A 113,660-nucleotide genomic window follows, 5' to 3' on the forward strand; every position below is an offset into this window, starting at 1 on the left:
AACCGGCCCGGGATGGCCCGCACCCCGGAGTGGGCCGAGCGGGTGAGCGGTGTTCCGGCCGCCGAGATCCGCGAGCTGGCCCGGCGGATGGCGGAGAAGCGCACACTGGTGAACGTGGGCTGGTCGGTCCAGCGCGCCCGCTACGGCGAGCAGCCGCTGTGGGCCGGGCTGGCGCTGGCGTGCTGCCTGGGACAGGTGGGGCTGCCGGGGACCGGGTTCGCCTGCGGGTACGGCTCGATCGGCAACTACGGCGGCGGGTCCACGCCCCTGGGCCTGCCCCGCCTTCCTCAGGGCGACAACGCGGTCTCGGAGTTCATCCCGGTCACGCGCATCGCCGACGCCCTGCTCCACCCCGGAGGCGCGTACCGGTTCGACGGTGAGGACCGCCGTTACCCGGACCTGCGGTTGGTGTACTGGGCGGGCGGCAACCCCTTCCACCACCACCAGGACCTCAAGCGCCTGACCAAGGCGTTCGGGCGTGCGGAGACCGTCGTGGTCAACGAGACGCACTGGACGGCGACCGCCCGCCACGCCGACATCGTCATCCCGGCGACCACGACCCTGGAGCGCGACGACATCGCGGCGAGCCGGGGCGACCTGAGCGTGCGCACGATGCCGCGGGCGGTGGCGCCGCACGGGCAGGCCCGGGACGAGTACGACACCTTCGCCGCCCTCGCCGAACGCCTGGGCGCCGGGGAGCGCTTCACCGAGGGCCGCACGAGCTCCCAGTGGCTGCGGCACATCTACGAGCAGTGGCGTTCGATGGTGGCGCGCAAGGACATCGAGGTCCCGCCGTTCGAGACCTTCTGGAACGAGGGCCGGGTGGAGATGCCCGCACGCGTGGAGGACGAGGCGCTGATGGGCGAGTTCCGCGCGGACCCGGACCGCAACGCGCTGCGCACCCCGAGCGGACGCATCGAACTGTTCTCCTCGACCATCGACTCCTTCGGCGACGAGGACTGCCCGGGCCACCCCGTGTGGTTCGCGGGCCCGTCGGTGGGCGACCGCACGGGCGAGTTCCCGCTGGTCATGGTGGCCAACCAGCCGAGCGGGCGCCTGCACAGCCAGCAGGACATGGGCGCGCACAGCCGGTCGCAGAAGGTGCGGGACCGCGGTCCGCTGCGCCTGCACCCCGACGACGCGGCCGGGCACGGCGTGGTCGACGGCGACGTGGTGCGCCTCAGCAGCGCGGTGGGTTCCTGCCTGGCCGGGGTCGTGGTGAGCGATGCGGTCAGCCCGGGCGTCGTGCAGCTGTCGACCGGAACCTGGTACGACCCCTCGTCGCCGGACGTCGACTGCGCGCACGGCAACCCGAACGTGCTCACGGAGGACGTGGGGACCTCGGGGCTGAGCCAGGGGTGCACGGGCCAGCTGACGCGGGTGCGGCTGGAGCGGTTCGCCGACCCTGACGACGCGCTGCCCCCGGTGCGGGCCTTCGAGCCGCCGCACGGGGTCACCGGGGTGTGAGCCGGGCGGGGCCACACGCGAGAAGGCCCCGCACACGAGTCCACCACGCACGAGCGGGTCCGCGCGTACACGACGGTCCTCACACACGAGGACCACGCGCGCGATCGGGCTTCCCGTGTACGAGCGGCGTCACATGATCGGCGCCGTACGAGCGGCGCAACAGGAACTGCCTCACACGAGCGGCGCCGTACGAGCAGCGCCGTACAAGCCCCGTCGTACAAGCCGCGCCGCACGAGCAGCGCTATACAAGCGGCGTTGTACAAGCCGCGCCGCACAACCGGCGCCGCACAAGGAAAGGGCGGGCCCAAGGGATGGGCCCGCCCCTTCGTGGGCCGACACCGGTCACACGTGTCTACCGGTCAGGTCGTGCCCACAGTTGGGGTGTGTCGTCTCCGGCGCGGGGCTCGCGGCACACGACGGTGCGCCCGCGTCTCACGGAGACGGAGGGGGAAGGGTCACAGCTGGTAGCGGTGGATGCCCCAGACGAGGTCGCCGGCCTCTCCACGCTTCACCCACTCGCGCAGTCCGGCCTTCATCTTCTTCAGGTACTCGGGGCTGATCTTCCCGTCGAGCTCGCTGTCGCGGCGCTCGGTCTCCGCCAGGACGCGCCCGTAGTGGATGGGCAGCTGGGGGCTGAGGTCGTCGAACCCGAGGTCCTTGAAGCCCGCGTCGGCTGTGGACTTCCGGTAGAAGCCGAGCGTGCCCATGGACGTCAGGTGCAGACGCTCCAGGATCGGCCCGAGGGTCTCCACGGGGGTGTCGTCGTCGGCCATGAGGTCGGTGAAGATGAACCGGCCCCCGGGCACCAGCACCCGGGCGACCTCCCTCACGACGCCGTCCCTGTCGGCGCTGTGGGAGAAGGCGTCCTGGGACCAGACCACGTCGAAGCTGTCGTCCTTGAACGGGAGCTCCTGGAAGGAGCCGTCCACCACGTCGATGAGGTGGTCGAGCCCTTCGTCGCGGTTGGTCTGGCGGTTGCGCTCGTTCTCGACCTCACTGAGGTTGAGGCAGGTCACCTTGCAGCCGTACTTCTTGGCGAGGTGACGGGCCGAGCCTCCGTACCCGGATCCCACGTCGAGGACCTTGGTGGAGCTGTCGGGGCCGATGTAGGAAGCCATGCGCTCGACGGATCTCGCGCTGGCCTCGGAGATGTCGTCGGTGTCGGTGAGTCCCTCCACCCCGCGGTAGAGACCGACGTGGATGTCGGTCCCGCCCCAGATCTCGTAGTAGAAGGTGTCCGCGTCGGAGCTGTTGTAGTAGTCCCGCGCGGTCTGGACAGCGGTCGAATACTCGGGGGCAACGTCCGGCCGTTTGATGGTCACTCTCCTGTCTCTAGCGGGCAAAGCCTCATCCATTGAAGGTGACAGTGCGTGCCTGAGTCCAGACTTCTCGTGCGAAGAGTTCATGAAAAGTCGGAAACCAGGCACCAGGACGGGCGTCAGCGGTACAGAAGTCGATCGACGCTGCGGGGCAACACGAGCCCGAGGAGACTGGGTGCCGCGTACCCCACCTGACCGGGGGCGAGCATGCCGAGAACGGCACCTGTGTTGGCGGTCGGCGTGCGCAGGAAAGAGCCCGCACGAGGGTGTGCGTGCGGCACTCCGTTGCCGATGGTGAGAAGGCTCACCACCGCGGTCAGAGCCACCGCCGTCCACGCGAGGTCGGCGGTTCCGAGCCCCGCGAGCCACTGCTGCAGGTGTGTGAACGCGCTGAGGGCGTAGGCACCGCCCGCGCCGGGGTCGGCCCCCGTCGACGGGCCCGTGAGCGGAACAACGAGCGCGAGGGTGAGGGCCGCGCCCCCGGTGATCCCCCCGGTCGCGGCCAGCCCGATGCGGCGCGCGATGTCGCGTGCGTCGCGGGTGAGTTCGTCCTCCGAGGGGTAGTGGCGCCAGGCGCGGCCGCGGGAACGGGCCTCCCCCATCGCGTTGGCGCGCCGCCACCGCAGGAGCCGCAGGGTGTCGCAGTACGCGGCGGGCCCGCGGCGCAGGGCGATGAGCGCGACGGTGAACTCGTGCACGATCGTCGACACGGTCGTGGCGAGCACGGTGGGCAGCTCCACCCACCACAGGGCCATGCGGCGGAACGCGGGTGCGATGTCGGCCGGGACCCGGACCCGCCAGGCGACCGAACGCCCGCGGGTCCAGCGGCGCAGCGGGGCCAGGGGCGGCTGTCCGGGCAGGGGCGGTGTGGACTCCGCGGCGGTCGCGATGAGCCGGTGGTCGGCGGCCACGGCGCACACGAGCACCAGGAACAGGAAGAGGACGGTGAGCGATCCGCCACCGACCAGGGTGTGCACCGCCTCGGTCGCCGGGTGCAGGGCCGCGCCGGACATCTGGGCGTTGAAGGCCAGGTGGTCGAGGTAGGACACAGCGGCCGCGAGGACCGGCAGGCTCCACAGCCAACCGCGGCGTCCGACGACCGCCAGGCCGAGCGCGCCGCCGACGAGGCCAGCGGTGACGGCATGGCCGGCGAAGACGGTGAGGGCCTCCTCCGGGCCGACGGCGAGCGCGCTGCCGGGCAGAAGGATCCCGCCCGTGGTTGCGGGCCCGTCGACCCCGGGCGGGATCTGCACGAAGAGTCGTTCGGCGAGCTGGAGCCCGGCCCCGGTGGCCGCCGCGAGCAGCAGGTGGTCGACGGCGGACATGCGGCGGGCCCTGCGGCGTGCGAGTACGAACACGAGCAGGAGCGGGGCGAGCTTGCCGAGTTCCTCGACGGTGACGGCGATGTAGGTGTGCGCGTACACCCCGGCCGGGTCGGCGCCGAGCGCACCGGCCAGGGCCCCCTCCGCGAGGGCGAGGGGCCACACGAGCACGAACCCGACGGCGGTGAAGCGGAGCAGGGTGGCGAAGGAGACGGTGCGCGAACGCGAGAGCCAGGCGAGCTGGAGCAGCAGGACGTAGACGGTCAGCAGCGCGGGCAGGACGACGCCGAGCCCGGGGAGGAACCACGGGACGACGAGGAGCGCGGCCACCATGAGCCAGCTCCACGCGCCGCGCAGGGCCCGGCCGGCGCGTGCGGTCCCGGGTGAGTTCCGGCGGATCCCGGAGACACCGCGGGCGATGCGTTCGGCCAGGTCCGGCCCGGGGCCCCGTGGGGTTCGGGCGTGCTTGGCGCCCGCGGGCAGGCACTGGTAGGTCTGCGCGGCGCGCTGGAGTTCGGGGCCGCCCTCGGCACGGGCCCGGTTCCCGAAGCGGCGCCGGGCCTGCGGGATGTCGGCGCCCACGAGTTCGCGTACGAAGTCGGCGGGCCCGGCGGCCACGGTGAGCTCGGTGGAAGTGACCAGCACGGCGGCGGAGAAGTCCTCCACGCACACGAGGAAGTCGGTCGGTTCGCGTCCCCACCCGCGCACGAGGTCGATGAGCACGTCGGGGTCGAGGGGGATCTGCGTGACCGGTTCGTAGGAGTACTGCGACCGGGTGCGGCAGACCAGGAGCCGGTCGACGCCCATGGCGCGTCCGGCGTCGATGACCGCTTGCACGAGGTTGCGGTCGCGGGGCACCAGGAAGGGGGTCGTGACCTTGCCGTCGGCGCGGATCCACGCGGGGTCGAGCTCGCTCGGGCCGGCGCAGACCCGCAACACGAGGTCGCGGGTCAGCATCGCCTGGTCTTCCATGTGGGTCCTCGTACCGGGGGGCGAATACGACGCTGCCGCTCGTTCCGGGGCGTTCCGGCCCCGGGCGGCCCGCCCGAGCATAGCGGCGGACCCCGGGCCGGGCGCCACCCGAGGACGGTCCGCGAGGCATCGCACCTGGAACGCTCCGCGCCGGGCACGAGCGCAACCCCAGCAACGTTCCACCTCGGGCGCGAGCGCTAGCGAGTGCCCGAGGTGGAACGGGAACGTCTGAACCCCCACCCCAGAACACGTGCACCACCGAGATAGCCCCAGACCCCCGCCCTCCCCAAAACGCATGCGCAACCCCAGGAACGTTCCGCCTCGGGTGCCAGCCCCACCCAAGGAACGTTCCGCCTCGGGTGCCAGCCCCACCCAAGGAACGTTCCGCCTCGGGTGCCAGCCCCACCCAAGGAACGTTCCGCCTCGGGTGCCAGCCCCACCCAAGGAACGTTCCGCCTCGGGTGCCAGCCCCACCCAAGGAACGTTCCGCCTCGGGTGCCAGCCCCACCCAAGGAACGTTCCGCCTCGGGTGCCAGCCCCACCCAAGGAACGTTCCGCCTCGGGTGCCAGCCCCACCCAAGGAACGTTCCGCCTCGGGTGCCAGCCCCACCCAAGGAACGTTCCGCCTCGGGTGCCAGCCCCACCCAAGGAACGTTCCGCCTCGGGTGCCAGCCCCACCCAAGGAACGTTCCGCCTCGGGTGCCAGCCCCACCCAAGGAACGTTCCGCCTCGGGTGCCAGCCCCACCCAAGGAACGTTCCGCCTCGGGTGCCAGCCCCACCCAAGGAACGTTCCGCCTCGGGTGCCAGCCCCACCCAAGGAACGTTCCGCCTCGGGTGCCAGCCCCACCCAAGGAACGTTCCGCCTCGGGTGCCAGCCCCACCCAAGGAACGTTCCGCCTCGGGTGCCAGCCCCACCCAAGGAACGTTCCGCCTCGGGTGCCAGCCCCACCCAAGGAACGTTCCGCCTCGGGTGCCAGCCCCACCCAAGGAACGTTCCGCCTCGGGTGCCAGCCCCACCCAAGGAACGTTCCGCCTCGGGTGCCAGCCCCACCCAAGGAACGTTCCGCCTCGGGTGCCAGCCCCACCCAAGGAACGTTCCGCCTCGGGTGCGAGCGCCGGCGAGTGCCCGAGGCGGAACGGACACGCCTGAACCCCAACCCCAGAACACGTGCACGCCCAACATGGGACGAGCCCGGTACCCGCCCCGTGTCACGCACTGGCCAGCGCTCGCGCATGACACGGGGCGTCCTTGGGTGCCGCCAGGCACAAAAGGCGCACCCTCCTCAGACGCGCCATCCTTGGGGACCAGGCGCAGAAGGCGCGGCGCCCTCAGACCGGACCGCCACCCCAGCAACGCTCCGCCTCGAGCGCGACCGCCACCCCAGGAACGTTCCACCTCGGGTGCGAGCGCCGGCGAGTGCCCGAGGCGGAACGGACACGCCTGAACCCCAACCCCAGAACACGTGCACGCCCAACATGGGACGAGCCCGGTACCCGCCCCGTGTCACGCACTGGCCAGCGCTCGCGCATGACACGGGGCGTCCTTGGGTGCCGCCAGGCACAAAAGGCGCAACCTCCTCAGACGCGCCATCCTTGGGGACCAGGCGCAGAAGGCGCGGCGCCCTCAGACCGGACCGCCACCCCAGCAACGCTCCGCCTCGAGCGCGACCGCCACCCCAGGAACGTTCCACCTCGGGTGCGAGCGCCGGCGAGTGCCCGAGGCGGAACGGACACGCCTGCAGCCCCACCCCAGAACACGTGCACCCCCCAGATGGGCCCAGGCCGACACCCGCCCCGTGTCACGCACTCGCCAGCGCTCGCGCATGACACGGGGCGTCCTTGGGTGCCGCCAGGCACAAACGGCGCAACCTCCTCAGACGCGCCATCCTTGGGGACCAGGCGCAGAAGGCGCGGCGCCCTCAGACCGGACCGCCACCCCAGCAACGCTCCGCCTCGAGCGCGACCGCCACCCCAGGAACGTTCCACCTCGGGTGCGAGCGCCGGCGAGTGCCCGAGGCGGAACGGACACGCCTGAAGCCCCACCCCAGAACACGTGCACCACCCAGATGGGCCCAGGCCGACACCCGCCCCGTGTCACGCACTCGCCAGCGCTCGCGCATGACACGGGGCGTCCTTGGGTGCCGCCAGGCGCAAAGGGCGCGGCGCCCCCAGACACGCCGTCGTTGGGCCCGCCAGGCACAAAAAGCGCGGGGCGCCGCGTACGAAAGGTTTCCCTGGGTCCGCCTGAAACGCGAGGGGTTCCTGCAGCAAAGAGCGCGCCGAAGCACGCGCCGCCCCAACAACGCTCCACGCCAGGCGCGAGCGAAGCCCGAGCAACGTTCCGCGTCGGGCTCGAGCGCAGCCCCCTGGAACGTTGCGCGTCGGGCGCGAGCGCAACCCAACGGGAACGCCTGAACCCCCGCCCCAGAACACGTGCACCACCCAGATGGGGTCCTGGGGTTGCTCCCTTGGCACCGCTCTACGACCCCTGTGGGGAGGGGCCTTCCCCCGGTACGGGTATGCGTTCACGCCTACGGTGCTCGGTTGGTCGAGGGGCTCCGTGCGTCCAAATAAGGCGTAAGGGCGGTTGCGGAGACCACCGCGCGGCACGCGCGAGAGGGGGCCTCCGGCGGGGACACGCGCACCGCGCGTGGATCGTGGCTGAGCGACCTGACCCCTGTGGATGAGGGGAGCGCCTGCCAGGAACTCGGGTACTCGAGGGGCGGAGCCCCTCGTGTGGCTGAGCAGGCCTGGCCCCAGGGGTCGGTCAAGAGGCCCCGCTCTACCCTGCCTGCGGGGACTCTCCTCCTGTAGTTGGGCGACCTGACCCCTGTGGATGAGGGGAGCGCCTGCCACGAACTCGAGGTGCTCGAGGGGCGCAGCCCTTCGAGTGGCTGAGCAGGCCTGGCCCCAGGGGTTGCTCCCATGGCGCCGCTCTACGACCCCCGTGGAAAGGCCCCTCCTGTGGTGGGGCGACCCGGCTCTTGGCGCGCGGGCCGGGGACCACCACCGAAGGCGTCTGCGCACAGCTGCACCCCGTGCCGCACCAGGGGCAGCGACAGCGCCCACCCGGCGAGGGCCCAGGCCAGGTTCAGGTGCTCCAGGGCCCGGGCGAGGGCGGCGACCCCGCTCCACCGGTTCCCGAGGGCGTCCTCGTAGGTGAGCCGGTACAGCACCTCCGGGTGGTCGGCGGCCGGGCGCAACCGCAGCCGCACCGGGCGGCGCGTCTCCACCCACGTGCGGACCTCGCGGCACACGGAACAGTCCGCCGCCACGTACAACGTGCCTCCGGCACGGCCGGGCCACGGGCGCCACCGGGGCACCCACGGGCGCACGCCGCTGCGGTAGTGCTCCCACCTCTCACCGAAGGCCGCACGCAACTGCGCGCCCTCGTGCCACGCGGCCAAACCGGCCCCGTAGGCCAGGGCGACCACCGCACCGATCCACAGCACCGGGTGGAGCACCCCGAGCACGAGGTACACGCAGACCATGGTCACCTGCATCGGGTTGCGCACGTAGGCGTACGGCCCACCGGTGACGAGCCGCGCGGGCGGGTCGTACGGCAACGGGGTTCCGTTCCCGACCGCCGCGAACTCCCGGGCGGCGGCCAACCCGGGCAGGGACACGACCAACAGGACCTGCATCGCGACCGACAGCGCCGGGGCGGGGAGGCCGGCCACCTCGGGCACGGCCACCGCGACGGGCAGGACCACCATGAACCCCAGGGCCAGGAACGCCTGCGCCCACATACGCGCGTGCACGAGCGTCCCGCGCAGGGTCCAGTGCGCCAGCATCAGCGCGGGGATCAGCCCGACGGCGGTCCCGGCCAGCTCGCCGAGCACCCACCACGGCCCGAGCACGACGACGGGTTCGGCCAGGGGCATGAAGAGCGTGTCGAACCAGACCAGCACCACGACGAGCAGCGGAACGGGCAGGTACCGCAGCGCGAGGGCCGGCAGCGCTCCCCACAGCACCGCCCACGCGAGCAGAAGGTCGACGGGGATCCCCTGCCACACGGCACCCTCCGCGTGGAAGCTCCACCAACCGACGCGCACGGCCACGAGGTTGAGCGGGACGAGCGCGAGCAGCGACCACGCGGTCGCCACGATCATCGCCGCGGTCTCCCTGCGCCCGGGCGGGCGCAGCAGGCACAGGGCGGTCAACGGCAGGAGCGGGAGGAACAGGGCGGCGCCGCGGACCACCAGCGCCGGCAGCTCCGCGGTGTCCACGCCGGTCACCGTTCCCCCTGTGCCTGTTCGAGGGCGGCCCGCCCGAGCGCGGCCTCGGCGAAGGTGTCGGCGAGGTAGGCCGCGGCCCGGTCGGCGGCGTAGGCCTGCACCGGGCCGAAGTACCAGGACGGCTCGAACGTGCGCTCGTACTCGAGGGTCCAGTCGAGGCGGGTACCTCCGGTGGCCGAACGTTCCCAGACGACCTCCGCGCCGTGCATGCGCATCCAGCGGTCGAAGGCGGTGTCGTCGGTGACGGTGAACACGACACGTCCGCCGTAGGCGTGGGTGTGGCTCTCCGCGACCTCGAGCTCCATGTGGCGGGGTTCGGGTTCGGCGCAGGGGCGCAGGACACGGCGGTCGGTGAAGGTGACGTGCCTGGTGTCGCCGGGTTCCAGCCCCTCGCCGGCGGCCTCGACCGGGGTGGGGAAGGGCACGGACCGCAGGAACAGGGCCTCGGGCTCGTCGTACTCGGGCGGCTCGGCCAGGGCGGCGGCCACGTGCTCGGGCCCGGCGGCGACCACACGTCCGCCCTCGCCCCGCCCTTCCCGCGGCAGCAGGGAGAACCCGCCGATGCCCTCCGCCGTGAGCAGGACCAACAGTGGCAGGACGACCAACACGTGGGAGGAACGGTCGTCGCCGCTGCCGGTCACGCGGACCAGGAACCAGGCCACCAGCGCGGTGACCCCGTACAGGAGCGGCGCGGCGATGACGAGGCAGACCATGCCCTCGCCCAGGAGCGGCCCGGCGAGCAGGAGCGCGACGGTCAGGACGGCCAGGGCGATGCCGACGGCGCTGCGCGGACGCGCGAAAAGCACCACGAGCACGGCCAGCAGCGCGGGGAGCCCGACGTAGAACAGGGCGGTCTGGTCCAGCGCCCCGAAACCGGTCACCCGCAGCCAGAGGAGGAACACGAACAGGGCCGTGACCAGGGCCGCGAGGAGCAGCCGCGCACCGCGTTCACCGGCCGCTCCCGGCTCGGTCGGGCTCATGGGGGCTCCTCGTCCCGGGCGCCGTTTCGGCCGCCCGTCGCCTCAGTCCTTCACGGTCGACTCTTCATCATCCGTTTTAATCACGTGATTAAACCGTATGATGCACGGACCCGCAGAGGAGTTCAAGGGGAGGACCATGGCCAGGAGCGGCGGCAACCGCAGGACCAGCGCCGAGACCAGGGACCGCCTCGTCACCGCCGCGGGCGAGGTCCTGCGCGAGGAGGGCAGGTCCGGCGCATCGGCACGCGCGATCGCGGCCCGCGCCGGGGCCAACTCGGCGCTGGTCTTCTACCACTTCGGCGGCGTCGACCAGCTGCTCCTGGCAGCGCTCGACCGCTCCAGCGACGAGCGCATGCGCATGTACGACGAGATCGCGGGGCAGGCCCGCACGCTCGAGGAGCTCGTCGAGGCGGCCACCCGCATCTACCGCACCGACCTGGAACGCGGGTACATCACGGAGTTCTCCGAGCTCGTGGCCGCCGCCGTCACCCAACCCGAACTGCGGCCGGAGATCCGGACCCGCGCCGAACCCTGGATCGCCTTCATCGAACGCCACTGGAACCGGGTCCTGGGCGGGTCGGCGCTCGGCCGCATGCTCCCGGCCCACGAGGTCGCCAACGCCGCGATCACCTACTACCTCGGCGTCAACCTCTTCTCCGTGCTCGACGAGGACCACAGCCGCACCGAGGCCGTGCTCGACCTGGCCGGGGCGATGGCCCCGCGCGCCAAACTCCTCACCCTGCGGCTGCCCGGCGCCGGCGAACGGCACACGCAGACCTGAGGCCGTCCCGCAGCACGGACACGGGTCGGAGAACCCCGCGTGCGCCCGCGCGCCACCGGCCCGGCTCTCCTAGGCTGGTCGGGGCCCACACGGCCCGGCTGGCACACCCCGGGCCACGGGCACCGGGCCAACAGCAGTGAGGAGCAGGATGGACGGCATCACGGTCGCGCCGGGGATCACCTTCCCCGACACCTCCGACGGCCGAACGTACGTGGCGGGCGCGGTGATCGCCGATCCCCGGGGGCGGGTGTTCGCGCAGCGCCGCTCCCCCGACCGCAAGGTCTTCCCGAACTGCTGGGACATCGTCGGCGGGCACGTGGAGCGCGGGGAGTCCATGCTCGAGGGCCTGGCCCGGGAGGTCTCCGAGGAGACCGGGTGGCGCCTGAGCGAGGTCGTGGCCGAGCTGTTCGTGCTCGACTGGGACCCGGGCGACGGGGTCACGCGCCACGAGGTCGACTACCTGGTGCGGGTCGAGGGCGACCTCCAGGACCCCCGGCTGGAACGGGACAAGCACACCGAGTACCTGTGGGTGGACGACTCGCTCGTGCACCGGCTGCGCGACGAGCGGGACCCCGGGGACTACTTCATCACCGACATCGTCCAGCGCGGGATCGACGCCGCCCGCGGGCTCTGACCACCGCCCTCGTCCGGTGCCACACGCCCGGGCCAGACCTGGTCACCCGTCCGCGCGCACCTCGGCGAGCGCGAGCGGCAGCCCGTGCAGCAGGTCCGAGGCGCTGACCGGGGCCCCGCCGTGCACCAGCTCCGCCGCACGCCCGTGCAGGTAGGCGCCGCACAGGGCAGCCTCCACCACCGGAACGCCGCTCGCGAGCAGCGCACCGACCGCCCCGGACAGCACGTCCCCGGTCCCGGCGCTGGCCAACAGCGGGGTTCCGGTCGGGTTGACCACGGACGGCCCGTCGGGGTGGGCGATGACCGTGGTCGACCCCTTGAGCAGGACCGCGCACCCGAAGGAACGGGCGGCGCGGCGGGCGTGCTCGAGGCGGCGGACCTCGACGTCCTCCCGCGTGACGTCGCCCAGCAGGCGCGCGAGTTCGCCCGCGTGCGGGGTCAGCAGTGTCGGTGCGGAGCGTTCCCGGACCCGGTCGGCGAGGTCGCGCCCGGTCTCCCCGGACATCAGGGTGAGCCCGTCGGCGTCCACGAGTACCGGAACGTCGCTGTCGAGCACGGCGTCGAGTTCGTCGGCGTCGCCCGGGTCGGTCCCGCGCCCGGGCCCCACGACGACGGCGGCCACACGCCCGGGTTCCAGGTCGGTGCTCTGTCGGGGGTCCAGCACGGCGGCGACGGTCTCCGGCCAGCGGGCCAGGACCTGGTCCACCACACGTTCCGGGCCCCCGTAGCGGACCATGCCCACGCCCGTGCGCAGCGCCCCGCCGACGGCGAGCACGGCCGCACCCCGGAACCGGTCCGATCCCGCGCGGACCGCGAGCACCCCGCGGCGGTACTTGTCGGCCTCCGCACCGGGGGTCGGCAGAAGCCCGGCGATGTCCACAGGCTGTGGACGGAGCACGGAGGCGCCCGGCAGTTCCGGACCGATCCCGATGTCGACCAGCCGCACCGCCCCGGCCCGGTCGGCACCGGGGTCCACGAAGAGCCCGGGCTTGTGGGTGCCGAAGGTGACGGTGACGTCGGCGCGCACCGCGTACCCGGCCACCTCCCCCGTGTCGGCGTCGATCCCGCTCGGCAGGTCGACCGCGACCACGGGGGCGGGCGCGTTGGCCGCCTGCGCCGCGAGCCCGGCGTGGGGTTCGCGCAGGCCGCCGCGTCCACCGATGCCGACGAGCCCGTCCACGATCAGGTCGGCGCCGAACAGGTCCGAGTCGTCGGCGTCGGAACCGGCGAAGGCCCGCACCCGCCCGCCGGCCGCACGCAACGCGGCGGCGCCCTCCTGGTGAACCCGCGAACCCGCCGTCAGGGCCCGGACCGCGACACCGCGCCGGGCGAGTGCGGCCCCGGCGTACAGGGCGTCGCCACCGTTGTCGCCGCTGCCGACCATGAGCACGACCCGCGCCCCGTACACCGCGGGCAACAGGCGGATGCACTCCGTGGCCAGTCCGGTGGCGGCCCGCCGCATGAGCACCCCCTCGGGCAGGCGCGCCATGAGGGCGCCCTCGGCCTCGCGGACGACGTCGACAGTGTGCGCGTAGAGCACGGGTCCACCTCCGGTTCGATCGGCCCCCATCGTGCCGCACCCTCCCCCGGCCTCCACCCCCGCCACACACACCGTGGGTGATTGCGGCGCCACAGCGGGGCGTTCATGCTGGCGGTGCACAGGCCCGGCCACGAGGAAGAGACCATGCCCGGACACCACGGTTTTGTCAGGTCCAGCGAGCTCCAGCTCCGCCCCCGCGAGTGGCACGAACTCGAGTTCGACCGCCGCGACGACGGCACGGTCTCCGTCGCCGCGCTGGCCGGGACCAGCCCCGAGGCCCTGGCCGGCGTGCTCTACGACCTGTCCGTGGGCGTGGTCCTGCGCGGCGCCACCCCCGGGACCGAGGTGCAGCTGCGGGCGGCCGAGTTCGAGTCGGACGGCCGCGGCGGGTTCCGGATGCACCGCGAACGCCCGGCCCTGGGCCTGGTGCACGCCGTCGGGCACGGCCGGTTCACCTACCACTGGAAGGGCGCGCTCGCGGTCGGACACTGGGTGGGTGTGCAGGTCGCCCAGTTCGGCGAGGCCGACGCACACCTGGTCTCGGCCGAGGCGGACGTGTTCACCTGGCGCCACTGACCCCGCCTCCGTCTCCCCGACGCCCCCGGAACCGACCGCGCCCGCACACTCCGCCCGCCGCACCCCGGTACGAGGCGGTGGCAGCGAAGTACTACTCTGTGTCGTTGACAGGGGCGGACCGCTGACTTGGGCGGACGCCGGGTTCTCGGAGTGGAGGCGGCGTGGTCGACTGGCTCACCATGACGATCCAGATGGTGTCGCTGGGCGTGGCCGTCTGGTGTCTGATCTCGTTCTTCCGGGACCGCCCCATGCTCGTCCCCCACCTGATCGGCATGGGTGTGCTGTGGCTGCTCGTGCTCGGCCAGGTCGGCGCCACCATCGCCGCGATGGTCGGCGGGGAGCGCCCCGACGACTTCCCGATGTTCGTCTCCTACCTGGCCACCATCGCGCTCCTGCCGCCGGCCTGCGCGGTGTGGGGCTTCATGGAACGCAGCAAGTGGGGCCCGGCCGTGATCTCCTTCGCGTGCTTCGTCCTGCCCGTGCTGCTGGTCCGCATCGAGCAGCTCTGGAGCCCCGTTGTCTGAGACCGCCACGACCGACGCCACCCTGCGCTCGGGCCCCGGCCGCCTGCTCGTGGCCGTGTACGCGGTCTTCGCGCTGGCGGCGACCGCACGCGGCACCTACCAGCTCCTCACCCGCTTCGACGAGGCCCCGCTGGCCTACGGGCTGTCGGTCTTCGCGGGCGCCCTGTACTTCGTGGCGGCCGTGGGCCTGGCGCGCGCGGGACGCACCTCCCGGATGGTCGCGCTGGTGTGCGTGGCCGTCGAGATGGCGGGTGTGCTCGTCGTCGGCGCGTTGACGGTGTTCTGGAGCGCGGGGTTCCCCGACGACACCGTGTGGTCGAACTTCGGCAGCGGGTACCTGTTCATCCCGCTGGTCCTGCCGGCCCTGGGCCTGTGGTGGATCCTCACCGTGCACCGCGCGGACCGCTCCTGACCCCGAGCTTTTCGCGGGGATCTTGCTACCAGAGCCGACTTCAGCGCCGAAAGTGGCTCCAGTAGCAAGATCCCCGGGGCAGTGGAGCTACCGGGAACCCCCGGTCCACGATCTAGGCTGGCCGCATGAGCCAACCCCAGAACCTGCCGGTGGCCGTGTCGGCCGACCGGCTGCGCACCGACCGCGACCGTGTGGTCCTCGTCGACTCCCGCTGGTACCTGGACGGCCGCTCCGGACGCGAGGCCCACCTGGCCGGGCACATCCCGGGCGCGGTCTTCGCCGACGTCGACACCGACCTGGCCGCTCCGGCGAGCGCCGAGGGCGGGCGCCACCCGCTGCCCTCCCCCGAGGACCTCGCCGCCGCCCTGGGGCGCCTCGGCATCGGCGACGACTCCGCGGTGGTGGTCTACGACGACGCCGGCGGATCGGTCGCCGCGCGCCTGGTGTGGATGCTGCGTGTGCTCGGCACCCCGGCCGCGTTCCTCGACGGCGGCATCCAGGCCTGGGACGGCCCGCTCGAGACCGGCGAGGTCACCCCCGGGCCCGCCCAGCGCACCCCCGTGCCGTGGCCCTCCGACCGCGTCGCCGGGACCGAGGACGTGCGGGCCCGCACCGGCTCCCCCGAGCACCTGCTCATCGACGCACGTGTGTACGGCCGCTTCACCGGTGAGCAGCCCGCACCCGTCGACGCCCGTCCCGGCCACGTTCCCGGCGCACGGAGCGCGGCCTGGCAGGGCAACCTGGACGGCGACGGGTTCCTGGCCTCCCCCGAGGCGCTGCGGGAACGCTTCTCCGCCCTGGGCGCCGACACGGCCGCGACCGTGACCGCCTACTGTGGCTCCGGTGTGACCGCTTGCCACGACCTGCTCGCCCTCGAGCACGCGGGTGTGGCCGGCGCACGCCTGTATCCGGGATCCTGGAGCCGTTGGGGAGGCGACGAGAGCCTGCCCGCGGAGACAGGGGACCCCCACCGGGGGTGACGAGGCCGAATCCAACGGTCACCGTCCGTGGGAAGTTCCCTCGCGGACGGTTTTTTCTGTCCCGATCGGGTCACGAACGAAACCGAGGACGCTTCCCCGACGTCCGACCCAACAGGAGGAATGCCGCGCACGCGGCCCGATTCCAGCGATCCCCTGCCCCCTGGTCGCCCCCGCGCTCAACGCGTCAGACCACGAAACGAGGAACCTTGACCGTCGAATTCGTGCTGCTAGTCATCCTGCTCGTCGTCGCCATCGTCGTGGGGATCATGCTGTACAACCAGCGCGCGAAGGCACAGCAGAAGCAGGCACCCGCCCAGCCAGCTGCCCCCGCCGACCCGTTCGCCAACGCCACCGAGACCGAGGGCGACCCCCGCGGCATCAAGGCCGGCGACATGATCGACTGGGGCAACGAGCGCACCTGGATCCGCGGGTCCCTGCGCCTGTCCGAGGGCGGCTACGTGTGGGCCGAGCACTTCCTGGAGGTCGACGGCGGCCGCCGCTGGCTCTCCGTCGAGGAGGACCCCGACCTGCAGCTCTCCCTGTGGAGCGCCCGCCCCGACCTGGACCTCGTCCCCCAGGGCAAGGTCATGGAGGTCGAGGGCACCAAGTACGAGCTCCAGGAGAAGGGCTCGGGCTCCTACCGCTCCGAAGGCACCACCGGCCTCAAGCCCGAGGGCGGCCTCGACTACGTCGACTACGAGGCCGAGGACGGCAGCCTGCTGGCCTTCGAACGCTTCGACCACGGCAGCTGGGAGGCCAGCACCGGGGCGAAGATCATGCCCGGCACCTTCACGATCTACCCCGGGAGCTGAACCGACCGTGCACACGAGCATCAGCGTGCCCTTCGTCGACACCCAGGCCGACGACCTGGTGTGGACCCTGGACCACCCGGTGGTCGAACCGCTTGCCACACGCACCTGCCGGGTGCGCGGCACGGTGGTCGAACTGCGGGTCCTGGGCGCCTCCCACCAGGCCGTCGTGCGGTCGTCGGGCGGCGAGCTGGTGGAGACGGTCGCGTGCCTGCCCGGTGTCGAGGGCGGACTCCCCGAACAGGGCGAGCCGACCGCGACGGCGGCGGGCCGCTACCTCTTCTCGTCGACCGTGCACACGCTCTCCCACACCGACCTGTCCCGCCGGGTGGAGGACCTGCACCGCGAGGTGGCCGACGCACCCGGCGGACTCCTGGTCACCTTCCCGGGGGACCCGCTCGCGGTGACCGCGCTGCACCTGTCCCCCGACACCGGCGGACCGGTGCGGTGGACCACCTGGCACGTCTACCCGCAGAGCGGCGAACTGGTGACGACCGCCGCGACACTGACCCCCTGAGATCCACGAGGAAGCCCATCATGGCTGACACCCTGCGCGGGGCCACGGCACCCCGCTCGACCAAGACGACCTCCTCCGCCCTGTGCGGGGGCGTTCTGGCCCTGACCCTGCTTCTCACGGCCTGCAGCAGCAACTCCGACGAGGACTGCGAGCGCCGCAACGACAGCTCTTCCTCGAGCACCAGCAGCTCGAACTCGGCGGCGTCCCCGACCCCGGACGACTGCGAGAACAACAGCAACAACAGCGGCGGCGGCGGATTCTTCTTCTTCGGCGGAGGAGGCGGCGGGGGCAGCAGCTCCAACGACAGCGGCGGGACCGGGAGCAACACCCGCGGCGGGGGCAGCGGCTCGGGCAAGTAGTCTGCCGTGTCGGGAAGCACATGCTTCCCGACACTGCCGATCCCTCACTTGGACCAATTTCATGAACGAGATCCTCACCAGTTCCCTGTACGCGCTCGGTTACGGTGCGGTCGGGACGGTCATCATGCTGCTCGGCTACCTGGTCACCGACCTGCTCACCCCCGGCAAGCTGCACAAGCTCATCTGGGAGGAACGCAACCCCAACGCGGTGCTGCTGGTCTCGGCCAACACCCTGGGCGCCGCCGTGGTCGTCGTGTCGGCGATCCTGTCCAGCTTCTCCGAGCTCGGCCTGGGCGCCGGCCTGCTGTCCGCGTCCCTGTTCGGGATCATCGGCCTCGCCGTGATGGCCGCGTCGTTCCTGATCATCGACCTGATCACCCCGACCAGCGTGAGGGCCGTCATCGCCAGCGCCGAGTTCCACCCCGCGACCTGGGTGAGCGCCACCGCCCACCTGTCCATCGCCCTGGTCGTGGCCGCGGCCATCTCCTGAGGCCCCACACACCCCGCCCCGAGAAAGCACCGACGTGAGCGAGACCCAGACCGGCGCACGCACCAGACTTCCGATTCGTCCGCGTGCGGCACGGTTCTTCGTGATGTTGGCGGTCTTCATCTGCGCCGCCTGCGGCCTGGTGTACGAGCTCGCCCTCGTCGCGATCGGCAGTTACCTGCTGGGCGACACCATCACCCAGGCCTCCGTGGTCCTGTCGGTGATGGTGTTCGCCATGGGTGTGGGTTCGCTGCTGTCCAAGCGGTTCCAGCACCGCCCGGCGCTGTCGTTCGCCGTCATCGAGGGCCTGCTCTCCCTCATCGGCGGTCTGTCGGTGCTGATCCTGTACGGGGCCTTCGCCTGGTTCTCCGCCTACCAGCCCGCGCTGGTGCTGCTGGCCTTCGTCATCGGCGTGCTCATCGGTATGGAGATCCCGCTGCTGATGACGCTGATCCAGCGCATCCGCAAGCAGGAGGCCTCGTCGGCGGTCGCGGACCTGTTCGCCGCCGACTACGTGGGCGGGCTCATCGGCGGTCTGGCGTTCCCGTTCCTGCTCCTGCCGATCCTCGGTCTGCCCAAGGGTGTGATCGCGGTGGGCCTGCTCAACGCGGTCGTGGGCGTGGCCGTGGTGCTGTGGCTGTTCCGCCACGACCTGACCCGGCGCGCCTACGTCGGCCTGGGTACGGGGCTGGCCGTGATCGTGGCGGCGCTGGGGGCGGCCTACCTGTACTCGGAGCAGTTCGAGATCGACGCCCGCCAGGCCATGTACCGCGACCCGATCGTGCACGCCGAACGCTCCGAGTACCAGGAGATCGTGCTGACACGCTCGGTCGACGGCCAGGACGTGCGCCTGTTCCTCAACGGGAACCTGCAGTTCTCCACGCTCGACGAGTACCGGTACCACGAGTCGCTCATCCACCCGGCGATGGACGGGCCCCGCGAGGACGTGCTCGTGCTCGGCGGGGGCGACGGCCTGGCGGTGCGCGAGATCCTCGAGTACGACGACGTGGACAGCGTCACCGTCGTCGACCTGGACCCCGCCATGGTCGACCTGGCCACCAGCGAACCCGTGATCCGCGACCTCAACGAGGACTCCTTCGAGGACCCGCGGGTGGAGGTCGTCAACGCCGACGCGTTCCAGTGGCTGCGCGAGGGCGCCGGGCAGTTCGACGTGGTCGTCGCCGACCTGCCCGACGGCACCGACGTGGGCACCTCGAAGCTGTACACGGTCGAGTTCTACGCGCTGGTGCGCGAGAGCATGGCCGAGGAGGCCCGCCTGGTCGTGCAGGCCGGTTCACCGTTCTTCGCCCCCGACGCGTACTGGAGCGTGGGCCACTCCTTGGCGGAGGCCGAGATCGAGTCGGTCCCGTACAACGTCGACGTGCCCACCTTCGGCAACTGGGGGTTCTACCTGGCCTCACCGGAAGGCGAACCGGACCTGACCCTGCCCGAGGACACCCCGGACCTGGAGTTCCTGGACGAGGAGCTGCTGGCCGCCGCCCAGGTCTTCCCCATGGACCGCAGGGACGAGGAGGTCGACGCGCAGGCGTCCACGATGATGCACCCGCGCATCATCGGCTATCACCAGGGTGCGTGGCGCGGGTACTGAGCGCGGGCGCGGCGTTCCATCGCGGCGCGTTCCTCCCGGGCCCGGCGGTCCGGGGTCAGCAGCGGGCGTGCGCCCTGATTGAGCAGCGCCTCGGCGACCCCTTCGCCCAGGTCCCATGCCTCGGTCGCGGGACGGTGGCCCTGCTCGTGCAGGAACGTGCCGCCACAGTCCGAGAAGACCATCCCGATGAGGGAGAGCGACCCGTCCTCCTCGACCGTGCAGTGGCCGGCCACGGGTGAGCCGCAGTCGCCCTGGAGCCGTTGCAGCATGGCGCGTTCGGCGGTCACGGCCAGGCGGGTGTCGGGGTCGTCGAGGCCCCGGACGAGCGCGGCCAGCTCGGTGTCCTCCGAACGCAGCCGGGCCCCGACGACACCTGCTCCGACGGCCGGGCACAGGAGCTCGCGGGGGATGACCTGGCTGATGCGGTCGCCGAGTTCGGCGCGGGCGAGGCCGCCGGCGTTGAGGACCAGGCCCTCGCAGGTGTTCTCCCCGTCCATCCGGTCCAGGCGCTGGTTGACGTTGCCGCGGATGCGCACGACGTGCAGGTCGGGGCGGTGCTTGAGGATCTGGCCGCGGCGGCGCACGGCCGAGGTGCCCACGCGGGTGCCGGGCGGCAGTTCGCTCAGCGTGCGGTAACGCGATCCCTTGCGGAGCACGAGAGCGTCGAGGGACTCCTGGCGGCGCAGGTAGGCGGTGAACTCGGTGCCCTCGGGTTCGGCCTCGTCGCCGGGGACGTCCTTGACCGAGTGCACGGCGATGTCGATCTCCCCGGCGAGGAGGCGGCGGTCGACCTCGCGGAGGAAAGCGCCCTTGCCGCCGAGCTCCGACAGGTCGCCGTACCACCGGTCCCCGGCGGTCTCCACACCGACGATCTCGGTCGGGATTTCGGTCGTCCTGGCGAGATGGTCGCGGACGAGCCGGGCCTGGGCCATCGCCATGGGAGAGGTTCGGGTGCCGATCCGGAGCGGCTGCGCGTCGCTGAGCATGCCGCCACAGTAGAGCGCAGCGTCGGGCGGCGTGGGCTGTTTCACCAGATCGTGCCAACAATCGGTGGCGAGGTCCCGTCTGGGTGGTTCAGGACCCGGGGTGTTCGAGCGCTGCGAGCGCGGTGACGGCACCCAGTTCCCAGCAGGCCTCGCGGGCCTCGGCGTCGGGGGCGCCGGTCACGGTGACCGGCGGGCGGTGGCGTTCCCAGCCCATGCCCTTGGCGATGGACTCCACGGCCCGCACCGCGCCGGACGTGTCGTTGCCGCCGTGCACGAAGAGCGCGTACGGCAGGCCCCGGGTGTCGTTCTGCGCCTGGTAGTAGGTGCGGTCGAAGAAGTCCTTGAGGGCGCCGGACATGTACCCGATGTTGGCGGGGGTGCCGAGGAGGACGGCGTCGGCGGCGAGGAGGTCGGCCGGCCCCGCCGCCAGCGCGGCGCGGGTGTGCACCTCCACGCCCTCGATGTCGTCGGTGCGGGCGCCCTCGACGACCGCGTCGAACATCTCCTGCGTGGCGGGCGAGACGGTGTGGTGAACGATGAGGAGCCGTGCCATGGCTCCACCCTAGGATCCCGCCTGCGACGGGCAGACTGGCGGGGATCTTGCTACTGGAGCCGATATCGGCGCTGAACCCGGCTCTGGTAGCAAGATCCCGGCCCCACGGGTCACGGTGAGATCGGCAGCACGCGCCCCGCAGGCCGGAAGCCTGCGACTGGCGCGTACGGGGTGGAGCTCCTGGGTATGCGGCCTGTCACGGGGCGCCGGAACCGTGAACGGCGCCCCCGTCGACAGGGAGCCGGGCCGCATGAGCGAGCAGTCCTCACAGGAACCGTCCGCCGACAGACCCGCGTCGCTCGAGGGCGGCGTCCCGGGTACCCCGCGCGGCCCCCAGGCCGCACCGTGGGTGTGGATCAGCATCGGCTGCGCCGGGCTCCTGGTGCTCGGCCTGGGTCTGGCCGCCCTCGTCGCCTTCGTGCTCGCGGCCCCCGACACCTCCGACGACGACCGCAGTCAGCTGCAGGACGGCGGCGTGGTCCGCAACCTCCCCGACTGAGCGCGCCCGCGCACACCGCACCCGCGCCCGCGTGAACCCCGGGCCGCCGCCCCGACCACCCGAAGCGTGACGCGCGCCATGGCCCCGCGCCGTCCGAGTGCCCTGGTGTGCGATCCCACATGCCGCGCGTGAGCGGGACGCACACCGGGCCGACCCCGGCCACGTGCCGCACCCGAGCGGTGGAGCGCACCGACGAACGCCCATTCCATCCCCGACGACGTGCGAAGATGATCGACGGCCTGCGTCGCTTCCGGATTTTTCACCGTCCGGACCAGGTTGTCGCAGTGGGCCCACTGTCGCGTCCACACGCTCCCCGCCAGCACCACCGAAGACAGGTGTCCTGTGACTCACGCTCCACCGTCACCGCAACCCGCGCCCTCGGCCCTCCAGCAGATCACTCACCCCGACGGACGGGTCTCCCTCCCCGAAGGCCAGAACCCCCCGGACGGCCCCTTCACCAACACCGACCTCACCCCCGTCCCGATGGCGCGGCGCACCTGGGGAACCGGCAGCTTCAGCGCCCTCTGGGTCAGCCTCTCCGTCAGTATCCCGGCCTGGACCCTGGCCAGCGGCCTCATCGCGGCCGGCATGGACTGGCGCCAGGCGATGCTCGCGGTGGTGCTCGGAAACCTGATCGTGCTGCTGCCGATGGTCCTGACGGGCCACGCCGGCGCCAAGTACGGCATCCCCTTCCCCGTCTTCGCGCGCGTCTCCTTCGGGCTGCGCGGCGCCAACCTGCCCGCCCTGCTGCGCGGCGCGGTCGCGTGCGGGTGGTTCGGCATCCAGACCTGGGTCGGCGGCCAGGGTGTGTACGTGCTCGTCGGGCGCCTGCTCGGTGACGGATGGCTGGGTGCGGCCCAGTTCGGCGGGAACCCGTGGACCCTGTGGCTGTCCTTCGGTGTCTTCTGGCTGGCGCAGGTCGCCATCATCCTCTGGGGCATGGAGGGTGTGCGCCGTGTCCAGGTGTGGGCGGCCCCGCTCATGGTCGTCGGCGGTGTCGCGCTCCTGGTGTGGATGGCGGCCGAGGCCGGCGGGCTGGGCCCGATGCTGGCCACCGAGGGCGAGCTCGACTGGGGCCCCTCGTTCTGGGCGCTCTTCTTCCCCTCCCTCATGGGCGTGATCGGGTACTGGGCGACCCTGACCCTCAACATCAGCGACTTCACCCGCTTCGCCGCCTCCCAGCGCGCGCAGGTGCTCGGCCAGTCCCTGGGCCTGCCCACGACCATGACGGCGTTCTCCCTGCTGGCGGTCATGGTCACCGCCGGGACCGCCGCTGTCTACGGCGAGGCGCTGTGGAACCCCATCGACGTCGTCGACCGCATGGACAGCGGCATCGGCCTGCTCTTCGCGGTCTTCGTGGTACTGCTCGCGACGGTCTCCACCAACATCGCGGCCAACCTGGTCGGACCCGCCTACGACCTGGCCAACCTCAAGCCGCAGTGGATCAGCTTCCGCACGGGCGCCCTGCTCACGGCGGTCCTGGGCGTGCTCATCATGCCGTGGAAGCTCATCGAGGACGAGAGCGTCTACATCTTCACGTGGCTGGGCACGGTCGGCGGCCTGCTCGGCGCGGTCGCGGGCATCCTGCTCGCCGACTACTGGCTGCTGCGCCGCACGCGCATCGACCTGCCTTCCCTGTACACCCGCGGCTCGCGCTACTGGTACTCGGGCGGCTGGAACTGGCGTGCGATGACCGCGTTCGGTGTCGGCGCGCTCCTGGCCGTGGGCGGCTCGAACTCCCCCGCGGGTGAGGGCCCGTTCCCGACCGAGGGGCTGATCCCCGTGCTGGCGCCGCTGGCCGAGTTCGGCTGGGTCGTGGGCCTGGTCAGCGCGCTGGTCCTGTACTGGGGGCTGAGCCGGTTCGTCCCCGACCGCGGCACCGCCGCCGACTCCGATGGCGAGAGCTCCGGGGCCGGGGACACCACGGCACCCGACGACACCTCGGCCAGGTAGGGCCCGGATCCACGAGAGCGGGGGCGCTGCGCGTACGCGGCGCCCCCGTTCACACGTTCCGGGCCGGGGTCAGGAGACCGCGGCCTCCTGCTGTTCCTGCTCCCTGCGCTCGTCCAGGGCGGCCAGCGCGGTGTTGATGTCGCGCGTGACGCGGGAGAACTCGCGGGTGGACAGCCACAGCTTGTAGATGATGAGCAGCTCGAAGGCGAACATGAACACCGCCGAGGCCGCGATGGTCACGAGCATGCCCGTCAGCGAGAAGACGCCCACCAGCGGCGCGACGACGAAGACACCCATCTGGTACTCGATGCCGCTGAACAGGTGGGGCCGGATCCGGTTGGCGCGCAGGGTGTCCCGCATCCGCCGGTACCAGGGGAAACGCCGGTCGAACCCCTTCTGCAGCGCGGTGCTCTGGATCGCCTTGGCCTTGCTGGCGGCGGTGGGCCGGTCGACCTGGCCGGGCTCCGCGTAGTGCGTGTCCGCGGCCGGGGCGTTGACCCGCTCGGAACCGCCGATGGACACACTCGCGTCGTCGTCGCCCAGGTGGTCGGCGCCGTTGTCGTCGCGGCCGAAGCTCCCCGCGGCCCGGCGCACCCCGCTGGTGTCACCCTCGGTGGTCTCCTCGACCTCGCGGATGGCCTGGGCGATGTGGCGGCGCATGGCCGAGCGCACCTTCGCCATCTGCGGCGAGTTCAGGTACCGGAACATGTCCGTGAAGACGATGCCCAGCAGGAACCACAGGAAGACCGGGTTCTCGGTCTGCAGGAACTGGCCACCCATGAGCGCGATGGCGCAGACCAGGACCCTGATCCGGTCGAAGACGTAGTCGAGCCAGCTGCCGAAGACCGAACCGTTGCCCTTGAGGCGGGCGACCTTGCCGTCCATGCAGTCGAGCACGAAGCTCAGGTGGAACAGCAGCGCACCGGTGACCAGCCAGTACCAGTCACCGAGGAAGAAGCACACCGCCGACGACAGACCCAGGAACAGGGCGGCGAACGTGAGCTGGTTCGGTGTGATGGAGGTGCGATTGGCGGTGAGGACCACCAGGCGCGAGGCCAGGGGATCCACGAGCCACACGGTCCACCACGAGTCCCGGGGTTTGTAGGTCTGCTCGCGAACCTCCGCGAGCGTGAACGTGCTCAAGGGGTGACCTCCGTGCTGCGGGTCGAGGGTAGTGGCGCGGTCTCTGGAGGATGTCGGGGCCGGCCGCCGACACGTGGTCGGGCGCGGCCGGTTCCGCGGGACCCGCTCTGATGACGTGGAGGTGACGCCCGAGGGTGACGGATCGGGCGGAACGTGCCGAAAACGTGACCGGAACGTTGACGACCGCATGACCAGGACGGAACGGTACAGTGACCAGCGCAGAAGCTTCGGGTGACCTCTGAGTGAGAGCACCCCGGAGGCGCCCAGCGCCGCCGCGGAGCGGCCGCCCCCACCGCAGTGGGTGACCCACCTCTCACCCGGTGCCCGCGGGGGCTACGTGACCACAGAGATTGAATCTCGAGTTGGCAACAAGGGCGCCCCCGCTCTCGGAGCACTCGGGCCCTACCCCAATACTGAACCGGCGGGCCCCTCATGGACGCCGACGACCTCTCTCGGCCTCTGCGCACAGCGCCGCCCGCGTGGCGCACCCACGTTCTCTTGCCTTCCGAGCCTGGAGTGATCCGTGTCCGCTCCTGCCCAGCGCCCCGTGACCGACGTCCTCTCCTCACCGGTGAAGACGCGGTCCAAGGGACGCCACCGCCCCGACATCGAGGGGCTTCGGGCCGTCGCCGCCCTGTTGATCGCCGTTTACCACATCTGGTTCGGCACGGTCTCCGGGGGCGTCGACGTCTTTCTGCTGCTCACCGGTTTCCTCGTCACCGGGTCGCTCGTACGCACCCTGGAGCGCGGCGACCGGATCAAGTTCGGGGCGTACTGGAGCAAGGTCGCCAAGCGGCTCTTCCCGGCCGGTGCGGTCGTGCTCGGCGCGGTCCTGGCCGGCACCTACCTGTTCATGCCGCGCTCGCAGTGGACCGAGATCATCGGCGACGTTCAGGCCTCCGCGCTGTACTACGGCAACTGGCACCTGGCCTTCGGCGCCGTGGACTACATGGCCGAGAACTCCGCGGCCAGCCCGGTGCAGCACTTCTGGTCACTGGCGATCCAGGGGCAGTTCTACCTGGTGTGGCCGCTGTTCATCACCGCGGTCTCCCTGGTCGGGGTGTGGCTGGGGATCCGGGTGCGCACGGCGGCCTTGAGCGCGGTGGCGCTGGTCGCGGCGGGCTCGTTCGGGTACTCGCTGTGGATCACCTCCAACGAGCCGGTGTGGGCCTACTTCGACAGCGGCGCCCGGCTCTGGGAGCTTGCCCTGGGCGGCCTGCTCGCTCTCGTGGTGACACGCTTCGCCCTACCCGGAGCCCTGCGCTGGGCCGCCGGCTGGCTGGGCCTGATCGCGCTCGTGGCCTGCGGTTTTGTCATCAGCGACACCCTGCCCTACCCCGGTTACGCGTCGCTGTGGCCGACCACCGCCGCGGCCCTGATCATCCTCGCGGGCGCGGGTGAGGCCGAGAACGGACGCCTGTCCGCCAACCGCCTGCTGAGCGCGCGCCCGCTGACCTGGCTGGGCGGGCACGCCTTCCCCCTGTTCCTGTGGCACTGGCCCGTGCTGGTCTTCTACCTGGAGGTCACCGACCGGGTGCGCCCGTCGCTGTCCGGCGGGTTCATGGTCCTGGGGGTCTCCTTCCTCGCCGCCCTGGCCACCACCTGGGTCATCGACGGCGGCATCACCCGCGTCACCACCCGGTACAAGGCGCCGATCTGGTCGCTGGCCGCGGGTGTGCTCTTCGTCGTTCCCGTCCTGGTGGCGAGCTCGCTGTGGAGCCAGGAGATCGACCGCGACCGCACCGAGCGCCTGGAGCTGAGCTCCAACCCGATGAACTACCCCGGCGCCGCCGTCCACCTCGACCAGGAGCTGGCCACCGACCTCCCGGTGCTGCCCGTCTACCCCGACACCTCCACGGTCGCCGAGGACACCATCGAGGAGACCAGCGACTGCAACGCGGTGGCCGCCGACGACGAGATGGTGCTGTGCGAGTTCGGCGACCCCGACGCCGACTTCACCATCGCGCTGGTGGGCAGCTCCCACGCCCGGCACTGGTTCAACGCGCTGGAGGCCGTCGTCGAGCGGCAGGGCTGGAACATGGTCATGATGACCCGCAACGCCTGCCAGTTCAGCACCGAGATCCAGTACCGCGGCGGTGAGGAGTACACCAACTGCACCACGTGGAACCAGGAGGTCATGACCGAGCTGGAGACACGTGACGTCGACGCGGTCTTCGGCCTGGCGAGCCTGACCGACCCGCGTGAGGACAAGGAAGAGCACGTCCCCGACGGGTTCCTGCAGCGCTGGTACCAGCTGGACGCGATGGGCATCGACATGATCGCCGTCCGCGACACCCCGCGCTTCGACTTCGACGTGCCCGAGTGCGTCGACCGGGAGGGCGCGTCCGAGTGCGTGGCCGACCAGCGCGACTCCATGGCCGAGACCGCACCCTTCCACCACCTGGCCGAGGTCCCCGACAACACGAGCTTCATCGACCTGACCGGGTACCTGTGCCAGGGCGGCGAGTGCCAGGGCGTCATCGGCAACCAGCTCGTCTACTACGACGCGAACCACCTCAGCTACGCGTTCTCGGAGTCGCTCGGAGCCGTGCTGGAGCCCCACCTGTTGGAGGCCTCCGGGCAGGAGAACCAGGCCGACACCATGCTGTTGGGCTCCCCGGGGGTCGAGCAGGCCGGCGGAGAGGGCTGAGCCCCTGCCCCTGCGCCTGGGCCGCCGGGACCGGGTCGCGGCGGGGCCCGGGTCGCGGCGGAGCACCGCGCTCAGGCCCCCGGCGCCCGGTGCAGGGCCGCGCGCAGGCGCCCGCACGCGGTGAGGGCGGTGCGCAGGTTCCGTGCCCAGGTGCGCGCCCCGTGTGCCCGGCCACCGCCCTCCACCGCACCGACCGGCCCCAGCTGCCCGCCGCGGGCGCGGTCGATCAGCGCGTCGAAGCGCTCGGCCCAGTCGTCGTCGGTGCCGGGATGGAAGTAGGTGCGCACGGCCCAGTACGGGCTCGGCGCACGGAAGCGGGCGGCGCGCACGTCGGCGAGCGTTCCCAGGGCCCCGCTTCCCTCGAACGCCGTGTTGCGCAGGTCCTCACCCACCCCGAAGTCGGACAGCAGCACCACCGGCACCTCTCGGGCGACCGCCTCGAGCACCGTCGGGGAGCTGACCGTCACGAACCCGCGCGGGCGTGCCAGGCGCGAGGCCGGGACCCCGGAACGGAACACGAGGTCGTCGGCGCCGGCCCTGCCGTTCTCCACGAGCGCGCGCCACAGCCGCGGGTAGGGATGGGCCTCCGGGACGCCCTCCTCGCCCGCCTCCGCGTCGTCCAGGGCCACCACGACCTCGAGGTCCGGGCGGGCCCGTGCGAGCTCCGAGAGGGCCGTCAGAACACGTTCCCGGTCGGCGCGCGCCGCGGGCACCCCGGCCTGGGCGGCGAACACGATCCGGTTGGGCGCGGGCACGACGGCCTGGCGGGGCACCAGCGGGAAGGACCGGCGGGTGCGCGGCAGATACGGGAGTGTGGCCAAGGCGGTGCCGACGTGGACCCCGGTGCGTGCGGCCAGGTCGGCGCAGGCGGCGAGCTCCCGGTGGCTGTGCACGACGAGGAGGTCGGTGCGGGCCCGGGCTCGCAGTTCGGCCTCGGTGACCTCCGACGACAGAGGTGCCAGCGCCGAGACCAGTGCCGGGCGGCGTCCCCCGGTTCCGGTCTCCAGCAGCGGTGCCAGCTCGGCGACCCGGTCGGCGGAGCAGTTGAGCAGGACCGCGTCGGGCCGGCGCTTGCGCACGAGACTGCGCAGGCGGGACCGGGTGAGCACCGGGACGTGGCGGTCGGCCTGCGGGGTGGAGCGCAAAGCGGCGCGCAGACGCGCCGGGGCGGGCGCGTGGGGCCCGTTCAGCACCGCGAGGCCGACGGTGTGGCCCTCCCCCGGGACGGCGCCGAGCATCGCGGCGGACAGGCGGACGCGCGCCTCGGTGTCGGCGACGGCGAGCACGGTGAGCGCGCGTGCGGGACGGGCGGGGCGTACCCCGGTGGCCGGTCCGACCGCGGTGGAGCGGGGGTGGTCGTCCGGGTGGGTGAGCACCAGGGGGTCCTCTCCTGCGACGGGGGTGGTTCGGGGGCGGCCGCGGACGGGGACGGCCCACCCGACAGGCTACACACGCAGGGTAGTCGCATGAGGACGTTTCGGAGTACTCACCGGTGGAGACCGGCACGATCTCCACCCGAGTGCACGCTTCAGACACACGGCGAGGGACGGCCGACCACCGTCGACCGTCCCTCGTGCACGCTTCCGGTCGGGCTACTCGCCCTTCCAGTTCGGGGTGCGCTTCTCGGCGAAGGCCGCGGCACCCTCCATCGCGTCGTGGCTGACGAAGACGGGGCCCGCCAGCTCGTTCTGCTGGTCCCACATCTCGGACGTGGACCAGTCGTCGGAGGACGCCATGATCTGCTTCGACACCCGCACGGCGAGGGGGCCGTTGGCGCCGATGGACCGGGCGAGCTCCTTGGCGCCCTCGAGCGCGCCGCCGTTGCCGGTGACCCGGTTGACCAGGCCCAGGTCGGCCAGGCGCTGGGCGCCGACGAAGTCGCCGGTGAGGGCGAACTCCGTGGCCAGGTTGCGGGGGATGCGGTGCTGCAGGCGCAGCAGGCCGCCACCGCCGGCCACCAGGCCGCGCTTGACCTCCGGGATGCCGAACTTGGCGTCGTCGGCGGCCACGACCAGGTCGCAGGCGAGCACCGCCTCGAACCCGCCGGCCAGGGCGTAACCCTCGACCGCTGCGATCAGCGGCTTCTTCGGGGGCGCCTCGGCGAACCCGCCGAACCCGCGCCCCTCCACGACCGGAACCTCGCCCTTCATGAAGGCCTTGAGGTCCATGCCCGCGCAGAAGGTCCCGCCGGCGCCGGTGATGATGCCGACGGTGAGGTCGCTGCGCGAGTCCAGGTCGTCGAGGGCCTCGGCGACCTGGGCGGCCACGGCGGCGTTGACCGCGTTCTTGGCCTTGGGGCGGTTGATGGTGATGACGGCGACGCCGTCCTCGGTGGTGTAGAGAACCTCGTCCGACACGGGTTCCTCCTACTTCGGGGGCATACGGAGGGCGCCGTCGATGCGGACGACCTCACCGTTGACGTAACTGACCTCGACCAGGGTGCGGGCGAGCTTGCCGAACTCCTCGGCCGAACCCAGGCGCTTGGGGAAGGGCACCGGGGCGGCGAGGCGCTGCTTGAACTCCTCCGAGCCCGGGCCGTCGCCGTAGATGGGGGTCTCGAGGATGCCGGGGGCGATGGTGTTGACCGTGACGCCGATGGCGGCCAGGTCGCGCGCGGCCGGCAGGGTCATGCCGATCACGCCGCCCTTGGAGGAGGAGTAGGCGATCTGGCCGATCTGGCCCTCGATGCCCGCGAGGGAGGCGGTGTTGAGGATGGAGCCGCGCTCGCCGTCCTCGTTGAGGGGCTCGGTCTTGGCGATCTCGGCGGCCGAGAGGCGCAGCACGTTGAAGGTGCCGATCAGGTTGACCTGGATGACCTTCTGGTAGCTGTCCAGGTCGTGGGGGTTGCCGTTCCGGTCGACGGTGCGGGTGGCCCAGCCGATGCCGGCGCAGGAGACGGCCACGCGGAACGGCTTGCCGGTGTCGACGGCGGCCTGGACCGCGGCCTTGACCTGGTCCTCCTGGGAGACGTCCGTGCTGACGAAGACGCCGCCGATCTCCTTGGCGACGGCCTCGCCGCGCTCGGCGTTGAGGTCGGCGACGACGACGGTCGCACCGGCGGAGGCGAGTTCCTTGGCGGTGGCCTCACCCAGGCCACTCGCGCCGCCCGATACGAGGGCGGAGATTCCGTTGAGATCCATGCCACGCACTCTACAGAGCATGTGACCCACGCACTAGAACAGGGTTCGGTTAATCGTGAGTAGCCCTCGCTGACCAGGGATGACGCCCTCGAATTTTCCACCCCGATCCATACCCGCCGGTAACCTCAACGGCCCTCACTACGCTCCTGCCATGGCCACAACGACCGCATTAGAGTGGATGCAGGAGTCGACCCGGGAGGATTCGATGACTGCAGAGCCGCTGCCCGACTGGTTCATGCCCCCGCCCGGCGGCTGGACCGCAGATGACCTCGACCGCCTCCCACCCGGTGCCCCCCGAGTGGAACTCATCGATGGATCCCTCGTCTTGCTCTCTCCACACACGAAGTTCCACGGCAAGGTCATGTTCTGCCTCCAGGCAGAGCTGTACGATTTCCTGCCCGACGACGTCGACATCATCAACGAACTGTCCGTGAAGCTGGGCAAGCAACAGCGCCCGGAACCCGACCTCGTGGTCTACCGGTACGACCCGGACGGGGAGGAAGAGTGGCACGCTGACACCCATGTCCTGCCCGAAGAGGTCCTCATCGCCATCGAGATCGTCTCCGAGGAATCCAAGGACCGCGACCGCACGACCAAACCCATGAAATACGCGCAAGCGGGGATCCCCCACTTCTGGCGTGTGGAGTACGAGGACGGCAATGCCGCCATCCACGTCTACGAGCTCGACGGGACGAAGGAACCCCGTTACGTCCCGGTCACCGTCGCCCGCAAGCGGCTGCAGCTCCAGCAGCCCTTCCCCATCGACCTCGACGTGACGTCCCTGGCCGCGCGGCCGGGTCAGCGGCGGCGGTAGGAACTCAGCCGGCGCTGGCGGCGGCCCTGGCGCCAGCGGGGCAGCCCTTCACGCGCGAGGTCAGCGGCTCCGACGATGCCCGCCTCGTTGCCGAGCGCGGCCGGCACGACCCGGGCGGCGGGCCGGTACCCGCGACCCGTGAGCCGGCGCTCGAACGCCGTGCGCGCGGGCCCCAGCAACAGGTCACCGTTCTCCGACACCCCGCCCCCGATGACGAAGACCTCCGGGTCGAAGGCGGCGGCGAGATCGGCCAGGCCGCTGCCGAGCCACTCCCCCGCGTCCTCCATCAGCTCCACGCACGCCCGGTCGCCCTTGGCCGCCAGCTCGCCCACGAGCGCACCGGAGATCAGCGCCGGATCACCGCCGACCGCCTCGGTGAGCGCCCCGGCCACCGGCGACTCCGCCGCGACCAGCGAACGGGCCTCCCGTGCCAGGGCGTTCCCGCTCGCGTACTGCTCCCAGCACCCGCGGTTGCCGCACTCGCACCGGTGGCCGCCCGGCACCACCGTCATGTGCCCGAACTCCCCGGCCATCCCGTAGCGCCCCCGGTGCAGCGCTCCGCCGAGCACGACCGCCCCGCCGATACCGGTCCCCAGGTTGACCACCACGACGTCGTCGGAGCCCTGGGCCGCGCCCACGCCCGCCTCGGCCCACGCGGCGGCGTTCGCGTCGTTCTCCACGACCACCGGCAACCCGAGACGCACCGTCAGCGCGTCCTTCAGCGGTTCACCCCGCCACGACAGGTGGGGCGCGAACAGGACCGTGGCACGGTGCTCGTCCACGAAACCGGCGGCGCCCACACCGACCGCACGCACCGGGTGCGCCGACCGGAACTCCTCGACCACCCCGGCGACGGTCTCCTCCACCACCTCGGGGCTCTTGCTGCGGTGCGGGGTCTCGGTGCGCACCCGCGCCAGGATCCGCCCCTGGGGCGTGACCACACCCGCCGAGACCTTGCTGCCCCCGATGTCGACGCCGACCGTCAGCGCCTGACCGAACCACGTGTCCGCGACCATGCCCCTGTCCTTCCCCCGACCTCGCGGCCCCTCCCCGGGGCCGCACACGACGCGGCCGCACGGCCCCTCCCCGGAGCCGTGCGGCCGCGTTCCACAGTCCCTGCGGTGTCCCGTGTCAGGACAGTTCGGTGCGCACCACCTCGGCGAGCTTGTCCGCCGCGGCCCGGGCCTGCCCCTCCTCGGGGGCCTCGACCATCACACGGACCTTCGGCTCGGTGCCGCTCGGGCGGAGCAGGACCCTGCCGGTCTCACCCAGCTCGGCCTCGATCTCGCGCACGGCCTCCCACAGGCGCTCGGAGTCGTTCACCCGGGTGCGGTCCACGTCCGGGACGTTGACCAGCACCTGCGGCAGACGCGTCATGACCTTCGCCAGCTCCGCCAGCCCCTGGCCGCGGCGTGCGACGGCGGCCATCAGGTGCAGGCCGGTCAGCACACCGTCGCCGGTGGTGGCGTGGTCCAGCAGGATCACGTGGCCGGACTGTTCACCGCCGAGCCCGAAGCCGCCGCGTTTCATCTCCTCGAGCACGTAGCGGTCGCCGACGGCCGTCTCGGCCACGGTGATGCCCTCGCGCTGCATGGCCAGCTTCAGGCCCAGGTTCGACATGACCGTGACCACGAGGGTGTCCTCGGCCAGCTCGCCGGCTTCCTTGAGCTCGGTCGCGAGGATCGCCAGGATCTGGTCGCCGTCCACGACCCGGCCCTCGGCGTCCACGGCCAGGCAGCGGTCGGCGTCACCGTCGTTGGCGATGCCGGCGTCGGCCCCGTGCAGGCGCACCGCCTCCTGGAGCGCGTCCAGGTGGGTGGAGCCGTAGCCCTGGTTGATGTTGTGGCCGTCGGGGGCGTCGCCGATCGTGACGACCTCGGCCCCCGCCCGGCGCAGCGCCTCGGGGGCGACCGTGGCGGAGGCGCCGTGCGCGCAGTCCACGACGACCTTGATCCCGTCGAGGCGGTTCTTGAGGGAGCCCACCACGTGCTCGACGTAGCGCTCGGCCCCGTCGGTGGCGTCGCTGACGCGGCCCACGTCCTCGCCCACGGCCGGGTTGGAGGGCACGCCGAGCATGCCCTCGATCTCGTCCTCGAGCGCGTCGGCGAGCTTCTGGCCGCCCTCCGCGAAGAACTTGATCCCGTTGTCGCGCGCGGGGTTGTGGCTGGCCGAGAGCATGACGCCGAAGTCGGCGCCGAGCTCACCGGTCAGGTGCGCCACGGCCGGCGTCGGCAGGACACCCGCCCGCACCACGTCGACCCCGGTGCTGGCGAGCCCGGCCACGACGGCGGCCTCGAGGAACTCACCGGAGGCGCGCGGGTCACGGCCCACGACCGCCACGGGTCGTCGATCCTCGCGGCGCTCCGTGAGAACGCGCGCCGCCGCGACGGACAGGTCCAGCGCGAGGGCAGCGGTCAGGTCCTGGCCCGCGACACCGCGTACACCATCGGTTCCGAACAGCCGAGCCACAGCGTCAGCCCCTTTCGAGATCGGCGCCTCCTAGTCGGCGCCGGAGAGTTCGGGGTGGCACGAAACACGCCACCGGATACAGCAAAAACCCGCACGCCGTCCCCGTGAGCGGGGACGACGTACGGGCAACAGCTCAGCCGGGACGGAACCGGCGAAAGAGCATCAGCGCTTGGAGAACTGGGGAGCCTTGCGCGCCTTCTTGAGACCGGCCTTCTTCCGCTCGACCTCGCGGTCGTCGCGGGTGAGGAAGCCGGCCTTCTTGAGGGTCGGGCGGTTGTTCTCCGGGTCCAGGGAGGACAGCGCACGGGCGACGCCGTGGCGCATGGCCCCGGCCTGACCGCTCGGGCCGCCACCGTTCAGGTTGGCGAAGACGTCGTAGGCGCCGTCGAACCCGAGGGAGACCAGCGGCTCCTTGATGGTCTGCTGGTGGACCTTGTCCGGGAAGTAGTCCTCGAGCGTCTTGCCGTTGACCTTGACCTCACCCGTGCCGGGCGCGATGCGGACGCGGGCGACCGCCTTCTTGCGACGGCCGGTGCCGGCGCTGGGGCCGGACGCGGTGGGGACGTAAGCGGCGACGGTCTCGTCGGACTCGCTGGTGAACTCGGAGGGGAATTCCTCCGGGTTCTCGACGTACTCCTGCTCGACGTCTTCGATGCCGGTGGGCTCGACCACGGTTCTCCTCGTACTTCCTGTAAAAGTCTCGCGAACGCCTAGGCGGACTGCTGGATCTTGCCGATCTCGAACGGAACCGGCTGCTGGGCCTGGTGCGGGTGCTCCGGACCGGAGTACACCTTGAGCTTCTTGGCCATCTGGCGCCCGAGGGAACCGTTGGGGAGCATGCCCTTGACGGCCTTCTCGATGGCGCGCTCCGGGTTCTTCTCCAGCAGCTCGGCGTAGGAGACCGAACGCATACCGCCGGGGTAACCGGAGTGCCGGTACGCGCGCTTCTGCTCCAGCTTCTTACCGGACAGCGCGACCTTGTCGGCGTTCACGACGATCACGAAGTCGCCGGTGTCGATGTGGGGCGCGTAGTAGGGCTTGTGCTTGCCCCGAAGCAGCGTGGCAACCTGGCTGGCCATACGCCCGAGCACGAGATCGGTAGCGTCGACAACGTGCCACTGACGCTGGACATCGCTAGTTTTGGGGCTGTATGTGCGCACGATCGTTTGCCTTCGCTCTTCAGTCGGCTGCCCCATCCCTGGAGGGATGGTGGACTCGTTTACGGAACACCCCCGCGGGCGCGGGGCCGGGAACTCCCCGCGGTTGCGGGGCCGTCACTGGGCCGGATGTCCCATGCCATTTTCAGGACGACCCGGTAATGAGTGCGCAGACGGTGGTGCGTGGATCGGCTCCCTGTGACGCAATGTCTGGGGCCCACGGCAACTCAACGCACAACGACGGAACATCCTACCCGGCTACCCGGATGCCGGTCAAAGCGGATCCAGGTGTCCCAGGCAGGACCACGTCCGCACACCATGGTACGGACTCGGAGCCACGTCCGTGACCTCTCCGCCTTTTATTATGCCTGTCGTCAGAAGTGCTTCGTCCTGTCCCCGCCCGTGCGTTGGTTACCCTTGCACCGAAAGGCCGGTCTCCGCCCCGTACGACGGGCGCTGACATCCCTTCGGAGACACCCGTCACGATCGCGCCCCTCGCCTGCGGTCGGACCGCACGGGCGCTTTCCGTCCCACCCTCGGAGACTTCGGAGACTCTCATCAGTACGCATCCGCAATCGCCGCGAAACGGTCCGGACGGACAGGACGACGGTGACGGCCGGGACCTGCTGGGCTCAGAACCCGAGGCACCGGCGGGGACCCCGGACGGGGACCCTCACCAGGGTCGCACGGCCGACGGGCCCGGTGCGTGGGGTTTCGGGACCCCGGACGCCTTCGGCCGTGGAGAGTCCGGTCACAGTGGCGCCGGCGCGGGCGATGACCCCTTGCCCGGCCCGGAGACCTACGGCGCACCGCGGCCCCCGTGGGCCGATGCACCGGAGAGCCTGTCCCCCGACGCCCGCGGACCCAGCGGCCCGCAGGAACCCTGGGACGGTACCGGGAGCGACCCGACGGGCCCGAACCCGTATTCGCCCGAGCCCGGGGCGTACGCGGGTGACGCGTCGGGGGCCGGAGGATCGCCGACACCCTGGAGCAGCGCCGGAGGCGCCACGTTCGGCGGACCGGCCGCAGACGGGATCGACGGCGAGCAGGGCGACGCCGGCACCCAGGCTCCGGGGCTTCCCGGAGCTCCGGGCGGACCACAGGCCCCTTGGGGTGCCGAACCCCCGCCTCAGGATGGCGGAGGAGCCACATTCGGTGAACCGCCCGCGAGCACGCTCGGCGACGCCCACGCAGGGGGTCCGGGTGTTCCGGGTGCCCCCGGGACCGGGGCTCAGACCCCGTGGAGCAGCGCCGAAGGCGCCACGTTCGGCGGACCGGACACGGGCACACACGACGACGGGCGCCCCGGAGCGCCGAGCGGACCACAGGCCCCGTGGGGAAGCGCACCGGGGGCGCCGCAGACACCCGTGAGCGCGCCCGGCCCCGCAGCCCCCGGTGATCACCACCGGTCGGCCGGCCCCCGGGAACCGTGGGCCGGAGCACCCGCGACCGGTGGTGACGCGCACAGCGCGCCCCGCTCCCCCCTCGGCCATGAGCCGCACGTGGGGACCGGCCCGCAGCCGCCCAGCGGCCCCCAGCCCCCGTCGAGCAGGTCCGAGGACGCCTCCTTCGGCGGTCCGGCCGCGGGCGAGACCGAGCACGGGCACAGCGACCCCCACGCCGGAGGCCCAGGTGTTCCCGGCACGTACGACGACGGGCGGACGGGCGGACAGAACGCCGCTCCGAGCGGCCCGCAGACCCCATGGGGCGCGGAACCCCCGCCTCATCCCGGGGCATCCAGCGGCCCGCAGGCCCCGTGGGGAAGCGCACCGGGGGCTCCACAGGCACCCGCGAGCGCGCCCGGCGGCACCGCTGGGCCCGCGGACCCTGGCGAAGCACACCGGTCGGCCGGCCCCGCAGGTACCCCCGGTGGCCCCTCGGGCCCTCGAAACCCCGCACACCCCGGCGGACCCGCCGGACCCGCCGGACCCGTGGGCCACGACGCCCCGGTCGGTCCTGCGGACGCATCCGGAGGCCCCTACGGCCCCATGCCCTCCGGGGGACACAATGGCCCCGGCAATCCCCACACCCCGAGCGGATCCCACCAACCCATGAATCCCAACGGCCCCACGGGCCCCGAGGGCCACGACGGCCCCAGCGGCCCGCACACACCGCACGGCCCCCACGCTCCGACACCGGACGGGCACGACACCCCCGTGCCCCCGGGTGCGCCCAACGGCCCGGAAGGCCCGTACGCCCCGAGCGGCCCCCAGCAGCCGCCGATGCCGCCCCGGGGCGCCCCGAGCGGCCCGCACCGGCCCATGGGTCCTGGAGGCCCCCAGGGACCACAGGGCCCCAACGGCCCCATGGGTCCCGGCGGACCCCAGGGCGGCCCCGGCCCGCACCCACCGAGCGGGCCCCAGCAGCCGCCGCACCCCGGACCGCCGCAGGGACGTCCCCCCATGGCCCCGAGCGGCGGGCAGCAGCCCATGCCTCCCGGTCCCCCGCAGGGTCCCCCCGGCCCCGGCGGGCCGGGTGCGCCCGCGGGCCCCAGTGGACCGCAGCCCCCCATGCCGCACGGCGCCCCGAGCGGGCCGCACCAGCCGATGGGCCCCGGCGGGCCCCAGGGGCCCGGATACCCCGCCGGACCGCCCGTTCCGCCCGGCGCACCCATGGGACCGGGTGGCCCACAGGGACCGCCGCCCGGCGTCCCCGGCGGCCCGACCGGCGGGCAGCCGCCCATGCCCCACGGGGGACCCCAGGGGCCGGGCGGCCCCGGAGGTCCGCCGCAGGGTCCGCACGGTCCCCAGGGGCCACACGGGCCGGGTGACAGGCCCCCCGAAGAACCGATATTCCCGCCCGAGGCCGTGGGCTCCACCCAGAGCCTCTCCGCGGTCCCGCCGTCCGGACGCGGGGACAACCGCCCGCTCTTCCGGGACGAGGTCCCCGAGGACGCAGGTGCCGACACGGCCCAGTTCGACGTCCAGAGCATGGACGACTACGACGGGTACGACGACTACGCGGACGAGGGCCACGACCGCTACGACTCCGGCGCCCGCAAGCGCAAGGCCCTGCTGATCTCCGGTTTCGTGGTCCTGCTCATCGCCGCCTCGGGCGGTGCGTACTTCATCGCCTCGAGCGGGTCGGTCCCGGGCAGTGACGCTCAGGCGGCGACCGTCGGGCACGAGGACGACGACCCGGACCCGCTCGACCCCGAGGCGCTCTTCCCCGAGTCCGTGTCCTTGGGCACCGACGACTACGACGGCGACTTCGACCGGGTCGCCGTCGACGACACCGAGGAGTGCGCCGACGGGGCCCACGGGGAGTACGGCGAGGTGCTGGGCGGCAACGACTGCCGGCAGCTGGTGCGCGCCTCGTACCTGAACGAGGACGACGGGCGCGCGGTGACCATCGGTGTCGCCGCGATGCCGTCCGAGGAGCAGGCCGGCACAGCGCTGGACGAGCAGGACCTGGTCGCCGCGCAGTGGTTCGCCGGTCTGGCCGGTGACGAGGGCACCCCCGCCGAGGGACTCGGCCACGCCGGCGGGTTCGGCAACAGCGCCACGTGGGGCCGGTACGTGCTGTTCTCGCTCGGCACCGACGGCGCCGAGGCGGAGGACGGGACCGAGGACGCGGAGGAGCTGCGCAGCGTCAGCGACGGGTTCCTGGAGGAGCTCCACACGTCCATCTCCGAGGAGCGCTCCTAGCGCACACGACCCCGCTCCGTCCCGGGCACGAGCGAGCGCCCGGGACGGAGCGCAGGCGTCCTCAGGCACGCTCCGCCGAGGCGAGGCGTTCGGCGGAGTCCAGGTACTGCCGACCCAGCTCACCGGCGCCGAGCTCCAGCAAGTACAGCCCGCTGGACACCCGCTCGACGAAGCCCCACTGCCAGATCGCGGTCGCGTCGAGGCCGGAACGCGACGCCAGCAGCCGGCAGTACCCGCGGGCCCTCACGACCGCGTCGGCGGGGCTTCCCGACAGAAGCTCGGTGCACCATCCCCGGAGCACCACCCCGAGGTCGTAGGCGGGGTCCGCGAGGAAACCGTCGGGGTCGACCAGAACGTAGCCCGACCGTGCACCGGCGCGGGGCACCGGCACCCGCAACGCGTTGTCGGGGTGCGGGTCGCCGTGCACCACGACGGCCCCCTCGAGAGCGGTACCGGCCCGGCGCTGTTCCGCGAAGTCCAGGGCGAGGTCCACGACACGCTCGGGGCACGGCCGATCCTGCTTCTCCCAGAGCGAGGACACCAGCGCACCCAGTTCCACCGCCTTCCGCTGCGCCTGCTCCCGGGTGGCGGCGGACGGACGGGGCACCTGCCACGCCTGGGCGAGCACGTCGCAGAGCACCCCCATCTGCCGCTCGGGTGACAGGCCGGCCCGGCTCAGGGGGCCGCCCAGTCCTTCGAGCAGCAGGGCGCGGTGCTCCGCGTCATCGGCGAGCAGGCGCACGTAGCCGCGACCGCCGGCCGTCCGGAGAACGTGCACCCGGTCGAAGGTGCCCAGCTCAGGGTCCGGGGGATCGATCTTGAGCACGGCGTCCCGGCCCTCGGCGTCCCTCGCCCGTGCCACGTAGGCCGCCGATCCGCCGGACAGAGGCGGTCCCACCGTGATCGCCCAGCGCTGCTCGAGTTCGGCCACGAGGTCCTCGAGGCCGTTCAGCCAGGCCGTCCCGGCCGCACCGAGCCGCGTGGCGCGTTGTCGTACGAGGTCCGGAAGTTCCATCCGGTCAGCATGACCCCGCGCCCGGACACACTCCAAGCCCTTTTCCCGGGGCCGGTACGGAGCGCACGTGTTCATGCGCCGTCGAAGCGTCCCCGGGCCCTACGGCAGCTCCCGCACACGCCGGGTCGCCGACGCCCGCGACTCCAGCTCCTCGTCCGCGGGGTAGCGCACCTCCTCCAGGCTCAGGCCCTGCGGACCCACCACGTGCACCGACGAATCGCGCACACCGGCCCGCAGAACCTCCCCCGGCCACTCGACCCCGCGACGGCCGTCCCCGACCGCGAGCAGCGCACCCACGAGCGCGCGCACCATGTTGTGGCAGAACGCGTCGGCCTGGATGGTCCCGTGCACCAGATGCCGGTCCACACGCTCCCACGACAGGTGCAGCAGCTCCCGGATCGTCGTCGCCCCGTCCCGTTTCTTGCAGTACGCCGCGAAGTCGTGCTCGCCCCGCAGATGCTCCGCGGCGGCGTTCATCCGCTCCACGTCGAGCGGGTGCCGGTGCCACAGCACGTCGCGCCGCCACAGCGGGTCAACCCCGTAGGGCGCGTCGCTCACCCGGTACAGGTAGCGCCGGAACAGCGGCGAGAAGCGCGCGTCGAACCCGGGCGGCGCCACCCGCGCGTCGCTCACCCGCACGTCCTTGGGCAGCACCCCCGCGAGCCGGCGCAGCACCCGCTCGCCCTCGTTCTCCCACGTCTCCAGCGGCACGTCGGCCTGGGCGACCTGCCCGCGCGCGTGCACACCCGAGTCCGTGCGCCCCGCACAGGTCAGCGAGACCGACGGCAGGCGCAGCACCTTGGCGAGCGCGTCCTCCAGCTCACCCTGGACGGTCCGCTGCGTCGGCTGCCTCGCCCACCCGGAGAAGTCGGTGCCGTCGTAGGCGATGTCGAAGCGCACCCGCACCAGCTCGGGGCCCCCGACCGTCATCTCGTTCACGTCCATCGCACGACTCCAGTCCCGGATACGACGAGTGCCCGACCCCCGCGGGGATCGGGCACTCGGTGTGCGGTCCGTGTCCGGGCAGGCCCGGGCACGGCCTGACCACTACTTGCTCTCGGAGTCCTCGGCCTTGGCCTCGGTGGTCTCCTCGGCGGCGGTCTCCTCGGCCGCGGGGGCCTCCTCCGCCTTCTCCTCGGCGGCGGGCTCGGCCGGAGCGGCCGGGGCAGCCGGGGCGGCCATGGCCTCGACCAGCTCGATCACGGCCATCGGGGCGTTGTCGCCCTTGCGCGGACCGATCTTGGTGATGCGCGTGTAACCACCGGGGCGGTTCTCGAAGCGCGGACCGATCTCCGTGAACAGCTCGTGCACGACGGCCTTGTCGGTGATCTTGGCGAGCACCTGGCGGCGGGCGTGCAGGTCACCGCGCTTGGCGAGGCTGATCAGCTTCTCCGCGTAGGGACGCAGGCGCTTGGCCTTGGTCTCCGTGGTGCGGATACGGCCGTGGGTGAACAGCGACGCGGCGAGGTTCGCCAGCATGTGCCGCTCGTGAGCGGGCCCGGAACCCAGACGGGCGCCCTTCGTAGGCGTGGGCATGGTGTCGTTCTCCTAGTGATGCGGTCCACGGCCGCACTCGGCCGGGGACCTTGGGGCGACGAAGGTCTAGTACTGCTCCGTCTCGACGAAGGACTCGCCCTCGTCGTCCTCGGAGCCGTAGGAATCGGCCGCGGAGCTGGGGTCGAATCCGGGAGGGGAGTCCTTCAGGGACAGGCCCATGTCGACGAGCTTCTGCTTGACCTCGTCGATGGACTTGGCACCGAAGTTGCGGATGTCCAACAGGTCCTGCTCGGAGCGGGCAACCAGCTCACCGACGCTGTGGATGCCCTCACGCTTGAGGCAGTTGTAGGACCGGACCGTGAGGTTGAGGTCCTCGATCGGCAGCGCCAGGTCGGCCGCCAGAGCGGCGTCCGTCGGCGACGGGCCCATGTCGATGCCCTCGGCGTCGACGTTGAGCTCGCGCGCCAGACCGAACAGCTCGACCAGGGTCTTGCCCGCGCTGGCCACGGCGTCACGGGGACGGATGGCCGGCTTGGTCTCGATGTCGACGATCAGGCGGTCGAAGTCGGTGCGCTGCTCGACACGGGTGGCCTCGACCTTGTACGTCACACGCAGCACCGGCGAGTAGATCGAGTCGATCGGGATGCGCCCGATCTCCTGACCCTGCTGCTTGTTCTGCGTCGCCGAGACGTAACCGCGGCCGCGCTCGACCGTCAGCTCCATCTCGAGCTTGCCCTTGCCGTTCAGCGTGGCGATGTGCAGGTCGGGGTTGTGCACCTCGACACCGGCCGGCGGAGCGATGTCCGCGGCAGTCACCACACCGGGGCCCTGCTTGCGCAGGTACATCAGCACGGGCTCGTCGTGCTCGGAGCTGACGACCAGGCCCTTGAGGTTGAGGATCATCTCGGTGACGTCCTCCTTCACGCCGGGCACGGTGGTGAACTCGTGCTCGACGCCCTCGATGCGGATGCTCGTGACAGCCGCGCCGGGGATGGAGGACAGCAACGTACGCCGGAGCGAGTTGCCGATGGTGTAGCCGAAGCCCGGCTCCAGCGGCTCGATGACGAACTTCGAGCGCAGGTCCGAGGCGACTTCCTCGGTGAGCGTGGGACGCTGTGCGATCAACATGGTCCGTGTCTTCCCTTCCACATGGCCGCCCGCTATTTGACGACCACCTGACGGGCACCACCGGACGGGTGCCCGTTGACCGGATTCCTACCCGGCTCGCGCCCCTGTCAGAGGAGCGCGGCCAACAAGCGCGGCACGGCGCCCGCGGGGCAGGATCGCGGGCGCCGGAACGGGATCAGACCCGGCGGCGCTTGGGCGGACGGCAGCCGTTGTGCGGAACCGGGGTGACGTCCTGAATGGAGCCGACCTCCAGGCCGGTCGCCTGCAGCGAACGGATGGCGGTCTCCCGGCCCGACCCCGGGCCCTTGACGAACACGTCCACCTTGCGGACGCCGTGCTCCTGGGCACGGCGCGCGGCGGACTCGGCGGCCATCTGAGCGGCGTAGGGGGTCGACTTACGCGAACCCTTGAAGCCGACCTGACCGGAGCTGGCCCACGAGATCACGGCACCGTTCGGGTCGGTGATGGTCACGACCGTGTTGTTGAACGTGCTCTTGATGTGAGCGTGCCCGTGGACAATGTTCTTCTTTTCCTTGCGGCGCACCTTGCGCGCGGCACCCTGACGGCCCTTAGGCGGCATTGGCGAAACTCCCAGAGATCATCGGTCCGTTGACAGTTCTCGGACTCGGTGGACGGTCCGAACGGACTACTTCTTGCCGGCCTTCTTCTTGCCGGCCACGGTCTTCTTCTTGCCCTTGCGGGTACGCGCGTTGGTCTGCGTGCGCTGGCCGCGGACCGGCAGGCCGCGACGGTGACGGTAGCCCTGGAAGCTGCCGATCTCCATCTTGCGGCGGATGTCGGCCTGCACCTCGCGGCGGAGGTCACCCTCGACCTGGTAGGTGTTCTCGATCCACTCGCGGAGCTTGACGAGGTCTTCCTCGGCGAGGTCGTAGATGCGGGTGTTGCCGTCAACACCGGTGTTCTTCAGGGTCTCGATCGCGCGCGTGCGGCCGACACCGTAGACGTACGTGAGAGCGATCTCCACCCGCTTGTCGCGGGGGAGGTCCACGCCGGCAATACGTGCCATGTGGGCGATACTCCATCCATGCTTGTGCGGAGGTCTGCACCCGTCCCACCCTCTCGTCGCCCAATCGACGAGGCCCCGGCCTCCGACCGGGGGTGGTTCCCGGACCGCCACAGCGGTCGAACGGGAATCGGAACGGGTTTCTGTTGTTTCACAACCTCCCGGGGAAGACCTCCCCCGGGCCGGGTTCTCGCGGTACGTGAATCCGCGTCAAGCCCGCCGGGTACTTAGCCCTGGCGCTGCTTGTGGCGCGGGTCCGAGCAGATGACCATGATCCGGCCGTTACGGCGGATCACGCGGCACTTCGCGCAGATCTTCTTCACGCTCGGCTTGACCTTCATGGTGACTCCGAACTCATGCCGCCCTGTGGGCCCTGCGGCCCCCTGAGCCGGCTACTTGTAGCGGTAAACGATGCGCCCGCGCGTGAGGTCGTACGGGCTCAGCTCCACGACGACGCGGTCGTCGGGGAGAATACGGATGTAGTTCATCCGCATCTTGCCGCTGATGTGGGCAAGGACCTGGTGCCCGTTGTCGAGCTCTACCTTGAACATAGCGTTGGGTAGGGACTCGACAACGGAGCCCTCGATCTCGATGGCGCCGTCTTTCTTGGCCATGTCCTTCTACGCCTCGCTCATCGATTGGTTGATCAGGACAACCCGACGCGACCCCAGTGGACCTGGCATGACACTACGGCCCCGGCGACGACTGGTCACAACCGTCACCGACGCCAGAACTCACTGGAAGTTCGGGCCAACTGCAGAGCGTGCGTCGTGTGGACGCGGCAAGAGAAGGCAGACTGACCCAACAGCCCGCGTATGGGCAGTGTCAGTCTACCCCCGCGGGGCAAGTACTCCCGCCACCGGGCCTCGCGGCCTGCACGACGGTTACCTCACCCCCGCCGGGGTTCCCCGTACGTTCCCTGAATCGCGAACGATCCTGGCAACGCCGGGACCCGCGGTTTTCTTCCCCGGTCGGGAGAGGGTCAGCCCCGCCCGGGATCGGGCTCCTCGCCGCGGCGCTGACCCCACAGCACCCCGGCCGTCACCAGCCCCATGAGGATGCCCCAGGGGAACATCACCCACAGGAACCAGGGATAGGAGTGGTCGGTGGTGAGCACGAGGATCAACCAGATGACGAGGCAGAGCACGTTGACCCCGCCCCACAGCGCCCACGGGATGACGATGGCCGGGTCGCGCCACGTCAGCGGCGGGACCGCGGTCTCCTCGGACCGCTGGTCCGCGCCCCGCAGCTCGGCGAGGTCGCGTTCGGGGAGGTCCTGGGTGACCCGGGCGAGCTCGCCCTCGGTCCGTGCCTTGTAGGTGGCGGCGAGGCGTTCGGTGAACTCCTCGTGGTCCAGCCGCCCCTGGGCGAAGTGCTCCTGGAGCAGCTGGGCGACACGATCGCGTTCGGAATCGGGGACCCGCATCGACGGAGCCTGGTCGGACACTGCACGCACCTCGCAAGGAAGGGCCGGCGGCGTTCCGGGCTCCCCGGCCCCCGTGCTTCGGACCGGAACCGGGCCGTCACCAGCTCGGCTGGACGAATCCCATGTCCACGATCTTATCCCGGTTGTCCTCGCGGGCCGTCAGAACCATCGGCCCGTCGGCGGTGATGGCCACCGAGTGCTCGAAGTGCGCCGCCCGGCCGCCGTCGCGGGTGACCACGGTCCACTCGTCGTCGAGGGTGACCACGTCGTGCCGGCGCATGGTCGTCATGGGCTCGATCGCCAGGCACATGCCTTCGACGAGCTTGACGCCCTTGCCCTTGCGTCCGTAGTTGAGCACGTGCGGGTCCATGTGCATCTCGGTGCCGATGCCGTGCCCGCCGTACTCGCGCACGTTGCCGTAACCGCCGTGCTTGGCGATGTAGGTGCCGATCGCGTGGCTGATGTCGCCCAGGCGGCCGCCCGGCTTCATCTGGGCGATGCCCTGCCACATCGACTCCTCGCACACGGCCATCATGCGCAGGTCCTCGTCGCGCGGGGTCCCGGCGACGATGGTGACGGCGGAGTCGCCGTGCCAGCCGTCGAGGATCGCACCGCAGTCGACGGAGACGATGTCGCCGTCGGAGAGCACACGTTCCGCACTGGGGATGCCGTGCACGACCTCCTCGTTCACGGAGGCGCAGATCGAACCGGGGAAGCCGTGGTAGCCCTTGAACGAGGGCACCGCGTCGGCGTCCCGGATGACCTTCTCCGCGACGGCGTCGAGCTCGAGCGTCGAGACGCCGGGGCGCACCGCGTCCCGGACCGCGTCGAGGGCGCGGGCCACGATGCGGCCCGCCGCCCTCATCAGCTCGATCTGCTCCGGGGTCTTGATCTGCACCGGATCAGTTCTGCGGATCATCAGGAAGAGGCCTTCTCCCGGATGGCCGCCATGGCGCGCTCGGACACCTCCGCGACCGGTCCGGTCGCGGCGATGGTGGCGAGCAGACCCTCGGCCTCGTAGAACTCCACCAGCGGGGCGGTCTGGTCGCGGTAGACCTTCAGGCGGTGCCGGATGGTCTCCTCGCGGTCGTCGTCGCGCTGGTACAGCTCCGCGCTGTCGTCGTCGCAACGGCCGGCAGCCTGCGGGGCGTCGTACTCGACGTGGTAGACGCGCCCGCACTCCGGGCAGGAGCGGCGCCCCGAGAGGCGGTTGACCACCTCTTCCTCGTCGACCCGCAGCTCCAGGACCACGTCCAGCTTCGAGTCGAGGTCGGCGAGCATGGTCTTCAGGGTCTCGGCCTGGGGGACGTTGCGCGGGAACCCGTCGAGCAGGAAGCCCTCCGCCGCGTCGTCCTGTGCCAGACGGTCCTTGACCATGGCGTTGGTGACCTCGTCGGGGACCAGGTCCCCGCGGTCCATGTACTCCTTGGCCTTCTTGCCAAGCTCCGTGCCGCCACTGACGTTGGCCCGGAAGATGTCACCGGTGGACACCTTCGGGATCGACAGCTCGGTCGCGAGGATCTGGGCCTGGGTACCTTTACCGGCCCCAGGCGGACCCACCAATACAGCGCGCATTTATCGCAGAAAACCTTCGTAGTTCCTCTGCTGGAGGTGACTCTCGATCTGCTTCACCGTGTCCAGCCCGACTCCGACCATGATCAGGATGCTCGTCCCGCCGAAGGGGAAGTTCATGTCGGCGCCGGTGGCTCCGAGCGCGACCATCGGGAGAAGAGCGATCACACCCAGGTACAGGGATCCGGGGGTCGTCAGGCGCGTGAGCACGTAGTCGAGGTACTCGGCCGTCGGACGCCCAGGTCGGATACCCGGGATGAAACCACCGTACTTCTTCATGTTGTCGGCGACTTCAGTGGGGTTGAACGTGATCGCGACGTAGAAGAAGGCGAAGCCCACGATCATGACGAAGAAGGTCGCCATGTAGACGGGGTGAGTGCCCGTGAGGAAGTAGGTCTGGAAGAACTGCGCCACCGGGTGGGTCGAGTCCTGGCCCATGAGCCCGACGATCAGCTGCGGCAGATAGAGCAGCGAAGAGGCGAAGATCACGGGGATGATGCCCGCCTGGTTGACCTTCAGCGGGATGTAGGTCGAGCTCCCGCCGTACATGCGGCGGCCGACCATCCGCTTGGCGTACTGCACCGGGATGCGGCGCTGGGCCTGCTCCATGAAGACCACGGCCGTGATGAGCGCCAGGCCGGCGATGCAGATGATGGTGAAGATCCAGACGGACCGCTCCTCGTACAGACCCATGATCGAGGAGGGGAACATCGCGATGACCTGCGTGAAGATCAGCAGCGACATACCGTTGCCGACACCGCGCTCGGTGATGAGCTCACCGAACCACATGATGATCGCGGTACCCGCGGTCATCGTGAAGACGATCGTCACCAGGGTGAGGATGTCCTGGTTCGGCATGTAGACCGTCGACGGGATCTGGTTCTGGAACAGAGCACCCGTGCGGGCCATCGCCACGATGCTCGTGGCCTGCAGGACCGCCAGCATCAGCGTCAGATAGCGCGTGTACTGCGTGATCTTGGCCTGCCCGGACTGCCCCTCCTTCTTGAGGCGTTCCAGGTGGGGGATCACCACGGTGAGCAGGTTGATGATGATGCTCGCGGTGATGTACGGCATGACCCCGAGTGCGAACACCGCCAGTTGCAGCAGGGCGCCGCCGCTGAACAGGTTGATGAGCGTGTACACACCGGTCTGGTCGGCGGCCGTGACCGCCTCCATCTGCTCCCGGATGGCCGCGGAGTCGATCCCCGGGGCGGGGATGACCGAGCCGAGCCGGAACAGCGTCAGGATGAACAGTGTGAACAGCAGCTTGTTGCGCAGGTCGGGCGTGCGGAATGCACGAACGAACGCACCTAGCACGTCTCCTCCTGCGCGGTTTCGGCGGCGGAACGGGTTCCAGACATCGCGGCCGATCCTGATCGTCGTAGAGCCTCAGCACGGGCTGGTCGCCCTGTGCTCGGAAGTTTTCACATTACGTCAAGCGGGAAGCGTAAACAGATGGCACTGTAACAGCCATCACGCATCCATATCAGTTCGTGAGCCATAACGATCGCCGCTCACGTCCCGGGGCTGCAACACCGCGGGGCGCCCGCCGGCCGGTCGTACTGACCCGCCGTGCGGACGCCCCACGTGATGCATGTCCGGGAAGATCCCTAGACCTCGGTGGTCGACCCACCGGCGGCGGCGATCTTCTCCTTCGCCGAACCGGAGAACGCCGTGGCGCTCACCTGGACGGCGACGTTGATCTCACCCTCGCCCAGGACCTTGACCGGCTCGTTCTTGCGAACGGCGCCCTTGGCCACCAGGTCGTCGATGCCGACCTGGCCACCCTGGGGGAACAGCTCCCCGATCTTGTCCAGGTTCACGACCTGGTAGGTCGTCTTGAACCGGGCGTTGCTGAAGCCCTTGAGCTTGGGGACCCGGCGGATGAGCGGCATCTGGCCGCCCTCGAAACCGACGGGAACGGTGCTACGAGCCTTGGTGCCCTTGGTGCCGCGACCCGCGGTCTTGCCCTTGGACGCCTCGCCACGGCCCTTGCGGGTCTTGGCCTTGTTGGCGCCGGGGGCCGGCCGCAGGTGGTGCAGCTTGAGCAGCTCGTCGGGGCTGTAGTCGCTCACTTCGCGACCTCCTCGACACTGACGAGGTGCGAAACGATGGTGATCTGCCCACGCACCTCGGGGCGGTCCTCACGGACGGTGGACTTGCCGATCCGGCCCAGACCGAGGGTCTGGAGAGCAGCGGCCTGCTTCTCCTTGCCACCGATCAGGGAACGGGTCTGCGTGATCTTCAGGTCGGCCATGTCAGGCACCTGCCTTCGCCTCGGCGCGGGCGCGCAGCATGGCGGCCGGAGCGACGTCCTCGATCGGCAGGCCACGGCGTGCAGCGATCTCCTCGGGCTGGCTGAGCCCCTTGAGAGCGGCAACGGTGGCGTGCACGATGTTCAGCGGGTTCGAGGACCCGAGCGACTTGCTCAGGACGTCGTGGACCCCGGCGCACTCCAGCACGGCGCGGACCGGACCACCGGCGATAACACCGGTACCCGGGGCGGCCGGACGCAGCATGACGATGCCGGCGGCCTCTTCGCCCGTGATCTTGTGAGTGATGGTGCCCTGGACGCGGGGAACGCGGAAGAAGTTCTTCTTCGCCTCCTCGACGCCCTTGGCAATGGCGGAGGGGACCTCCTTGGCCTTGCCATAACCGACACCGACCATGCCGTTGCCGTCACCGACGACGACCAGGGCGGTGAAGGAGAAGCGACGGCCGCCCTTGACGACCTTCGCGACCCGGTTGATGGTCACGACCTTCTCGATGTAGGAGACACCCTTGTCTGCGGCGCCGCCGCGGCGATCGTCACGGCGATCCCGCCGCTCGCCACCGGCGCCGCGCCGCGGTGCTGCAGCCATCAGTGGTTCCTCTTCTCGTGATTGATCTTGTCCGTTGTCATCGGATCAGAACTCCAGTCCGCCTTCACGCGCCGCCTCGGCGAGCGCGGCGATGCGACCGGCGTACCGGTTGCCGCCGCGGTCGAAGACGACCTGGGTGACGCCGGCGTCCTTGGCGCGCTGCGCGACGAGCTCACCCACCTTGACGGACTTGTCGGTCTTGGTGCCCTCGGTCGCACGGAGGTCGGCCTCGACGGTGGAGGCGTGGGCCAGGGTGTGGCCCTTGGTGTCGTCGATGACCTGGACGACGATGTGCTTCGAGGAGCGGAACACGGCCAAGCGCGGACGCTCGGGGGTCCCGACGATCTTCTTGCGGCCCCGGTTGTGACGGCGCAGACGCGCGGTCGTGGGCTTGGCGGTGCGCTTGCGGCTGACGGTGATGCCCATGCCTACTTACCAGCCTTTCCGGCCTTGCGGCGGATGTGCTCACCCTGGTACCGCACACCCTTGGCCTTGTAGGGGTCAGGCTTGCGCAGACCGCGGATGTTCGCGGCGACCTGGCCCACGAGCTGCTTGTCGATGCCCTCGACGTGGAACAGCGTCGGCTTCTCCACGCGGAAGGTGATGCCCTCCGGCGGCTCCACCACGACCGGGTGGCTGTAGCCCAGGGAGAACTCGAGGTTCGCGCCGCGGGCCTGGACGCGGTAACCCACACCGTGGATCTCCAGCGTCTTCTGGTAGCCGTCGGAGACACCCTTGATCAGGTTGGCCAGCAGCGCACGGGTCAGACCGTGCAGCGAGCGGTTCTCCGGCTTGTCGTCGGGACGCACCACCGTGATCACGCCGTCCTCGTCGCGAGAGACGGTGATCGGCTCGGTGATGGTGTGGTTCAGTTCGCCCTTCGGCCCCTTGACAGTGACGTCTTGCCCGTTAATCGTGACTTCGACGCCCTTAGGGGCCGAGATCGGCAGTCGACCGATACGCGACATGCTTCAATCTCTCCCTATTACCAGACGTAGGCGAGGACTTCGCCGCCAACGCCGTTCTTCTTGGCCTGCTTGTCCGTCATCAGGCCACCGGACGTCGAAATGATCGCGACGCCAAGACCACCGAGCACCCGCGGCAGGTTCTCCTTCTTGGCGTAGACCCGCAGGCCCGGCTTGGAGACGCGGCGGATCCCCGCGATCGAACGCTCACGGGTGGGGCCGTACTTCAGGTCCAGCACGAGGGTCTTGCCCACCTGGGCGTCCTCGGTGCGCCATCCCTGGATGAAGCCCTCCTGCTGGAGGATCTCGGCGATGTGCGCCTTGATCTTCGAATACGGCATCGCGACGGTGTCGTGGAAAGCCGAGTTCGCGTTACGCAGACGCGTCAGCATGTCTGCGATCGGGTCGGTCATCGTCATGGCCGACTGGCCCTTCCTCACCGCGGTTTCCGTGTGCGGGCCTTTCCCAAAACCCTTTCCCGTGCCGGACGTGCCGGCGCGGGGCCACCTTCGGACCTACGGCGTGGTCGTGGGCACCGCCGTCCCTCACGGGACTACCGTGCCCTGTCTCATTGTTCTTCGTTGACTTTCCGGCCCACCACAGGGGGAAGGCCGGATCACTCGGGGTCGCCGCCGAGACGACGGGAGCCCCGGCGGGGGCCGACCCGTGCGCTCGCCCGGAGGGGGACATGAGCGCCAGGTCGGCCCCGCCGAGAACTACCAGCTCGACTTGGCGATGCCGGGCAGCTCGCCGCGGTGAGCCATGTCGCGGAAGCAGATACGGCACAGGCCGAACTTCCGGAACACGGCACGCGAGCGGCCGCACCGCGAGCACCGAGTATACGCGCGAACGCCGAACTTCGGCTTCCGCTGCTGCTTGGCGATCAGGGACTTCTTAGCCATGTCCTACCCCTCAGGCTTCCTTGAACGGGAAACCGAGCCGCTTCAGCAGGCTACGGCCCTGCTCGTCGTTGACGGCCGTCGTGACGACAGTGATGTCCATCCCACGCTGCCGGTCGATCTTGTCCGGGTTCACCTCGTGGAACATGACCTGCTCGGTCAGTCCGAAGGTGTAGTTCCCGTTCCCGTCGAACTGCTTCGGGGACAGACCACGGAAGTCACGGATACGGGGAAGGGCGAGGGAGAGCAGGCGGTCCGTGAACTCCCACATCCGGTCGCCGCGCAGCGTCACGCTGGCGCCGATCGGCATCCCCTCGCGCAGCTTGAACTGCGCGATGGACTTCTTGGCTCGGTTGATCTTGGGCTTCTGGCCGGTGATGGCCGTGAGGTCCGCCACCGCACCCTGGATCAGCTTCGCGTCACGAGCTGCCTCGCCGACGCCCATGTTCACCACGATCTTCGTGAGACCGGGGATCTGCATGACGTTGGCGATGTCGTGCTCCTCCTTGAGGGCGGGCACGATCTCGTTGCGGTACTTCTCCTTGAGGCGCGGCATCGGCGGGGCCGTGATGTCGTTGGTAACCGTCATCAGATGTCCTTACCGGTGCGGCGGGAGACGCGGACCTTGCGGACCTCGTCGCCCTCCTCGTCGAAGCGGTAGCCGACCCGGGTGGCCTTGCCGTCCTCCGCGAGCGCAACGTTGCTCACGTGGATCGGGGCCTCCTTGGTGACGACCTCGCTCTGCTGGCCGCCGGCCGGGTTGGCCTTCCGGTGCTTCTTGACGAGGTTGACGCCCTCGACAACGACACGGTCCTCACGGGGCATGGCCTTGACGACCTTGCCGGTGGCACCCTTGTCCTTGCCGGCGAGGACGATGACCTCGTCGCCAGATTTGATCTTCATCGCTCAGAGCACCTCCGGCGCCAGCGAAATGATGCGCATGTACTTCTTGTCACGCAGCTCGCGGCCGACCGGGCCGAAGATGCGGGTGCCTCGCGGGTCCCCACCGTCCTTGATGAGCACGGCAGCGTTCTCATCGAAGCGGATGTAGGAGCCGTCGGGCCGGCGGCGCTCCTTGGCGGTGCGCACGATAACGGCCTTGACGACGTCGCCCTTCTTGATCCCCGCAGCCGGCAGGGCGTCCTTCACCGTTGCGACGACGGTGTCGCCGACCCCGGCATAGCGCCGACCCGAGCCACCGAGAACACGGATGGTGAGGATCTCCTTGGCACCCGTGTTGTCGGCGACCTTGAGTCGCGACTCCTGCTGAATCACGTCTGCTCCTGATGTGGTGCGTGCGGTCCACTGCCGCACGGCTAGGTGGTCTCACCCCTCGGCCCGGCGGCCGACACCGAGGTGTCGGCCGCCGGAAGGCTGGGGTTACTTAGCCTTCTCCAGGATCTCCACGATGCGCCAACGCTTCGTCGCGGAGAGCGGCCGGGTCTCCATCAGGAGAACCCGGTCACCGACGCCACAGGAGTTCGCCTCGTCATGCGCCTTGTACTTGGTCGTCCGGCGGATGACCTTGCCGTACAGGGAGTGCTTGACGCGGTCCTCGACCTCAACGACGACGGTCTTGTCCATCTTGTCGCTGACGACGTAGCCCTCGGCGGTCTTGCGGTAGTTGCGCGTCGCAGTCTGGGTCTGGTTCTCAGTCATTCGGCTGCTTCCTTCGTGTCCTCAGCCGACTCGCCAGACAGCGGCATGATGCCGAGCTCGTGCTCGCGGAGGATCGTGTAGATCCGCGCGATCTCGCGCTTGACGGTGCGCAGGCGGCTGTGGTTGTCGAGCTGGCCGGTCGCGGCCTGGAAGCGGAGGTTGAAGAGCTCTTCCTTGGCTTCCTTGAGCTTGACGACCAGGTCCTCCTGGGACTGCTCGCGCAGCTCGGTGGCAGTGACGGTCTTCGCCATTACTCCCACACCTCCCGCTTAACGATCTTGCACTTCATCGGGAGCTTGTGCATCGCACGCCGCAGGGCCTCCTTGGCCACCGGCTCGGGCACGCCACCCGACAGCTCGAACATCACACGGCCCGGCTTGACCGGCGCGACCCACCACTCGGGAGAGCCCTTACCGGAGCCCATACGGACCTCGGCGGGCTTCTTCGTGATCGGGCGGTCCGGGAAGATGTTGATCCACACCTTGCCGCCACGCTTGATGTGCCGGGTCATGGCGATACGAGCCGACTCGATCTGGCGGTTGGTGACGTAAGCCGCCTCCAGCGCCTGGATGCCGTACTCACCGAAGCTGACGGTGGTACCGCCCTTGGCCTTGCCGCGAAGGTCGGGCTTGTGCTGCTTGCGGTACTTGACCTTACGAGGAATAAGCACTGGTCAGCTCCCCTCGCTCTTCGCGGTCTCGGCCGGGGCCTTCGACTCGTTGTTCTGGCCGCCGCCACGGCGACGGCGCTGCGGACGCTCACGGCGCTGGCCGCCGCCGGCGGTGCGCTCGGCGGCCTGCTTGGCCTCGCGCTCGGCGCGGGTCACAGGGGCGTCGCCCTTGTAGATCCACACCTTCACGCCGATGCGACCGAACGTCGTACGGGCCTCGAAGAAGCCGTAGTCGATGTCGGCGCGCAGCGTGTGCAGCGGCACGCGGCCCTCGCGGTAGAACTCCGAACGGGACATCTCGGCCCCGCCCAGACGGCCACCGCACTGGATACGGATGCCCTTGGCCCCGCTCTTGACGGCGCTCTGCATGGCCTTGCGCATCGCGCGGCGGAAGGCCACGCGGCTGCTCAGCTGCTCGGCGACGCCCTGAGCGACGAGCTGGGCGTCGGTCTCGGGGTTCTTCACCTCGAAGACGTTCAGCTGGACCTGCTTGCCGGTCAGCTTCTCCAGGTCCGTGCGGATGCGGTCGGCCTCGACGCCGCGGCGGCCGATGACGATGCCCGGCCGGGCCGTGTAGACGTCGACGCGGACGCGGTCACGGGTGCGCTCGATCTCGACCTTGGAGATGCCCGCGCGCTCCATGCCGCGGGTCAGCATCCGTCGGATCGCAACGTCTTCCTTGACGTAGTCCTTGTAGGCCTTGTCCGCATACCAGCGGCTCTTGAAGTCGGTCGTGATCCCGAGGCGGAACCCGTGCGGGTTGATCTTCTGCCCCACTATCGGGTCCTTTCCTTCGTCTTGGACGAGGCGCCCGAGTTCTCTGCGACGACCACGGAGATGTGGCTCGTGCGCTTGGTGACTCGGAAAGCCCGGCCGAAACCTCGCGGTCGGATGCGCTTCAGGGTCGGACCTTCGTCCACCCAAGCGCCCTCGACCACCAGCGTCTCCCGGTCCAGCTTGTCGTTGTGCTCGGCGTTGGCGATGGCACTGGCCAGCACCTTGCCTACAGGGTCGCTCGCCGACTGGGGAGCGAACCGGAGCACCGCCTGTGCCTCGTCAGCGGGCAACCCGCGAATAAGGTCCACCACCCGGCGGGCCTTCCGGGGCGTAACACGGACGAACCGTGCCTGAGCCCTCGTTCCCATCGCTTTTCCCTCGCTCACGGAAATTCATCTCCACACACCGTGGAGAAAGTGGTTCTTATCTGCTGCAGCAACCGCTAACGGCGGCTACGGCGGTCTTCCTTGACGTGGCTCCGGAAAGTACGCGTGGGAGCGAACTCACCGAGCTTGTGGCCGACCATCGACTCCGACACGAAGACCGGGACGTGCTTGCGGCCGTCGTGGACAGCGATCGTGTGACCGAGCATGTCCGGCACGATCATCGACCGCCGGGACCACGTCTTGATGACGTTCTTGCTGCCCTTCTCGTTCTGAGCCTCAACCTTCTTGATGAGGTGCTCGTCGACGAAAGGACCCTTCTTCAGGCTACGTGGCATCAGACGTGCTCCTTACCGCTTCTTCTTGCCGCTACGCCGACGCCGCACAATGAGCTTCTGGCTGGCCTTGTTGGTGTTACGGGTCCGGCCTTCCTTGACGCCCCAGGGGCTGACCGGGTGGCGACCACCGGAGGACTTGCCCTCACCACCACCGTGCGGGTGGTCGATGGGGTTCATCACGACACCGCGGACGGTCGGGCGCTTGCCCTTCCACCGGTTGCGGCCGGCCTTACCCCAGTTGATGTTGGACTGCTCGGCGTTGCCGACCTGGCCAACGGTCGCACGGCAGGTGATCTCCACCATGCGCATCTCACCGGAGGGCATACGCAGCGTGGCGTACTTGCCCTCCTTGGCGAGGAGCTGGATCTGCGATCCGGCGGAGCGACCCAGCTTGCCCCCGCCACCCGGCTTCAGCTCGACCGCGTGCACGAACGTACCCGTGGGGATGTTGCGCAGCGGGAGGCAGTTCCCGGGCTTGATGTCGGACTGTGCGCCGTTCTCGACCTTGTCGCCCTGCTTGAGGCCGGCGGGCGCCAGGATGTAGCGCTTCTCGCCGTCAACGTAGTGCAGCAGCGCGATACGCGCGGTGCGGTTCGGGTCGTACTCGATGTGCGCGACCTTGGCCGGCACACCGTCCTTGTCGTGGCGACGGAAGTCGATCACGCGGTAGGCGCGCTTGTGACCGCCACCCTGGTGGCGGGCGGTGATACGGCCGTGGCCGTTGCGGCCGCCCTTGCTGTGCAGCGGACGCACCAGGGACTTCTCGGGCTCCGAGCGCGTGATCTCGACGAAGTCGCTCACGCTGGAACCGCGACGACCCGGCGTCGTCGGCTTGTGCTTACGAATGCCCATCTTCTTCGCGCATTCCTTTACGTCTTGCTTGGTGTGTAGCGGTCAGACCCGGCTGGGTCTCAGACACCGAAGATGTCGATCCGGTCGCCCTCTGCGAGGCTGACGATCGCCCTCTTGGTGTCGGGACGCTTGCCGTAACCGAAGCGCGTGCGCTTGCGCTTGCCCTTGCGGTTGATCGTGTTCACGTTCGAGACCTTCACGTCGAAGATCTTCTCGATCGCGATCTTGATCTGGGTCTTGTTGGCGTCCGGGCGAACGATGAACGTGTACTTGTTCTCGTCCATGAGCCCGTAGCTCTTCTCGGAGATCACCGGTTCGACGATGATGTCCCGGTGGTCGGCGATCCTCACTTGGCGTCCTCCTCGGACTCAGCGGCCTTGGAGGCACCGGCCGCGTGGGCCAGGAACTCGGTGTAGCCCGCTTCGGTGAAGACCACGTCGTCCGAGTAGAGGACGTCGTAGGTGTTCACCTGGTCCGCGTCGAGGATGTGCACCTCTTCGAGGTTGCGCAGGGCACGCCGGTTGTGCTCGTCCTCGCGGGCCAGGACGACGAGGACCTTGTCGGACTCGGTGACCTGGCGCAGCGCCTTCAGAGCCGTCTGCGTGAGCTTGTTCTCTGCGTCGGCCGCGACGAAGTCGCTGACGACGTGGATACGGCCGTGGCGGGCCCGGTCCGACAGGGCACCGCGCAGGGCGGCGGCCTTCATCTTCTTCGGGGTGCGCTGACCGTAGTCGCGGGGCTGGGGGCCGTGGACCGTGCCACCACCGGCGTACTGCGGAGCGCGGATCGAACCCTGGCGGGCACGACCGGTCCCCTTCTGCCGGTACGGCTTCTTGCCACCGCCGCGGACGTCGCCGCGGGTCTTGGTGGCGTGGGTGCCCTGGCGGCCGGCGGCCAGCTGGGCGTTCACGACCTGGTGGATCAGCGGAATGCTGACCTGCTGGGCGAAGACGCTCTCCGGAAGCTCGACGCTACCGGCGGCCTTGCCCTCGGGGCTCTTGACCTCGATCTGGGCCATGGCTTACTTGTCCCCCTTCACAGCGGTGCGGACCAGCACCAGACCGCCGTTGGGACCGGGGACGGCACCCTTGACCAGGATGAGCCCCTTCTCCGCCTCGACGGAGTGAACGGTCAGGTTCTGGACGGTCTTGCGGACGTTGCCCATGCGACCGGCCATCCGCATGCCCTTGAACACGCGGCCGGGCGTGGCGCAACCGCCGATGGCGCCCGGGGAACGGTGCTTGCGCTGGGTGCCGTGCGTGGCGGAGAGGCCGCGGAAACCGTGCCGCTTCATCACACCGGCGAAGCCCTTGCCCTTGGTCTTACCGGTCACGTCGACCGCCTGGCCGTCCTCGAAGGAGGAGGCGTCCACTTCCTGGCCGAGCTGGTACTCGGAGGCGTCGGTCGTACGGACCTCGACGTAGTGGCGGCGAGGGGTCAGCTCGTGTGCGCGAAGGTAGTCGCCCAGGGGCTTGTTGACCTTGCGCGGGTTGATCTGCCCGTAGCCGAGCTGGATGGCGGAGTAGCCATCGGTGTCCGGAGTCCGGATGCGGCTCACGACGCACGGACCGGCCTTCAGGACGGTGACGGGCACAATCTTGCCCTCGTCGTCGAAGACCTGGGTCATGCCGAGCTTTTCGCCCAGAACTCCCTTGATCTGCTTGGTGGCCATGTCTGTGCGTCCTTACAGCTTGATCTCGATGTCAACGCCCGCCGGCAGGTCGAGACGCATCAGCGAGTCCACCGTCTTCGGCGTGGGGTCGATGATGTCGATCAACCGCTTGTGGGTGCGCATCTCGAAGTGCTCGCGCGAGTCCTTGTACTTGTGCGGCGATCGGATGACGCAGTAAACGTTCTTCTCCGTCGGCAGCGGCACCGGGCCCGCGACCTGTGCGCCAGTTCGCGTCACGGTCTCGACGATCTTCTTCGCCGAGCTGTCGATGACCTCGTGGTCATAGGCCTTTAGCCGAATGCGGATCTTCTGTCCCGCCATGTGGCCTGTTCGTCCTTCGCTTCAGTGTCCGTAACGGTGTGCATTCCGGTCACAGAAACCCAGGCCGGGCGGGGGTCCGCCGCTTGTGGCCGTGAGCCTCTATTCCCTTGAGAAACCGCAACAGGGCTTCCCCCTGCGGTGCGCCACCGTCACAGAGCCCGATGACGTCTTTGGTGTGGTGGGGCGGGCCGTGTGCGCACGGCCCGCCCACCTGCCGGGGCGGTGGCTCCCGCGAGGGGAACGTGTCCCCGGCTCGGTACTACTTGATGATCTTGGTGACGCGACCGGCGCCCACGGTCCGGCCACCCTCGCGGATGGCGAACTTGAGGCCCTCTTCCATCGCGACCGGCTGGATCAGCACGACGGACATGGCGGTGTTGTCACCGGGCATGACCATCTCGGTGCCCTCCGGCAGCGTCACGACGCCGGTGACGTCGGTGGTGCGGAAGTAGAACTGCGGGCGGTAGTTGTTGAAGAACGGCGTGTGGCGGCCACCCTCGTCCTTGGACAGGATGACGACCTGGCCCTCGAACTCGGTGTGCGGCGTGGTGGTGCCGGGCTTGATGATGACCTGGCCGCGCTCGACGTCCTCGCGCTTGGTGCCACGCAGGAGCAGACCGACGTTGTCACCGGCCTGGCCCTGGTCGAGAAGCTTGCGGAACATCTCAACACCGGTGACGGTGGTGGTCTGCTTCTCTTCCTTGATGCCGACGATGTCAACGGTCTCGTTGACGTTGATGATGCCGCGCTCGATGCGGCCGGTGACGACGGTGCCGCGACCGGTGATCGAGAAGACGTCCTCGATCGGCATGAGGAAGGGCTTCTCGGTGTCGCGCTCCGGCTCGGGGATGAAGCTGTCCACGGTGCCCATGAGCTCCAGGACGGCGTTCTTCCACTCCTCCTCGCCCTCGAGGGCCTTGAGGGCGGAGACCTTGGTCACCGGGACGTCGTCGCCGGGGAACTCGTACTCGGTGAGGAGCTCACGGACCTCGAGCTCGACGAGGTCGAAGATCTCCTCGTCGTCGACCATGTCGGCCTTGTTCAGGGCGACGACGATCGCCGGCACGCCGACCTGGCGGGCCAGGAGCACGTGCTCCTTGGTCTGCGGCATCGGGCCGTCGGTGGCGGCCACGACCAGGATGGCGCCGTCCATCTGCGCCGCACCCGTGATCATGTTCTTCACGTAGTCGGCGTGGCCGGGGCAGTCGACGTGAGCGTAGTGGCGCTCGGTCGTCTGGTACTCGACGTGAGCGACGGAAATGGTGATGCCGCGCTCGCGCTCCTCGGGAGCGTTGTCGATGTCCTCGAACGGAGTGAACGGGTTCAGCTCCGGGTACGCGTCGTGCAGGACCTTGGTGATCGCCGCGGTCAGCGTGGTCTTGCCGTGGTCGATGTGACCGATGGTGCCGATGTTGACGTGCGGCTTAGTCCGGTCGAATTTTGCCTTCGCCACTGGATGTCTCCTAGACGTACAGAGCTATCTGACCCGATCCCGCCCGCGTGTGGGCGGGACCGGACTGGTTACGTGTCCGCGAACTACTCGCCGCGGACCTTCGCCACAATTTCTTGGGCGACGGTGGACGGAACCTCCGCGTAGGAGTCGAACACCATCGAGTAGTTGGCTCGACCCTGCGTACGGCTGCGCAGGTCACCCACATAGCCGAACATTTCGGAGAGGGGCACCAGGGCCTTGACCAGGCGGGTCCCGGAACGCTCCTCCATGGACTGAACCTGTCCACGGCGGGAGTTCAGGTCGCCGATCACGTCACCCATGTACTCCTCGGGGGTGGTGACCTCGACAGCCATGACCGGCTCCAGAAGAGTCGGCTTTGCCAGCTGGACGGCCTCCTTGAAGGCCATCGAACCGGCGGTCTTGAAGGCCATCTCGGAGGAGTCGACCTCGTGGTACTGGCCGTCCTGCAGGGTGACCTTGATTCCGACCAGCGGGTAGTGCGCGAGCACGCCCAGCTCGGCGGCCTCCTGGGCACCGGCGTCGACCGACGGGATGTACTCGCGCGGAACGCGGCCACCCGTGACGGCGTCGACGAACTCGTAGCCGTCGGCGGTGCCGTCCTCGCTCATCAGCGGCTCGAGGTCGATCTTGACCTTGGCGAACTGACCCGAACCACCCGTCTGCTTCTTGTGGGTGTAGACGTGGCCTTCGACCTTCTTGCGAATGGTCTCACGGTAGGCCACCTGGGGCTTACCGATGTTCGCCTCGACCTTGAACTCGTCGCGCATGCGGTTGACCAGCACCTCGAGGTGCAGCTCGCCCATGCCGGAGATCACGGTCTGGCCGGTCTCTTCGTCCGTGGCCACCTGGAAGGAGGGGTCCTCGTCGGCCAGGCGCTGGATCGCGATGCCCAGCTTCTCCTGGTCGCTCTTGGTCTTCGGCTCGATGGCCACCTGGATGACCGGAGCGGGGAAGGACATGGACTCCAGGACGATCGGCGAGCCCTGCTCGCAGAGCGTCTCGCCCGTGGTGGTGTCCTTGAGGCCCATGACGGCGACGATGTCGCCGGCGCCGGCCTCAGGGATCTCCTCACGCTTGTTGGAGTGCATGCGGTAGATCTTGCCGATGCGCTCCTTGCGGCCCTTGACGCTGTTGAGCACCTGGCTGCCGGTGGTCAGAACACCGGAGTAGATGCGCACGTACGTCAGCTTGCCGAGGTGCGGGTCGCTCATGATCTTGAAGATCAGGGCGGACATCGGCTCGTCGACGCTGGGCTTGCGGACGAGCTTGGTCTCCTCGCTCTCGTCCTTGGGGTCGTGGCCCTCGATGGACTCGACCTCGAGAGGAGAGGGGAGGTAGGCGGTGACCGCGTCGAGCAGGGGCTGCACGCCCTTGTTCTTGAACGCGGTGCCGCACAGGACCGGAACGGCGCTGCCGGCGATCGTGGCGCGGCGGATGGCCGGGACGAGCTGCTCGATGGTGGGCTCGGTGCCCTCCAGGTAGAGCTCCATGATCTCGTCGTCGGCCTCGGCCAGCGTCTCGATGAAGGACTCGCGGGCCTCGCGGGCGGCGTCGATGTGGCTCTCGGGGATCTCGATCGTGTCGTACATCTCGCCGAGCTTGGCCTCGTCGTTCCAGACGTAGGCCTTCATGCGCACAAGGTCGATGACGCCCTTGAAGTCGCTCTCCGCGCCGATGTTGAGCTGGATCGGCATGGCGTTCGCGCCGAGGCGCTCACGGAACATGTCGACGCAGCGCTGGAACTCGGCGCCGATCTTGTCCATCTTGTTGACGAAGCAGATCCGCGGGACGCCGTAGCGGTCGGCCTGACGCCAGACCTGCTCCGACTGGGGCTCAACGCCCTCCTTGGCGTCGAAAACCGCGACAGCACCGTCGAGAACGCGCAGCGACCGCTCGACCTCGACCGTGAAGTCGACGTGGCCGGGCGTGTCGATGATGTTGATGGTGTGGTCGTCCCAGTGGGTGGTGGTGGCGGCCGAGGTAATGGTGATACCCCTCGACTGCTCCTCCTTCATCCAGTCCATCGTGGCGGCGCCATCGTGGACCTCACCCACCTTGTGGGTCACACCGGTGTAGTAGAGGATCCGCTCAGTCGTCGTGGTTTTACCCGCGTCGATGTGGGCCATGATGCCGATGTTTCGCACCGTGGCCAGGTCAAGCACAGTCTTAGCCATAAGGCTCGTCGTCCCTCGGTCGATCTCGTCCGCGTTACCAGCGGTAGTGAGCGAAAGCCCGGTTCGACTCGGCCATCTTGTGCGTGTCCTCACGCTTCTTGACGGCCGCGCCGAGACCGTTGCTGGCGTCGACCAGCTCGTTCATCAGACGCTCGGTCATGGTCTTCTCACGGCGCTTGCGCGAGAAGGTGACCAGCCAACGCAGGGCCAGAGTGGTGGACCGGGAGGCGCGGACCTCGACCGGCACCTGGTAGGTCGCGCCACCAACACGGCGGCTGCGGACCTCGAGCGCGGGCTTGACGTTGTCGAGACCACGCTTCAGAACGACGAGCGGGTCCTGACCGGTCTTCTCACGGGCGCCCTCGAGCGCGTCGTAGACAATGCCCTGGGCCTGGGAACGCTTGCCGTCGAGCAGCACCTTGTTGATCAGTGCGGTGACGAGCGGCGAGCCGTAGACCGGGTCGGTGATGAGCTGGCGCTTCGGCGCCGGGCCCTTGCGCGGCATGCTTACTTCTCCTTCTTGGCGCCGTAGCGGCTACGCGCCTGCTTGCGGTTGCGGACACCCTGGGTGTCGAGCGAACCGCGGACGATTCGGTAGCGGACACCCGGCAGGTCCTTCACACGACCACCGCGGACCAGCACGATGCTGTGCTCCTGGAGGTTGTGGCCGATGCCGGGGATGTAGGCCGTCACCTCGATGCCGCTGCTCAGCTTCACACGGGCGACCTTGCGCAGGGCGGAGTTCGGCTTCTTGGGCGTAGTGGTGTAAACACGCGTGCACACACCACGACGCTGCGGACTCCCCTTCAGCGCCGGGGTCTTGTTCTTTGCGACCTTGTCCTGTCGGCCCTTACGGACCAGCTGCTGGATGGTGGGCACCGCGTCTCCGTCTTCCTCGTGACCTACGCCGGTTCTCGTAGCCGATATCGCTATTGACCTGCTGAACTTCCCGAAAACCCTCCGACCCCCGCTGTCGGGCGTGTCGCTTTCGTCCCGACGCACAGCGGCGGCGGGCGGGCACACCCGGCCGTAAGGCCGTAAAGGGAGGGGGTGCACATGCGAAGCGCGCCCTGATCAGTGGATCCGCCCCAGCGACTGGGGCCGGGCGCCGCACACACACGTGTAACCCGTCGACTCACGGGCACAATCACACAGGCTACCGCCTGCCGACTGAGCGGTCAAAACGGTGTGCGACATGGCGAGAACCGGCGAAAGCCGATCCTCGCGTAGCCGTGGGTCTCCCCCAAGTCTACGCGGTTCCCGGAATGCTTCGCCCCCCGATTTCGAGACCTGCGGGTGTGACCTGCGCGATGCGCCGCCCCATGAGTTGGCTCACGGCCCCGGCACCGTGCCCCGTCCCCCGCACACCCGGCTTTCCGCACCCCACGACAGTACGAGGGCCCGTGTCCGGACGCGGTGTCCGGGCACGGGCCCTCGGTCGGCCGGGCCGGCTAGAAGATCACGAGCAGCAGCGAGATCACACTGATCACGATGCCGACGACCGCGAAGACCGTACCGGTGGTGATGAGCCCGAGGCCGTCGAGCTCACCCCGGGAGTCACGGATCTCCCTCTTGGCCTTGGGACCGGTGACCAACAGCGCCAGGAGCGCGGTGACCAGACCGACGAACGGCACCAGCGAGGCCACACCCAGCCAGAGGGTCTGGTTGGCGCCCGGCTCGGTGTCGGCGAGGAAGTCCACGCCGTCGTAACCGGGGTAACCGTCGCCGGCGTCGTTGCCCAGGGTGCGGTCGTCGAACTCCGGGAAGTCCTCCTGGATGTTCATGCGACGGCGGGAACGGCGCGGCTTGTCCGGCATCCCGTAGTCGGCCGGGGTGAAACCGTCGTCGTACCCCTCATCCGCGGGACGGTCGTCGTACTCGTCGTATTCGTCGTACTCGTCGTCGTAACCGTCGCCGTCGTACCCGTCGTCGTAACCCTCCTCCGCGCGGCGGCGCCCGTAGGAGGGCACCGATCCCAGGTCGGAGGGCACGCCCGCGGGCGGACGGCCGTCGTCCTCACCCGGACCGTCCGGGGCCAGCGGGGAGAACATCTGGGTCGAGGCGCCCTGGTCGTCGTCGAACCGGGGCGGGTCGAACATCTGCGTCGCACCGCCGTCTGGCGCAGGGGCGGACGATCCCTCGTCACCGCCGGACCGCGCCTGCAGGTCGGCGAGGGCGGCCAGCGGGTCGTCCTGGGACGGCCCGGCGTCGGGGCCGCCCTGGTCGTACGTGCCCCAGTCGTCGTGGCGCACCCCGCCGCCGGTGTCGTCGCGGCGGCGCTGCTCGGCCTCACGGACCGCGTCGGGCAGACGCGGGTCGTTGCGGTCGAAGGCCCACGTGTTCCCGCTGCCGGTCCCGAGCCCGCCGGTCTGCTCCGGCTCCGTCGGCCGGGGCCCGGAGAGCTCGTCGTGGTACCCGTCGCCGGTCCAGGCGTCGCCGGGGCCGGAACCCCAGCCGTACTCGGACGGCTCACGGTCCTGCGGGGTCCACGAGAGCGGACCCGCTGAGCCGGAGAGCTCGTCGTCGTAACCGTCGCCGGAGACGGGACGGTCGCCGAGCGGGTCCGCGGCGTTCCAACCACCGCCGGAACCCAGCGGATCGGGGTCCGGGGAACCCCACGACGGGGTGTCTCCGGACGGGGTCCACGCCTCACCGGGCGCGGGTGCACCCGGGTCGAGGGGGTCGGAGCCGGGGGTGTCCCAGGTCGACGGGCCACCGGCGGCCGAGGTCCCCAGCGGGTCGTCACCGGCGGAGCCGCCCCAGGACGGGGCGTCGTCACCCGGGTTCCAGTGCCCGCCGGCGCCGGGGGTGGGTGTTCCCGTGCCGAGCGGGTCGGACCCGGGGGTGTTCCACGGGGCGGGCTCGCTCGAGGGTGTCCAGGGTTCTCCGGGGTCGGAGGGGCTCCACGACGAGGGGTCGCCCGAGGGCGACCACGTGTCCCCCGGGTCCGAGGGGTTCCAGGAGGAAGGCTCGGCCGAGGGGGTCCAGGGCTCGCCGCCGGAGGGGCTCCAGGGCTCGCCGGTCGACGGGGTGTCCCACGACGGGGTCTCACCCGCGGGGCTCCAGGAAGAGTCACTCGACGGGGACCAGGGCTCGCCCGGCTCCGAAGGGCTCCAGGAGGAGGACTCGTTCGACGGGTTCCAGGGCTCACCGGCCCCCGAGGGACTCCAGGAGGAGGACTCGTTCGACGGGCTCCAGGGCTCACCGGCCCCCGAGGGACTCCACGAAGACGGCTCCCCCGACGGGGACCAGGGCTCGTCCGGTTCCGAAGGGCTCCAGGCCGCGGCGTCTTCCGACGGCGACCACGCGGCCGGCTCGGCGGGTACGGGTGCGCCCCAGGGGGCGTCGCCCGACGGGCTCGACGGGTCATCGGGGCCCGGGGTGCCCCAGGACGGGGCCTCACCCGAGGGGGTCCACGGCTCGCCCGGTTCGGACGGGCTCCACGAAGAGGGCTCCCGGTCCGACACCGGGACATCGCCGCTGACCGGATCGGTGCCGGGGCCGCCCCACGTCGGGGCTCCCCCACCAGGCGTCCAGGGCTCGGCACCGGCCGCCGGCGCACCGGCGTCCAACGGGTCCGACTCGGGGGTGTTCCACGAGGACGGCTCGGCCGACGGCGACCACGGCTCGCGCCCCGCGGAGGACGCCTCGCCGCTGACCGGGTCCGTCCCGGGGCCGCCCCACATGGGTGCCTCCCCCGCCGGGGGACGGGCATCGCCGGCAGCGGGCCCGCCGAACGGATCGCCACCGGGCACGGGCGCCCACGGCTCGAAGCCCGGACGCTCGTCCGGGCCGGGGAACCCACCGCTCTCCGAGGGCACGGTCGCCCCCGCGTCGCTCTCGGGGCTCCACGCCTCGGCCGCGGTCCCCTGACCGGACGGACCGGACGAGGGCCACTCCCCCGGCCCCTCCTCGCCGGGGGGTGCCGGGACGTCCGCGCTCGCCGCCACGTTCGGGTACCCGCCGGCGCGGTCGCCGCGGTCCTCCCACGGCATCGGCGGCTGCGGCTCGGCGGGACCGAACCCGCCCAGCGCCTCGGGGTAGGGCTCGACCATCTCCGGACGCGCCGAGCCCAGCCCGGCGTACCCTCCACTGTCCGGGAAGACCGTGCCCCGGTCCGCTTCCTCCTGTTGCTCGTCCAACGGGTCCTGATACTCCGACTGCGTGCGGTGACGGTTCTGACTCGGCCGGAACCACGAATCCGCGTTGTCCCGGTCGGGGCCCCGTCCACCCCCGTGTTCGGTCACTGATGCCTGCCTTCCGACAGCGCCGAAGCGCCCTCTCCCGTCCACACCGTCACGTGTGGACCAACAACGACGAACGGCGGCGGTCCCCACCCCTGCGAGGGGTGGGTGGCCGCCGCCGTCAGTACAGCAAACCGCGCTTAACGGTTGTACGGACCGAAGTCGTACTCCTCCAGCGGCACGGCCTCTCCCGAGCCCTGCCCGAAGGTGTATTCACTCGGCTCCTCGTAACCCGAGACGGAGTACATCGAGGCCTTGGCCTCCTCGGTGGGCTCCACCCGGACGTTGCGGTACTGCGGAATGCCGGTACCGGCCGGGATGAGCTTACCGATGATGACGTTCTCCTTCAGGCCGAGCAGCGGGTCGCTCTTCCCGTGGATCGCGTTCTCGGTGAGCACGCGGGTCGTCTCCTGGAAGGAGGCCGCCGACAGCCAGGACTCCGTGGCCAGCGAGGCCTTGGTGATACCCAGCAGGACCGGACGACCGGAGGCGGGCTGGCCGCCCTCGGAGACCACACGGCGGTTGATCCGCTCGAACTTGGGCCGCTCGACCATCTCACCCGGCAGCAGCTCGGTGTCGCCCGACTCCAGGATGTTCACACGCTTGAGCATCTGGCGGACGATGATCTCGATGTGCTTGTCGTGGATGGACACACCCTGCGACTTGTAGACCTCCTGGACCTCGGACACGAGGTGCTGCTGCACCGCGCGCGGGCCCTGGATGCGAAGAACCTCGTGCGGGTTGATCGCACCCTGGATGAGCTGCTGGCCGACCTTGACGTGGTCGCCGTCGCTCAACAGGAGCTGAGCACGCATCGGGACCGGGTAGGCGATCTCGTCCGTGCCGTCGTCGGGGATGACGACGACCTTGCGGCTCTTCTCGGTGTCGTCGATCCGGATCCGGCCCTCCATCTCGGAGATCGGGGCCACACCCTTGGGGATGCGGGCCTCGAAGAGCTCCTGGACACGGGGCAGACCGTGGGTGATGTCCTGACCGGCCGAACCACCCATGTGGAAGGTCCGCATCGTCAGCTGGGTACCGGGCTCACCGATGGACTGGGCCGCGATGATGCCGATCGCCTCACCGACGTCCACCGGCTTACCGGTCGCCATGGAGCGGCCGTAGCAGGTGGAGCACACGCCGATCTTGGCCTCGCAGGTCAGCGACGAGCGGATGCGGACGCGGGTGATCCCGGCCTCGACCAGCTTGTCGATGTTCTGCTCGGACGTGTCGGACATGGCCGGCAGCACGATGTTGCCGTCGGCGTCGCGCACCTCGTCGGAGATCGTCCGGCCGAAACCGGTGTTCTCGACGTTGTGCTTGCGCACGACCTGGCCGGCGGCGTTCTTCTCGCCGACCTCGTGCCAGAGCGAACGGTCCGTGCCGCAGTCGACCTCGCGGACGATGACGTCCTGGGCGACGTCCACCAGACGACGGGTCAGGTAACCCGAGTCGGCGGTACGCAGCGCGGTGTCGGCCAGACCCTTGCGCTGACCGTGGGTGGAGATGAAGTACTCCAGCACCGACAGGCCCTCGCGGTAGGAGGACTTGATCGGACGCGGGATCGTCTCACCCTTGGTGTTGGAGACCAGACCACGGATACCGGCGATCTGGCGGACCTGCATCGGGTTACCGCGAGCACCGGACTGAACCATCATCCACACCGGGTTGTCGGTGGGGAAGTTCTCCTCCATGTTCTTGGCGACCTCACCGGTGGCCTGGGTCCAGACCTCGGTGAGCTCCTGGCGCCGCTCGTCGTCGGTGATGAGACCGCGGTCGAACTCGCGCTGGATCTTGTCGGCCTTGCGCTCGTAGCCCTCGAGGATCTCGGCCTTGCGCGGAGGCGCGACGACGTCCTCGATACCGATGGTCAGGCCGGACCGGGTGGCCCAGCGGTAACCAGCGTCCTTCAGGGCGTCCAGGGTCGTGGCGACCTGGACCTTGGCGTAGTTCTCGGCGAGGTCGTTGACCAGCGTCGAGATCTGCTTCTTGCCGACCTGGAAGTTGACGTACGGGTAGTCCATCGGCGTGGTCTCGTTGAAGAGGTACCGGCCGAGCGTCGTCTCCAGCAGGTAGGGCTCCCCGGGCTCCCAGCCCTCCGGCGGCTCCCAGCCCTTGGGGGCCGGAGCACCGTCGGCGATGCGCAGGTGGATCCGGGCCTGGACGTCCAGGTCACCCAGGTCGTAGGCCATCAGGGCCTCGGCCGGCGACAGGAACGCGCGGCCCTCGCCCTTGGCACCCTCGAGCTGCGTCGTCAGGTAGTAGAGGCCGATGACCATGTCCTGCGTGGGCATGGTCACGGGCTTGCCGTCGGACGGCTTGAGGATGTTGTTGGTGGCCAGCATCAGCAGCCGCGCCTCGGCCTGGGCCTCGGCGGACAGCGGCAGGTGCACGGCCATCTGGTCACCGTCGAAGTCCGCGTTGAACGCGGTGCACACGAGCGGGTGGATCTGGATGGCCTTGCCCTCGACCAGCTGCGGCTCGAAGGCCTGGATGCCCAGGCGGTGCAGCGTGGGCGCACGGTTGAGCATCACCGGGTGCTCTGTGATGACCTCTTCGAGGACGTCCCACACGACCGGACGGGACCGCTCCACCATCCGCTTGGCGCTCTTGATGTTCTGCGCGTGGTTCAGGTCGACCAGGCGCTTCATCACGAACGGCTTGAACAGCTCCAGGGCCATCTGCTTGGGCAGACCGCACTGGTGCAGCTTCAGCTGGGGGCCGACGACGATGACCGAACGGCCGGAGTAGTCGACGCGCTTGCCCAGCAGGTTCTGGCGGAAACGGCCCTGCTTGCCCTTGAGCATGTCGGACAGCGACTTGAGCGGACGGTTGCCGGGCCCGGTGACCGGGCGGCCGCGGCGGCCGTTGTCGAACAGCGCGTCGACGGCCTCCTGCAGCATCCGCTTCTCGTTGTTGACGATGATCTCGGGCGCGCCCAGGTCCAGGAGCCGCTTGAGGCGGTTGTTCCGGTTGATGACGCGGCGGTACAGGTCGTTGAGGTCGGAGGTCGCGAAGCGGCCACCGTCCAGCTGCACCATCGGACGCAGGTCCGGCGGGATCACCGGGATGCAGTCCAGCACCATGCCCATGGGGCTGTTGGTGGTGTTGAGGAACGCCGAGACGACCTTGAGCCGCTTGAGGGCGCGGGCCTTCTTCTGGCCCTTGCCGGTGCGGATGGTCTCCCGGAGCTTCTCGGCCTCGGCGTCCAGCTCGAAGTTGGACAGGCGGTCCTGGATGGCCTGAGCGCCCATGCCGCCGCGGAAGTACTTCCCGAAGCGGTCCCGCATCTCGCGGTAGAGCATCTCGTCGCCCTCGAGGTCCTGGACCTTGAGGTTCTTGAACCGGTTCCAGACCTCGTCGAGGCGGTCGATGCCCCGCTGCGCACGGTCGCGCAGCTGGCGCATCTCACGCTCGGCACCCTCGCGCACCTTGCGGCGCGCGTCGCCCTTGGCGCCCTGCTCCTCGAGCTCGGCCAGGTCGGCCTCGAGCTTGCGGTGGCGCTCCTCGATCGTGGAGTCGCGGCTCTGCTCCAGGTGCTGCTTCTCGACAGCCACCCGGGCCTCGAGGGACTGCAGGTCGCGCTCACGGCCCTCGGTGTCCACCCACGTGACCATGTAGGCCGCGAAGTAGATGATCTTCTCGAGGTCCTTGGGCGCCAGGTCGAGCAGGTAGCCCAGACGCGACGGCACGCCCTTGAAGTACCAGATGTGCGTGACCGGGGCGGCGAGCTCGATGTGGCCCATCCGCTCACGGCGCACCTTGGCACGGGTCACCTCGACGCCGCAGCGCTCACAGATGATGCCCTTGAAGCGGACGCGCTTGTATTTGCCGCAGTAGCACTCCCAGTCCCGGGTCGGACCGAAGATCTTCTCGCAGAAGAGGCCGTCCTTCTCGGGCTTGAGGGTGCGGTAGTTGATGGTTTCGGGCTTCTTGACCTCGCCGTGCGACCACTGGCGGATGTCGTCGGCCGTCGCGAGACCGATGCGCAGCTCGTCGAAGAAGTTGACGTCGAGCACTTAATTCGTCCTCTGCTCTCGAAGAATGCGGAAGTTAGACCTCTTCGACGCTGCTCGGCTCGCGCCGACCCAGGTCGATTCCCAGTTCTTCCGCCGCGCGGAAGACGTCCTCGTCACTGTCCCGCATCTCGATGGACATACCGTCACTGGACAGCACCTCCACGTTCAGACAGAGCGACTGCATCTCCTTGATGAGCACCTTGAAGGACTCAGGGATGCCCGGCTCAGGGATGTTCTCGCCCTTGACGATGGCCTCGTAGACCTTGACGCGACCCACGACGTCGTCGGACTTGATGGTCAGGAGCTCCTGGAGCGCGTAGGCGGCGCCGTAGGCCTCCAGGGCCCAGACCTCCATCTCACCGAAGCGCTGGCCACCGAACTGAGCCTTACCGCCCAGCGGCTGCTGGGTGATCATCGAGTACGGCCCGGTGGAGCGGGCGTGGATCTTGTCGTCCACCAGGTGGTGGAGCTTCAGGATGTACTTGTAACCGACGGAGATCGGCTCGGCGAAGGGCTCACCGGTGCGGCCGTCGAACAGCAGGGCCTTGCCGTCCTCGTTGATGAGGTGGTTGCCGTCCTGGTTCGGGTTGACCGACTGGATGATGCCGCTCAGCTCGTCGCCGCGCAGGCCGTCGAAGACCGGGGTGGCCACGCGGGAGTCGGGCTCGGCGTGCGAGGCCCCGATCTCGTCCAGTGACTTCTTCCAGTCCTCGTCCAACCCTTGGACGTTCCACCCGTTCTTGGCCAACCACCCCAGATGGACCTCCAGCACCTGGCCGACGTTCATGCGGCCGGGCACACCCAGCGGGTTGAGGATGATGTCGATCGGGGTGCCGTCCTCCAGGAACGGCATGTCCTCCTGCGGGAGGATCTTGGCGATGACGCCCTTGTTGCCGTGGCGGCCGGCGAGCTTGTCGCCGTCGGTGATCTTGCGCTTCTGGGCCACGTAGACGCGGACCATCTCGTTCACGCCGGGGGCGAGCTCGTCGCCGTCCTCGCGGCTGAACACGCGCACACCGATGACCTTGCCGGTCTCGCCGTGCGGCACCTTCAGGGAGGTGTCGCGGACCTCGCGGGCCTTCTCACCGAAGATCGCGCGCAGCAGGCGCTCCTCGGGGGTCAGCTCGGTCTCGCCCTTGGGCGTGACCTTGCCGACGAGGATGTCGCCGTCGACGACCTCGGCGCCGATACGGATGATGCCCCGGTCGTCGAGGTCGGCCAGGACCTCCTCGCTGACGTTGGGGATCTCGCGCGTGATCTCCTCCGGGCCCAGCTTGGTGTCACGGGCGTCGACCTCGTGCTCCTCGATGTGGATCGAGGAGAGGACGTCGTCCTGCACCAGGCGCTGGGAGAGGATGATGGCGTCCTCGTAGTTGTGGCCCTCCCACGACATGTAGGCCACGAGGAGGTTCTTGCCCAGCGACATCTCGCCGTGGTCCGTGGACGGACCGTCGGCCAGGACCTCGCGCTCCTCGACCCGGGCGCCCTCGTGGACGATCGGGCGCTGGTTGAAGCAGGTGCCCTGGTTGGAGCGCTGGAACTTGCCCATGCGGTACGTCTTGCGCGTGCCGTCGTCGGCCATCACGGTGACGTAGTCGGCGGTGACGTCCTCGACCACACCGGCCTTCTCCGCGAGCACGACCTCGCCGGCGTCGGTGGCGGCACGGTACTCCATGCCGGTACCGACGAACGGGGACTCGGCGCGCAGCAGCGGCACGGCCTGGCGCTGCATGTTGGAACCCATGAGCGCACGGTTGGCGTCGTCGTGCTCGAGGAACGGGATCATGGCGGTGGCGACCGACACCATCTGGCGCGGCGACACGTCCATGTAGTCGACCTCGTCGGTGCTGACGGCCTCGAACTCACCGCCGCGGCGGCGCACGAGGATGCCGGCCTCGGCGAAGGTGCCGTCGTCGTTCATCGGCGTGTTCGCCTGCGCGATGACGAAGCGGTCCTCCTCGTCCGCGGTGAGGTAGTCGACCTGGTCGGTGATGCGACCGTCGACGACCTTGCGGTACGGGGTCTCGACGAACCCGAAGGAGTTCACCCGGCCGTAGGCGGCCAGCGAACCGATCAGACCGATGTTGGGACCCTCAGGGGTCTCGATCGGGCACATGCGTCCGTAGTGCGAGGGGTGCACGTCACGGACCTCGAAGCCGGCGCGCTCACGGGACAGACCGCCCGGGCCCAGCGCCGACAGGCGGCGCTTGTGGGTCATGCCCGCGAGCGGGTTGGTCTGGTCCATGAACTGGGACAGCTGCGAGGTGCCGAAGAACTCCTTGATGGAGGCCACGACCGGACGGATGTTGATCAGGGTCTGCGGCGTGATCGCCTCGACGTCCTGGGTCGTCATCCGCTCGCGGACCACACGCTCCATGCGGGCCAGACCCAGGCGGACCTGGTTCTGGATGAGCTCGCCGACGGTGCGCAGACGGCGGTTGCCGAAGTGGTCGATGTCGTCGGTCTCGATGATCCGCTCACCGAGAGGCGTCTCCTTCTCGGTCTCACCGGCGTGCAGGCGGACGAGGTAGTCGATCGTGTTGACGATGTCGTCCTCGGTCAGCGTGCCCTGCGTGTAGTCGGTGTCGAGGCCGAGCTTCTTGTTGATCTTGTACCGGCCGACCTTGGCGAGGTCGTAACGCTTCGGGTTGAAGTAGAGGTTCTCCAGAAGCGTCTGCGCCGATTCCTTCGTCGGCGGCTCGCCGGGACGCAGCTTGCGGTAGATGTCCAGCAGCGCGTCGTCGGTGCCGGCGGTCGGGTCCTTCTCCAGCGTGTTGCGGATGGACTCGTACTGGCCGAACCGCTCGAGGATCTGGTCGGTGGTCCAACCCAGCGCCTTGAGCAGGACGGTGACGCCCTGCTTGCGCTTGCGGTCGATGCGCACACCCACGAAGTCGCGCTTGTCGACCTCGAACTCAAGCCATGCACCGCGGGACGGGATGACCTTGCAGCCGAACAGGTCCTTGTCCGAGGTCTTGTCGACCGACGTGTCGAAGTACACGCCCGGGGAGCGAACCAGCTGGGACACGACGACGCGCTCGGTGCCGTTGATGATGAAGGTGCCCTTTTGGGTCATGAGCGGGAAGTCGCCCATGAACACCGTCTGGCTCTTGATCTCACCGGTGTCGTTGTTGATGAACTCCGCCGTGACGAACATCGGGGCGGAGAAGGTCATGTCCTTGTCCTTGCACTCCTCTTCGGAGTACTTGGGCGGCTCGAACCGATGGTCGCGGAACGACAGCGACATCGTGCCCGAGAAGTCCTCGATCGGACTGATCTCCTCGAAGATCTCTTCGAGACCGGACTGCTCCGTAACGTCCTTACGACCGGCGTTCCGGGCCGCCTCCAGCCGGGCCTGCCACTTCTCGTTGCCCAGGAGCCAGTCGAAGGACTCGGTCTGAAGGGCGAGAAGGTTCGGGACCTCGAGTGGTTCCGGGATGCGGGCGAAGGAAACGCGGTGCGGACCAAGGGCGTTAGCGGAGGCGTTGCGCGAGGCTGCCAACAGGGGTCCTTCCGAAGGCTTGTGGCGGTTGAAGCGCGCACGCCAGACGATCCGTCACGAGAAGGACCGTCACGAGGTCGAGACGGTCGCATCGAGTGGGAACGGCCTACCGAGTTCCGGTTTCTACTACGGATGGCGGCAAACGTTCACCAACACAGGGATCACCAAAGGGCAGCGCAAAAGAGCAGTGTAGCCGAACACCACACCGCTGTCCACTCACGGTCCACAGCACCACTCACGACACCGGCAGGATCGCCCGGCGAGGGCGATCCGTCAACCCCGAACACCCTGCCCGAGGGTGCTCTCCCGTCGTGTTCCCCGTGGGTGGACGAGCGCGCCTGCCCCTGGCCCCTGGGGGATCTGGTGAGCCAACGGACATCCCGAAGGGTTCCCCTGTGTGCAACGGGTAAACACTCCGCCCGGACCCCGTCAAGAATCCCGGGACGGGAGATTATCGCGTCCAAGGGACAGTTCGCACATGCGCTCCCCACCGCCTCTGGCGGACCGACCCGACCAAGCTTGGCACATCCGAACCACCGCACGGCCACGGACACGGCGGCGTTCGCGACATAGGGGACGCAAGGCCCCGCAGAGGTGCTGCACGGCCCGGATCGGGCGGGGACGGGCGACCCTCGAACGCGAAGGCTCCTCTGCGCCGCTGAGCCGCCTGTGCGCACACGAACGCGGCCGCCCCTCCGGGAAAGGAAGGACGGCCGCGTGAGAGCAGACCTGCGGGCCTGTGCGGCCCGCGGGATACTACTTGAGGGTGACGGTGGCGCCGGCGCCCTCGAGGGCCTCCTTGGCCTTGTCCGCGTTCTCCTTGTTGACGCCCTCGAGGAGCGGCTTCGGAGCGTTGTCGACGAGGTCCTTGGCCTCCTTGAGACCCAGGCTCGTGAGGCCGCGGACCTCCTTGATGACCTGGATCTTCTTGTCGCCGGCGGACTCGAGGACGACGTCGAACTCGTCCTTCTCCTCCTCGGCGGCGGCGTCGCCGGCACCGCCGGCGGGGGCGGCGACGACAGCGGCGGCCGGAGCGGCGGCCTCGACGTCGAACTTCTCCTCGAAGAGCTTCACGAACTCGGAGAGCTCGAGGAGGGTCATCTCCTCGAACGCAGCAAGCAGGTCCTCGTTGCTGAGCTTCGCCATGGTGCGATCTCTCTTTCTCTACAGGACACGCGCACCGATCGGGCGCTGCGTGCGAGCCTTCGGCGGGCGGCCGCCCGCCGTGGTTCAGGGGGTTCTAGGCGGCTTCCTCGGTCTTCTTCTCCTCGAGGGCCTTCGCGAGACGCGCGGCCTTGAGGGGAAGAGCCTGGAAGACGGCGGCGGCCTGGCCCTGCTTGGCCTTGAGCGCACCGGCCATCTTCGAGAGAAGCACCTCGCGGGACTCCAGGTCGGCCAGCTTGGTGACCTGCGCGGCGTCCATCGTCTTGCCGTCGATGACGCCGCCCTTGATCACCAGGGCGGAGTTCTGCTTCGAGAAGTCACGCAGACCCTTGGCCGTCTCGACCACGTCGCCGTGGACGAAAGCGACCGCGACGGGGCCCTCGAGGAGGTCGGAGACCTCTTCGTCGATGCCCGCGTCCTTGATCGCGATCTTGGTCAGGGTGTTCTTCACGATGCGGAATCGCGCGTTCTGACCGAGGCCACGGCGGAGCTCGTTGAGCGCCGCCACGGAGAGCCCCCGGTATTCGGTCAGCACGGTGCCGTTGGCCTCACGGAACTCGTCCGCGAGCTCGGCGACCGCGGCTGCCTTGTCCGGCCTCGCCATGGGACTCCTTCCAACATTGTCGTCACCCCGCCCGACGGCGGAGCTGCCGACACCAGCTGTCTCCCACGGACTCGTCGCGATCGGCGTCAGCACGAGAAAAAGCCCCGAGCGCCAGGCGCACGGGGCACGACCTCGTCCTTCTCGGGTACACGTGGGCACCCCGGACGGGAAAGCTCTGAGTGACACCTGCGCGGGCGCCCATCTTCGACGGGTCCTTAGGCCGCCCCTGAGGGCGACGACCAGCGGTCTTCGGCAATATCCAACGGTACCCCACTCCCGGGGGTGCATCGCACGGCCCCGGCACGGTCACAGGGTCGCGCGTGCCACATACGAGAGGGCCCCGGCCTCTTCCGAACGGAAGCGACCGGGGCCCTCTGCGTCACAGCTGCGGCCTCAGGGCCGCGGATCCCGGGAGTCTCAGAACTCGAGCGGGATGGAGGGACCCATCGTCGTGGTGAGGGAGCCCTTCTTGATGTAGCGGCCCTTGGCGGCGGACGGCTTGAGGCGGTTCACCTCGTCCATCGCGGCCTGGTAGTTCTCCACCAGCTTGGCGTCGTCGAAGGAGCCCTTGCCGATGATGAAGTGCAGGTTCCCGTGACGGTCCACGCGGAACTCGATCTTGCCGCCCTTGATGTCGGTGACGGCCTTGGTCACGTCGGGCGTGACGGTGCCGGTCTTCGGGTTCGGCATCAGGCCACGCGGACCGAGCACGCGGCCCAGGCGGCCGACCTTGCCCATGAGGTCCGGGGTGGCCACGACGGCGTCGAAGTCGAGGAAGCCGTTCTGGACCTCCTGGACGAGGTCGTCGTCGCCGACGTAGTCGGCGCCAGCGGCGCGAGCCTGCTCGGCACGCTCACCGGTCGCGAAGACCAGGACCCGAGCGGTCTTACCGGTGCCGTGCGGCAGGTTCACGGTGCCACGGACCATCTGGTCCGCCTTGCGCGGGTCGACACCCAGGCGCAGGGCGACCTCGACGGTCGGGTCGAACTTGGCTGCGTTGGTGTCCTTGGCCAGCTTCACGGCCTCGGCGGGGCTGTAGAGCCGGTCACGGTCCACCAGCTCGCTGGCTTTGCGGTGGTTCTTGCTGCGCTTCACGCTTGTCTCCTATGCGGACGTGTGGTCACCGGGCCAGCGCCTGGCCCTGCCACGGTCGGTTCGGACGCGGTGCGTCCGTCGCCCCGGTGGAGATGCACCGGAGCCACCCGAGGGGGAGTTACTTGATCACGATGCCCATGGAGCGGGCGGTGCCCTCGACGATCTTGGCGGCGGCCTCGATGTCGTCGGTGTTGAGGTCGGGCAGCTTGGTCTGCGCGATCTCACGCACCTGGTCGGCGGTGATCGTGGCGGCCGTGGTACGCCCGGGGTCGGTCGCGGCCTTGTCGACACCCGCGGCCTTCAGGATCAGCTTGGGCGCCGGCGGCGTCTTGGTGACGAAGCTGAAGGAGCGGTCCTCGTAGATGGAGATCTCTACGGGGATGACGTTCCCGCGCTGGGCTTCCGTGGCAGCGTTGTACTGCTTGCAGAAGTCCATGATGTTGACGCCGTGCGGACCGAGAGCGGTACCGACGGGCGGGGCCGGCGTGGCCTGACCGGCGGGGAGCTGCACCTTGACGAGTGCTGCCAGTTTCTTCTTCTTCGGAGGCATATCGGGTCCTTTGCCTGATGTGCGGTGTGTGTCGGTCCCGTCCCCTCGACGGCACCGGGCGGCCGGGAGCCGCGGGGCGCCGCGCGCCGAAGGGGTGGTCGGCCCGGAGACGGGGTCTCGGGCCTCGGCCCACCGGGACCGGGCGGGCCTGGCGCGGCCGACAGTACGGGCACACGCCGGTGGGCCCATCCGAGGATGGACCCACCCAGTCTATGCCGCCCGGGGAGTGGCCCGGGTCGGGTCCGGCGAGACGCCGGACGGGATCAGATCTTGGAGACCTGGTTGAACGAGAGCTCGACCGGCGTCTCGCGGCCGAAGATCGACACCAGGACCTTGAGCTTCTGGGTGTCGGCGTTGATCTCGCTGACCGTCGCCGGAAGGGTCGCGAACGGCCCCTCCATGACGGTGACGGACTCGCCGACCTCGTAGGCCACGTCGGCACGGGCCTCGCCGCCGCCACCGCCGGCAGCGGCCGGGGCGCCGGCCTGCTGGGCCTGCTCCGGCTCCTCCTCCGGCTCGGGGGCCAGGAGCTTGGCGACCTCGGTCAGGCTGAGCGGGGCGGGCTTGTTGGACAGGCCCACGAACCCGGTCACGCCCGGGGTGTTGCGGATGGCCGACCAGGACTCGTCGGTGAGGTCCATGCGGACGAGCACGTAACCGGGCAGAACCTTCTCGGTGACCTGCTGGCGCTTACCGCTCTTGACCTCGGTGACCTCGTGCTCGGGCACCTCGACACCGAAGATGAACTCTTCCATGTTCAGGGACTGGGTGCGGCTCTCGACGTTGGCCTTGACCCGCTTCTCGTAGCCCGCGTAGGTGTGCACGACGTACCAGTCGCCGGGGAGAAGCATGAGTTCGGTCTTGAACTCCTCGACAGGGTCGAGGCGCGGGAGCTCGGGCTCCGCGTTCTCCTCGGCCTCGGTCTCGATGTCCTCGGCGGCACCGCTCAGTTCCGGGCTGTCGGCCTCGGTCGACTCGACCGCGTCCTCCGTCGGCTCGCCCGCCTGGCCGGTCTCTTCCGCCGACGACTGATCCGGCTCCTCTTCGGGGAAGTCGTCAGAGGTCAGTGGGGACTCGGACACGGCTGCTCTTTCTCTCGTCGGATCGCTGTGCGGGCCGACGCACGCCAAGCGCGCCTCGTAACCCAGTCCTGACAGCTTAAGGTCTCCGCGGGCAGCACGGGACCAGCACGCTCGTGTGAGATGCGGCGAATCGTCGGAGCGGGTGCTCCGGGTCAGGCGGAGGCGGCGCCGGCGCCGAAGGTGCCGTAGAGCCACGTGATGGCTTCACCGAAGGCGAAGTCCAGGAGAGAGACGTAGGCCAGGACCATCACCACGAAGACCATGACGACGATGGTGTAGGTGACCAGTTCGCGGCGCGTGGGCCAGCGGACCTTGCGCAGCTCGCCGACGACCTGCTTGGTGAAGGTCACCGGACCAGTGCGACGCGGCCGCTCCTCGTCGGGCTTGGCGTCGGCGTCAGTCTGAGTCACCTGAGGGTCCTTAGGGTCGCGGGCCGCTGAAAATCCCGGTGAGTTCGTCCCGGCCGGCCGAACGGCGCCAGTAGACGCCGCCCGACCGCGCGAGTACTTGCAGGGCAGGAGGGACTCGAACCCCCAACCGCCGGTTTTGGAGACCGGTGCTCTGCCAATTGAGCCACTGCCCTTGGGAGGGAAACTGCGCCCCACCATAGCTGGTCCTGACGGGGGTCGCACACCGTTACGTGTGCCACACAGCGCCGGGACCTTCCGACGGGGTCGAGTGTATGCCCTGTGTCTGCCTGAGGCCAAACCGCCTGCGCCCGCGGGCACGCACGTGGAGCACTCCGGCCCCGGTCACGAGCCCTTCCCGCCCGACCGGGCTCTCCGTGCACATGACAAACTGGAGGGCATGACTGAACGACCGCGTATCTCCGCACGTATCAGCGCCATCTCCGAATCGGCGACCCTGGCCGTCGACGCCAAGGCCAAGGCGATGAAGGCCGAGGGCCGCCCCGTCATCGGCTTCGGCGCCGGGGAGCCGGACTTCCCGACCCCCGACTACATCGTCGAGGCCGCTGTCGAGGCCGCCCGTCAGCCGAAGAACCACCGGTACTCCCCCGCCGGCGGGCAGCCCGAGCTGAAGAAGGCGATCGCCGAGAAGACCCTCCGCGACTCCGGGTACGAGGTCGACCCCGCGCAGATCCTCGTCACCAACGGCGGCAAGCAGGCCATCTACGAGGCCTTCGCCGCGATCGTGGACCCGGGCGACGAGGTCATCGTCGTGGCCCCGTACTGGACCACCTACCCCGAGTCCATCAAGCTCGCGGGCGGCACCCCCGTCTTCGTCACCACCGACGAGAGCACCGGCTACATGGCCTCGGTGGAGCAGCTCGAGGCGGCGCGCACCGACAAGACCAAGGTCCTGGTCTTCGTCTCCCCCAACAACCCGACCGGCGCGGTCTACCCGCGCGAGCAGGTCCGCGCCATCGGCGAGTGGGCCGACCAGCACGGCCTGTGGGTGCTCACCGACGAGATCTACGAGCACCTGGTCTACGGCGACACCGAGTTCTCCTCGCTGCCCGTCGAGGTACCGCAGATCGCCGACCGCACCCTCGTGGTCAACGGCGTGGCCAAGACCTACGCCATGACCGGTTGGCGCGTGGGCTGGATCATCGGCCCCAAGGACGTCATCAAGGCCGCGAGCAACCTGCAGTCGCACGCCACGTCCAACGTGGCCAACGTCTCGCAGGCCGCCGCGATCGCCGCAGTGGCCGGGGACCTCACCGCCGTCGAGAAGATGCGGGAGTCCTTCGACCGCCGTCGCCGCACCATCGTGCAGATGCTCAACGAGATCGACGGTGTCGTCTGCCCCGAGCCGCAGGGTGCGTTCTACGCCTACCCGTCGGTCAAGGGCGTGCTCGGCAAGAGCGTGCGCAGCCGTACCCCGCAGACCTCCACCGAACTGGCCGAGCTCATCCTCGAGGAGGCCGAGGTGGCGGTCGTTCCGGGCGAGGCCTTCGGTACCCCCGGGTACCTGCGCCTGTCCTACGCCCTCAGTGACGAGGACCTCACCGAAGGCGTGAGCCGGATCCAGAAGCTGCTCGCCGAGGCGAAGTAGTCCCGCTCAGGGGCCCGAGCCCCGGCACACACACGGACGCGTCCCGGTTCCGCCGGGGCGCGTTCGTCGTTTTCGGTCCCCTCGGGCCTCCCACATACGGCAGGCTTGGTGCATGGAGACACCGACCACCGCCCGCCGATTGGAGCGGCTGCCCAAAGCACACCTGCACCTGCACTTCACCGGTTCGATGCGCCACGAGACGCTGGTCGAGCTCGCCGACAAGAACGGCGTGCACCTGCCGCACTCGCTGGCCGAACAGTGGCCGCCGAAACTGCGCGCCACGGACGAGCGGGGTTGGTTCCGCTTCCAGCGCCTGTACGACATCGCGCGGTCGGCGCTGCGCACCCCCGAGGACCTCCACCGGCTGCTGCGCGAGGCCGCCGAGGACGAACGTGCCGCCGGTTCCGGATGGCTCGAGATCCAGGTCGACCCGGGCGGCTACGCGTCCCTGTTCGACGGGCTGACCGCCACGCTGGAGCTGATGCTCGACGCCGCCGCGGCCGCCCACCGGGACACCGGCGTGCACATCGGCCTGATGGTGGCCGCCAACCGCACCAAGCACCCCCTGGACGCGAAGGTCCTGGCCCGCCTGGCCCGCCAGTACGCGGGGCGGGGCGTGGTCGCCTTCGGCCTCAACAACGACGAGCGCCGGGGGCGGGCCCGCGAGTTCGAGGGGGCCTTCCGCATCGCCAAGCGCGCCGGCCTGATCTCTGCCCCGCACGGCGGGGAGTTGGGCGGCCCCCGCAGCGTGCGCGAGTGCCTCGACGAGCTCGGCGCGGACCGCGTGGGGCACGGGGTGCGCGCGGTCGAGGACCCGTACCTGTTGGAGCGCATCGCCACCCAGGAGGTCACACTCGAGGTCTGCCCGACCTCGAACGTGGGCCTGGGTGTGGTCGACGAGCTCGAACAGCTGCCGCTGCGGCGCCTCTACGACGCGGGCGCGCCGATCGCGCTGGGCACGGACGACCCCCTGCTGTTCGGGCCGCGCCTGGTGGAGCAGTACGAGATCGTGCGTTCGGTCTTCGGGTTCACCGACGCGGAGCTGGCCGAGCTCGCGCGGATGTCGATCCGGGGGTCGGGGGCGCCGGACTGGCTCAAGAAGGACCTGCTGGCCGGTGTGGACGGCTGGCTCGCCACGGAACCGGGCTGAGCTCCGGCCGGGTCAGAGCAGGGCGAAGGCGCCCTGGGCGAGCATGACGGCACCGGCGACGAAGAAGAGCACGGCGGCGCCGATGCGGATCGCCTTCTCCGGCAGCTTCTTGCCGAGGGCCGCCCCGATGGCGATGGCGATCGCGTCGGCGGCGACCATGCCGATGGTGGAACCGATCCACACCGGGAACCAGTGGTGCTGCGTGCCAACGGTGATGGTGGCGAGCATGGTCTTGTCTCCGAGCTCGGCGACGAAGAAGACGAGGGCGACCGTCATGAACCCCGATCGGATGCGGCGGGAGGCGGCGCGTTCCTCGTCCTTGTCGTTCATCTCGTCGCCGCGCAGGGTCCAGGCGCCGAAGCACAGGAACGCGAGGCCGGCAGCGAAGGTGAGCCAATCGGTGGGGATCGCCGCCCCCAGGACCTCGGCGATGAAGACGCTCCCCAGATGCACCACGGCGGTCGCGGCGGTGATCCCGAGGAGCACCGTGAGAACTCGATAACGCGTGGCGAGGGACATCGCGACCAATTGTGTCTTGTCGCCCATTTCTGCGACAAAAATGGCGATGGTACTCACCACGAGCCCGGTCATGAACGCTGTCATTCTTCCCCTCGATCGATTCACGGCGGGGCGAGAGACGGCGCGGACGCCTCTTCGACCCGGGCGCCGTACATGCGCCGGGCCGAAGGTCTCGTCCGCCCTGCCTCGCCGGGCGAGGGCTCGCGCGACCGGGCCGCTCTCCTTGCTTCAGCAGGCCGGTGTGTCGATCACGCGGATTGAGGTCTACTCCCCTTCGGTGCTCGCCACTTTATGGCAATACCGCGGGAAAGGGCAATTCATGGCCACATCGAATTGTCTCGGCAAGAGGGTCGAATAAAAAAGTTCGCCGCACCCAACTCGAGAATTGGGTGCGGCGTGGAAAGGTTGTGGTGTCCGTCGCGTCAGGTGCCGCCGCTAGAGCGAGACACCCACCATGACGGGTTCGTTCACCAGGCGGACCCCGAAGGCCGCCTCGACCCCGGCCCGCACCTCGCGCGCCAGGGCGAGCAGGTCCTCGGTGGAGGCCCCGCCGGGGTTGGTCAGGGCCAGAGTGTGCTTGCCGGAGATGCGGGCGGGACCGTCGCCGTACCCCTTGGCGAACCCGGCCTTGTCGATGAGCCAGGCGGCGGAGAGCTTGATACCGCCGTGGCCGTCCGGGTGCCCCGGGACCGGCACGTCCGGACCCAGGCGCTCGGCGGCACGATCGCGCACAGCCTCGAAGATCTCCTCCGACACCACGGGGTTGGTGAAGAACGAACCGGCGCTGCGGGTGTCGGGGTCGCCCGCCTCGACGACCATGCCCTTGCCGCGCCGCAGGCCCAGGACGGTCTCGCGGGCGCGCTCCAGCGGCACCCGCTCACCGGCGTCCACGCCCATGGTGCGGGCGACCTCGGCGTAGGCGACCGGACGGCTCAGCTCGGAACGGTGCAGCGCGAAGACGACCTCGCACACCAGGTACCGGGGATCGCCCTTGAAGACGCTGTCGCGGTAGGTGAAGCCGCACTCGGCGTTGGTCATGGTGCGCAGCTCGCCCGTACGCCGGTCGTGCACCAGCACCTCGCGCACGGTCTGGCTCACGTCCTGGCCGTAGGCGCCCACGTTCTGGATCGGCGTGGAACCCACCCGCCCGGGGATCCCGCTCAGGAACTCCAGACCGCTGAGGCCCTCGGCGACGACCTGCTCGACCAGCGGGTCCCACTCGACCCCGGCCTGGGCGCGCAGCAGCACCACCGGCTCGCCGGTCTCCGGGTCGGTTCCGGCCTCCTCGAACTCAACACCCCGGGTGTCCGCGTGGACCACAGTGCCGGGGAACCCGGAGTCGGCCACGACGAGGTTGCTGCCCCCGCCGAGGATCAACACGGGCTCACCGGCCTCGTCGGCCGCACGCACGGCGGCGACGAGCTCCTCGGTCGTGCCGGCCCGCAGGAAGGTCTTGGCGGGCCCGCCCAGGCCGAGCGTGGTGTAGTCGGCCAGCACGGGCCGGTCGTCGAACGTGGACACCTCAACCACCTCTGTCGAAACTGTCAGGACGCGAGCCGGACCAGGGCCTTGGACTGCACGAGGACCTTCGCGCCGCCGGAGCGGGCGGTCAGGAGCACGTTCACGGTCCCGTCGTCGTTCTTGGACTTGACCTTGCCGTCCACCGTGATCTCGGCGCCCTCGTCGTCGTCCGGAACGACCACCGGGGCCGAGAACCGCACCGAGTAGTCGATGAGGCAGCCCGGGTCCCCGGTCCAGTCGGTGAGCACCCGCGCGGCCTCGGCCATGGTGAACATGCCGTGCGCGATCACGTCGGGCAGGCCGACGGACTTGGCGAAGCGCTCGTTCCAGTGGATGGGGTTGAAGTCCCCCGAGGCGCCCGCGTAGCGGACGAGGTCCAGGCGGCGGACCGGGAAGGTCTGTTCAGGGATCTCGGTGCCGACCTCGACGTCGGCGTGGCGCAGCCTGCTCACGCTGGTCTTCCTCACGAATCGCTGGGGACGGTGGTACGGCCGGTTCATGCTCCGCGCACGACGAGCATCATCGTGGCGGTGACCACGTGCTCGCCGCTCCGGTCCGAGGCCTCGGTCTCCAGGGTCAGCAGGTCGTTGCCGCCCAGGGTCTTGATGCCGGTGATGCGCGTGACGCTGGAGAGCACGTCCCCGGCGAGCAGGGGGCGCGAGTAATGGAACCGCTGGTCGCCGTGGACCACGCGGGAGAAGTCCACGCCCAGGTCGGGGTCGGCGACGGCCTGCGCTGAGCCGGCCATGCCGAGGATCACCGGGAAGGTCGGCGGGGCGACCACGTCGGCGTACCCCAGCGTGCGCGCCGACTCCCGGTCGACGTAGGCGGGGTTGGGGTCGTTGATCGCCTCGGCGAACTCCCGGATCTTGCCCCGGGTGACCTCGTAGGCCTCGGGTGCGGGGTACTCCCGGCCGAGGTGGTCAGGGTTGATCGCCACGGTCTCCCTCTCCTGGGTCGGTGCCAACGCCCGGCACGCACGAAACAGCCCGGTGAGCGTCTCGCTCACCGGGCTGGAAGTCTAGGCGAAGTCCGTGGTGTGCGGACCCGCCTCCCGACCGCGCTTCACACGCGGCACTCGCACGACCTAGCGGGTCTCGCGGTGCTCGTTGTGCTTGCGGCAGTTCGGGCAGAACTTGCTGATCGAGAGCCGGTCGGGGGTGTTCCGACGGTTCTTGCGCGTGATGTAGTTACGGTGCTTGCACTCCTGGCAGGCCAGGGTGATCTTCGGCCTCACGTCGGTGGCAGCCACTTCGGAGTGCCTTTCTCGCTGGAAACATGACTAACACGCAGTGGAACACTGCAGAGCACCCGCGAAGACCCCTGGTGTTCTTCGGCAGTTCCAGGGGTCGGCAGGTTCGTAGCGGGGGCCGGACTTGAACCGACGACACAGCGATTATGAGCCGCTTGCTCTACCGACTGAGCTACCCCGCCCCGATCTCACGGGGTTCGGGACCTGGATTCGGACCCTCCCCGGATCGGTCGACGGCTTGCGCCGACCACCCACCTGAGTGGATCGGACCTCATCAAGTGGTGGAGCCCCTTTACGGAATCGAACCGTAGACCTTCTCCTTACCATGGAGACGCTCTGCCGACTGAGCTAAAGGGGCGCGCTGAATGGGGCTTCCTCTCGTCCGCCCCGGGGGCGTTGCCCCCTTGCGCTGATTAGAACTATACAGGTCTCAGGGGGTGGTCTGCCAAATCGGTTGGCGCCCACCCCGGGGAGATCCTGTGCCGCGACCGCCCCGGGAGGCATGAAAGCCCTGATCATAGCGGTTTTCGGGGTCTCCTGAGGCCGCCCGCGGGGCACCTGAAAAGCCCCGAATGTGACCCAGGCCGCGCGCCCGGGACGGCTCACGGCCCCTCAGCGCCCCTCGTCGAGCCACACGTTGGACATGGCGTCCCGGTTGATGGTGCGGATCGAGGCGGGCAGCCCCAGCCTCTGCATGGCGTCCGGCAGCCGGGTGTCGTGGGTGAAGACGATCAGCTGCCGGTACCGGCCCGCGTCCGCCAGGACCGAGGCCAGCCCTTCCACCGTCTCGGTGTCCATCGCCTGCACGGGGTCGTCCAGCACGAGGAACCCGAACGGGTTGCCCTCCACCAGGGCGCGCGGCAGGCAGATCGACAGCGCCAGCGCCTGGAACTCGCCCTGGCTCAGCAGCCCGGGCGCGCTCGTCTGGTCCTCGACCCCGTCCACCGCGACGTCGACCTCGACCCGGCGCCGGACCCCGCGGCCGATGAGGCGCATGCCCTGCAGGTCGATGTGGCGTTCCTGCCGCAGGCGGTACCAGACCTGTTCGGCCTGGGCGGCGACCGGGCCGAGGCGTTCGGCGCGCAACTCGCGTGCGCGCTCGGACAGCCACTCGAGGGCCTCCTCCGCCGGACCCAGGGTCTCCCTCGCCCCGATGGCGTCCTCGGCGTCCTCCAGCCACTCGGAGAGGCGTTCGGCGAGCTCGGCCCAGCCCCCGGTGGGGTCCTCCAGTCGTTCCCCCGCGTCGCGGCGCGCACTGATCGCGGCGGTGCGCAGTTGCCGTCCGACCGCCTCGATGTGCTCGGCGAGCTCGGCGAGGTCGGTGATGGTGTTGCCGGACTCCCACAACGCCCACACCTGGCCGAGCTCGCTGTCGGCCGGCAGCCAGGACGGCATCGGCGAGAGCAGGAACCGGGCCTGGTCGCGGGCGGCCGAGGCCCGCTCGTGTGCGGCCTCGGCGGTGGCGGCCTGGGGGCGCAGGGCCCGCACCTGGGCCTTGGCCTTGCGCACCCAGTCCGGGCCGAGGGCCCCGCTCGCCGAGCACGTGGGGCAGGTGGTCTCGGTGGGGTGGCGTTCGTGGTGTTCCAGGGCCTGTTCGAGCAGGTGGACGACGCCGTACGCGTGGTCGCCCTTGGTGCCGGCGGCCATGGCCAGCTCCATGGAGGCCCCGCGCAGTTCGTTGACCACGTCGGCGATCACGACCCGTTCGGGGACGCTGAGGCGGCGCAGCCGGCGCAGGACCACGTGCTGGGCCGGGTCCGCCGGGCCGTCGTCGGCGGCGATACGGCGCAGTTCGGCGAGGTCGAACTGCGGGGCGGTGAGCAGGGACACGGCCCGCTCGGCGCGGGGGTCGTCGGAGGTGCGCAGGGCCTCCAGGAGTACCCGGAGGTCGCGGGAGGGCCGGTCGCGGCGCTTGGCGAGCCCGTCGCAGACCCGGGCGAGGCGGCGTTCGGCCTCGGCGAGGTCGGTCAGGCCCAGGAGCGCGGTGAGGGTGTCGTAGAGCTCGGCGGCGCGGCCGGTGACCGTGCGCCCCAGTTCGTCGTAGGAGAGGAAGGGACGGTAGCGCACCAGGTCCTCGCCCCAGTCGAGGGAGCGCAGGCGGGAGACCTCGCCGTCGGGGCGCACGACCTCCCCTCGGGCCGACCGCACGCTCTCGCCGGTCCACCGGCGGGTGATGCGGGTGGGTGCGCTGTCGCCGGCGAAGTGGATGTCGACGCTGGCCTCGGTGCGGTCGTCGAAGTGCAGGTTGCGCCATCCGTCGCGCCACCCGGTCGGCATCGCGTCCCAGCGCGGGTTGCGCCCGGTCAGCGCCGCTTCGGCCGCCTCGGCGAAGCTGGACTTGCCCGATCCGTTGCGCCCCACGATCACGTGGAGGCCGGGGCCGGTGGGGAAGGTGAGCTCCGCGGGACGGCCGATCCCGCGGAAGCCCTGGACACGGATCCCGGTCAGCTGCGAGGGCGGGGCCCCGCCCTGTTGCCGAGCCCCGGATCCAGGTGCGGGCTCGGGCATCTCGCGGCCGTCGAGGACCGCGGAGACGGCTTCGTCGCCCCACAGCGCCGCCCGTACCCAGTCGCGTGTGCGGCGGGACAGCCCCGACCGCTCCAGCGCCGACAGCAGCACCTCCACGGTGGGGTCCTCGACCGGCGGGGTCCCGTCGCCGTCCTGTCCGTCCCGGTCGAACGTCTCGGGCTTCCGAGCCACCTGCGCCACCCCAGCTCCGTTGTCGCTTCGCACCAGCAGACTAGGACAGTGGTGGACGAAGAGTGCGTGGTGTCAGGGAACCCGTCGCCGTCCACCCGCGACGCACGGGGGCACGCGCACCGGACGGGTGAGGTGATTCACGCGCCGACCGGCAGCTCCCCCGGCACGGGTCAGACCCCGACGAGTCTGCGGCGGCTCCCGTCCCACGTGAAGTGCAGGGTCGCGATCCCGGGCACGTTCGGGTCGCGCAGGCACTCGTAGATGTTGAGGCTGGGCACGCTCGGGAAGCAGCCCCAAACCCGTTCGGACGTGAGAACGAAGTCCAGGTCCAGCTCGACCAGGAGCCCGAGCAGGCGCCCGTGTGTGGGTTCGTCGACCTTGGCGAAGGCGTCGTCCAGCAGGATCAGCCTCGGCGCCCAGGGTGCCCGCGCCGCCAGGGCGTCGAAGTGGGCGGCGGCCGCGGCGAACAGCACCAGGTAGGCCACCACGCGCTGCTCGCCCTGGCTCAGGGCGGTGCGGTGGCCCAGGCGGCGCTCGTCCCCGCTGCCGTCGGTGACGTAGACCGTGAAGGCGAACCAGGAACGGTAGTCCAGGGCCGCGCGCAGCTGGGCCCCGCCGGTCGCGGTCGGGTCCAGGCGGCGGATCGCCTCGATGCACCGGCGCAGGGCGTCGCGCAGGCGGGTCGTCTGCACGCGGGTGCGCTCCTCCGGCGGGGTGGCCAGCAGCGGCACGACCGCTTCGATGTCGGCGCCGGCGTCGGGGGCCAGGCGCCAGTCGAGACGGACCCCGAGCCCGGCGGAGGTGGTGACGTCCTTGAGCACGTCGTTCATGGTGCCGATGAGGGCGCGCGCCTCGTCGATCTGGCGGGCCAGGTGGCCGGCGAGCTCCCCGAGCAGGTGGCGTTCGAAGGCCTCCTCCTCGGCCACGGCGACGGTCTCCTCCGAACGTTCGAAGGCGGCCGAGAGGCGCTCGGCGTAGGCGGTGACGTCGTGGTCGCCGTCCTCGTCGTGCACGGTGATGCGCTTGAGTCCGCGGGGTTCGGTGAGCTCGGTGCGCGAGTGGGCCCACGCGGCCGTGGTGAGGCGCTCGTGGAGGCTCTCGCGGCTGTTGAGCACGGCGCTGTCGTCGACCTCGGGGGCGTCCTCCTGGGCGGCGAGGTCCTCCTCCAACAGGGCGGTGAGGTTCTCCAGGAGCTCCAGGCGGGCACGCGGGGCGGCGGTGGCCTCCGCCCCGCTGTCGGCCTCCTCCCGCGGCTGCAGGTAGGCGGCGAGCGGGGAGTCCTCGGCGGCGAGGCGGTCGAGGCCGGCGGCGCCCAGCAGGACGGTGTCGGGGACCTCGGCCCGTCCCTCCCCCGCCGCAGCCAGGGAGGCGGCGAGCGTGTCCCCGGCGGCCAGGGCGCGGCCGATCTGTTCGTTGAGCTCGCGTCCGGCGATGTCCAGTCGGGCCTCGGCCTCGACCCGGGAGTCGCGGGCGCGCTGGGCGTCGCGCTCCAGTTCCGGGAGGCGGCGTTCGGCCTCCTCGGCGCGGCCCTGCACCTGGGAGCGGGCCGCGTCGAGCTGTTCCCCGGCGACCGAGCGGGCGCGGTCGCCGAGCTCGACCTGGCGGCGCACGGTGATCATGTCGTCGATGGCGTTGCCGCGGGCGTCCTCGGCCACCACCCGGGCATCGCGGGCGCGGCGCCAGGCGGAGACGTGGCGGTCGTGCCCGGCGAGGTCCCGGGCGAGCACGTCCAGGGACCGCAGGGCCGAGGTGAGCAGGACCCGCAGGTGGTCGAGGGCGCGCAGGGTGCTGTCGATCTCGGCACGGCCGGTGGGCAGGCCGTGTTCGGCGGCGCCGGTGCGCAGGCGTTCGCGGGTGGCGAGGAGCTCGGCGCGGGCCTCCTCCTCGGCGTCGCGGGCGGCGTCGTGGGTGCGGCGGGCGGCGGCGACGTCGGCGCGGGCCACGTCGAGGGTGGTCCAGGCGCGCACGAGTTCGCTGGAGTCGGGGAGGTCGCGGGAGACGCGCAGGAGTTCGGCGTAGGAACGCTCGACCGCCCAGCGCCGTTCGCCGGCCTCGGAGAGCAGCGCCTCGGCGATGGCCATGCGGCGGTCGGTGTTGGCGCGCACCCGGTCGCGGCCGCGCTTGCGGGCGGCCTCGCCGATGTACTCCGGCTCGCTCTTGAAGTGGGCGCCGCTGAGCACACCCAGGCGCCAGGTCCCGGTCAGGGACACGGAACTGACGGTGGCGACGGAGGCCTCGCGGCGGTGCTTGGCCTCGGTGTCCTCCGCGCCCTGGCCCGCGGCCTGCAGGGACACCGACGCGAGCAGTCCCCGCACGGCGTCGGCGCTGACACCGTGGCCGGGGGCGGGCACGGGCACGAGCACGTCGAGGAGGGTGCGCCCCTTGGCCTGGCGGGCGGGGCTGAGGACGAGGTCGCGGGTGGAGGGGTCGTACAGGTGGCCGTCGGCGCGCAGCCAGGCGGTGAGCAGCCCTCCGGCCTCCAGCGCGGCCTCGAGACCTGCCTGTTCGCGGGTGCTGAGGCCGTCGGCGAAGTCCACGGCCAGGTGGAAGGGCAGGCCCTCGCCGTCGGGTCGGGGCGCGGTGGCCCAGCCGGGGCGGGCCGGGGCGGGGTCGGACTCCCCCGCGCGGCGGTCGGCAAGCTCGGCCAGTTCGTCGGACAGGCGACCCTCCTCGCCGACGGCGACGTCGCGGCGCGAGCGCAGTTCCTCGAGGAGGGGGTCGACGGTGTCGTGGGCCAGGCGTGCGACGGTCTCGGGGACCTCGGGTTCCAGGACCCGCAGCGCGTCCGACAAGGGGAGTTCGACGGAGGCCTCCAGTTCGTGGATGGCCTCCCCCAGGGCGTGGGCGTGGCTGTGGTCGCGCAGGCGGGCGGTCCAGGCGCGCACCCCGTCGGCGTAGGCGGCGCTCTCCTCGCGCAGGGCCTTGACCGCGTTCTGCTCGCGGGCGTGTGCGTGTTCGACGGAGGCCTCGGCGGCCTCGGCCTCGCTGGTCAGGGCCAGGACCCGGCGGTCGGTGGCGGCTTCCTCGGAGGTGAGGGCGGTGAGGTGGTCGGCCTGTTCGGCGCGGCGGACCGCGGCGGACATGGTTCCGGTGAGGTGGTCGTGGAGGGTGCCCAGGTGCTCGCGCATCGTGTCGGTGTCGAGGCAGTCGACGGGCGCACGCTCGACCGCCTGTTCCAGGCCCTGGAGGTCGACGCGGGTGGTGCTCTCGCGGGGGGCGAGGGAGGCGGTGGCGGGTTCGGGGACCCGGCCGAGTGCGTCGGTGTCCAGCCCCGCGGCCCCGGAGGCGCGGACGGCCTCGGCGTGGGTGCGGGACAACGATTCCAGGGCGCGGCCGACGTTCCCGGAGTCCTCCACGAGGCGTTCCACGCTGTGGCGTTCGGTGGTCTCGGCGTGCTCGGCGGCGGCCCAGGCGGCCTCGGCGGCACGGATGTAGGCGTTGACGGCGGCGTCGTAGGCGCGGCGCTGCTCGTCGGAGGCGGCCCCTCCTCCACCGGCGCCGGCCAGGGTCGTGTCGTCGGCGCGGGCGGTGTCGCGGGTGCGGCGGGCCTGGTCGCGTTCCTCGGCGACCTGGCTCTCGGCGGTGACGAGGCCGTCGAGTTCGCCGCGCAGCCGCTCGGCCTCCTCGGAACGGCGGGTGCAGGCCTCCAACTGTTCGCGGACCCCGGCGGCGCGCTCGCGCAGGGCGGTGACGAGGTAACCGTGGTAGTCGGCGAGGAAGGCCTCGACCGCCTCGCGGGTCTCGGTGAGCGCCGCCTTCTCCTCGCGGGCCTGTTCGAGGTCGGCGATGTTGCGGGCGACCTCGTCCAGGACGGTCTCGTCCATGGGCGGCAGGGCCTCGGAGAGCACGCCGACGAGCTCGCCGGCCTCCAGGCGGTCACCGATGGTGGGGCGGCGGAGCCGGTAGAGCAGGTGGATGAGGTTGCGGTACCGGATGGGGTCGTCGATGCCGAACAGGTCGCGCATGACCCGGTTGCGGTAGGCGATCGCGCTGGTGAAGCAGTTGTCGGCGCCGAGTTCGGACCGCAGGCGGTCCACGGGTTTCGGACGGCCGTCCACGACCAGCTCCAGGTCGTGGCCGACGCGGCGGTCGGTGACGAAGAAGACGCAGCGCGGGTCGGACTCCCCCACGGCGGTCACGGCCGCGCCGAGCGTCAGGTGGGTGGGCGGTGCGCCCTCGCGACCGGGTTCGCCGGGGCCGGAGGTGTGCGGCTCGGCGGTCTCGGCGCCGTCCAGGCCGCGGTCGCCGCGTTCGGTCGTGAACTCGACCCACAGGTAACCCAGGCGGGTGAGGGGCCCGGCCTCCTCGACGGCGTCGCCCGTCGTACCGCCGTCCTCGTCGGAGGCTCCCTCGTCCTGCTCCTCGGGGGCGTCGCCGAGCAGGTCGGGGCCGCCGTCGCCGTCCTCGGGGGCGCGGGCGCGGGGGTCGTCGGCCATGAGCCAGCGCAGGCTCGTGCGGTTCGTGCCGGTGGTGTCCAGGCGCCGCGGGTCACCGTCCAGCAGGAACGGCAGCAGCATCTCCAGCGCCTTGGACTTGCCGGCGCCGTTGCGGCCGCGCAGCAGAAGACGCCCCTCGGCGAAGTCCAGGACGTGGTCGTCGTACTGCCAGACGTTGCGGATGCCCGCTCGTTCGAGGCGGTAACGCGGGGTCCCTCGGGTCGGGTCGACCGGAGCCGCCGCCGGGGCCTCACTGGTCTCCTGGGTCACCACTGGTCGCGCTCACCTTCTCGTTCGCCACCGTCTTCGTCATTGTCCTGGATCAGGGGGACCCGCGTGTCCGTCTCGGCCCCGTAGCGGGCGGCCGCGGCGGTCAGGCGCCGCTCCCCCGGCCCGCCGCGCAGGAGCCCCCAACGGCGCAGCAGGTCGGTCACGAGGACGGGCATGCGGTCGGGGTCGGGGACCTCCGGGCCGGCCGTGCGCTCCCACTCGGTGCGTTGCGGTGTCCCGGCCCCGGTCAACGACCCCAGGGCGGCCTGCAGTTCCCGTTCCGGAACGGGGACCGAGGTGGCGGGCCGGCCCGGCGAGCAGCGGCCGGACAGGTGCACCACGAGGTCGAGCGCCACACGTGCCACGGGGTCCTGCGCGGGGAACCCGGGGGCACCGGAGGCCTCGTCCGGCATGACCAGTGCCACACCCTCGGCGCGGATCTCGGTCTCGCACCCCAGGAGGTTGCGCAGCGCGGCGGCGGCCCTCCACTGGTGGGCGGCGAGGCGGTCGCGCTGGCGGTCGGTGAGGTCCTCGCGGAACACGGCGGCGTCCTCGGCGAGCATGCGGCGCAGTGCGGTCTCGCCGGCCTGGTCGCCGTCGGGGTCGCTCTCGTCGGCCTCGGCCAGGAAGGTCGCGGGGTCCTCGCCCGGGCGCGGCAGGTGCGCCGCCACGGAGCGGACCGCCATGGTGTGCGGACGCAGGACCACCTCGGCGGAAGGGTCGGCCACGTGGTCGGCGACGGCCCCGGAGACTTCGGAGACCGCGCCGAGCCCCACCAGGTGGCGCAGGGCGGCCCCGAAGGCACGGCGTTCACCCGCCCCGCGCGCGGGGTCGGCGTCCACACCGGCCTCGCGGGCGGCCTCGCGCACGGAGCCGGCGAGGTCCTGCACGGTCGTGTCGCCGTGCGGCTCGACCAGGACGGCGAGGAGGAGCGCGAGGTGGGTGTGCGTGCGCGGCGTGAACCGGGCACCTCCGGCCCGGCGGAACGGTTCGGGAAGGCGCGCCCCGGCCCCGCGTTTGTGCAGGCGGGCGTGGTCGTCGGCGACGGTGAGCCGGTACCCGAGCACCCGCTGGAAACGCTGGATCAACCACTCGGCGTGGGCGCGCACGAGGGCCAGGTCGGCGGGGTCGGAGCGGTCGGTGAGCAGGGGTCGGGCCATCAGGGCGCGCGCGGCGGCCTGGCGCTCGCCGATGAGGGCGGAGTCCTCGATGTAGGGGTCCATGCTCGTCATCCCCGTTCCTGGCCGCGGGGCCGGTGTGTGGAGATCTCGATGGGACCGGTGGTCTCGCCGTCCGGGTCCGGTCCGGGGAGGCTACCGGTGACCGGGGGATCCTCGACAGGGGCGGACGGATCCTCGTCGGAGGGGCTGCCGGTGGTCGCCGGGTCGGGAGCCGGGTCGGGCGCGGGTTCCCGGTCCTCCGCCTCACCGGGTTCGTCTGCCCCGGCGGGTTCGCCCGGCTTTTCCTCAACCCCGCCGTCATCGGCCCCACCGACGGGGGTTTCGGTCGGCTCGGGCCCCGGCAGCGTTCCGGGGTCGGTCTGTCCGTAAGGGGTCGCGTACAGGCGCAGATCCTGAAGGGCCAGGTCGCCGCCCTCGCCGGAGACCGTCACGGACGTGCCCGGGGACGGCAGCACGTGCAGGCGCAGACCGAACTCCAGGTCGCCCGCGTGGGTCGCCCGCCCGGACGCGTCACCGCCGGCCAGCGCAGCCGTCAGGAGTTCGGTGAGGACCTCCATGCCCGCGCCCGTGAGGTCGAGCTGTGCGTTCCGGCCGGTGGGTTCGGTCAGCAGGGAACGGATCTGCTCCGCCCCGGTGCGGCGCCAGTGCGCGGAGGACTCGGCGGCGTCACGCAGGCGGGCCTGCTGGGCGCGGTGGTCGCGGGCCGGTTCGGGGCGGCGGTTGCCGGGGCGTTCCACGACGGTGGAGAGGTCGGGGTCGGCCTGCCACCAGCTGGTGGTCGCGGCGACCGTACCGTCCACACGTCCGTGCAGTTGGCGGGCGGGATCGAGCGCGTACACGCCCGAGGCGAGCGCGTCGGCGCGCTCCGGCCCGGCCTCCTCGAACCACGCGGCCAGGCGCAGCAGCGCCGCACGGCCGTGTCGGGGCGCCGGCGTGCTGCCGGGGCCCGGTGCGTCGTCGGCGGGGTTGTCCGTCCACTGGTTGATGCCCACCTTCAGCAGACTAGAGACCCCGCGCACTCGCCACGCCCGTTTCGGCCGGTCCGGGGGCGGGCTGGGAGCCCCGGCCACCGCCGCTGAGCAGGTGTTTTGTGTTTTTTGGAAGATTGGCGGTTTCCGGATCCGGTGAACGAGGCCAAGGTCACGCCGGGCGGTCCGGACGGGGGTCAGTTGTCGTCGTTGTCGTCGCCGTCGTCGTTGTCGTCCTCGTCGTCCGGGCTGTTGTCGTCGTCCGGATCGTCGTCCTGGTCCTCGTCGGGGTTCTCCTCGTCGGGGGAGGGTTCGGGCTCCTCCTCGCCGGCGCCGCCCTCCTCCGGGACGGTCAGGCGCCCCGCGTCCGCGGCCTCCATGCCCTGGCGGATGTCCTCGGGCATGTCCCCCGTGTCGGTGACCTCGTAGGTGGAGAAGTAGGAGACCCCGTCCACCTCGACGGGGTCGTGCAGCTCGACGTCGACCTCGTAGGGCTCCTCGTCGCAGTCGAGGTTCAGGCACCAGGTCCCGGCCATGTTCCCGCTGCCCCGCGCGATCTCGTCCGACCACTCGTCCCACGACATGTCCGTGAAGCTCGTGAACTCGGTCGCGACGTAGGTCTCGGGGCGCTCGTCCGGGTAGCCCGCCTCGTCCTGGTAGCGGTTGAGGACCACCGTGCCCTGCTCGGTCTCCTCCTCCGTCGGGCTGGGGGCGGGGCCCTCGCCCGGCTGCCACCCGCCGGGGTCGAGCGAGCCGTCGTCCTGGTCCGTGCAGGCGCTCAGAGCCAGAACGACCAGCAGTACCGGAGCAATCGTGCGCTTCATCGCCGCCTCCCTCGCGTGATTGCGCCCATCATGCCCACGAGCAGCACGAAGGCCCCCCGGCACACGCCGGAGGGCCTCCCAACTGCTCTTGAGGGTCACGCCGGGGTCGAACCCCGGAAGGTGAGGGCGGCGCCCTCGGTCAGGTCCTAGTCGACGTTGCCGTGGACCGGACCGTTGACGCAGTCACCCGTCGTCTGCGGCGACAGCACCGGCACGTTCGCACCGACCAGGCCGACCGCCAGCTCGGTGTTGCAGAGCTGGACCGGGACGAGCTGCAGGTTCTGGTTGAACTGCTGGTCCCCGCCGTGCGACGCGGACGCGGGGGCGGCGGCCAGCATCGCCCCGAGGGCGATACCGGCGATCGCGCCGGCCGCGGTGATCTTGCGCAGCATGCAGGATCTCCTAGTCGATGTTCACGGACTCGGGGCCGTTGGTGCAGTCGCCGGTGGTGTCGGGCGACAGGATCGGCGCGTTGACGCCGGCCAGCAGGCCCACGGCCAGGTCGGTGTTGCAGAGCTGGACCGGGACGGCCTGCAGGTTCTGGTTGTACTGCTGGTCGCCACCGTGCGAGCCGCCGGCGTGGGCGGAGGCGGGGGTGGCGGCGAGCATGGCACCGAGGGCGACACCGGCGATGGCACCGGCGGCAGTGATCTTGCGCAGCATGGAGTTCTCTCCTGATCTGGAAAGTGTGTGGACGGGGACCGCGGTTCCGGCAGCTTCGGCCTGGACACCGGGTCCCCGGAAAAGGTCGTTCGGGGTGTTGCGCCGACGCTCCGGGGAGGTGGTCCGCCTCCCCGGCGCCGGACCGGACACGGGTGCGCCGTGCCCGGCCGGCTGCGTCGACCAGTGCGGGAGCGACTGCCGGTGCCGTTCCGGGGACGGTGTGCACCGGCGGGTGGAGCGGCCGCGCTCGCGAGGGCGCGGGCCTGTTACCCGGCTCCTAGTCGATGTTGCTGCTCACGGGGCCGTTGGTGCAGTCGCCGGTGGTGTCGGGCGACAGGATCGGCACGTTCGCGGCGACCAGGCCGACGGCGGCGTCGAGGTTGCAGGACTGAACCGGCACGGCCTGCAGGTTCTGGTTGTACTGCTGGTCGCCCCCGTGCGACGCGGACGCGGGGGTGGCGGCCAGGACAGCACCGAGAGCGGCTCCAGCGACGAGACCGGCAACGCCGAACTTACGCAGCATTTGATGACCTTTCAAAAGTATGTGATGAGTTCTTCTGTGGCTTTGTTGCCGGTAACTAGCTGATGTTGGTACCGACGGGGCCGTTCACGCAGTCGCCGGTGGTCTGCGGCGACAGGACCGGCACGGTGACGGCGACCAGGCCGACACTTGCGTCCAGGTTGCAGGACTGGACGGGAACGAGCTGCAGGTTCTGGTTGAACTGCTGGTCGCCTCCGTGCGAGGCGTGAGCCGGGGCTCCCATGAGGAGCGCGCCCAACGCGGCACCGGCGACCAGGCCAGCAGCGGCCGTCTTCTTGATCATGAATCCCCCGATAATGGGAACGGGTTCCGACAGAAAAAGACTCAGGCGCTCTTGCACCTGTGTCGCGGTGGACTGGAGCAATCATTGAACGGCCCCCGTTTTTTGTCAACGCCGAAACCCGGAAGGCAGTTTGCGCGTTTCGCCGTTGTCGCCCTTTTCGATCGGCACCCGAATGCATTTATCGGGGGTCAATTCCCGCGTCCGTGCGAAAGGCCGCGGATCCGGACATCGGCGCGCACGGGCACCCGTATCGGCGCCGCCCCGTTACCGGCGCGAGACTCATGCGTGTCGACACCGCTACCGTCCGTATTCCTTCACGGCGCGTGACCGCGACGGAACAGAGGCGGCTCGAGGGGCCGGCGACAACCGCCCAGGGGCAGGCGTGACACATGGCACCCGATCGCAAGAGAGGCGGGGCGGGTCGGACGCCGAGCGCGCGCAGGGACCCGGACACGACGAAGGCCCCGGTGGTCAGTGTCTCCACTGTCCACCGGGGCCTTCTCCCAGTGTGGCGGGTCAAGGATTCGAACCTTGGAAGGCTAAGCCGACGGATTTACAGTCCGCTCCCATTGGCCACTCGGGCAACCCGCCTGGGCTGCGGCGACGGAGTCCGTCGCGGCGCATGAACGACAATAGCGGATCATCGGCCCGAGGGTGAAATCGGAAAGCTGTCGCGCGTCCGCGGGCGGCCGCGGCGGGCACCCCGGAGGGGGTGGGGGCTAAGCTCGGGTGCCGTGTGTGCGGGCCGGACGGCCCGCCCCGAACCGAACGCGCGGGCGCACACGTGCGTCCGCGACCTGATGAGAGAGCGAGCGGGGTGTAGCGAGCGTGGCCGCCGAATCCAGTTTCGACGTCGTGTCCAAGATCGACCACCAGGAGGTCGACAACGCCGTGAACCAGGCGGCCAAGGAGCTGTCCCAGCGGTTCGACTTCCGCGGGACCGGGAGCACCGTCAGCCGCCAGGGCGAGACCGGCCTGGAGATCCGCAGCAGCTCGGAGGAGCGCGCCAACGCAGCGCTCGAGGTGCTCAAGGAGAAGCTGATCAAGCGGAAGCTGTCCCTGAAGATCCTGGACCTTCCCGACGAGCCCAAGCCCTCCGGCAAGGAGTACCGGCTCCAGATCGGGCTCAAGGAGGGCATCTCCACCGATGACGCCAAGAAGATCTCGAAGTACATCCGCGACGAGGGCCCCAAGGGCGTCAAGGCGCAGGTGCAGGGCGACGAGCTGCGGGTGAGCTCCAAGAAGAAGGACGACCTGCAGACCGTGCAGAACCTGGTCAAGGAGAAGGACTTCGACCTGGCGCTGCAGTTCGTGAACTACCGCTAGGCCGGTCGGCCCCGGTACAGCAGTCGGGCCCGCGGATCACCCCGATCCGCGGGCCCGTCCGTGTGTGCGGGTCAGTGGCCCAGGTCCCACTTGCCCCGCAGCGCCCGCAGGCGTGCCACCCGCTCGTGCACCGGCGGGTGGGCGGCGAACAGGCGCCCCAGCCCGTCCGGGAACGGGTTGGTGGTCATCAGGTGCGCCGCCGCCAACAGGACCCGGCCCTGGGGCAGCGGGAAGTCGCGCGAGTCCTTCTCCAGGCGCAGCAGGGCGTCGGCGAGGCCCTCGGGGTCCCCGGTGAGCTCCGCGGCCCTCTCGTCGGCCCTGAACTCGCGCTGACGGCCCACACCGAAGTACACGATCACCGCGGCGAGCGGCGCCAGTACCACCATCATGAGTCCGCTGAGGAGGTTGGGAACGTCGGTCTCCTCCGACTCCCCCAGCGGCAGCAGCAGCGCCACCGCCGTCAGCGCCGTGATCGTCGCCGTGAGGGTGGCGGCCACAGAGCTGATGAGGGTGTCATGGGCGCGGATGTGCGCGAGTTCGTGTGCGATGACCCCGCGCAGCTGCCGCTCGTCGAGGGATCGCAGGAGCCCGGTCGTGCAGCACAGGGCCGCACGGCGGGGGCTGCCCCCGGTGGCGAAGGCGTTGGGCGACCTGATCGGTGACAGGTACAGCCTGGGCATGGGTTGGCGGGCGGCCGTGGCCAGTTCCCGCACGATCCGGTACAGCTCCGGGCGTTCGATCTCCCCGACGGGGTGGGCCCGCATCGCACGCAGGGCGAGGGACTCCCCGAACAGGTAGACGAGGACACCCGCGCACACCACCAGGGCCCCCGCGAACTGCAGGCCCTGTGTGCCCGCGGCGAGCCACCCGACGGCCACGACGAACACGCCGGCGCCGACGAACAGGCCCACCGCACGGACCACGTTGACGTGCACGGCGTCCCCTCCCTGTCGCTCATGGCACCGCGGCCGGTCTATCGCGTACATGGTGACAAACGTGCGGGTCGGCACCTTGCGTTCCCCATGTGACCAGGAGTCGGTCACATCCTCATTCCGCCGCTCACCGGACCCGGCCCCATGCCCCGGAGCCGCGGCCTGTGACAATGGCCACCCGGCCCGCCATGAGCGGCGGGTCAACGCCTATAGTGCGACCGTGGCCCTCATCACTGTGAGCACCAGGCGACCGGCGCGAGACGTCGCTCCGGTGCACACACGGCTGTGTCGTTGAAGGCTGGCCCCTTCACGACCCGGCCGAGGCGGGAGAACCCGCCACACCGCGCTTGACCGGGTTGGCGCACCCGGTGGGTGCGGGGGCCACGAACGCTGTCCCCTCGTCCCCGACCACCACTCCCGGCCCGCGACGGAGCGGCCGGCCGGGGACTGACACCCGAGCGCCGCCGCCCGTCACGACCGGCGGCTCACCAAGGAGGTCGTCGATCTCAGTGGCCAAACAGATCGAACAGTTGGACCGTGTCATCATCCGCTTCGCGGGTGACTCCGGCGACGGTATGCAGTTGACCGGGGACCGGTTCACCCAGGAGACCGCATCGTTCGGCAACGACCTGTCGACACTGCCGAACTTCCCGGCGGAGATCCGCGCCCCTGCGGGCACCCTCCCCGGGGTGTCCAGCTTCCAGTTGCACTTCGCCGACCACGACATCATGACGCCGGGTGACGCCCCGGACGTGCTGGTCGCGATGAACCCCGCCGCCCTCAAGGCCAACATCGGCGACGTGCCGAGGGGCGCCACCGTGATCGTCAACACCGACGAGTTCACGCGGCGCAGCCTGGCCAAGGTGGGTTACGAGGCGGACCCGACCACGGACGGGACCCTCGACGCGTTCCACGTGAGCGCCGTACCGCTGACGTCGATGACCGTGGAGGCCCTGTCCTCCTGCGACATCTCGAAGAAGGACGCCCAGCGCGCGAAGAACATGTTCGCGCTGGGGCTGCTGTCGTGGATGTACAACCGGCCGACCGAGGGCACGACCTCGTTCCTGAAGTCGAAGTTCGCCGGCAAGCCCGACATCCTCGACGCCAACCTCAAGGCGTTCCAGGCCGGCTGGAACTTCGGTGAGACCACCGAGGACTTCGCGGTCTCCTACGAGATCAAGCCCGCGCGGCTGCCCTCGGGCACCTACCGCAACATCACCGGGAACCTGGCGACCGCCTACGGGCTCATCGCCGGATCGACGCAGTCCGGGCTGCCGTTGTTCCTGGGCTCCTACCCGATCACCCCGGCCTCGGACGTCCTGCACGAGCTGTCCAAGCACAAGCGGTTCGGCGTGCGCACGTTCCAGGCCGAGGACGAGATCGCCGGCGTGGGCGCGGCCCTGGGCGCGTCCTTCGGCGGGTCCCTGGGTGTGACGACCACGTCCGGCCCCGGCATGGTGCTCAAGCAGGAGACCGTGGGCCTGGCGGTGATGACCGAGCTGCCGCTGCTGATCGTCGACGTGCAGCGTGCCGGCCCGAGCACCGGTATGCCCACCAAGACCGAGCAGACCGACCTGCTCATGGCGATGTTCGGCCGCAACGGCGAGTCACCCGTCCCCGTGGTGGCGCCGCAGTCGCCCGCCGACTGCTTCGACGCCGCCGTGGAGGCCACCCGGATCGCGGTGACCTACCGCACGCCGGTGGTGCTGCTCTCCGACGGGTACCTGGCCAACGGCTCCGAGCCCTGGCGGCTGCCGGACGTGAACGAGCTGCCCGTCATCGAGCCCGGTTTCGCGACCGAGCCCAACGGCGAGGACGGCAACTTCCTGCCCTACAAGCGCGACACCGAGACCCTGGCCCGCCCGTGGGCGGTCCCGGGCACCGCGGGGCTGGAACACCGGCTCGGCGGTATCGAGAAGCACTCCGAGACCGGCGACATCTCCTACACCCCCGCCAACCACGACCTCATGGTGCGCACGCGCCAGGGCAAGGTCGACGCGATCGCCCGCAGCATCGCACCCCTGGAGGTCGACGACCCCTCGGGCGAGGCGAACGTGCTCGTGCTCGGCTGGGGCGGCACCTACGGGGCCATCACGGCGGGTGTGCGGCGCGCGCGGCGTGCCGGGCTGAAGGTGGCCCAGGCCCACCTGCGCCACCTCAACCCGTTCCCGGAGAACCTGGGCGAGGTGCTCAAGAGCTACGACCGGGTGGTGGTCCCCGAGATCAACCTGGGCCAGCTCTCGATGCTGCTGCGGTCCCGGTTCCTGGTCGATGTCATCGGTTACAACAAGGTCCGCGGCCTGCCCTTCAAGGCGGAGGAACTGGCGGACGTGCTGCGGGAGGTCGTCGAGCGTGAGCAGTGAGAACCTGAACGGGAGCGGCGAGGGCAGCCTGGCCGGGCTGAAGCTCGTCCCCTCCACGGACACCCAGTACAAGATGAAGGACTTCAAGTCCGACCAGGACGTGCGCTGGTGCCCCGGGTGCGGGGACTACGCGGTCCTGGCGGCGTTCCAGTCCTTCCTGCCGCAGCTGGGGGTGCCGCGCGAGAACATCGTCATGGTCTCGGGCATCGGGTGCTCCTCGCGCTTCCCCTACTACCTGAGCACCTACGGCGTGCACTCGATCCACGGGCGCGCGCCCGCGATCGCGACGGGGCTGGCGACCAGCCGACCGGACCTGTCGGTGTGGGTGGTCACCGGTGACGGCGACGGGCTGTCGATCGGCGGCAACCACCTCATCCACGCGCTGCGCCGCAACGTCAACATCAACGTGCTGCTGTTCAACAACCGCATCTACGGGCTGACCAAGGGCCAGTACTCGCCCACGTCGGAGGCGGGCAAGGTCACCAAGTCCTCCCCCGTGGGTTCGCTGGACGCCCCGTTCAACCCGGTGTCGCTGGCGTTGGGCGCGGAGGCCTCGTTCGTGGCCCGCACGGTCGACTCGGACCGCAAGCACCTGACGTCGGTGCTGCGGGAGGCCGCCGACCACCCGGGCGCCTCGTTCGTGGAGATCTACCAGAACTGCCCGATCTTCAACGACGACGCGTTCGAGCCGCTCAAGGACCCGGCTGCGCGCGACACCCGGCTGCTGCGCATGGAGCACGGCGAACCCCTCATGCTCGGTGAGGACCGCGGTGTGTTCGCGGGCGGCTTCGGCGGCCTGGAGGTCGACGAGGTCACCGACGACAACCGCGACCGGGTGATCACCCACGACGCGCACCGGGACGACCCGGGGTACGCGTTCGCGCTGTCGCGGCTGGACCTGCCGGCCTTCGAGCACGTCCCGGTGGGTGTGTTCCGCAAGGTGCGGCGCCCGGTCTACGACGAGCTGGTGAACGAGCAGATCACCGACGCGCGTGCCGAGCGCGGGGACGGCGAGCTGGCGTCGCTGCTGTCGAGCGGGGACACCTGGACCGTGGACTGATCGGTACGCGGTCGTCCGATGGGCGGCGGGCGGGGCGGGGCGTCCCGTCCGCCGTCCACAGGCAATACGCTGCCCCCATGCGTATCGTCATCGCCGGGGGACACGGCAAGATCGCCCTGCGTCTGGCCAAGCAGTTGGCCGACCGCGGGGACCAGCCCGTCGCCCTCATCCGCAACCCCGACCATGCCGCCGACGTCGAGGAGGCCGGTGCGGAGGCCGCCCTCATCGACCTGGAGAAGGCAACCGTCACCGAGCTGTCCGAGAAGCTCATGAACGCCGACGCCGTCGTGTTCGCGGCCGGTGCGGGCCCGGGCAGCGGGGCCGCGCGCAAGGAGACCGTGGACCACAAGGCCGCGGTGCTGTGCGCCGACGCCGCCTCCCTCGCCGGGGCGCGCCGTTTCGTGCAGATCTCCGCGATCGGTGTCGACGACCCGGTCCCGGAGGGCACCGAGCCGGTCTGGGCCGCCTATGTCGAGGCCAAGCGCGCCGCCGACGCCGACCTGCGCGAGCGCAACCTGGAGCTGGACTGGACGATCCTGCGTCCGGGCCGCCTGACCGACGAGCCGGGCACCGGTGTGGTCGACCTGGGCGAGGGCGTGGCCCGCGACTCGGTGTCCCGTGAGGACGTGGCCTCCGTGGTCGTGGCGCTCCTGCACGAGCCGGGGACGGCCGGCAAGGTCCTCAACCTGGTGAACGGTGCGACGCCGGTCGACGAGGCCGTCCGCGAGCAGGCCGACGGCTCGAACTAGCCGCTGTGGGCACCCGGTTCCATCCAGGGCGTTTCCGGACCATCTGTGGCCAGACGGCCCGACCGGGGGCATCATGGGTGGAGCCCGGCGCCCTCACCCCCGCTGGAGGCGGCGGCCGGGCGTTCGGCCCGACGGGGACGTCGCGCTCCTCACCAGAGCAGATGGGTAGTTTTCTATGAGCGTCACACAGGTCGTGCGGGACAGTACGGTCGTCGAGCACGCCAAGGTCGCGGCGCAGCAGAAGCGCCGGATGTTCGTCGTCGAGCTCGACGCCAACGCCTACGACGAGGCGGGGAGCAAACTGCGTCCCGGTCTGACCCGCATCCTGGAGGGGATCGAGGAGGCCGGCTGGAGGCTGGACATCGTCTCCCCCAGTGAGAAGCAGGGCGACGCCTCGCGCCTGTTCCTCTTCCGGCCCGACAACACGTCCGGGTCCGGTCAGGAGCAGCAGGCCCAGCAGCAGGCGCCGCAGGACGCCTCGGGCCAGCAGCCCGCCTACCCGCAGTACCCGACCGGCGCGCAGCAGCAGTACGACCCCTACGCCGGTTACCAGCAGCAGGGGTACGGGCAGCAGTACGCGCCGCAGTACCCCGGGTACGACCCGAACCAGTACCCCGGTTACGGGCAGCAGCCGGGTTACGGACAGCAGTACCCGGGTTACGGCCAGCAGGGCTGGTGACCCGACGCCCTTCGGGCCCTTCCGCACGGCGGAGGGGCCCTTTTTCATGCCCGGAACACGTGCGGCGTCCGTTTCCGATGCATTCGTTCCGGGCGCCCTCAGGACATTCTTTCGTTTGTGTAACACGGAGGCGCCGTTACGCCTCGACATGTCCGCCATACCGGGCGCAGAGCCGAGAAATGGCCGAGGAAACTCGGCGTTCTTCCGGGAAAGTACTCCAAGCAGGCGGCCAACTACGCTAAGTTATTTCCGGCGGCTACAGCCACCCTGTTTTGAACTTCCGAAAGGCAAGAAGCATGTCCCGTATCGCCAAGGTTTCCGGCTTCGTCCTGGCCACCGGCCTCGCCTTCGGTGCCTTCTCCGGCACCGCCGCGGCCGACAACAACGCCGACGTCCAGAACATCACCATCCCGGTGTGCGTGGACGTCCTCAAGGCGTCCGGCGTGAGCGCCGAGGGCTGCAACGTCGTGGACATCAACGACACCGACGGCATCTCGGTCGACGACTAGGACCCGAGCCGCACAGACCTCGGGGCCGAGTGCCCCGTAGGACCCCGTAACTCATCCTGCAACCGAAAAGGACACCATCATGAAGCGCATCATCACCGCCTCCGGCTTCGTTCTCGCCACCGGCCTCGCCCTGGGCGCCATGGCCGGCCCCGCGTCCGCCGACAACAACGCCGACGTCCAGAACATCACCGTCCCGGTGTGCGCCGACGTCATCAGCTTCTCCGGCTTCAGCATGGAGGGCTGCAACGTGGTCGACGTCAACGACACCAACGGCATCTCCGTCGACGACTAGAGACTTCGTCCTGCTTGCGAGCAGGATCTGTGCGGGAGCGACACGGGGCGCGGGCCGGGGCCGCGCCCCGTTCTCGTGCCCGGGGCCCTCAACCCGTTCGGCACGGACCGTCCGGCACACCCTGGACGGGGTCGTCGGCCAGGCGTGCGTGCGCACCGGTGTCGTACCGGTGGTCGCCGTAGCGGAGCTTGGCGCGCTCGATGCCTTCGGGCCGGAAACCCGCGCGCCGTGCGGCAACGCACGAGCCGGGGTTGTCGAGGCGGTGGCCCAGCTCCAGGCGGAACAGGCCCAGGCGACTGAAGGCGAATTCGCTGATCAGGAGAGCGCCCGCGGTTGCGACCCCGCGCCCGCGTGCGGCGTGGTGGGTCCAGTAGGACACCCAGCCCCAGCCGTGACGGGAACTGGTCACCGCGACCTGGACGTGCCCGAGCGGGGCATCCCCGGCGGGGCCGACGACGGCGAAGCCGTGCACGTCGCGTTCGCGCACGAGTTCGGCTCGGTGGGCGATCCACTCCAGCGCCTGGCCCGGTGACTCGGGGACGCGGGGTTCCTGGCGGACGAGCTCGGGGTCGGTGAAGGCGTCCAGGAGCCGGTCGGCGTCGTCCGGTGTCCACTCACGCAGTCGGTACAAGCCCGTCTCTCCCCCGTCGTCCCGGCAGCGGGTTCCAGTGTGCACCGGTGGCAGTACGGCCTGTGAAACCGGCCGGTAACCAGGGAACGGCGCTCGATACTGGTCCGCATGGACGTGACTGATCACCGCGATGGGGCGGGGGCGTTGACCGTGGACGACCTGGCACGCACGCCGGACGACGGCCGCCGGTACGAGCTGGTCGACGGGGGGCTCGACGTGTCCCCTCTTCAGGAGGCGGGACACACGATCGTGCGTTCCCGGCTCACCTACCTCCTGGGCAGATCGGTACCCGATACGTACGACGTCCTGGCCGGGACGGGGATCATCCTCTCCCCGACGGCGTTCCGCATCCCGGACGTGGCGGTCTTCGACCAAGGGCTTCCGGACGAAGGCTATTTCACGACCCCGCCACTGCTCGCGGTGGAGATCCTCTCGCCCGAGAGCGCCTTGCGCGACGGCCATACCAAGCGGGCCGAGTACGCGGCGTTCGGCATCCCTGCGTACTGGGTCATCAACCCACACCCGGGATCGACCGGCATCGCGGAGATGCGCCTCGTGGACGGCCAATACCACGACGTGACCCAGATCCACGGCGAGGGCGTCTTCGAGACGGAGGTGCCGTTCCCCGTGCGCCTCGTCCCGCAGTGGTTGGTGGCCTCCGGCCCCTGGCGCGATCACATCGGGGGACCGGCCGGAGCCGACTGACCGCGACACCGGCCCGGGCTGGTCCGCGGGGACGTGAGGGGGCAGCATGTCACTCAGGAACGTCCGGTCCGGGTACGTACCGAGCGCCGGGCATCCGGCCGACGGGCGTGGCGCGAGAAGCTCGGCGGCTGACCGGGACAGAGGGGTTGGACGGGGTACCGGCATGACGACGCAGACCTTCGAAGCACACCGCCCCCTGCTGACGGGGGTCGCGTACCGGGTCCTGGGCGACCGCTCCGAGGCCGAGGACGTGGTCCAGGACACCTGGCTGCGCTGGGACACCGTCGACCACACCGCCGTCGACGACCCCCGCGCCTACCTCGTGACGACCGCGTCCCGCCTGGCGCTCGACCGCGCCCGCAGCGCCCGTGCCCGCCGGGAGTCCTACGTCGGCGAATGGCTCCCCGAGCCCGCGGCGCCCGAGGCCGACGCGGAACAACGGGCGGAGACCGCCGACTCCGTGGGGTTCGCACTGCTCGTGGTGCTCCAGACGCTGAGCCCCCTGGAACGGGCGGTGTTCGTGCTGCGTGAGGCGTTCGCGTTCCCGTTCGCGGAGGTCGCCGAGATCGTCGGGCGCAGCGAAGCCACCACCCGCCAGCTCGCGCGGCGCGCACGCGACCACGTGCGCGAGCAGAGCCCGCGGTTCACGCCGGACCGGGCCGAGCACCGGCGCATCACCGACCGGTTCCTGACCGCGTCCCTCGAGGGCGACCTGGACGGGCTCACGGAACTGCTGACCGAGGACGCCGTGTTCGTCGCCGACAGCGGCGGCCGCACGAAGGCGCCCCTGCACGCGCTGCACGGTCCGGACAAGGTCGCACGTTTCCTCACCGCGATCGGCGGCCGGGCGGACCGGTTCCTGGAGTCCGCGGGGCTGCCCGCCGACACCCCGTTCGGTCTCGACCCCACGGACTCCGGCGGCACCCCAGCCGTGGTCATGCACGCAGCCGGGCGCGCGTTGATGCTGGTCACGTTGGAGATCGAGGACGGACGCGTCCGCCGGATCCTCATGGTCTCCAACCCGGACAAGCTCACCCGGGTGCCCGTGCCCGAGTGATGCGTTCCGGGCCGATGTCACGGATCACTCCCCCGGCCCCGTCTCCCCCGTATGGACATCAACATCGTGGGCGGCGGCCTCGCAGGACTCACCGCGGCCGTCGCCGCCGCCGAACGCGGCGCGAACGTGACTCTGTACGAATCCCACGAGACCCTGGGCGGCCGGGCCAGGTCGAGCTCCCCGCCCCACGTCGCCAACGAGGGCCCGCACGTGCTCTACGCCGGCCGGCCGATGCGCTGGTTGGAGGAGCGCGGGCTGTTGCCTCCCGTGCGGCGCATGCCGGCCGCGGCGTTGGCCGGGGCCCGGGCGGTGTACGGGGGCCGGCTCGCCGTCCCGCCGGCCGGGATGCTGTGGGCGGCGGCGCGGCGCGGTCTGCGCGCCCCGGTCGACGAGGACTTCGCTTCCTGGGCCACCGGGAAGTTCGGTGCCGCTACGGCGCAGACGCTGGGCAAGGCCGGCGGGGTCGCCCTCATGGACCACGACCCGGGGCGATTGTCCGCGGCCTTCGTGTGGGACCGGTTCCAGCGCGCGACGACACCGGGTCCGCCGCCGGTGTTCTACGTGCTCGGCGGGTGGACCAACCTGGTCGAGCACATGGCGCGGCGGGCCCGGGCCATGGGGGTGCGCATCGAGACCGGTGCGCGTGTGACGGAGCTGCCCGTGGGCCCGCCCGGAACCCCGGTGGTCGTGGCGACCTCGCTGGCCTCCGCACGCTCCCTGCTCGGTGACGAGTCGCTGACCTGGGAGAGCGGGCACACGTTCCTGCTCGACCTGGGCCTGCGCAGCACCGGTCGGGAACCGTCGGTCGTCTTCGATCTCGACGGGGGCGGTTTCGTCGAGCGCTACACCTGCATCGACCCGACGCTGGCGCCCCGGGGCGAGGAGCTGGTGCAGGCGCAGATGCCGGTCCGCCCCGGGGAACGGCGCGCGGAGGTGGTCGAGCGTCTGGAGGGGTTCCTCGACACCGCGCTCCCGGGCTGGGGCGACCGGGTGACCTGGCGCCGGGAGCAGGAGGCGCGGGGCCGTTCCGGCGCTCTGGACCTGCCCGGGACCACGTGGCGCGACCGGCCGGCGGTGGACCGCGGCGGGGGTGTGTACCTGGCCGGGGACTCCGTGGCGGCGCCGGGGCTTTTGGGCGAGGTCTCCATCACCAGCGCGGTCGCCGCGGTCAACGCCGCCCTCTCGCGGGAGCCCGTTCGGGCACCTGCTGCCTGACGGGGAACGCGACCCGGGGCCCGGGGGTGGACGACGGTTCCGCCCCCGGGTCTTCGTGTGTGACAGGACACTTTCGCAGCCGGTGGGCGGTCGGCCCCGACCGCGGCGCAGAGGCGGCGAAGCCCGGCGCACCAGGCGTTTCCGAGGCCGTGACCTGCAGGCCGACCCGGCCCCCCGAGGGGATCACATGCCTTCCACGGAGGAATTCTTTAGGTTAGCCTCACCTAATCATGAAGACCTCCACCCGACTTCTCGGATCCCCCGGAGGCCGCCCGGGCACACGTGTGTCCGCACCCCTCGCCGCGGCCTCCGCACTCGCCCTCGTCGCCGGCTGTTCCACGGTCACGCCGGCCGAGGAGAACACCTCCGGGGACACCATCACCGTCACCGACCAGCGCGGAGAGACCCTGGAGCTCGACGGCCCCGTCGAGCGCGTGGTCACCATCCCCATGCCGGCCGCCTCCCTGCTCGTGGCCGTCGACGGGGGCACCGACCACCTCGTAGGCATGAACCCGTCCTCCCAGCAGGCACTGTCCGAGGGGATCCTCGGCGAGTACTACCCCGAGGCAGAGGAGATCGCCTCCGACATCTCCGACACCGACTTCGTGCCCAACGTCGAGAGCACCCTCGAGCTCGACCCCGACCTGGTGATCCAGTGGGGCGACCAGGGCGAGCAGCTCACCAGCCCCCTGGAGGACGCCGGCATCCCGGTGCTCGGTCTCGACTACGGAACCCAGGAGGACCTCGAGGAGTGGATCGAGATCTTCGGGGTCATCCTCGGCCAGGAGGAACGCGCCGAGCAGATCATCGCCACCCAGCACGAGCACCGCGAGACCGTCGAGGCCGCCGTCGCCAACACCGAGGACACCCCCAGCGTCCTCTACCTCAACCAGGCCGGTGACACCTACGCGGCCAACGGCACCGGCACCTACCACGACTTCTTCATCGACATGGTGGGCGCCGAGAACGCCGCCGCCGAGCTCAACGGCACCGTCGACGTCGGCATGGAGCAGATCCTGGAGTGGGACCCCGACATCGTGCTCCTCAGCCACTTCGACACGGCCGTGCCCGACGACCTCTACTCCGACCCCATGTGGGAGGACGTCACCGCGGTCCAGGACGACGCCGTGTACCGGATCCCGCTCGGCGGCTACCGCTGGGACCCGCCCAACCAGGAGTCGCACCTGATGTGGCACTGGCTCGCACAGGTGGTGCACGACGATGCCGACCTGGGCCCGCTGCGCCCGGAGATCGTCGACACCTACGAGTTCCTGTACGGCGAGACCCCCACGGACGCGCAGATGGACGAGATCCTGCGCACCGACGAGAACTCCGCATCGGCCGGTTACGATGTCTTCGACCGGTGAGGCCGACCGCGCGCAGCGGCCGGAGGGGCGGGCCTCGGAGGCGGTGACGCGCGAGGCGGATCCCCAGGACACGGCCCCGGACGCGCAGGCCCCGGAGCAGGCCCCGTACACGCGCACCCCGATCGACGACTCCACCCTCCCCGGTCACCGGCGCAACGCCCTCATCATGGCCGGCCTGGTCGTGCTCACCGCCGCGGCCACCGTCGTGTGCCTCGCCGTGGGCCGCTACGCCCTCGACCCCGCCGACGTCGTGCGCATCCTGGCCTCCCGGGTGCACCTGCTCACCGACCTCGTGCCGCAGACCTGGACCGACTCCGACGAACGGGTCGTGGTCATGGTGCGCGGCCCGCGCGTGGCCTCGGCGCTGCTCATCGGCGCGTCCCTGGCGGTGTGCGGGGCCGCGATGCAGGCGGCGTTCCGCAACCCCCTGGTCAACCCGCAGATCCTCGGCGTCTCGCACGGCGCCTCGTTCGGCGGGGTGCTCGCGATCGCCATGGGATGGTCGGCGGTGGCCTTGGTCTCCGCGGCGCTCGCCGGCGGCCTCGCGGTCCTGGCCCTGGTGTGGGCGCTGTCCCGGCGCGAGGGCGGCGGGGCGCTCACCGTGGTGCTGGCCGGGGTCATCATCGGCGCGTTCTTCTCCGCGCTGGTCTCGGTCGTGACCTACCTGGCCGACCCCTACGACACCCTGCCCGGCATCGTCTTCTGGCTCATGGGGTCGCTCGCCACCTCCACGTGGCCGACCGCGACCGTGGTCGCCGTGACCACCCTGATCGGGATGCTCGTCGTGGTCCCGCTGAGGTGGCGGCTCAACGTGCTCACACTCAGCGACGAGGAGGGGCGCGGACTCGGCGTTCCGGTCGCCGCCCTGCGCTGGGTGGTGCTGGGCGCGACCGCGCTCATGGTGGCCGGCGCGGTGTCGGTGTCGGGGGTCATCGGCTGGATCGGCCTGGTGATCCCACACCTGACCCGCCTGATCGTGGGACCCGACCACCGGGTCCTGGTTCCGGCCTCCGCCCTGCTCGGCGGGGTCTACCTGCTGGTCATCGACACGTTGGCGCGCACGGTCACCGCCGGGGAGGTCCCCCTGGGCGCCCTGACCGCGCTCATCGGTGCGCCGGTGTTCTTCCTGCTGCTGCACACGAACCGGAGAAGGGTGTGGAACGGTGATTGAGGCACACGGGATCGGGTTCCACCACCCCGGCGGGGACTGGCTGTTCCGCGGTCTGACCCTGACCGTCCCGCCGGGCGCGGTGACCTGCGTGATGGGCCCGAACGGGCGCGGCAAGACGACACTCATGCGGTGCCTGTCGGGACTGCTGGCCCCGAAGGAGGGCTTCGTGGTGCGGGAGGAACACGTCGCGCACGTGCCGCAGGCGTCCCCGTCCACGTTCGCGTTCTCGGTGTTGGACATGGTGCTCATGGGGCGGGCGCGTTCCATCGGTACGTTCTCTCGCCCGCGCGCGTCCGACGTGCGCGCGGCCCGGTCGGCGCTGCGCCGCGTCGGCACGCTGGAGCTGGCCGAACGCCCCTTCACCGAGCTCTCCGGAGGGCAGCGCCAGCTCGTTCTCGTGGCGCGTGCCCTGTGCTCGGGCCACCGCACGCTGATGTTGGACGAACCGGCCTCGGCGCTGGACGTACGGAACCAGGGTGCGCTGCTGCGGGTCTCCCGCGAGCTGGCCGACGAGGGGTACGCGGTGCTGATGAACACCCACCACCCCGACCACGCGGCCTGGCTCGCCGACCGCGCCGTGCTCATGCACACCGACCGGGTGGAGACCGGTTCGGCGGCCGAGCTCATCACCGGGCCGGCGCTCACCGAACTGTTCGCGCTGCCGGTCAGCACGCACACCGTTCCCGAAGGGAGGGGCGAGCGCGTCCTGGTCGCGCCGCACTACGGATCATGATCACGCTGCTCACCGCGGGTCCGCCCGCGTTCACGGCCGAGGGTGTCGAGCCCCTGGACGTGTACGACATCGACGCGCTCGAGCCCGCCTGCCGCCTGTTGCTCATCGGGATGCACGCCGACCAGGTGTTCCTGGAGAGCCGGCGGGAGGTGCTCGACGCCTTCCTCGCCCGCGGCGGCACGCTCGTGATCGGCGGGCACCTGCTGCGGCAGGTCTTCACCGGTGCACCCCGGTGGCGCCGGGCGGAGAGCACCGCGCAGGCCGACCTCGTGGTGCTCGGCGTGCACGCGCACCCGGTGTGGGAGGGCGTGGACCCGCGGGACCTGTCCTCGCGCAGGGGGGTGTCCGGTTTCTACGGCCGCGGCGGGTACCCGGACCTGCCCGAGGGCGCCACGATCATCAACCGGATCCAGTACATGCCCGTGGACGTGGAGCTGCGGACCGGGGGCGGCCGGGTACTGCTGCACGGCGGCAACGACCTGTGGACCTACCGCTCGGAGGGCAACACCGCCGAGCGCCTGCTGCCGCAGCTGTTGCGGTGGGGCACGGAGGGATGGACGTGACGGGGGTTGCGATGGACACGAGCGGGCTCCCCGTCTTCCTGCACGACGGCGCGTTCTACCAACTGGCGACCCTCGACGACCTCGCCGAAGCGGGGCTGCGGGTGCGGCCGGTGCACGTGCGCGACCTGGTGCTGGGCGAGGACACCCTGGAGGGCGCCGACCGGCTGTTCGTGGCCGACCGGTTGCACCCCGGCCTGTGGACACGGGCCGCCGAGAGCTGCGTGGATGTCGCGCGCCGGGGCGGCACCGTGTTCGTGTCCGGGGAGAACGCCCTGGACGCGGTGCCCGGAGTGGAGCTGACCCGCACCGGAACGAACTTCTGGTGGTGGCGCACCGGCGAGGACCCGGGCATCGACGTGCTGGAGACCGGGGAGGAGCTGCAGCGCCACCTGGTTCCGCGGGCGCAGCGGTGGCACTTCCACGGCGTCATGGAGGTGCCCGACCACACCGAGGTCCTGGCCCACCACCGCGAGACCGGGCCCGAGTGGCCGGCCGGGGCGCTGCTGGCCGTGGACCGGGCGAGCACGGCCGGGGTGATCGCGGTGACCACGATGGACCCGGTGTACCACCACGGGAGCCGGTTCATGCCGGGCGCGAGCCTGCTGCTGCACGGGGTGATGCGGTGGTTGTGCGGGGCGGAACCGCGGCCGGGCGAGAAGCTCGCACACGGCAGTCGCTGAGGGAGGGGCCGTGAGGGCGTCGAGGGAGCAAAAGCGCAACTCACGCCCGCGCCTCACACGTTTCCTGTCCCCGCCGATCTAGCCTCGCGGCGGCCGGTGGCGTTGCGGGATCCCCGGCCGACGGAGCCGGAGGGGGCGGGAATGCGTGGTGGACCGGGGCTGTCACGGTCCTTGGCCGAGTTCTTGGCGGCCGCGGTGCTGCTGCACTTCGCGTATCCGCTGACCCTGCACGGGCAGGCGGGCGAGCTGCTCTACACGCTGCTGTACCCGGTGGTGGTGCTGCTGGGTGTGCGTGTGGTCCGGCCGCGCGGCCGGCGCCTGCTGCCGGTGGCCGTGCTGTCGGTGGTGTTCCTGTTCTTCGGGTTCTGGTCGGCGCTCACCCCGGACCAGCCCATGGTGCGCCTCGGGCTCTTCGCCGCCATCGTGCTGTTCCAGAGTTATCTGATCCTGCAGCTGTTGGCGTTCGTGTTCAGGTACGGGAAACAGCACCGGCAGCCGCACGGGCCACAGCTGATCATGGCGGCGATCTGCGCGTACCTGCTGTTGGGCGGGGTGTTCGCGGCGCTGTTCGGGATCATCGAGACCCTCACACCCGGTGCGTTCGAGAACTCCCTCGCGCCGCACCAGTCGGTGGGCTGGCAGGACCTGACGTACCTGTCGTTCGTGACACTGGTGACGCTCGGATACGGGGACATGGTGCCGTTGACGCCGTGGGCGCGGTCGCTGGCCACCGGCGAGGCGGTGGCGGGGACGCTGTTCCTGACCACGGTCATCGCCCGCATCGTGGGGGCGTACGTGTCGCCGTCGGGGCCGGACACGTCGGGGCCGGACACGTCGGGGCCGGACACGTCGGGGCCGGACCTGTCGGAACCGGATCCCTCGGGATCGGACCCGGGGGCCACGGACCCGGCCGCAGACCGCTCGTGAGGGGCTGGTCAGTCCTTCTTCAGGGTCCTGCTGCCCAGGAGGAAGGCGCTCACGGCGAGCGCGACACCGANCTGTCGGAACCGGATCCCTCGGGATCGGACCCGGGGGCCACGGACCCGGCCGCAGACCGCTCGTGAGGGGCTGGTCAGTCCTTCTTCAGGGTCCTGCTGCCCAGGAGGAAGGCGCTCACGGCGAGCGCGACACCGAGCACGGCCATCAGGGGTGTGCGCAGCTCGGGCAGCGGGTCCTCGAACCTGACCAGCATGAGCAGGAGGAAGAGGACACCGACCAGCACCATGTGGAGGTAGGGCAGGCCGGTGGGGTCGGCCTCGCCGGCCGGGCCGGTGCTCTTCTCGGACGGGGTTTCTTCAGTCATGCGCGGCTTTCCGGTGCGGGGGCAGTCGGGGTCGGAGGGGCCTCGGAAGCCTTCCGGGCCCCGGAGGCAGGGGAAGCGTACATCCCGTCCCCTCATCCGGGGCCTCTGGGACCGCGCCACGCCCACCCCTTTCACCGGTGAGGTTCACGGTCAGGCGGGCCACCCGAGAGCTCCGACGTGTCCGGGCCCGGGGTGTTCGCAGCACCGCCGGGCCGTTTCTGTTCTGCGTTCGAGGAAACCCCCACCGCCGTCGCCCTTCGCGACACACAGAACCGCGAACAGGGACACCTCATCTTCCCCACGAGCGAGTGGGCCTCTCTCCTGGGCGACCTCCGACGCCCCCGAGCCTGACCCAATACGCCCGGGACCCGGTCGACCCCGCCCCGTCGAGCCCTTGTTAGGCGGGGCGACATCGTCGAAGGGGGCTTAGGTGGCTGAGTGATCGAGGTTTCTGGGGTGGGGGGTGTTCTGGGGGGGGTGTTCTGGGGGGGTGTTCT

Annotated in this window: 114 protein-coding genes and 4 tRNA genes (1 of these 118 only partly in view); 36 read left to right on the top strand and 82 right to left on the bottom strand. The window is 70.4% G+C overall.

Annotated features, from left to right (window positions below; genetic code table 11):
• Window positions 1–1,467, top strand: the 3' portion of a protein-coding gene (locus IDM40_RS16615) for a molybdopterin-dependent oxidoreductase (RefSeq protein WP_193122928.1). It extends 870 nt beyond the left edge of the window; 1,467 of the gene's 2,337 nt are visible here — the last part of the coding sequence; the start codon falls outside the window, past its left edge; its stop codon occupies window positions 1,465–1,467.
• Window positions 1,468–1,922: 455 nt separating this feature from the next.
• Here the strand turns inward: IDM40_RS16615 and IDM40_RS16620 are convergent, their stop codons facing one another.
• The 4 genes from IDM40_RS16620 to IDM40_RS16635 form a co-directional block, all read right to left on the bottom strand.
• Complete coding sequence (locus IDM40_RS16620; RefSeq protein WP_328807041.1) at window positions 1,923–2,789, bottom strand: SAM-dependent methyltransferase; 867 nt, start codon at window positions 2,787–2,789, stop codon at window positions 1,923–1,925.
• A gap of 116 nt (window positions 2,790–2,905) precedes the next feature.
• The gene (locus IDM40_RS16625) at window positions 2,906–5,080 is read right to left on the bottom strand and encodes a PrsW family intramembrane metalloprotease (RefSeq protein ID WP_193122929.1); all 2,175 of its coding nucleotides are present in this window, start codon (window positions 5,078–5,080) and stop codon (window positions 2,906–2,908) included.
• A gap of 2,937 nt (window positions 5,081–8,017) precedes the next feature.
• Window positions 8,018–9,319: a methyltransferase family protein gene (locus IDM40_RS16630; protein ID WP_193122930.1), complete on the bottom strand. Its 1,302-nt coding sequence runs from the start codon at window positions 9,317–9,319 to the stop codon at window positions 8,018–8,020.
• A complete protein-coding gene (locus IDM40_RS16635; protein ID WP_193122931.1) occupies window positions 9,316–10,299 on the bottom strand; it encodes a hypothetical protein in 984 nt (327 codons plus the stop codon). Before IDM40_RS16635 ends, IDM40_RS16630 begins: the two co-directional genes overlap by 4 nt.
• 136 nt (window positions 10,300–10,435) lie before the next feature.
• On the opposite strand from IDM40_RS16635, the gene IDM40_RS16640 reads away from it, so the two are divergent.
• Both IDM40_RS16640 and IDM40_RS16645 read left to right on the top strand, forming a co-directional pair.
• Window positions 10,436–11,080, top strand: coding sequence for a TetR family transcriptional regulator (locus IDM40_RS16640; RefSeq protein ID WP_193122932.1), 645 nt, complete (start codon window positions 10,436–10,438; stop codon window positions 11,078–11,080).
• Between the two features lie 148 nt (window positions 11,081–11,228).
• On the top strand, window positions 11,229–11,714 hold the full coding sequence (locus IDM40_RS16645; protein ID WP_193122933.1) for an NUDIX hydrolase: 486 nt from the start codon (window positions 11,229–11,231) through the stop codon (window positions 11,712–11,714).
• Window positions 11,715–11,756: 42 nt separating this feature from the next.
• On the opposite strand, the gene IDM40_RS16650 is transcribed toward IDM40_RS16645, so the two are convergent.
• Window positions 11,757–13,283, bottom strand: a complete 1,527-nt coding sequence (locus tag IDM40_RS16650) for an NAD(P)H-hydrate dehydratase (RefSeq protein ID WP_216630909.1) — start codon at window positions 13,281–13,283, stop codon at window positions 11,757–11,759.
• A gap of 51 nt (window positions 13,284–13,334) precedes the next feature.
• Between IDM40_RS16650 and IDM40_RS16655 the strand changes: the two genes are divergently transcribed.
• The 9 genes from IDM40_RS16655 to IDM40_RS16695 all read left to right on the top strand — a co-directional run bounded on the left by IDM40_RS16655 (window position 13,335) and on the right by IDM40_RS16695 (window position 19,526).
• Window positions 13,335–13,829 carry a hypothetical protein gene (locus IDM40_RS16655; RefSeq protein WP_235997678.1) on the top strand — a complete coding sequence of 165 codons (495 nt, stop codon included), beginning with the start codon at window positions 13,335–13,337 and terminating at the stop codon, window positions 13,827–13,829.
• A 161-nt stretch (window positions 13,830–13,990) separates the two neighbouring features.
• Entirely contained in the window at window positions 13,991–14,353 is a 363-nt protein-coding gene (locus IDM40_RS16660; protein WP_193122935.1) for a hypothetical protein, read from the top strand.
• On the top strand, window positions 14,346–14,765 hold the full coding sequence (locus IDM40_RS16665) for a hypothetical protein (RefSeq protein WP_193122936.1): 420 nt from the start codon (window positions 14,346–14,348) through the stop codon (window positions 14,763–14,765). The genes IDM40_RS16660 and IDM40_RS16665 overlap by 8 nt, the downstream gene beginning before the upstream one ends.
• Before the next feature lie 125 nt (window positions 14,766–14,890).
• Entirely contained in the window at window positions 14,891–15,745 is an 855-nt protein-coding gene (locus IDM40_RS16670; protein WP_193122937.1) for a sulfurtransferase, read from the top strand.
• 266 nt (window positions 15,746–16,011) lie between these two features.
• The gene (locus IDM40_RS16675) at window positions 16,012–16,557 is read left to right on the top strand and encodes a DUF4178 domain-containing protein (protein WP_407939984.1); all 546 of its coding nucleotides are present in this window, start codon (window positions 16,012–16,014) and stop codon (window positions 16,555–16,557) included.
• Between the two features lie 7 nt (window positions 16,558–16,564).
• The gene (locus IDM40_RS16680) at window positions 16,565–17,071 is read left to right on the top strand and encodes a DUF2617 family protein (RefSeq protein ID WP_193122939.1); all 507 of its coding nucleotides are present in this window, start codon (window positions 16,565–16,567) and stop codon (window positions 17,069–17,071) included.
• Between the two features lie 20 nt (window positions 17,072–17,091).
• A complete protein-coding gene (locus IDM40_RS16685) occupies window positions 17,092–17,430 on the top strand; it encodes a hypothetical protein (RefSeq protein WP_193122940.1) in 339 nt (112 codons plus the stop codon).
• A gap of 61 nt (window positions 17,431–17,491) precedes the next feature.
• A complete protein-coding gene (locus IDM40_RS16690; protein ID WP_193122941.1) occupies window positions 17,492–17,920 on the top strand; it encodes a DUF350 domain-containing protein in 429 nt (142 codons plus the stop codon).
• A gap of 34 nt (window positions 17,921–17,954) precedes the next feature.
• Window positions 17,955–19,526 carry a polyamine aminopropyltransferase gene (locus IDM40_RS16695; RefSeq protein ID WP_193122942.1) on the top strand — a complete coding sequence of 524 codons (1,572 nt, stop codon included), beginning with the start codon at window positions 17,955–17,957 and terminating at the stop codon, window positions 19,524–19,526.
• Here the strand turns inward: IDM40_RS16695 and hemC are convergent.
• Together hemC and IDM40_RS16705 are read right to left on the bottom strand one after the other, a co-directional pair.
• Complete coding sequence (hemC, locus tag IDM40_RS16700) at window positions 19,499–20,512, bottom strand: hydroxymethylbilane synthase (RefSeq protein WP_193122943.1); 1,014 nt, start codon at window positions 20,510–20,512, stop codon at window positions 19,499–19,501. The two genes, IDM40_RS16695 and hemC, sit on opposite strands and share 28 nt — an antisense overlap.
• An 88-nt stretch (window positions 20,513–20,600) precedes the next feature.
• Window positions 20,601–21,065 (bottom strand): flavodoxin family protein, encoded by a 465-nt coding sequence (locus tag IDM40_RS16705; protein WP_193122944.1) that lies wholly within the window; start codon window positions 21,063–21,065, stop codon window positions 20,601–20,603.
• Between the two features lie 250 nt (window positions 21,066–21,315).
• On the opposite strand from IDM40_RS16705, the gene IDM40_RS16710 reads away from it, so the two are divergent.
• Entirely contained in the window at window positions 21,316–21,564 is a 249-nt protein-coding gene (locus IDM40_RS16710; RefSeq protein WP_193122945.1) for a hypothetical protein, read from the top strand.
• A gap of 342 nt (window positions 21,565–21,906) precedes the next feature.
• Window positions 21,907–23,517, top strand: coding sequence for an NCS1 family nucleobase:cation symporter-1 (locus IDM40_RS16715; protein ID WP_193122946.1), 1,611 nt, complete (start codon window positions 21,907–21,909; stop codon window positions 23,515–23,517).
• A gap of 69 nt (window positions 23,518–23,586) precedes the next feature.
• On the opposite strand, the gene IDM40_RS16720 is transcribed toward IDM40_RS16715, so the two are convergent.
• Complete coding sequence (locus tag IDM40_RS16720; protein WP_193122947.1) at window positions 23,587–24,660, bottom strand: CDP-alcohol phosphatidyltransferase family protein; 1,074 nt, start codon at window positions 24,658–24,660, stop codon at window positions 23,587–23,589.
• Window positions 24,661–25,183: 523 nt separating this feature from the next.
• On the opposite strand from IDM40_RS16720, the gene IDM40_RS16725 reads away from it, so the two are divergent.
• Window positions 25,184–27,310, top strand: a complete 2,127-nt coding sequence (locus IDM40_RS16725) for an acyltransferase family protein (RefSeq protein ID WP_328807042.1) — start codon at window positions 25,184–25,186, stop codon at window positions 27,308–27,310.
• A 71-nt stretch (window positions 27,311–27,381) separates the two neighbouring features.
• Here IDM40_RS16725 and IDM40_RS16730 read toward each other — a convergent pair whose 3' ends face one another.
• From IDM40_RS16730 to IDM40_RS16740, 3 genes are all read right to left on the bottom strand, one after another.
• Window positions 27,382–28,686, bottom strand: a complete 1,305-nt coding sequence (locus tag IDM40_RS16730) for a DUF6716 putative glycosyltransferase (protein WP_193122948.1) — start codon at window positions 28,684–28,686, stop codon at window positions 27,382–27,384.
• Between the two features lie 216 nt (window positions 28,687–28,902).
• Entirely contained in the window at window positions 28,903–29,667 is a 765-nt protein-coding gene (locus IDM40_RS16735) for a crotonase/enoyl-CoA hydratase family protein (RefSeq protein ID WP_193122949.1), read from the bottom strand.
• Window positions 29,668–29,676: 9 nt separating this feature from the next.
• Window positions 29,677–30,450: an SDR family NAD(P)-dependent oxidoreductase gene (locus IDM40_RS16740; RefSeq protein ID WP_193122950.1), complete on the bottom strand. Its 774-nt coding sequence runs from the start codon at window positions 30,448–30,450 to the stop codon at window positions 29,677–29,679.
• Window positions 30,451–30,655: 205 nt separating this feature from the next.
• Here IDM40_RS16740 and IDM40_RS16745 point away from each other — a divergent pair, with 205 nt between their 5' ends.
• Window positions 30,656–31,264 carry a Uma2 family endonuclease gene (locus IDM40_RS16745; RefSeq protein ID WP_193122951.1) on the top strand — a complete coding sequence of 203 codons (609 nt, stop codon included), beginning with the start codon at window positions 30,656–30,658 and terminating at the stop codon, window positions 31,262–31,264.
• Here IDM40_RS16745 and IDM40_RS16750 read toward each other — a convergent pair.
• The 4 genes from IDM40_RS16750 to rplM form a co-directional block, all read right to left on the bottom strand.
• Window positions 31,249–32,280: an ROK family glucokinase gene (locus IDM40_RS16750; protein ID WP_193122952.1), complete on the bottom strand. Its 1,032-nt coding sequence runs from the start codon at window positions 32,278–32,280 to the stop codon at window positions 31,249–31,251. The two genes, IDM40_RS16745 and IDM40_RS16750, sit on opposite strands and share 16 nt — an antisense overlap.
• A 115-nt stretch (window positions 32,281–32,395) precedes the next feature.
• Window positions 32,396–33,733: a phosphoglucosamine mutase gene (glmM, locus tag IDM40_RS16755; RefSeq protein ID WP_193122953.1), complete on the bottom strand. Its 1,338-nt coding sequence runs from the start codon at window positions 33,731–33,733 to the stop codon at window positions 32,396–32,398.
• A 162-nt stretch (window positions 33,734–33,895) separates the two neighbouring features.
• Window positions 33,896–34,405, bottom strand: coding sequence for a 30S ribosomal protein S9 (gene rpsI, locus IDM40_RS16760; RefSeq protein WP_193122954.1), 510 nt, complete (start codon window positions 34,403–34,405; stop codon window positions 33,896–33,898).
• Between the two features lie 38 nt (window positions 34,406–34,443).
• Complete coding sequence (gene rplM, locus IDM40_RS16765) at window positions 34,444–34,893, bottom strand: 50S ribosomal protein L13 (protein WP_193122955.1); 450 nt, start codon at window positions 34,891–34,893, stop codon at window positions 34,444–34,446.
• Window positions 34,894–37,697: 2,804 nt separating this feature from the next.
• On the opposite strand from rplM, the gene IDM40_RS16770 reads away from it, so the two are divergent.
• A complete protein-coding gene (locus tag IDM40_RS16770; RefSeq protein ID WP_328807043.1) occupies window positions 37,698–38,537 on the top strand; it encodes a hypothetical protein in 840 nt (279 codons plus the stop codon).
• Between the two features lie 61 nt (window positions 38,538–38,598).
• On the opposite strand, the gene IDM40_RS16775 is transcribed toward IDM40_RS16770, so the two are convergent.
• The 47 genes from IDM40_RS16775 to IDM40_RS17005 all read right to left on the bottom strand — a co-directional run bounded on the left by IDM40_RS16775 (window position 38,599) and on the right by IDM40_RS17005 (window position 78,087).
• Window positions 38,599–39,552 carry an aminoglycoside phosphotransferase family protein gene (locus IDM40_RS16775; protein WP_193122956.1) on the bottom strand — a complete coding sequence of 318 codons (954 nt, stop codon included), beginning with the start codon at window positions 39,550–39,552 and terminating at the stop codon, window positions 38,599–38,601.
• 99 nt (window positions 39,553–39,651) lie between these two features.
• Window positions 39,652–40,497, bottom strand: a complete 846-nt coding sequence (gene truA, locus IDM40_RS16780; RefSeq protein ID WP_193122957.1) for a tRNA pseudouridine(38-40) synthase TruA — start codon at window positions 40,495–40,497, stop codon at window positions 39,652–39,654.
• Window positions 40,498–40,599: 102 nt separating this feature from the next.
• Window positions 40,600–41,088: a 50S ribosomal protein L17 gene (rplQ, locus tag IDM40_RS16785; protein WP_193122958.1), complete on the bottom strand. Its 489-nt coding sequence runs from the start codon at window positions 41,086–41,088 to the stop codon at window positions 40,600–40,602.
• 66 nt (window positions 41,089–41,154) lie between these two features.
• Window positions 41,155–42,177: a DNA-directed RNA polymerase subunit alpha gene (locus tag IDM40_RS16790; RefSeq protein ID WP_193122959.1), complete on the bottom strand. Its 1,023-nt coding sequence runs from the start codon at window positions 42,175–42,177 to the stop codon at window positions 41,155–41,157.
• A gap of 175 nt (window positions 42,178–42,352) precedes the next feature.
• The gene (gene rpsK, locus IDM40_RS16795) at window positions 42,353–42,757 is read right to left on the bottom strand and encodes a 30S ribosomal protein S11 (protein WP_017615403.1); all 405 of its coding nucleotides are present in this window, start codon (window positions 42,755–42,757) and stop codon (window positions 42,353–42,355) included.
• 66 nt (window positions 42,758–42,823) lie between these two features.
• Complete coding sequence (gene rpsM / locus IDM40_RS16800) at window positions 42,824–43,204, bottom strand: 30S ribosomal protein S13 (RefSeq protein ID WP_193122960.1); 381 nt, start codon at window positions 43,202–43,204, stop codon at window positions 42,824–42,826.
• 224 nt (window positions 43,205–43,428) lie between these two features.
• Window positions 43,429–43,542, bottom strand: coding sequence for a 50S ribosomal protein L36 (gene rpmJ / locus IDM40_RS16805; RefSeq protein WP_013156136.1), 114 nt, complete (start codon window positions 43,540–43,542; stop codon window positions 43,429–43,431).
• Between the two features lie 51 nt (window positions 43,543–43,593).
• A complete protein-coding gene (gene infA / locus IDM40_RS16810) occupies window positions 43,594–43,815 on the bottom strand; it encodes a translation initiation factor IF-1 (protein ID WP_013156135.1) in 222 nt (73 codons plus the stop codon).
• Between the two features lie 368 nt (window positions 43,816–44,183).
• The gene (locus IDM40_RS16815) at window positions 44,184–44,648 is read right to left on the bottom strand and encodes a DUF1707 domain-containing protein (RefSeq protein ID WP_193122961.1); all 465 of its coding nucleotides are present in this window, start codon (window positions 44,646–44,648) and stop codon (window positions 44,184–44,186) included.
• Between the two features lie 76 nt (window positions 44,649–44,724).
• Window positions 44,725–45,546: a type I methionyl aminopeptidase gene (gene map / locus IDM40_RS16820; protein ID WP_193122962.1), complete on the bottom strand. Its 822-nt coding sequence runs from the start codon at window positions 45,544–45,546 to the stop codon at window positions 44,725–44,727.
• Window positions 45,546–46,202 carry an adenylate kinase gene (locus tag IDM40_RS16825; protein WP_193122963.1) on the bottom strand — a complete coding sequence of 219 codons (657 nt, stop codon included), beginning with the start codon at window positions 46,200–46,202 and terminating at the stop codon, window positions 45,546–45,548. The genes map and IDM40_RS16825 overlap by 1 nt, the downstream gene beginning before the upstream one ends.
• Entirely contained in the window at window positions 46,203–47,516 is a 1,314-nt protein-coding gene (gene secY / locus IDM40_RS16830) for a preprotein translocase subunit SecY (protein ID WP_193122964.1), read from the bottom strand.
• Window positions 47,517–47,809: 293 nt separating this feature from the next.
• A complete protein-coding gene (gene rplO, locus IDM40_RS16835; RefSeq protein ID WP_193122965.1) occupies window positions 47,810–48,274 on the bottom strand; it encodes a 50S ribosomal protein L15 in 465 nt (154 codons plus the stop codon).
• Complete coding sequence (gene rpmD, locus IDM40_RS16840) at window positions 48,271–48,456, bottom strand: 50S ribosomal protein L30 (protein WP_017615396.1); 186 nt, start codon at window positions 48,454–48,456, stop codon at window positions 48,271–48,273. The genes rplO and rpmD overlap by 4 nt, the downstream gene beginning before the upstream one ends.
• Window position 48,457: 1 nt before the next feature.
• Window positions 48,458–49,060, bottom strand: coding sequence for a 30S ribosomal protein S5 (gene rpsE, locus IDM40_RS16845; protein ID WP_193122966.1), 603 nt, complete (start codon window positions 49,058–49,060; stop codon window positions 48,458–48,460).
• A 45-nt stretch (window positions 49,061–49,105) separates the two neighbouring features.
• Window positions 49,106–49,486: a 50S ribosomal protein L18 gene (gene rplR / locus IDM40_RS16850; RefSeq protein ID WP_193122967.1), complete on the bottom strand. Its 381-nt coding sequence runs from the start codon at window positions 49,484–49,486 to the stop codon at window positions 49,106–49,108.
• A 2-nt stretch (window positions 49,487–49,488) separates the two neighbouring features.
• Window positions 49,489–50,028 carry a 50S ribosomal protein L6 gene (gene rplF / locus IDM40_RS16855; protein ID WP_193122968.1) on the bottom strand — a complete coding sequence of 180 codons (540 nt, stop codon included), beginning with the start codon at window positions 50,026–50,028 and terminating at the stop codon, window positions 49,489–49,491.
• A 17-nt stretch (window positions 50,029–50,045) separates the two neighbouring features.
• A complete protein-coding gene (gene rpsH, locus IDM40_RS16860; protein ID WP_017615392.1) occupies window positions 50,046–50,444 on the bottom strand; it encodes a 30S ribosomal protein S8 in 399 nt (132 codons plus the stop codon).
• 297 nt (window positions 50,445–50,741) lie between these two features.
• Entirely contained in the window at window positions 50,742–50,927 is a 186-nt protein-coding gene (locus tag IDM40_RS16865) for a type Z 30S ribosomal protein S14 (protein ID WP_017615391.1), read from the bottom strand.
• A gap of 10 nt (window positions 50,928–50,937) precedes the next feature.
• Window positions 50,938–51,513 carry a 50S ribosomal protein L5 gene (rplE, locus tag IDM40_RS16870; protein ID WP_193122969.1) on the bottom strand — a complete coding sequence of 192 codons (576 nt, stop codon included), beginning with the start codon at window positions 51,511–51,513 and terminating at the stop codon, window positions 50,938–50,940.
• A complete protein-coding gene (rplX, locus tag IDM40_RS16875; RefSeq protein WP_193122970.1) occupies window positions 51,513–51,827 on the bottom strand; it encodes a 50S ribosomal protein L24 in 315 nt (104 codons plus the stop codon). Before rplX ends, rplE begins: the two co-directional genes overlap by 1 nt.
• Before the next feature lie 3 nt (window positions 51,828–51,830).
• A complete protein-coding gene (gene rplN / locus IDM40_RS16880; protein ID WP_193122971.1) occupies window positions 51,831–52,199 on the bottom strand; it encodes a 50S ribosomal protein L14 in 369 nt (122 codons plus the stop codon).
• A gap of 105 nt (window positions 52,200–52,304) precedes the next feature.
• A complete protein-coding gene (gene rpsQ, locus IDM40_RS16885) occupies window positions 52,305–52,583 on the bottom strand; it encodes a 30S ribosomal protein S17 (protein ID WP_193122972.1) in 279 nt (92 codons plus the stop codon).
• Window positions 52,580–52,834, bottom strand: coding sequence for a 50S ribosomal protein L29 (gene rpmC, locus IDM40_RS16890; RefSeq protein WP_017615386.1), 255 nt, complete (start codon window positions 52,832–52,834; stop codon window positions 52,580–52,582). The genes rpsQ and rpmC overlap by 4 nt, the downstream gene beginning before the upstream one ends.
• On the bottom strand, window positions 52,834–53,253 hold the full coding sequence (gene rplP / locus IDM40_RS16895) for a 50S ribosomal protein L16 (protein WP_193122973.1): 420 nt from the start codon (window positions 53,251–53,253) through the stop codon (window positions 52,834–52,836). The genes rpmC and rplP overlap by 1 nt, the downstream gene beginning before the upstream one ends.
• A 3-nt stretch (window positions 53,254–53,256) precedes the next feature.
• Window positions 53,257–54,030 (bottom strand): 30S ribosomal protein S3, encoded by a 774-nt coding sequence (gene rpsC, locus IDM40_RS16900; protein WP_193122974.1) that lies wholly within the window; start codon window positions 54,028–54,030, stop codon window positions 53,257–53,259.
• A complete protein-coding gene (gene rplV / locus IDM40_RS16905; protein ID WP_193122975.1) occupies window positions 54,030–54,398 on the bottom strand; it encodes a 50S ribosomal protein L22 in 369 nt (122 codons plus the stop codon). Before rplV ends, rpsC begins: the two co-directional genes overlap by 1 nt.
• A 74-nt stretch (window positions 54,399–54,472) precedes the next feature.
• On the bottom strand, window positions 54,473–54,751 hold the full coding sequence (gene rpsS, locus IDM40_RS16910; protein WP_017615382.1) for a 30S ribosomal protein S19: 279 nt from the start codon (window positions 54,749–54,751) through the stop codon (window positions 54,473–54,475).
• A 12-nt stretch (window positions 54,752–54,763) separates the two neighbouring features.
• On the bottom strand, window positions 54,764–55,603 hold the full coding sequence (gene rplB, locus IDM40_RS16915) for a 50S ribosomal protein L2 (RefSeq protein WP_193122976.1): 840 nt from the start codon (window positions 55,601–55,603) through the stop codon (window positions 54,764–54,766).
• A gap of 59 nt (window positions 55,604–55,662) precedes the next feature.
• Window positions 55,663–55,953, bottom strand: coding sequence for a 50S ribosomal protein L23 (rplW, locus tag IDM40_RS16920; protein WP_193122977.1), 291 nt, complete (start codon window positions 55,951–55,953; stop codon window positions 55,663–55,665).
• Window positions 55,950–56,621, bottom strand: coding sequence for a 50S ribosomal protein L4 (rplD, locus tag IDM40_RS16925; RefSeq protein WP_193122978.1), 672 nt, complete (start codon window positions 56,619–56,621; stop codon window positions 55,950–55,952). Before rplD ends, rplW begins: the two co-directional genes overlap by 4 nt.
• Window positions 56,622–56,624: 3 nt before the next feature.
• Window positions 56,625–57,275 carry a 50S ribosomal protein L3 gene (gene rplC / locus IDM40_RS16930; protein WP_193122979.1) on the bottom strand — a complete coding sequence of 217 codons (651 nt, stop codon included), beginning with the start codon at window positions 57,273–57,275 and terminating at the stop codon, window positions 56,625–56,627.
• 12 nt (window positions 57,276–57,287) lie between these two features.
• Window positions 57,288–57,596 (bottom strand): 30S ribosomal protein S10, encoded by a 309-nt coding sequence (gene rpsJ, locus IDM40_RS16935; RefSeq protein WP_014908366.1) that lies wholly within the window; start codon window positions 57,594–57,596, stop codon window positions 57,288–57,290.
• A 259-nt stretch (window positions 57,597–57,855) separates the two neighbouring features.
• Complete coding sequence (tuf, locus tag IDM40_RS16940; RefSeq protein ID WP_193122980.1) at window positions 57,856–59,049, bottom strand: elongation factor Tu; 1,194 nt, start codon at window positions 59,047–59,049, stop codon at window positions 57,856–57,858.
• 83 nt (window positions 59,050–59,132) lie between these two features.
• Window positions 59,133–61,244, bottom strand: coding sequence for an elongation factor G (fusA, locus tag IDM40_RS16945; protein WP_193122981.1), 2,112 nt, complete (start codon window positions 61,242–61,244; stop codon window positions 59,133–59,135).
• Between the two features lie 34 nt (window positions 61,245–61,278).
• Window positions 61,279–61,749 (bottom strand): 30S ribosomal protein S7, encoded by a 471-nt coding sequence (rpsG, locus tag IDM40_RS16950; RefSeq protein WP_193122982.1) that lies wholly within the window; start codon window positions 61,747–61,749, stop codon window positions 61,279–61,281.
• A 2-nt stretch (window positions 61,750–61,751) separates the two neighbouring features.
• Complete coding sequence (rpsL, locus tag IDM40_RS16955; RefSeq protein WP_017538026.1) at window positions 61,752–62,123, bottom strand: 30S ribosomal protein S12; 372 nt, start codon at window positions 62,121–62,123, stop codon at window positions 61,752–61,754.
• Window positions 62,124–62,695: 572 nt separating this feature from the next.
• Window positions 62,696–65,386 carry a hypothetical protein gene (locus IDM40_RS16960; protein WP_193122983.1) on the bottom strand — a complete coding sequence of 897 codons (2,691 nt, stop codon included), beginning with the start codon at window positions 65,384–65,386 and terminating at the stop codon, window positions 62,696–62,698.
• Window positions 65,387–65,628: 242 nt separating this feature from the next.
• Window positions 65,629–69,507, bottom strand: a complete 3,879-nt coding sequence (locus IDM40_RS16965; protein ID WP_193122984.1) for a DNA-directed RNA polymerase subunit beta' — start codon at window positions 69,505–69,507, stop codon at window positions 65,629–65,631.
• A 34-nt stretch (window positions 69,508–69,541) separates the two neighbouring features.
• Window positions 69,542–73,009, bottom strand: coding sequence for a DNA-directed RNA polymerase subunit beta (gene rpoB / locus IDM40_RS16970; RefSeq protein WP_193122985.1), 3,468 nt, complete (start codon window positions 73,007–73,009; stop codon window positions 69,542–69,544).
• Window positions 73,010–73,765: 756 nt separating this feature from the next.
• Window positions 73,766–74,155 (bottom strand): 50S ribosomal protein L7/L12, encoded by a 390-nt coding sequence (rplL, locus tag IDM40_RS16975; protein WP_193122986.1) that lies wholly within the window; start codon window positions 74,153–74,155, stop codon window positions 73,766–73,768.
• A 94-nt stretch (window positions 74,156–74,249) separates the two neighbouring features.
• Window positions 74,250–74,777 (bottom strand): 50S ribosomal protein L10, encoded by a 528-nt coding sequence (gene rplJ, locus IDM40_RS16980; protein WP_193122987.1) that lies wholly within the window; start codon window positions 74,775–74,777, stop codon window positions 74,250–74,252.
• Between the two features lie 417 nt (window positions 74,778–75,194).
• Window positions 75,195–75,872 (bottom strand): 50S ribosomal protein L1, encoded by a 678-nt coding sequence (rplA, locus tag IDM40_RS16985; RefSeq protein WP_193122988.1) that lies wholly within the window; start codon window positions 75,870–75,872, stop codon window positions 75,195–75,197.
• A gap of 118 nt (window positions 75,873–75,990) precedes the next feature.
• Window positions 75,991–76,422, bottom strand: coding sequence for a 50S ribosomal protein L11 (gene rplK, locus IDM40_RS16990; RefSeq protein ID WP_193122989.1), 432 nt, complete (start codon window positions 76,420–76,422; stop codon window positions 75,991–75,993).
• Window positions 76,423–76,685: 263 nt separating this feature from the next.
• Window positions 76,686–77,504, bottom strand: a complete 819-nt coding sequence (gene nusG / locus IDM40_RS16995) for a transcription termination/antitermination protein NusG (protein WP_193122990.1) — start codon at window positions 77,502–77,504, stop codon at window positions 76,686–76,688.
• Between the two features lie 152 nt (window positions 77,505–77,656).
• Window positions 77,657–77,914 carry a preprotein translocase subunit SecE gene (gene secE / locus IDM40_RS17000; RefSeq protein WP_193122991.1) on the bottom strand — a complete coding sequence of 86 codons (258 nt, stop codon included), beginning with the start codon at window positions 77,912–77,914 and terminating at the stop codon, window positions 77,657–77,659.
• 100 nt (window positions 77,915–78,014) lie between these two features.
• Window positions 78,015–78,087, bottom strand: a tRNA-Trp gene (locus tag IDM40_RS17005).
• A gap of 224 nt (window positions 78,088–78,311) precedes the next feature.
• Here IDM40_RS17005 and IDM40_RS17010 point away from each other — a divergent pair.
• On the top strand, window positions 78,312–79,520 hold the full coding sequence (locus tag IDM40_RS17010) for a pyridoxal phosphate-dependent aminotransferase (RefSeq protein ID WP_193122992.1): 1,209 nt from the start codon (window positions 78,312–78,314) through the stop codon (window positions 79,518–79,520).
• A gap of 112 nt (window positions 79,521–79,632) precedes the next feature.
• Complete coding sequence (locus IDM40_RS17015) at window positions 79,633–80,670, top strand: adenosine deaminase (RefSeq protein ID WP_193122993.1); 1,038 nt, start codon at window positions 79,633–79,635, stop codon at window positions 80,668–80,670.
• Window positions 80,671–80,682: 12 nt separating this feature from the next.
• Here IDM40_RS17015 and IDM40_RS17020 read toward each other — a convergent pair whose 3' ends face one another.
• From IDM40_RS17020 to IDM40_RS17100, 17 genes are all read right to left on the bottom strand, one after another.
• Window positions 80,683–81,273 (bottom strand): TMEM165/GDT1 family protein, encoded by a 591-nt coding sequence (locus IDM40_RS17020; protein ID WP_193122994.1) that lies wholly within the window; start codon window positions 81,271–81,273, stop codon window positions 80,683–80,685.
• Between the two features lie 351 nt (window positions 81,274–81,624).
• Window positions 81,625–82,710: a UDP-N-acetylmuramate dehydrogenase gene (locus IDM40_RS17025; RefSeq protein ID WP_193122995.1), complete on the bottom strand. Its 1,086-nt coding sequence runs from the start codon at window positions 82,708–82,710 to the stop codon at window positions 81,625–81,627.
• A 23-nt stretch (window positions 82,711–82,733) separates the two neighbouring features.
• Complete coding sequence (locus IDM40_RS17030; protein WP_193122996.1) at window positions 82,734–83,162, bottom strand: MaoC family dehydratase; 429 nt, start codon at window positions 83,160–83,162, stop codon at window positions 82,734–82,736.
• Window positions 83,163–83,206: 44 nt separating this feature from the next.
• On the bottom strand, window positions 83,207–83,650 hold the full coding sequence (locus IDM40_RS17035; protein ID WP_193123032.1) for a MaoC family dehydratase N-terminal domain-containing protein: 444 nt from the start codon (window positions 83,648–83,650) through the stop codon (window positions 83,207–83,209).
• Between the two features lie 147 nt (window positions 83,651–83,797).
• Window positions 83,798–83,962, bottom strand: a complete 165-nt coding sequence (gene rpmG / locus IDM40_RS17040; protein WP_193122997.1) for a 50S ribosomal protein L33 — start codon at window positions 83,960–83,962, stop codon at window positions 83,798–83,800.
• A gap of 109 nt (window positions 83,963–84,071) precedes the next feature.
• Window positions 84,072–84,144 (bottom strand) — tRNA-Met (locus IDM40_RS17045).
• A 100-nt stretch (window positions 84,145–84,244) separates the two neighbouring features.
• Window positions 84,245–84,320, bottom strand: a tRNA-Thr gene (locus IDM40_RS17050).
• A 254-nt stretch (window positions 84,321–84,574) separates the two neighbouring features.
• On the bottom strand, window positions 84,575–86,671 hold the full coding sequence (locus tag IDM40_RS17055; RefSeq protein WP_193122998.1) for an AAA family ATPase: 2,097 nt from the start codon (window positions 86,669–86,671) through the stop codon (window positions 84,575–84,577).
• Between the two features lie 161 nt (window positions 86,672–86,832).
• Window positions 86,833–91,371, bottom strand: a complete 4,539-nt coding sequence (locus tag IDM40_RS17060) for a TIGR02680 family protein (protein ID WP_193122999.1) — start codon at window positions 91,369–91,371, stop codon at window positions 86,833–86,835.
• Entirely contained in the window at window positions 91,365–92,600 is a 1,236-nt protein-coding gene (locus tag IDM40_RS17065; RefSeq protein WP_193123000.1) for a TIGR02678 family protein, read from the bottom strand. Before IDM40_RS17065 ends, IDM40_RS17060 begins: the two co-directional genes overlap by 7 nt.
• On the bottom strand, window positions 92,597–93,541 hold the full coding sequence (locus tag IDM40_RS17070) for a DUF2397 family protein (RefSeq protein WP_193123001.1): 945 nt from the start codon (window positions 93,539–93,541) through the stop codon (window positions 92,597–92,599). Before IDM40_RS17070 ends, IDM40_RS17065 begins: the two co-directional genes overlap by 4 nt.
• A gap of 173 nt (window positions 93,542–93,714) precedes the next feature.
• Window positions 93,715–94,341 (bottom strand): hypothetical protein, encoded by a 627-nt coding sequence (locus tag IDM40_RS17075; RefSeq protein WP_193123002.1) that lies wholly within the window; start codon window positions 94,339–94,341, stop codon window positions 93,715–93,717.
• Between the two features lie 146 nt (window positions 94,342–94,487).
• A complete protein-coding gene (locus tag IDM40_RS17080) occupies window positions 94,488–94,733 on the bottom strand; it encodes a hypothetical protein (RefSeq protein ID WP_193123003.1) in 246 nt (81 codons plus the stop codon).
• Window positions 94,734–94,743: 10 nt separating this feature from the next.
• Window positions 94,744–95,004 carry a hypothetical protein gene (locus tag IDM40_RS17085; RefSeq protein WP_193123004.1) on the bottom strand — a complete coding sequence of 87 codons (261 nt, stop codon included), beginning with the start codon at window positions 95,002–95,004 and terminating at the stop codon, window positions 94,744–94,746.
• Between the two features lie 277 nt (window positions 95,005–95,281).
• Window positions 95,282–95,527 carry a hypothetical protein gene (locus tag IDM40_RS17090; RefSeq protein ID WP_193123005.1) on the bottom strand — a complete coding sequence of 82 codons (246 nt, stop codon included), beginning with the start codon at window positions 95,525–95,527 and terminating at the stop codon, window positions 95,282–95,284.
• 55 nt (window positions 95,528–95,582) lie between these two features.
• Window positions 95,583–95,828 carry a hypothetical protein gene (locus IDM40_RS17095; protein ID WP_017575923.1) on the bottom strand — a complete coding sequence of 82 codons (246 nt, stop codon included), beginning with the start codon at window positions 95,826–95,828 and terminating at the stop codon, window positions 95,583–95,585.
• Between the two features lie 509 nt (window positions 95,829–96,337).
• A tRNA-Tyr gene (locus tag IDM40_RS17100) sits at window positions 96,338–96,419 on the bottom strand.
• A 237-nt stretch (window positions 96,420–96,656) separates the two neighbouring features.
• Between IDM40_RS17100 and IDM40_RS17105 the strand changes: the two genes are divergently transcribed.
• On the top strand, window positions 96,657–97,154 hold the full coding sequence (locus IDM40_RS17105; RefSeq protein ID WP_193123006.1) for a YajQ family cyclic di-GMP-binding protein: 498 nt from the start codon (window positions 96,657–96,659) through the stop codon (window positions 97,152–97,154).
• A gap of 71 nt (window positions 97,155–97,225) precedes the next feature.
• Here IDM40_RS17105 and IDM40_RS17110 read toward each other — a convergent pair whose 3' ends face one another.
• Window positions 97,226–98,089: a M48 family metalloprotease gene (locus IDM40_RS17110; protein ID WP_193123007.1), complete on the bottom strand. Its 864-nt coding sequence runs from the start codon at window positions 98,087–98,089 to the stop codon at window positions 97,226–97,228.
• 506 nt (window positions 98,090–98,595) lie between these two features.
• On the opposite strand from IDM40_RS17110, the gene IDM40_RS17115 reads away from it, so the two are divergent.
• The 6 genes from IDM40_RS17115 to IDM40_RS17140 all read left to right on the top strand — a co-directional run bounded on the left by IDM40_RS17115 (window position 98,596) and on the right by IDM40_RS17140 (window position 103,738).
• Window positions 98,596–100,449, top strand: coding sequence for a 2-oxoacid:acceptor oxidoreductase subunit alpha (locus IDM40_RS17115; RefSeq protein WP_193123008.1), 1,854 nt, complete (start codon window positions 98,596–98,598; stop codon window positions 100,447–100,449).
• Complete coding sequence (locus IDM40_RS17120) at window positions 100,439–101,509, top strand: 2-oxoacid:ferredoxin oxidoreductase subunit beta (RefSeq protein ID WP_193123009.1); 1,071 nt, start codon at window positions 100,439–100,441, stop codon at window positions 101,507–101,509. The genes IDM40_RS17115 and IDM40_RS17120 overlap by 11 nt, the downstream gene beginning before the upstream one ends.
• 77 nt (window positions 101,510–101,586) lie before the next feature.
• Window positions 101,587–102,258, top strand: a complete 672-nt coding sequence (locus IDM40_RS17125) for an NAD(P)-binding oxidoreductase (RefSeq protein WP_193123010.1) — start codon at window positions 101,587–101,589, stop codon at window positions 102,256–102,258.
• A gap of 175 nt (window positions 102,259–102,433) precedes the next feature.
• The gene (locus tag IDM40_RS17130; RefSeq protein ID WP_193123011.1) at window positions 102,434–102,937 is read left to right on the top strand and encodes a hypothetical protein; all 504 of its coding nucleotides are present in this window, start codon (window positions 102,434–102,436) and stop codon (window positions 102,935–102,937) included.
• A 296-nt stretch (window positions 102,938–103,233) separates the two neighbouring features.
• A complete protein-coding gene (locus tag IDM40_RS17135; RefSeq protein WP_193123012.1) occupies window positions 103,234–103,446 on the top strand; it encodes a hypothetical protein in 213 nt (70 codons plus the stop codon).
• A gap of 79 nt (window positions 103,447–103,525) precedes the next feature.
• Window positions 103,526–103,738: a hypothetical protein gene (locus IDM40_RS17140; protein WP_193123013.1), complete on the top strand. Its 213-nt coding sequence runs from the start codon at window positions 103,526–103,528 to the stop codon at window positions 103,736–103,738.
• A gap of 88 nt (window positions 103,739–103,826) precedes the next feature.
• On the opposite strand, the gene IDM40_RS17145 is transcribed toward IDM40_RS17140, so the two are convergent.
• Window positions 103,827–104,369 carry a GNAT family N-acetyltransferase gene (locus IDM40_RS17145; protein ID WP_193123014.1) on the bottom strand — a complete coding sequence of 181 codons (543 nt, stop codon included), beginning with the start codon at window positions 104,367–104,369 and terminating at the stop codon, window positions 103,827–103,829.
• A 108-nt stretch (window positions 104,370–104,477) separates the two neighbouring features.
• Between IDM40_RS17145 and IDM40_RS17150 the strand changes: the two genes are divergently transcribed.
• From IDM40_RS17150 to IDM40_RS17190, 9 genes are all read left to right on the top strand, one after another.
• Entirely contained in the window at window positions 104,478–105,074 is a 597-nt protein-coding gene (locus IDM40_RS17150) for a Uma2 family endonuclease (protein ID WP_193123015.1), read from the top strand.
• Between the two features lie 163 nt (window positions 105,075–105,237).
• The gene (sigJ, locus tag IDM40_RS17155; protein WP_193123016.1) at window positions 105,238–106,131 is read left to right on the top strand and encodes an RNA polymerase sigma factor SigJ; all 894 of its coding nucleotides are present in this window, start codon (window positions 105,238–105,240) and stop codon (window positions 106,129–106,131) included.
• Between the two features lie 51 nt (window positions 106,132–106,182).
• Window positions 106,183–107,346 carry an FAD-dependent oxidoreductase gene (locus IDM40_RS17160; protein ID WP_193123017.1) on the top strand — a complete coding sequence of 388 codons (1,164 nt, stop codon included), beginning with the start codon at window positions 106,183–106,185 and terminating at the stop codon, window positions 107,344–107,346.
• Window positions 107,347–107,576: 230 nt separating this feature from the next.
• Window positions 107,577–108,713, top strand: coding sequence for an ABC transporter substrate-binding protein (locus IDM40_RS17165; RefSeq protein ID WP_193123018.1), 1,137 nt, complete (start codon window positions 107,577–107,579; stop codon window positions 108,711–108,713).
• Window positions 108,697–109,884 (top strand): FecCD family ABC transporter permease, encoded by a 1,188-nt coding sequence (locus IDM40_RS17170; RefSeq protein ID WP_216630916.1) that lies wholly within the window; start codon window positions 108,697–108,699, stop codon window positions 109,882–109,884. Before IDM40_RS17165 ends, IDM40_RS17170 begins: the two co-directional genes overlap by 17 nt.
• Window positions 109,877–110,617 carry an ABC transporter ATP-binding protein gene (locus IDM40_RS17175; RefSeq protein ID WP_193123019.1) on the top strand — a complete coding sequence of 247 codons (741 nt, stop codon included), beginning with the start codon at window positions 109,877–109,879 and terminating at the stop codon, window positions 110,615–110,617. The genes IDM40_RS17170 and IDM40_RS17175 overlap by 8 nt, the downstream gene beginning before the upstream one ends.
• Window positions 110,614–111,180, top strand: a complete 567-nt coding sequence (locus IDM40_RS17180) for a hypothetical protein (protein WP_193123020.1) — start codon at window positions 110,614–110,616, stop codon at window positions 111,178–111,180. Before IDM40_RS17175 ends, IDM40_RS17180 begins: the two co-directional genes overlap by 4 nt.
• A complete protein-coding gene (locus tag IDM40_RS17185; RefSeq protein WP_193123021.1) occupies window positions 111,177–111,860 on the top strand; it encodes a hypothetical protein in 684 nt (227 codons plus the stop codon). The genes IDM40_RS17180 and IDM40_RS17185 overlap by 4 nt, the downstream gene beginning before the upstream one ends.
• Before the next feature lie 171 nt (window positions 111,861–112,031).
• The gene (locus IDM40_RS17190) at window positions 112,032–112,787 is read left to right on the top strand and encodes a potassium channel family protein (protein ID WP_407939983.1); all 756 of its coding nucleotides are present in this window, start codon (window positions 112,032–112,034) and stop codon (window positions 112,785–112,787) included.
• Between the two features lie 145 nt (window positions 112,788–112,932).
• Here IDM40_RS17190 and IDM40_RS17195 read toward each other — a convergent pair whose 3' ends face one another.
• Complete coding sequence (locus tag IDM40_RS17195) at window positions 112,933–113,163, bottom strand: hypothetical protein (protein WP_193123022.1); 231 nt, start codon at window positions 113,161–113,163, stop codon at window positions 112,933–112,935.
• A gap of 192 nt (window positions 113,164–113,355) precedes the next feature.
• Between IDM40_RS17195 and IDM40_RS28840 the strand changes: the two genes are divergently transcribed.
• A complete protein-coding gene (locus tag IDM40_RS28840) occupies window positions 113,356–113,514 on the top strand; it encodes a DUF397 domain-containing protein (protein ID WP_328807044.1) in 159 nt (52 codons plus the stop codon).
• Window positions 113,515–113,660 lie beyond the last annotated feature (146 nt).

The sequence above is a fragment of the Nocardiopsis coralli genome, assembly GCF_014892575.1.
Lineage (GTDB): Bacteria > Actinomycetota > Actinomycetes > Streptosporangiales > Streptosporangiaceae > Nocardiopsis > Nocardiopsis coralli.

Excerpts from the sequence above, each read along its gene's own strand:
- IDM40_RS16625 (WP_193122929.1), bottom strand. The coding sequence starts at position 5,080 with ATGGAAGACCAGGCGATGCTGACCCGCGACCTCGTGTTGCGGGTCTGC.
- IDM40_RS16635 (WP_193122931.1), bottom strand. The coding sequence starts at position 10,299 with ATGAGCCCGACCGAGCCGGGAGCGGCCGGTGAACGCGGTGCGCGGCTG.
- IDM40_RS16640 (WP_193122932.1), top strand. The coding sequence starts at position 10,436 with ATGGCCAGGAGCGGCGGCAACCGCAGGACCAGCGCCGAGACCAGGGAC.
- IDM40_RS16645 (WP_193122933.1), top strand. The coding sequence starts at position 11,229 with ATGGACGGCATCACGGTCGCGCCGGGGATCACCTTCCCCGACACCTCC.
- IDM40_RS16650 (WP_216630909.1), bottom strand. The coding sequence starts at position 13,283 with ATGGGGGCCGATCGAACCGGAGGTGGACCCGTGCTCTACGCGCACACT.
- IDM40_RS16670 (WP_193122937.1), top strand. The coding sequence starts at position 14,891 with ATGAGCCAACCCCAGAACCTGCCGGTGGCCGTGTCGGCCGACCGGCTG.
- IDM40_RS16675 (WP_407939984.1), top strand. The coding sequence starts at position 16,012 with ATGCTGTACAACCAGCGCGCGAAGGCACAGCAGAAGCAGGCACCCGCC.
- IDM40_RS16685 (WP_193122940.1), top strand. The coding sequence starts at position 17,092 with ATGGCTGACACCCTGCGCGGGGCCACGGCACCCCGCTCGACCAAGACG.
- IDM40_RS16690 (WP_193122941.1), top strand. The coding sequence starts at position 17,492 with ATGAACGAGATCCTCACCAGTTCCCTGTACGCGCTCGGTTACGGTGCG.
- hemC (WP_193122943.1), bottom strand. The coding sequence starts at position 20,512 with ATGCTCAGCGACGCGCAGCCGCTCCGGATCGGCACCCGAACCTCTCCC.
- IDM40_RS16705 (WP_193122944.1), bottom strand. The coding sequence starts at position 21,065 with ATGGCACGGCTCCTCATCGTTCACCACACCGTCTCGCCCGCCACGCAG.
- IDM40_RS16710 (WP_193122945.1), top strand. The coding sequence starts at position 21,316 with ATGAGCGAGCAGTCCTCACAGGAACCGTCCGCCGACAGACCCGCGTCG.
- IDM40_RS16740 (WP_193122950.1), bottom strand. The coding sequence starts at position 30,450 with ATGGATCTCAACGGAATCTCCGCCCTCGTATCGGGCGGCGCGAGTGGC.
- IDM40_RS16745 (WP_193122951.1), top strand. The coding sequence starts at position 30,656 with ATGACTGCAGAGCCGCTGCCCGACTGGTTCATGCCCCCGCCCGGCGGC.
- IDM40_RS16750 (WP_193122952.1), bottom strand. The coding sequence starts at position 32,280 with ATGGTCGCGGACACGTGGTTCGGTCAGGCGCTGACGGTCGGCGTCGAC.
- IDM40_RS16775 (WP_193122956.1), bottom strand. The coding sequence starts at position 39,552 with ATGGAACTTCCGGACCTCGTACGACAACGCGCCACGCGGCTCGGTGCG.
- truA (WP_193122957.1), bottom strand. The coding sequence starts at position 40,497 with ATGGACGTGAACGAGATGACGGTCGGGGGCCCCGAGCTGGTGCGGGTG.
- rplQ (WP_193122958.1), bottom strand. The coding sequence starts at position 41,088 with ATGCCCACGCCTACGAAGGGCGCCCGTCTGGGTTCCGGGCCCGCTCAC.
- IDM40_RS16790 (WP_193122959.1), bottom strand. The coding sequence starts at position 42,177 with ATGTTGATCGCACAGCGTCCCACGCTCACCGAGGAAGTCGCCTCGGAC.
- rpsK (WP_017615403.1), bottom strand. The coding sequence starts at position 42,757 with ATGCCGCCTAAGGGCCGTCAGGGTGCCGCGCGCAAGGTGCGCCGCAAG.
- rpsM (WP_193122960.1), bottom strand. The coding sequence starts at position 43,204 with ATGGCACGTATTGCCGGCGTGGACCTCCCCCGCGACAAGCGGGTGGAG.
- rpmJ (WP_013156136.1), bottom strand. The coding sequence starts at position 43,542 with ATGAAGGTCAAGCCGAGCGTGAAGAAGATCTGCGCGAAGTGCCGCGTG.
- infA (WP_013156135.1), bottom strand. The coding sequence starts at position 43,815 with ATGGCCAAGAAAGACGGCGCCATCGAGATCGAGGGCTCCGTTGTCGAG.
- map (WP_193122962.1), bottom strand. The coding sequence starts at position 45,546 with ATGATCCGCAGAACTGATCCGGTGCAGATCAAGACCCCGGAGCAGATC.
- IDM40_RS16825 (WP_193122963.1), bottom strand. The coding sequence starts at position 46,202 with ATGCGCGCTGTATTGGTGGGTCCGCCTGGGGCCGGTAAAGGTACCCAG.
- rpmD (WP_017615396.1), bottom strand. The coding sequence starts at position 48,456 with ATGGCCGACCTGAAGATCACGCAGACCCGTTCCCTGATCGGTGGCAAG.
- rpsE (WP_193122966.1), bottom strand. The coding sequence starts at position 49,060 with ATGGCTGCAGCACCGCGGCGCGGCGCCGGTGGCGAGCGGCGGGATCGC.
- rplR (WP_193122967.1), bottom strand. The coding sequence starts at position 49,486 with ATGGGCATCACCGTCAGCCGCAAGCGCACCGCCAAGCCCACGACCGCG.
- rplF (WP_193122968.1), bottom strand. The coding sequence starts at position 50,028 with ATGTCGCGTATCGGTCGACTGCCGATCTCGGCCCCTAAGGGCGTCGAA.
- rpsH (WP_017615392.1), bottom strand. The coding sequence starts at position 50,444 with ATGACGATGACCGACCCGATCGCAGACATGCTGACGCGTCTGCGTAAC.
- IDM40_RS16865 (WP_017615391.1), bottom strand. The coding sequence starts at position 50,927 with ATGGCTAAGAAGTCCCTGATCGCCAAGCAGCAGCGGAAGCCGAAGTTC.
- rplE (WP_193122969.1), bottom strand. The coding sequence starts at position 51,513 with ATGACGGTTACCAACGACATCACGGCCCCGCCGATGCCGCGCCTCAAG.
- rplX (WP_193122970.1), bottom strand. The coding sequence starts at position 51,827 with ATGAAGATCAAATCTGGCGACGAGGTCATCGTCCTCGCCGGCAAGGAC.
- rpsQ (WP_193122972.1), bottom strand. The coding sequence starts at position 52,583 with ATGACTGAGAACCAGACCCAGACTGCGACGCGCAACTACCGCAAGACC.
- rpmC (WP_017615386.1), bottom strand. The coding sequence starts at position 52,834 with ATGGCGAAGACCGTCACTGCCACCGAGCTGCGCGAGCAGTCCCAGGAG.
- rplV (WP_193122975.1), bottom strand. The coding sequence starts at position 54,398 with ATGGGAACGAGGGCTCAGGCACGGTTCGTCCGTGTTACGCCCCGGAAG.
- rpsS (WP_017615382.1), bottom strand. The coding sequence starts at position 54,751 with ATGCCACGTAGCCTGAAGAAGGGTCCTTTCGTCGACGAGCACCTCATC.
- rplB (WP_193122976.1), bottom strand. The coding sequence starts at position 55,603 with ATGGGCATTCGTAAGCACAAGCCGACGACGCCGGGTCGTCGCGGTTCC.
- rplD (WP_193122978.1), bottom strand. The coding sequence starts at position 56,621 with ATGGCCCAGATCGAGGTCAAGAGCCCCGAGGGCAAGGCCGCCGGTAGC.
- rplC (WP_193122979.1), bottom strand. The coding sequence starts at position 57,275 with ATGGCCACCAAGCAGATCAAGGGAGTTCTGGGCGAAAAGCTCGGCATG.
- rpsJ (WP_014908366.1), bottom strand. The coding sequence starts at position 57,596 with ATGGCGGGACAGAAGATCCGCATTCGGCTAAAGGCCTATGACCACGAG.
- fusA (WP_193122981.1), bottom strand. The coding sequence starts at position 61,244 with ATGGCTAAGACTGTGCTTGACCTGGCCACGGTGCGAAACATCGGCATC.
- rpsG (WP_193122982.1), bottom strand. The coding sequence starts at position 61,749 with ATGCCGCGCAAGGGCCCGGCGCCGAAGCGCCAGCTCATCACCGACCCG.
- rplL (WP_193122986.1), bottom strand. The coding sequence starts at position 74,155 with ATGGCGAAGCTCAGCAACGAGGACCTGCTTGCTGCGTTCGAGGAGATG.
- rplJ (WP_193122987.1), bottom strand. The coding sequence starts at position 74,777 with ATGGCGAGGCCGGACAAGGCAGCCGCGGTCGCCGAGCTCGCGGACGAG.
- rplK (WP_193122989.1), bottom strand. The coding sequence starts at position 76,422 with ATGCCTCCGAAGAAGAAGAAACTGGCAGCACTCGTCAAGGTGCAGCTC.
- IDM40_RS17010 (WP_193122992.1), top strand. The coding sequence starts at position 78,312 with ATGACTGAACGACCGCGTATCTCCGCACGTATCAGCGCCATCTCCGAA.
- IDM40_RS17015 (WP_193122993.1), top strand. The coding sequence starts at position 79,633 with ATGGAGACACCGACCACCGCCCGCCGATTGGAGCGGCTGCCCAAAGCA.
- IDM40_RS17020 (WP_193122994.1), bottom strand. The coding sequence starts at position 81,273 with ATGACAGCGTTCATGACCGGGCTCGTGGTGAGTACCATCGCCATTTTT.
- IDM40_RS17065 (WP_193123000.1), bottom strand. The coding sequence starts at position 92,600 with ATGACGAGCATGGACCCCTACATCGAGGACTCCGCCCTCATCGGCGAG.
- IDM40_RS17075 (WP_193123002.1), bottom strand. The coding sequence starts at position 94,341 with ATGAAGCGCACGATTGCTCCGGTACTGCTGGTCGTTCTGGCTCTGAGC.
- IDM40_RS17080 (WP_193123003.1), bottom strand. The coding sequence starts at position 94,733 with ATGCTGCGCAAGATCACCGCGGCCGGCGCGATCGCCGGTATCGCCCTC.
- IDM40_RS17085 (WP_193123004.1), bottom strand. The coding sequence starts at position 95,004 with ATGCTGCGCAAGATCACTGCCGCCGGTGCCATCGCCGGTGTCGCCCTC.
- IDM40_RS17090 (WP_193123005.1), bottom strand. The coding sequence starts at position 95,527 with ATGCTGCGTAAGTTCGGCGTTGCCGGTCTCGTCGCTGGAGCCGCTCTC.
- IDM40_RS17095 (WP_017575923.1), bottom strand. The coding sequence starts at position 95,828 with ATGATCAAGAAGACGGCCGCTGCTGGCCTGGTCGCCGGTGCCGCGTTG.
- IDM40_RS17125 (WP_193123010.1), top strand. The coding sequence starts at position 101,587 with ATGCGTATCGTCATCGCCGGGGGACACGGCAAGATCGCCCTGCGTCTG.
- IDM40_RS17130 (WP_193123011.1), top strand. The coding sequence starts at position 102,434 with ATGAGCGTCACACAGGTCGTGCGGGACAGTACGGTCGTCGAGCACGCC.
- IDM40_RS17135 (WP_193123012.1), top strand. The coding sequence starts at position 103,234 with ATGTCCCGTATCGCCAAGGTTTCCGGCTTCGTCCTGGCCACCGGCCTC.
- IDM40_RS17140 (WP_193123013.1), top strand. The coding sequence starts at position 103,526 with ATGAAGCGCATCATCACCGCCTCCGGCTTCGTTCTCGCCACCGGCCTC.
- IDM40_RS17150 (WP_193123015.1), top strand. The coding sequence starts at position 104,478 with ATGGACGTGACTGATCACCGCGATGGGGCGGGGGCGTTGACCGTGGAC.
- sigJ (WP_193123016.1), top strand. The coding sequence starts at position 105,238 with ATGACGACGCAGACCTTCGAAGCACACCGCCCCCTGCTGACGGGGGTC.
- IDM40_RS17160 (WP_193123017.1), top strand. The coding sequence starts at position 106,183 with ATGGACATCAACATCGTGGGCGGCGGCCTCGCAGGACTCACCGCGGCC.
- IDM40_RS17165 (WP_193123018.1), top strand. The coding sequence starts at position 107,577 with ATGAAGACCTCCACCCGACTTCTCGGATCCCCCGGAGGCCGCCCGGGC.
- IDM40_RS17170 (WP_216630916.1), top strand. The coding sequence starts at position 108,697 with ATGTCTTCGACCGGTGAGGCCGACCGCGCGCAGCGGCCGGAGGGGCGG.
- IDM40_RS17180 (WP_193123020.1), top strand. The coding sequence starts at position 110,614 with ATGATCACGCTGCTCACCGCGGGTCCGCCCGCGTTCACGGCCGAGGGT.
- IDM40_RS17195 (WP_193123022.1), bottom strand. The coding sequence starts at position 113,163 with ATGACTGAAGAAACCCCGTCCGAGAAGAGCACCGGCCCGGCCGGCGAG.